This window comes from Marinifilum sp. N1E240 (genome assembly GCF_009295825.1).
GTDB classification, from domain to species: domain Bacteria; phylum Bacteroidota; class Bacteroidia; order Bacteroidales; family Marinifilaceae; genus Marinifilum_A; species Marinifilum_A sediminis.
Window position 1 is genome coordinate 270,759 of sequence record NZ_WHKF01000001.1, and the last position, 115,343, is coordinate 386,101.

A 115,343-nucleotide genomic window follows, 5' to 3' on the forward strand; every position below is an offset into this window, starting at 1 on the left:
CTTGCCCTTCGGGTGCCTTGGATCTAAAACTTCTATCCAAGGAAGAACAGGCGCCTGATATTAACAATTCAAAAATGGGATTGGCAGTGATTCACAAAGAATCCTGTCTGGCTTATTGGGGAATTCGTTGCGAAGCTTGTTATCGTGCTTGTCCTTTGATCGACAAAGCAATTACCCTGGATTATGAGGTAAACAAAAGAACGGGTATGCATGCCAAGTTACTGCCTATAGTTCACTCTGATGTTTGCACCGGTTGTGGTGTTTGTGAACAGGCATGTATAGCTGAGAAGGCTGCAATATTCGTTTTGCCTATCGACAAGTCAACTGGTGAAGTGGGAGACCATTACATAAAAGGTTGGGAAAAAGAAGATGAAAAGCGCATAAAGGAGAAGGTTGAAAAAGCAGATGACGACAAGGATGTTGATTCGGCAATTGATTACCTAAATGACGATGATTTAATCGACGACTAAATAAAATTGAATGAGAAAATATAAGTTTTTAATACTAAGGCGAATCATTCAGCTGTCCATACTTTTTCTCTTTGTTGGAGGCAACTTTTTTGGTTGGGAATTGCTTCGAGGCAATTACAGTTCTGCCATTATTGTTGATTCTTTGCATTTGAGTGATCCTTATGCCGTTTTACAAATATTGGCATCTGGCTTTGTGGCTTCAAGTTCTGTTTTAATTGGTGCATTCATCATTTTACTGATCTATGTATTGGTTGGTGGTAGAATGTTTTGCTCCTGGATCTGTCCTATGAATATCATTACCGATTTGGCATTTCGCTTGCGCAGGATATTTAAAATAAAAACCGAAGCACCAGTTTCACTGCCTAGAAATTTCCGTTACTATATTTTGGCTTTAAGCCTGATAGTTTCAGCAGTTTTTGGATTGGCAGCCTTCGAAATTATTAGTCCTATTTCTATGCTACACAGAGCCATTGTATTTGGTTCGGGAGCTGGTTGGGCTATTGTAGCAGTTGTTTTTCTTGTCGATTTGTTGATTTTAAAAGCAGCTTGGTGCGGTCACATTTGTCCTTTAGGAGGATTTTATTCTCTTGTTGGCAAGCAGGCTGTTATCAAGGTAAAACACGACAAAGACAATTGTACAAATTGCAATGCTTGTTTTGATGTTTGTATAGAAGAACCTGTTTTGTCGATAATTGGCAAAGAGAGTGATTTTATTCGCTCGGGAGCTTGTACCAATTGTGGCAGATGCATAGAAGCTTGTGATGATAATGCTTTGAAGTACGCTTTAAAATTTGATTTGAAAAAAAAGAATAATTGAAATGAGTTGACGAATTGATTGAATCTAGTAGCTCATATCTAAAATCTCAAAATCTATAAAAAATGAAATACTTAGCCCTAATTGCACTGTTTTTTCTTGTGGCTTGTAACCAGCCTAAGGAAAATAAAATTGATGAAGATCAATTGGGTTTTATCGATGCGGATTTAAATTCGGATGAAACCAACTTTAAGATGAAGGCCAATTTTAATGAAGATAAACCTGAGGTGGGAACCACTATTGAGCGATCTTTTGAAAATGCTCCTCCAATGATTCCGCATACAACAGCAGGTTTTTTCCCAATTAAAATGGATAATAACATTTGTTTGAGTTGCCATATGCCTGATAAGGTGGAAGAGTCTGGAGCTCGTGAGATTTCAAAAACTCACTTTCAATCGTGGCGTCCTCAATTGGTTTTGGTTGATGGTAAGTATGTAAATCCGGAAGATAAGGAAGTGTTCGTGGAAGACAGAAAAGAGCTGAATAATGCTTATTTTAACTGTTCGCAATGTCATGCTCCTCAGGCTGAGGTTACCATTGATATTGAAAATTTATTCACAGTTGAATTCCGTGAAACTTTTGGTATCAAAGAATCAAACCTGAAGGATAACGTTGCTGAAGGTGTAAATAATTAATGGCAGAGGCACAAGATCTTGTGCCTGATAATAATAGAAGATATCCGTAGAGACGTAATGCATTACGTCTCTACGTTATATAAATATTTAGAATATGAACATTTCAAGTATAGTGATTCGATCCTTAGCTGAGCATTCAGAAAATTTGGTTGCCCTGCTTAAAGAGAGCGATTTGTGTGAATATCATTTGCATGATGAAACAAAAATAATCGTGACAATTGAAGGGGAAGGAATTAGTGAAGAAATCGCCAAGTTGAAAAAGATTCAAAAAATGGATCATGTCATTTCTGCCGATATGATGTATTCCTATTCTGAAGATGAACTCGACAGAGAAAAAGATAAGATCGAAAAATCGGATGGAATCAATCAATGGTTGAACGACAAAAGCAAAGATGCCGGTTTGATCAATTACGCTGGAGATCTAAAAAAGAAAATTTAATGTATGGACACGCCATGGCGTGTCCATACATTTTACAAATCATACCCAATTTTGTCCGAAGAAGAAATTACAAATGTACTGTTGAAACGAGTTAGGTATTCGAATTTCGACAGTTTTTCCTGAATGAAGAATTGAAACTCATTCATGTCTTTAACCATCAATTTAAGCATGGCATCAAAATTCCCTGAGGTATAATAGAACTCCATAACTTCAGGTAAAGCCAGGGCTTGTTCCCGAAAAGAATCCACAACATCTCTGGTATGTTTGGTCAATAAAATAGAGATGAAAACAACCATGCTTCGATCTATCTTCTCAGGATCGAGAACGGCTACATAGTTTTTAATAATTCCACTTCTTTCCAGCTTTTTTACTCGCTCATAAACTGGGGTATTGCTAAGATGTAGTTTTTCTGCTAACTCTTTGATGGTGATGCGGCAATCTTGCTGAAGTAACTCTAAAATTTTTCGGTCGGTACGATCTAAATTTTCCATGGTAGAATATTTTTCTAGTGATATTACTCTATAAAGCTTTTGTAAAGATATAAATTCTTCAATATTGGCAAATTAATAGATCAGTTTTCTGTATTTAGTTCATATACTAGTAAATAATTTGGCTATGGTTTATTTTTACAAGTGAAAAGATCTGTTCTTTGTAATGGTTTTAAATAGCAAATCAATTTACTAGTAACGGATGAATGAAAAAGAGAAACAACAACAAACAAAATAGAATACGATGAAAGAAATTAGATGGCATGGTAGAGGAGGACAAGGAGGGTTTACCGCTTCTCGTCTTTTAGGAATTGCGGCCAGTGTGCATGGAGGCAAACATGCATTGGCATTTCCATCCTTCGGACCAGAGCGAAGAGGAGCTCCGGTTTTGGCATTTACAAAGATTGACGATACGAAGATTCACGATAGAAGTGAGGTTCAGAATAGCGACTTTGTAGTGGTAATGGATGAGACTTTAATTGTCCCGGGTTTTGAAAAAGGAGTTCGACCAGGAGCGTGTATTCTAATCAATACTGAAGATGTAAATCAATATGCTGAACAATTAAAAGGCTTTGATTTGAGAGGTATTGATGCTACATCATTAGCAATGGAAATATTGGGTCGCCCAATTACCAATACTGCGATGTATGGCGCTTTGGCAGCTGCATCGGGTTTGGTGAGTAAGGAAGCTGCAGTTGCAAGTATTCATACTGAAATGAAGCCTAAACTTGCTGCGCTGAATGAAAAAATTGTTGAGAAAGCATTTGAACTAATTAGTCAATAGTCAAAGGTTTTAGTTAAGTCAATAATAACAATTGACTTGTAAACCAATGATCAAATAATTGAAAAAATGAATCGTCCAAAACATACGGAATATAAAGTTCCAACACATATAAATGATTATCCAACCGGACCGCAATATGAAGCAGGTTTTCTTCCTGAATCCAATGCAGGTTGGAGAACATTTAAGCCAGTTGTAGATCATGATGCATGCGTGTATTGCTTGCGTTGCTATTTGCTTTGTCCTGATGGAACCATCATGAAAGACAATGGGCAAATCAAAATTGACATGGATTATTGCAAAGGCTGCGGTGTTTGTGCCCACGAATGCCCTAAGGATGCAATTGAAATGGTAAAAGAGTAGGGACATGCCATGGCGTGTCCGTTATTGATGAAAACACTTGAGTTTTCGACAAAAGCAAAACAAAATGAAAACAAATAAAATATTCATATCAGGTGACGAAGCAGTAGCTCAAGGTGTGAGATTATCTCGCCCTCATGTTGTTGCTGCTTACCCAATCACCCCACAAACTATCACCGTTGAGCGTTTATCAGAAATGGTAGAAGCTGGCGAGATGGATGGAGAATACATGCACGTGGAGTCGGAGCACTCTGCAATTTCAGCAACAATGGGAGCCAGTGCGGTTGGTGCTAGAACTTTTACAGCATCATCATCACAAGGATTATTATACATGGCGGAAGGTCTTCACTACTGTAGTGGTGGACGTTGGCCGGTTGTAATGATGAATGCGAACCGCTCGGTTGCACTGCCATGGAGTATCTATGGTGATCAGCGTGACTCATTATCTCTATTGGATTCAGGTTGGATTCAGGTATACGTTGAAGATGCACAGGAAGCATTGGATATGATCATTCAGGCATATAAAATTGCGGAGCACAAAGATGTATTGACTCCAATGATGGTGAATTTGGATGGTTTTATCCTAACTCACACTTATGAGTTGGTAGACATTCCAGAGCAGGAAATGGTAGATGAGTTCTTACCTTCTTTCCAAACACCTAATAAAATGTCGTTCGAGGAGCCAAAAAATTTAGGTTTCAGTTCTCGTCCTGATGATAACACAGAATTCAAATATCAGCAGAATGAAGCGATGTTCAATTCTATTGATGTGATCCACAAAACAGATGAGGATTTTGCTGATATGTTCGGTAGAAAATATCACGGTATGGTGGAAGAATACATGTGCGAGGATGCTGATGTTGTTTTGGTTGCTTTGGGTAGTGTTTGCGGTACCGTTCGTGTTGTGGTAGATAAAATGCGTGCAGAAGGTAAAAAAGTTGGATTGTTAAAAATCCGATACATGCGTCCATTCCCGGTTGAGGAAGTGAAAGACTTGGCAAAGCGAGTGAAGGCAATTGGTGTTATTGATAAAGATATCTCTTTCGGATACGAAGGAACAGTTTATACCAATGTAAACTCAGCCATTTCGCAGATTGACAAATATGTGTACAAGAGCAATTTCGTTGGCGGATTAGGTGGTCGCGATATCACCAAAGACGAAATTGAAGACATGTATAACAAGTTATTTGCAGGACTTGAAAACAAGAGTGAAGAGACAGTAGAATTTTTCAGCTTAAATGTAGAAGGCAATGACTAAAGTATTAGATATCCCAAAAGTGAATGCGAAAAACATGACAGAGAAGGAATTTTTCTATGGTCATAAAGCATGTGCCGGATGTGGTGGTAGTATCGCTGTTCGTTTGGCTTTAAAAGTATTGGGCGAGCGCACTTATACCGCTTTACCAGCAGGTTGTATGTCGGCAGTAGGATTCATTTATCCACAAATGGCATTCAATTCAAATGCAATTATTACAACTTTTCCAGGTTCGGCAAGTATGGCAGCAGGTATTGCAGCTGGAGCCAAAGCTTTGGGACAAAAAGATTTTAAAACTGTAGTGTTTGCTGGTGACGGTGGAACTGCTGATATCGGATTCCAGGCTTTATCAGGAATGATCGATCGTAACGATGATGTTTTGTATATCTGTTACGATAATGAAGCTTATATGAATACCGGTATTCAGAAGAGTGGTTTGACTCCTTACGGAACCAAGACTACGACTACGCCAGCAGGTAAAAATATCCCGGGAACGGTTACTCACAAGAAGAACTTGTTTGAGATTATTGCAGCTCATGATATCGCTTATGCTGCAACAGCTAGTATTGGTTATCCTCAGGATTTCTTGAATAAAGTAAACAAAGCGAAGCACATTAAAGGGGCAACTTTTATTCATGTGTATGCATCTTGTCCAACAGGATGGGGAACTCCAACTGAAACATCGGTAGAGATTGCGAAGGATGCTGTTGATGCAGGTTTGATTTTCCTTGCTGAATATGAGGATGGAGAGTATAGATTGAATCGTAATCCAAAGGAATTCAAATCGGTTACAGAATACCTGAAGAAACAAGGTCGTTTCAAGCACATGAGCGAAGCAGATATTGATTGCGTGATTGAAAATCGCGACAAGAAATGGTCTCGCATGCGTAAACAATGGTTATAAAAAATACCGTAGGGACACGCCACGGCGTGTCCTAAATAATATACCCAAACAACAAACAACAAACAATAAACAAAAACAATCATGATCAGCGATTTAAAAGGAACTTTTTCCCAAATCAGCAATAATAATAAACGATCAGCAATTCGTGAAATTTTGAAATTGACTCAAAACCCTGAGATCATTTCATTTGCCGGTGGACTGCCAGCTCCAGAATCATTTCCTGTAGATGCTTTGGATAGCATTGTTTCGGATATGTTGCGAGAAGAAGGTGCTGCAGTATTACAGTACGATGCAACCGAAGGGGTTACAGAGTTGAGAGAATTGCTTGTAAAAAAGTATCAGAACGAAGGTGTTCAATGTTCTTTGGATAATATGATTGTAACAACAGGATCTCAACAAGGTCTTGACCTGGTAGGTAAAGTTTTTGTGAATCAGGGTGATGTTGTGATTTGTGGTTTACCTTCGTACCTAGGCGGTATTAGTGCTTTTCAGGCTTATGGAGCTAAAATGGAAGGTGTGCCAATGGATGAGCAGGGAATGAGTGCTGAGCTATTGGAAGCGAAGTTGATTGAATTGGCTGAAGAAGGAATCAAACCAAAGTTCATTTATGTAATTCCAGATTTTCAAAATCCAACAGGTATTACCATGCCTGAATCTCGTCGATTAGAGATTATCGCATTGGCTCACAAATATGATGTGCTGATTGTTGAGGATTGTCCGTACAGAGAAGTACGTTTTGATGGTGAGCCTCAACGTATGATGTACGATTTGGATAATGATGATCATGTAATCACCTTGGGAACTTTCTCGAAGATTTTTGCTCCAGGATTCCGTATTGGATGGATTTTAGGTCCTAAAGATGTGAATGAAAAGATTGTTGTTGCCAAACAATCGGCTGATTTGTGTACGCCAACTTTTGTTCAGAAAATCGCCATTCGTTATATGAATTCAGGTGTTTTTGAATCGAACTTGCAAAAGACTATCGATTTATATCACCAGCGAAGAGATGTGATGTTGGCTGAGATGGAGAAGTGCATGCCTGATTGCGTGAAATGGACTCGTCCTGAAGGAGGAATGTTCCTATTCATCACCTTACCGGAACATATGGATGCATTGGAATTGTTCCACAAAGCAATTGAGAAGAAGGTGGCTTTCGTTACCGGAAATGTATTCTACTGCGATGGTGGTGGAACCAACACAATTCGCTTGAATTTCTCATACGTAAACAACGAAAAAGCAATCGCTGGTATTCAACGATTAGCTGAGATCATTGAAGCTGAAGTAATGGCAGAGGCTTAAAAATACATAGCTAAAGCAGGGGATAAAAGATATGTAAATCATTTAATTATTAATATGAATGTTTTTCATCCTTTGCCTCGGGTTTTAAACCGAGGATATTAAAAGAATAAAATTTATTGAGGGAGCGCGTACATGATTTTGCTTATGTATTCACTCCCTTTTGTTTTTTTTTGAGTAATTTTTCCAAAAATTTACCCAACCAATCATGAAGGAATTCTCAACAGCTTGTCCGCGTAACTGCTACAGTACTTGTAGTATTAAAGTACGATTAGAAGATGACAAAGTAATTGGAATTGATCCACATTCCGAAAATAGAGCAACACCTGAAGGTCCTTGTATTAAAGGTTTGGCTTATGTGGAGCGTGCCAATTCTAAGGATAGAATTTTGCATCCATTAAAGAGAATATCAGAAGGGAATTATGAGCGGATTTCCTGGGAGGAAGCTTTGGTTACAATTGTTGAAAAACTGAATTTCTGCAAGGAAAACTACGGTGTACATTCTGTTTTGTTCTTTGCAGCAAGCGGTATGTCGGGTTTATTGAATGGTGTTAGTTCAAACTTCTGGAAACTATTTGGTGGAGCAACCACGACTTACGGGAATCTTTGTTGGCCTGCGGGTTTGGAGGCAACACGTTTGACCTTAGGAGCAAACAAACACAATGCTCCCTGGGATTTGGAGAATGCAAAGCTGATATTGCTGTGGGGAAAGAATCCAGCTGAGACCAATATTCAGGAGATGATTCCTTTGGAAAAAGCACAGGAAAAAGGAGCAAAACTATTGGTGATTGACCCACGAAGAACACCTTCTAGTGAGCGAGCCAATTCTCTGTTTCAGATTAAATCGGGAACCGATGGAGCTCTGGCATTAGGTATTGCTCGAGAATTGATTCAAAATGATTGGATTGATAAGGAATATATAGAAAATTATGTAATCGGCTTTGAGCAATTCAAAGAGCGAGTTGAAGAGTACAGCTTAGATAAAGTATCAGATATTTGTAGAATTTCGGTTGATGCCATTAAAGATTTGGCTAAACAAATTGGAACAACCGATGGGATGACTTTGATTCCGGGATATGGTTTGCAACGATATGAAAATGGTGGACAGACCACACGTTGTATTCTTGCACTATCGGTGATTACAGGAAATATTGGGAAACCAGGTGCTTGTTTTCATTATGCAAATCTTCAAAGCTACGTGTTCGACGATTTGAAAGAGCCGGAATCTTATTTCCCGGGATGCGAACATCCAAGTTTCAGAAGAAAAATATCGGTTGCCAAACTGGGTGAAGATTTGTTGAATATTAAAGATCCGGAAGTAAAATTTATTTGGGTAGAGAGAGGAAATCCATTATCACAAAATCCAGATACCAATAAGATTAGAAAGGCGTTTCGAAAAGCAGATTTTAGAGTGGTTGTGGATCAGTTCATGACAGATACAACATTGGAAGCAGATATTATTCTACCAGCTAAGAATATGTTTGAGCAATCGGATATCATTGGTTCGTATTGGAATCCTTATGTACAGCTAAAGCAAAAAGTAATGGAACCTGCTGGTGAAGTTAAGCCTGAGACGGAGATCTATTATCTATTGGCAAAGAGAATGGGATTCACCAATGAGGAGATCAAAGATAACATACCCGAACCTACAGATGAGGCAATAGAAGAATACTTGAATGGATTTTTGAAAGATTTTCCAGAATTGAGTTTGGAGAAATTGAAACAAGGACCGAAACTGGCAAACTCATTTGAAGAAATTCCATTTTCAGATCATAAATTTCCTACATCATCAGGCAAAATAGAACTGTACAACGAACAAGCAAAAGAAATGTGGGGAGTTGATGCCTTACCGGATTATGTGCCATTGTCTGAGCAAAACGAGTTTTCTTTGCAGTTGATCTCACCCAATTCGAAGAACAGAATTCATTCACAGTTTGGGAATTTGAATGTGATTAAGCAATTTGAACCCGAAGCATATCTTTTTGTACATCCATTGGATGCTGAAGATAAAACAATGAAGAATGGTGAAAAAGTGGTGATTTACAATCATCAGGGAAGAGCTGAGGTAAAACTACAATACGATTTGGGATTGCGAAGAGGGAATGTAGTATTGACTAATGGTCATCAATCACATCTGGGAGCTGCGCCAAACTTGTTTACCAAAGGATGCGAAACAGATATGGGACACGGAACCGCCTTTCACAATACTTGGGTTGACATTAAAAAGCTGTAATCATGGAAAAGAACTCATTCATATTCAACACCAACAGATGCGTTGGCTGTAATGCTTGCGCAGCAGGTTGCAGCATTGAAAATGGTACTGATTTAATGATCAATTGGCGCGAGGTAAACACCGGAAACAAAATTAAACATCCAGGATTGCCAGTCTTTCATTTCTCATTGGCTTGTAATCATTGTGAGGATGCTCCTTGCATGAAACATTGCCCTGCTTTGGCTTACACTCGTGATGAAAAAACGGGAGCTATCATCCATCATGCCGAGGCTTGCATCGGATGCACCTATTGTACCTGGGCGTGTCCTTACGATGCACCAAAGTTTAATCCTGCAACGAATATTGTAGAGAAATGTAATTTTTGTGTCGATAGAATATCTGATGGGAAAAAGCCAGCTTGTGTTGAAGCCTGTCCGGTAGGAGCATTGGATTTTGGACAATTGATCTTGAGTGATCAGGATAGAGTTACACCCGGTTTTGTGGATATGGGAATCAAACCATCCATTCAATTGATTCCTTTACGGGAAGAAAATACTGCACCCAAAATTGAGAATACGGACCAGATAGATATTGATGAGAAAAAGATAGAGGAGTGGTCACCTAAGCCAAAAGATAAGGTAGCACTGGATAAAGAGTGGACATTAGTTTTGTTTACATTGGCAGTTGCCGGATTGGTAAGCTGGCAGGCGGCATATTTAATGGGAGCCATAGAAATGAAATTGATTCCTTTTGCCATAGTATCTGTTATATCCATTGCATTAACATCACTTCATATTGGAAAAAAGCTGCGAATGTGGCGATTCATTCTTAATCTAAAAGGCTCCTGGTTAAGTCGAGAAATATTTTCTTTTTCTGTTTTCCTAGGATGTACAGGGTTGCAGTTGATTACCGAAAATCAGCTATTTGGCTATGTAGCTTTGGCTTTTGGAATCTTTAGCTTGATCTCTGTTGATATGGTTTACAAATTATTGCAGCGAAAAGATGGTATTCCAGTGCATTCAGGAATGGTAAGTCTTACAGGAATTTTGTTTTTTGTTTGGCTGATCGAAGTCCCAATTGTTATCGAACTAATAATTATATTAAAAGGAAGTTTATACATTGCGAGGAAAGTATCATTACGACAATTAAGAGTGAACTATTTTCCTGCTCTTTCGTTGGTAAGAATCCTCTGTTTATTACTTCCATATATTTTATTGGATATGCAATGGGAATTGAGCTTGCCAATTTCCTTAGCAATTATATATGCAGGAGAATTAATCGATAGGGCAGAATTTTATTATGAATCGGATGTGATTACACCAGAGAAACAGTTACGAATTACGAATTAAAATTACGATTAATAAGGAGTACAGACGCAAGGCATTGCGTCTCTACCAAAAAATATTATCATGAAAAAAATAAACGCTAACCACACACCGCTTTACCGTGAAGCGGGATTCAACCTAAAAGATTCAATAACTGCAAAAGAAGCTTTTGCGGCAGAATTGGATCATCCGCACGAGCCAGAAAACTATATCTATTCTCGATACAGAAATCCAACCACAGTTGCAGTTGAGCAACAGATTATGGAATTGGAAGATTGCAAATGGGCTTTATTGGTAGAAACAGGTATGGCTGCTATCGATGTGGCAGTATCTGTTTTTCAGAAAGGAAAAGATACGCGACCATGGCTGTTCTTTCATGAGATATATGGTGGTACCAATTCGTTTATTGATACGGTTTTAATTAAGCGACGTAATTTGGATGTACACCGTTTTTATGCCAATGATGGTTTGTATGATTTCGAGGAGTTGGAACGCATGCTAAAGGAAATTCAACCTGAATTCCTGTATCTCGAAGCAGTTTCGAACCCAATGTTGATTGTAGCGGATGTAAAGCGCATAATGGAATTGGCAAAGAAATACGACTGTAAAATTATTGTTGACAATACATTCGGAACACCATATTTGTGGAAGCCATTGCTGGATGGTGCTGATTTGGTCATCCACTCTGCAACCAAATACATGAGCGGACATGGAAATATTACAGCAGGTGTAATTTGTGGTAACGATGAGGAATTGATGAAAGAAGCCATTGAGTATCGCAAATGGGCTGGTCATTTCTTGAGTCCTGATGATGCTTACCGTTTGGGATCACAATTAAAGAGTTTCGATTTGCGCTTTAAGCAGCATTGCGATAATGCATTGGCGCTTGCAGATTACCTTCAAGAGCATCCTAAAATTGATGAGGTATTGTATCCAGGTTTGGAATCTCATCCTACACGAAAAGAAGCTGTTGCTTTATTTGGCAACAAAGGCTTTGGCGGTATGGTCACTTTCGATATCAAAGGAGAATCGGATGAAGACAAACGTGAAAAATGCAATCGCTTTATAGCTGCCCTGGAAGAAACAATTCCACTAGTGCCAACACTTGGCGAAGTAGATACTATTCTGTTACCTGTAGAACCTGTTTGGGGAGCAAAATATCCACTACCAGGAACCATTCGTCTTTCGGTGGGAATTGAGAATATTGAAAAATTAAAAGGGTGGATTGGAAATGCTTTGGAGGAAATGTAAAATAGTAGGGTCACGACATTTCGTGACCCTACAGAATATTATTTATGAACAGACACACCATGGCATGTCCCTACATTTATTGCAATGCATCGGTATCGTTCATTCTATCGATTAAGGTTTGTGGTAACTTCTTTTTTACTTTGGCACCCAGTTCTCTAATGTTTTCAGCTCTACGTACCAAGTTTCCACTGCCATCATACAGTTTTTTCATGGCATCCTGATAGCTATTTTTCGAAGTATCCATTTGTTTGCCTAGTTTTATCATATCTTCAACAAAACCAACAAATTTGTCATATAGCAATCCTCCTTGTTTGGCAATTTCCAATACATTTCGGTTCTGATGTTCCTGCTTCCAAATAGATGCAATGGTTCGTAGAGTTGCCAACAAAGTAGAAGGACTCACAATTACAATCTTGTTGTCCCAGGCATATCCAAATAATTCCTGATCGTATTGCACCGCCATAGCAAAAGATGATTCGATAGGCATGAACATTAAAACAAAATCAGGAGAATTCAATGCATCCGAACTTTGATAATGTTTCTCTGCCAACTCTTTCACATGTGCTTTCATCGAGATGATATGTTCTTTCTGAAATTTCTCAGCATCGGCTTCTCCATTCGCATTTACAAATCGTTCGTAAGCAATCAAAGAAACCTTTGAATCAACAATTACATGCTTCTCTTCTGGTAGGCGGATGATTACATCAGGACGAATGGTTTGCCCTTCGCTGTTTTGCATTACCACTTCACGATCGTACTCTTCTCCTTTGGTTAAACCCGAACGTTCTAAAATACGTTCCAGAACAACTTCACCCCAGTTTCCTTGTTTTTTCACATCACCTTTTAAAGCTTTGGTTAGGTTATTGGCTTCGTCGCTGATTTTAGAATTTAAATCGTAAAGCTTTTTCACCTCTTCTTTTAAGCTGATTTTATCACGTAGCTCACGATCGTAAGTTTCCTCCACTTTCTTCTCGAATGACTGCAGTTTTTCCTTAATCGGTCCCATGATATCACTCATGTTTTTCTGATTTGAGGTGGTAAACTCTTTGGTATTTTCCTTTAAGATTTTTGTGGCGATATTTTCAAATTCGGTAGTGAATTTTTTCTGAAGTTCTTCTAGTTCCTGTTTTTGATTTTCTAAACGTTCTTCCAGATTTTTACGCTCGGTGGCTGATATGGAAACCGAACGAGTCAACTTTTCATTCTTTTCTCTCTCGAAAATAAGCACATCATTTAAATCAACCTTCTCTCGTTGAAGATTTATGGTTCTCTCTTCTAAAACAGATTGTTTGTGCGATAGCTCACTTTTTTCTTTGATAAAGGTGTTTTCTTGTTTCAACAACTCTTCACGTTTCAAAGTAGCTTGTTGGTTTACCTTTTTTCTCATAACCAACCATCCAATAATGAAGCCTTTAAGAATTCCTATTCCGATATATAAATATTCCATTGATTTTTCTTTAACCACAAAGGATAACGAAGTAACATAAAGTATAATGTCTTTTAAGCTTACTTGTTGTGTTTTGTGTTTGTTAATATCTAAAAATAAGATTTTATAAAACTTATTTCTTCGTGATACTTTGTGAAAACCTTTTATTATACTTAGTAGTTAATTTTAGGTTTTTCAAATTCTTTCAATTCCATTTTCTCACCATCAAATACCGCATAGGTAAAGTGAGTAACCCAATCACCAGTATTAATGTATCTGCTATTTCCATTCAAATCGATATTGCAGGGCCAATGTCGATGACCAAATACAAAATAATCGAAATGCTCTTTCGCCAATTCATCCTTTGCAAAAAGAACCAACCATTCTTTGTCTTCACCGCGGTAATCGTCAGCCTCTATTTTTCCATCTCTCAATCTGCTGTGACCAGACCATTTGTGAGCCAGCCAAATAGAAAAATTGGGATGGATACGAGCAAATGACCATTGTAGAAAAGGACTGGTGAAAATTTTCTTCAAAAGTTTGTAATTTTTGTCAAAAGGTCCCAAGCCATCGCCATGCCCAAGGAAAAATTTCTTTCCATTGATCTCTTTTTTTACGATATCTCTATGAACGATGACACCAATCTCCGTAGGAAGATAATCAAATACCCAAATGTCGTGATTTCCAGTAAAAAAATGTACCGGAATTCCTGAGTCTGTAATTTCGGCAATTTTGCCTAAAACACGAGTAAAACCTCTTGGAACAGCTCGTTTGTATTCGAACCAGAAATCAAAAATATCACCCATCAGGTAAATTTCACTTGCATCTTTTTTAACCAAATCAAGCCATTTTACAAACAACTTTTCGCGTTCACTATTGTTTTTTAATGCAGGCGCTCCTAAATGTACATCGGATGCAAAATATATTTTTTTATTGTCGTTCATTTTATTGGTACAAATGATTACTTACATAAAGATCTCATTCTTTTCTAAAAGAGAAAAATGAGATCCTTATTAAATGATGTCGTTGAATTTATTTTACGTACTCAGCAACTTTCTCTTCCAATCTACTACCTAAAAGATCTTTTCCTACTATTTCTCCTCTTTGATCGATTAAATAGTTTGCAGGAACTCTTTGTATGTTATAAAGACGGACTGCCGAAGAACTTGCTGTTTCCGGATCACAAACATTTATCCAGTTCAACTGATCTTCCTGAATTGCTTTCTTCCACAATTTCTCATCATCATCAACCGAAACCTGGTAAATTGTTAATCCTTTGTTTTTATATTTTTTATAAATTTTCTTTAAAGTTTCATTTTGTTTTCTTGATACTGCATCTTGTGAAGCCCAGTAACTTAAAATAATGAATTTTCCTTTCAATGAGCTTAGCTTTCTATTTTTACCATTTGTATCTGGGAGATTAATTTCAGGGAAATCACTGCCTTTTTCCTGAATTAATTGCTGAACTTTAATATTGTCCATGCGTTTTTGTAATTCCTTAAGATTGGCTAAAATAGCTTTGGTATACTCATGTTCAGGATAAAGTGCTTTCATCGAAGAGGCAACAATTCTTACAAACTGAATGTCTTTGTTTTCGTTTAGAGTAAAAGTGTTCTTGTCAATCTTCTGATATAAAGCCATATAACTCGATAGTGATGTGGCATTTTTCATGATAAAATCAATAGAGAACTCTCTTTGTTCTTGTAGAGCTTTTACGTAATCAGCTACTAAATTTTGCGATACAGTAGAGAAATCTGCATCATTTTTCTTCTCTTCCATTTCTTTACGAATAGAAGCTAATTTTTCCTTGGTATCGTTTAATTTATCGTTGATCTCTTTTACTAATTTAGATCCCTTCGAACCTTCAACGATATATTTTTTACCCATATCTTCACTACTACTGTGTAGTAATATGGTTTCATTTGCTTCAGCAAGAAGTGTGATCAATTTGCCATTTGAAAGGCGCAATAAATAAAATTCAGGCTTTGTATTTTCAACTTTAAATTTAAAATTCCCTTCATCATCAAGAGTTACCGAGTCAAGTACTTGAGTGCTACCAATATTTAATTTATCCAGATATAAAATTTTACCATCGGCATTATCTATTTTACCTTCAAATTTAACGGTGTCTTTCTGATTGCAGGCCCAAAACAAAAGTAGGGGAAGGGCAAATAATAGTTTTCTCATTCTATGATTAGTTTGCGTTATTAAGCTTTATTGTTCTCAGTTTTATTCTAAAATAGTCGTAATGTCTTTGTTATCAGATGTGATTTTAACGAATATTTAAAATTTGAATTATTGCAATTGAATACACATTAAGTATTCTAGAATAGCGAGGCGGAAATTTACTAATAATTTCCTGTTTTATCATTATGAACTTATTGGCATGGATAATTTTGTTTGGAAACTCAGGCATCATTTCGTAGAACTGAAAATGGCAATTATCAGAATGTTCCCGAAATTTTCATATTTTTGCCACGAAAGATAGCTGGTAGAATAACATTACCGAACTGGAAATTAATATTCTTTGTCTTGATTTGGTACAGTTGCTTTCTATTCAAATTAAATATCAGGAATGAAAATATATACGGATCTTAAAGATTTCTCTGCCCTTAACCCTGTAGTTACTATTGGTACTTTTGATGGTGTTCATTTGGGACATCGTAAGGTAATTCGTCGCCTGCAAGAATTGGCTCATAAAGTAAAAGGAGAAACCGTAATCTTCACTTTTTATCCTCACCCAAGATTGGTTTTAAGTGAGGAGAATAATGGGCTTCGTTTGATTAATACATTAGAGGAGAAGAAAGTTTTATTGGAAGCAGCAGGAATTGATCATTTGGTAATCTATCCGTTTACTAAAGAATTTTCAAAATTATCTTACGTTGAGTTTGTTGAGCAGATATTGGTAAAACAATTAGGTATGAAATATCTGGTTGTGGGCTATGATCATAGATTTGGTCACAACAGAGAGGGAAAATACGAAGATTTAAAGGTATTTGCCGATCAGTTGAATTTTAAGATTGAACGCCAGGATGTGTTGAATATGGATGCGATAAATGTAAGTTCAACCAAGGTTCGCAAAGCAATTTCTGAAGGTGATATCAAAACTGCCAATAAATATTTGGGCTATCGATTTTTTATCAAAGGTGATGTAATTGATGGTAAGAAATTAGGTCATAAAATTGGATTTCCTACAGCAAATATCGACCCCCAGGAAAGCTACAAACTAGTTCCTAAAGATGGTGTTTACGCTGTTAAGGTTGATGTGGATGATAAAAGGTATTTAGGAATGTTAAATATTGGAGTTCGTCCTACAGTTAACAATCAATTGGATAATCGTTCAATTGAAGTGCATATTTTGGATTTCGATCAGGACATTTACTACAGGAACATTACCATTCATTTTTACCAACGCATTAGAAACGAGCAATTCTTTAATTCCATTGATGAATTAAAAGCGCAATTGTCAAAAGATAAGGATGCGGTGCTTGAATTATTGGGATAAAAAATAACCCCGAAGAAGATTCTCCGGGGCTCTTTTTTATGATTCAAATTTAATTTTTATTAGCTGCAATTGGAGCGTTTTGTTGATGATTTGAACTTATTTCATCATTTTTTGCTTCTGGTTTTGAATTAGATTCGTTAATAAGTTTATGTGGAATTCTCATTCCATAGAAAGATCGATATACAAAGAATAAGCCTATAATCAAGAATAATGTTCCAATGTAAGGTGCAATATTTGTTGCCCCTGTTTTATCAGCTTTAACAATTAATTCTATGGCAATTTCTGCAGCTAACAATCCAAATAAGGTCGAGAATTTAATAATTGGATTTAACGCAACGGAAGTAGTATCCTTGTATGGGTCACCAACTGTATCTCCAATAATTGTAGCATCGTGAAGAGGCGTGTTTTTCTCTTTTAAATCTACCTCAACTACTTTTTTGGCATTATCCCAAGCACCACCGGCATTTGCCATATACATTGCCTGGAACAGACCAAAAATTGCAATTGAAATTAGGTAGGCAACAAAGAAGTTAGGGCTGAAGAATGCGAATGCCAAAGTTAAACTTAGAATTACGGCAAAAATATTCCACATTCCTGTTTGGGCATACTGTGTACAAATTTTCACTACATTTTTAGAATCCTCAATATCGGCTTCAGTTTTATCTAAATTGATATTTTTCTTGATGTATTCAACCGCACGATAAGCTCCTGTAGTAACTGCTTGCATAGATGCACCGGAGAACCAGAAAATTACTGCACCACCTGTAATTAAACCTAGAATAACAGAAGGATCGGTTAATTGAATTTGTAATAATGATTCTCCTGTAGAAAGAACAGTTCCTTTCAAAAGTAAGATAATGGCGAAAATCATGGTTGTAGCACCAATTACGGCAGTACCAATTAATACAGGCTTAGCCGTAGCTTTAAATGTGTTACCGGCAGAATCATTTTCTTCCAAATTGTGCTTACCAGTTTCAAAATTAGGCTCGAAACCAAAGTCTTTGTTAATTTCTTCTTTAATATTTGGAATTTTTTCGATTTGCGATAATTCAAAAACAGATTGTGCGTTATCGGTTACCGGACCATAACTATCAACAGCAATGGTTACAGGTCCCATACCTAAGAAACCAAAGGCAACCAAACCAAAGGCAAAAATTCCCGGATACTCACCAAAAATTGCAATATCTTGAACGGTGTAGAATGCAATAGCCATTAAAGCCATCATAACCATTCCTTTCCAGAAAGCAGAAAAGTTACCAGCTACCATACCTGAGAGTATAGTAAGAGATGCTCCACCTTCACGAGAAGCAGTTACAACTTCCTGTACATGGCGTGAACCCGAACTGGTAAAAGCTTTGGTTAATTCAGGAATAACAGCTGCTGCGAGTGTACCACAAGAAATAATAGTAGATAATTTCCACCACAATCCTTCCGGAAGATCAGAAATCAGTACATAACTTAAAGCATATGTAACTACAATTGAAATAATTGATGTAATCCATACCAAAGCAGTTAAAGGAGCTTCAAAATTGAATTTATCTAGTTTGCTGTATTTAGCTTTTGCGATAGCTTGATTAACCAGATATGCAAATACCGATGTGAATATCATTAAGACACGCATGGCAAAAATCCATACAATTAAAGTAGATGCAAAACCAACATTTGGCATTAAACCAGTTTCACCAAACATCAAAATAATGAAAGTAATTAAGGCAACACCGGTTACACCATAGGTTTCAAAACCATCAGCCGTAGGTCCAACACTATCACCAGCATTATCACCAGTACAGTCGGCAATTACACCCGGATTACGAGGATCATCTTCACCAATTTTAAAGACAATTTTCATTAAATCGGCTCCAATATCAGCAATCTTTGTAAAGATACCACCAGCAATTCTTAATGCTGATGCACCCAATGATTCTCCAATTGCAAATCCAACAAAACATGCTCCGGCACTTTCACCAGGAATGAAAAGAAGGATGGCAATCATCATGATTAATTCTACACAAATTAAAAGAAGACCAACACTCATACCTGCCTGTAAAGGAATAGACATTACATCGAAAGGTTTCTTCTTAAGTGCAGCAAATGAAGTACGACTGTTTGCGTAAGTATTAATTCTGATTCCAAACCAGGCCACACCATAGGATCCTAGTATACCAAGTACTGTCCAAAGAAGAATCAGCATGGTTTTAGGTACTGATACATGTGCCAATGCTATAAAGTAATAGGCTATGGCAACACCTATAATAACGAAAAGAATAATCAAAAATTTTCCTTGCTGTAGCAAGTAGGTTTTACAGGTTTCGTAAATAATATTTGAAACCTTGGCCATTGAGTGATGTACTGGAAGTTTTTTGATACGATTGAATTGTATCATACCAAATAACAGTCCTAATGCAATTACAATGATGCCGTAAAATAGCAAGTCCCAGCCATTTATTCCGAACAAACCTTCAAAAATACTTTGTTTAAGATCCGGAACAACTAAATCGGCTTCACTTGCAAAACTTGTGAAGGGAGCCAATAATACCCCGAACACTAGTAGTAATAATGTTTTTTTCATAGGATAAAAATTAATTTGAATAGGTGAATTTCCTTTCAAATTATACATTATTGTTTACCGTGTCAAGGTTTTTTAACTATAAAATCTTAAAAAGTAAAATTTTGTGGATTTTGATTGTATCCTGATTTTGTTATATTTAAGGTGTGAAAATTAGTTCTTTACGAAAAGGACTGATTTTTTTATGTCTTAAAATTAGTTATAAATACGAAGAGTATTGCTGGAAGACGAATAGCTAGTAGAAAATTCTTTTAGAGGATATCTTGCTACAGAACCTTCGAATGGATATCCACCATCGAGAAGATTGAATTTACTATTACATATTGGGCATTCAGCAAAAGTTCCATCCAACTCAACATGAGCTTCATCTTCTATATCGTGTGAACATGTAGCATCGAAGGCAGAAAATCCATTATTTACTTTTACTACAATTACTCCATGTCCAAGATATCCAACGCTACTTCCATTTATGGTTTCAAAGTAAATGGCATTACCCACAGAACCCAATTCGCTATAATAATCTAAATAAATAGTAGCATTTATATAGGTATTGGGAATAATTTCATCTTCTTCAGAATTGGAACTACATGAACAAAAAAGAGAGCTTAAAGTAAGTAAAAGAAAAAAATATAGTAAATTTGATTTGTTGACATTCATAGTTTAAAGTTTTGCGATTATAACGAGTATACATGAGATTTAGTATTTCGTTGCGGTAAAACTAGAAATAAAAATCACATTATTAGTATACTCATGGACGAAGGTTGGGGAAATATAATTTATCTGTTATTACTAGCACTTTTTGGTGTGTTTGGAGCACTTAAGAAGAAGAAACCTGTGGCTGTAAGTCCACCTGATGAAGAGGAATATGAACAGCCAATTCAGCCAGTAAGACCAAAACAATCTGAAGATAATAGTTTCGATTCTGTTTTTGAAGCCTTGTTGGGACAGGAAATTCCAAAACCTTATGAACAGACTTATGATGAAATAGAAGAGTTACCTATTAAAGAAGAAATTGTTGAAACAACTCCTGAAGTAAAGGAAGTGAGTATTGAGTATTCGGATCAACCTAAGAAAAGTGTTTTTGATGATTTGAGAAAGAATTATGAAGAAGAAGATGAGGCTGAGGAAGCTGAAGAAGTAGATTGGCGCCAAGCAATTATTTACAAGGAAATTTTAGATAGAAAGTATCAATAGTATAATTTTTTTGTACTTTTATAAGTCCCAGTTAAACACTATTTGAGAAAGGGCTTATTGATATAATTAATATATTTGCGCCTTGAAGAGTTCCGTATTATCGGGATTCTTTTTGTTTTTATAGATTCTTAAAGATCTGGGTATTAAAAAATCAAGAAAAAATAAATAGGAGGATATTATGTCTGGTTATTCTTATATAACAGCAGAAGGTTTAAAAAAATTAAGAGAAGAGCTTGAACAATTAGAGACGATTGAACGTCCTAAAATTTCAAAGCAAATCGGAGAAGCAATTGATAAGGGAGATTTATCAGAAAATGCTGAGTACGATGCAGCAAAAGAAGCTCAAGGATTATTGGAAGCTAAAATTGCACAGTTGAGAGGCGTGGTTGCCAATAGTCGTGTAATTGATGAAACTAAAATTGATACATCAAAAGTTCAGATGATGAACAAGGTTACCATTAAAAATCAAAAGAATGGTGCTGTGATGACATATACATTGGTTTCTGAATCAGAGGCAGATTTCAAAAAAGGAAAATTGTCTATCAACACACCAATTGCTAAAGGTTTAATTGGCAAAAAAGTTGGTGATGTTGTAGAAATTCAGGTTCCAAATGGAATTATTCCTTTCGAGATTGTTGAGATTTCTATTTAATCAACTATTGTAAAAAGATTCAAAACAAAAGATATGGCTTCAATTTTCACAAAAATAATTCAAGGAGATATTCCTTGCCATAAAATTGCAGAAACCGACAAATATTTTGCTTTTTTGGATATAAGCCCATTGGCAAAAGGACATACCTTAGTTGTTCCAAAGCAGGAGGTTGATTATATTTTCGATTTGGAAGATGATGTATTAAGCGGATTAAATTTGTTTGCCAAGAAAATTGCCAAAGCAGTCGAAAAAAGTGTAGAATGCAAGAGAATTGGTATAGCAGTTATCGGATTAGAAGTTCCTCATACACACATTCACTTGGTTCCAATTAATAATATTAGTGATTTGAATTTTGCCAATCCAAAATTGAGTTTTTCTCAGGAAGAAATGGCTGAAGTTGCTGAAGCAATACGTAAAAATTTAGAGTAAGATTATTCTTTATATAAATCAAGCCGCTAATTTTTAGCGGCTTTTTTATTTTTTAAATTTAACTCTTTACTCTTCCTGGGTTTTTCTTTACAAAATCAGACCAGGAAGATGATTTCCCTTTGGCAATAGGATTATTACTTTGGAAAAAGTGACACATGGCAATTGCGATAGCATCCGATTCATCAGGGTTTTGAGGAAATTCTTTCATTTTAAAATAGCGCTGCAGAATAACTGCCAGCTGTTCTTTCGATGCGGTTCCTGTACCAGTAATTGCCAACTTAATTTTTTTAGGAGCATATTCAAAAATGGGAATATTACGTTGCAGTGCAGCGGCAATTGCCACTCCTTGTGCGCGTCCTAGTTTTAACATCGATTGAACGTTTTTACCAAAAAATTGAGATTCAATTGCCAATTCATCCGGTTTATACTCATCGATAACCTGTAAGGTTCGTTGAAAAATTTTTTGCAGTTTAATGTATGGATCTGTGATTTTTTTTAAATCCAGAACACCTGAAACCAGAATTTCAGGCTTTTTATTTACAACTCGAATTAAACCGTATCCCATTAAATTGGTTCCCGGATCAATTCCCATAATAATTCTGTCGTTACTCAATTGAATTGTTTTTTTGTGCGAATTTTTGCAAGATAATTCCAACTATTATTAGAACCAATCCTGCAAGAGTACTAAGATAGATAGATTCTCGGAGAATTAGATTAATAAATAGAAGAGAGGCAAATGGACTTAAAAATACCAAATTGCCAATTTTATCAGTTGAACTTGTCAGTTTCATGGCGTTAAGCCAAAGAACATAAGCAATTCCACACTCAACAATGCCAATATATATTGCAGCTAACATGTGATTTCCCGATGGCAATTTAAATTCCGAAAAGAAAAGAATGGTGAAAGCAATGTATGTAAATCCAAAAATGAAATTCAGAAAAAGTTTTTCATTGGCTTCTCTTTTATCTCTGACATTGTAAATCCAGTATAAGGCCCAAAAAATGGAACTTCCAAGAGCCATAAGAACACCAATGGTATCTGGAGTTTCTATTGATGAAATAGAACCTTTATTGGCAATTACAAGCACTCCCGAAAAACTTATGAAAATGCAGAAAATACTCTTTAAGCTTATTTTTTGTTTTAGAAGTGGAATAGATAAGAGAACCAAGGTAATTGGCCAGATGTAATTTAAGCTCATGGCAAATTGAGCAGGCAAAATGTCATAAGCTTTTAATAATATCAGATAATAAAGGAAAGGATTTAGGAATCCAAGAATCGATGATCGTAAATATTCCATCTTTGTTACTGCTAAACTATTTTTCAGTTTGCCAGTAAATCCTAGTAATAATGCTAAAAATAAAATCGCCGTCCCTGATGATATCAGTAACAAATGAAGAAAATCCATGCCTGCAAGGGCAATTTTAAATGCCGAGGCAACTGTCGACCAGCAAAAAATTGCCAATAGAGCGTAGATGTATGCTTTCTTCTGTTTTTTCAATATTTAAATTTCTTTTAATACAGATGAAAAACTTACTACTTGATTTTGAAATCGAGCATTAAATACTGCCTTAGTTCTTGGTTCAAAACTGCTACGATATTTTTCCATTTGTTCCTGTGTTTTAAAGAACAATTGCAGAGAATAGGTTTGCCCACCATCTTCTTGAGCGACCATTACTTTGCAGAAATAATGATTACTGAAAGTACCGGTTTCTTCCAATAATGGAATAAATTTGGATTTCATCCAATTGATGAATGTTACTTCGAGTTCTGGTTCGAATAGATAGCTTGTGTTGTATATTATCATGGCTGTAATTTTAAAATTTGGGCAAAGGTATTAAAAAATGATGGTGTTATGGCTCGAAACTATTTCCGAAGAGAATTCAATCTTTGTCTGGCTTCTACCGAAAAAATACTATCAGGATAATCGGTAATAATACTTTTAAAACACTCAATTGCTAAGTCGGAATTGTTTTGCTCCTCGTAAAGTATTCCTTTTTTAAGCAAGGCTTTATCGGCTAAGGAATCCCAAGGATGATCAATAATTACCTTTTCCAGGTTTTCCAGAGCTTTATCACGCTCATTTCTACTATTATAAATTTCATATTTTTTATAGTAAACTTCATCTATTAGTGAGTGTGAAGGATGATTCATGATTAAATCATCAAGTTTTTGAATGGCTTCTTCTTCCTTTTTTTGATACAATAAAAACTCTGCCTCAGCATATTTTTTCATGGCAGTATAACTGGTATCCAGAGTTGTATTATCACTAATAAGTTGAGAGAGAGCAATGGCATCGTTGGCAATTAATTTCGAAGTACTTCCTTTTAAAGCATCAAGCTGAGCCTTAGCCCAATCCAATTCTCCCATGTAATAGGAAACTTGAGCTTTTCTAAATTTTGCCTCAAAACCAATAGAATTGTTTTTATTAGCTTTTTCAATTTGCGAATAGAGTAGAATAGCATCCCATTTTTCATTGGCAAATAATTTGATATTAGCCAATTCTAATTTTAGCTTTGAAATGTTCTGAGGATGCATGCTTTTCACTTTCAATGCTTTTTCTAGAATTTCAATAGCTTCAATAGGTTTATTCAAATGCATTGATAAAATAGTAGCATGACGAATAATAGCCTGAGATAACAAAGCTTGTTTTTGTCCTTGTTGAAAGAATTCTGAGTATGAATTTGAAATCTTTTTCCAATCTTCAAGATTAGCATTTTCTTTTTCCAGTAACAATAAATATTGGGTTTCCAGGATCTCAATTTGAGCCTTTAAATAATTTCCTTGCTCAGCACCTTTATCTAATACTAATTGATAGCACTTAATTGCAGTTTCGTAATCTTTATTGCTTCGGGCAGATAATGCCAAACCCATCAAGCGATAACCATCTTCTTTTTTTATCAAATCGATGGATCTGGCTTGTGCAAAAGCAGGACGAAATTGTTTTTTCTGCATAAAGTACCACTGTAGCAATTCTTTAAAAGCAATGTTCTCAGGTTCGTTTTGGATTTTTGCTAATAGCTGATTTTTTAAAATAGGATCTAAACTTGAATCAATATCCTGAAAAAGGGCAGATTGTAAGCGGTTTTGAACTGTATTTATTTTACTTGGATCAATTGAAATTGCAATGAGATATTCTTCTACCATTTTTTCGAAATTTCTTTGATACAAATAAACATTTGCCATTTCGATATGATAAAGGTGAGGTTCCTTCAGTAATTCCCTTCCTCGCATATAGGTTTTTGCTGCCAGATCGTATTCTCGTTTTGTGATAAAAGCGCCTGCAACGCTTGTAATATCCGCTTTAACTGGCTTTAATTTGTCTATTGCCTTATTGTATTGCGCGATTGATTTTTCTTCTTGTTGCCACTGTTTATACACATATCCTAAAGTAATTAGAAATACTTTATCATTCGGGTTTCTCTTGATTTGCTTTTTTGCATAGCTTTCGGCATCCTTAAATTCATCTAGCTGTATTAAGCATTCAATGTAGTAATTGAAATAAGTTTTCGATTTAGTGGCATCATACAAGTTGTAGAATAGAGAAGAGGCTGGTTTGTATTCTCTATCTCTAAAATATTTAAAAGCCAACTGACTACCCGATTGTATATTTTGTTGACTATAAGAAGGAGTCGTTCCTATTGTAAGGAATAGTAAGAATATGCCAATCAGATAATTTTTCAAAATTGCATTTGTTAAATGAGTACTACTAAGTTGTCTGCAGACAAAGAATAAAGTATAAAAATAAAAAAAAAAGCCCGGCTTGTTTATGCTCGGGCTTCCATAAATATTTTAAGAACAGATAATTTTCTATTCTAAATCTGTTTTTTATTCGCTAATGATATCAAATCCAGTGTAAGGAACTAATGCTTTTGGAATTTTAATTCCTTCAGGAGTTTGATGATTTTCAAGTAAAGCAGCAACAATTCTTGGCAATGCCAATGCACTACCATTTAGTGTATGTGCTAACTGTGGCTTTTTCATGTCTTTATCCTTGAATCTTAATTTCAAGCGATTTGCCTGGTAGGCTTCAAAGTTTGAAACAGAACTAACCTCAAGCCATTTGTCTTGAGCAGCAGAAAATACTTCAAAATCGAAAGTAAGTGCTGCAGTAAAACTAGTATCACCACCACATAGGCGAAGCAAACGATATGGCAATTCTAATTTTTGGATAATGCTCTCAACATGATTCACCATGCCTTCAAGTGCTTCGTATGATTTATCAGGATGCTGTAATTGAACAATTTCTACTTTGTCGAATTGGTGCAAGCGATTCAAACCACGAACATCTTTACCATATGATCCTGCTTCTCTTCTAAAGCATGCAGAATAAGCAGTGTTTTTCACAGGGAAATCTTCACCTTTTAAAATAACATCACGGTAAATGTTGGTTACTGGTACCTCAGCAGTTGGAATCAAATACAAATTATCTTCAGTAATGTGATACATTTGTCCTTCTTTGTCAGGAAGCTGACCTGTACCGTAACCCGAATTTTCGTTAACCACCAATGGAGGAATAACTTCTTCGTAGCCTGCTTTTCGGTTTTCATCCAAAAAGAAATTGATAAGGGCTCTTTGAAGAATAGCACCTTTTCCGCGGTACAAAGGAAAACCTGCTCCGGTAATTTTGTTACCCAATTCAAAATCGATTAGGTTGTATTTTTTCGCCAATTCCCAGTGAGGAATTGCATCAGGAGTCAATTGAGGAGCTTCTCCGATGGTTTTTTCAATTACATTTTCTTCTTCGCCTTTTCCTGCAGGAACCGATGGATGAGGAATATTTGGGATTTGAAGCAACAAATCATTCAATTCAGCCAGAATCGAATTTTGAGAAGTACTCAGCTCGGAAATTGAATTTTTCAATTCACCAGTTTTTTCTTTTGCAGCATTCGCCTCTTCAGCTTTTCCACTTTTAAAAAGCATACCTATTTCTTTCGACAAGCTGTTCATTTCTGCTTGAGCAGCATCTTGTTGCGCTTGAGTTGCTTTTCTTTTCTCATCAAGACTTACAATTTGACTGATAATTTCAGTAGCATCGAAGTTCTTAATTTTTAAAGCCTTAATGGCTTCTTCCTGATTTTCCTGTAAGTATTTAAGGCCTAGCATCTATTATCTTTTGTTGATGATTATTCCTAATTTTTTTATGAACTGTAAAAATAAAAAAATCTCCTGTCTTTACACGATGATAAAGCAGGAGATTCAAATATTTTAATACTGATTTAACTATTCAGCAATAGGTTCAATAGAAACGTATGATCTGTTGTCTTTTTTCTTTCTGAAAACAACAGTCCCGTCAACAAGAGCGAACAATGTGTGATCTTTACCACAACCTACGTTCTCACCTGGGTTATGCTTAGTTCCTCTTTGACGTACAAGAATATTTCCGGCTTGTGCAAATTGTCCACCGTAAATTTTAACTCCTAATCGTTTACTTTCCGATTCTCTACCGTTCTTCGAACTACCGACTCCTTTTTTATGTGCCATTTTGTAATATTTTTAAGGATTAAGCAACAATTTCTTCAATTTGAATTTGTGATAGGTACTGACGGTGTCCGTTCAGTTTTTTGTATCCTTTTCTTCTTTTCTTCTTGAATACTTTTACCTTATCACCTTTCATGTGTGATAACACTTTAGCAGTAACTTTAGCTCCTTCGATTGCTGGAGCACCAACTACAACTTCACCAGCATTGTCAACTAAAAGAACTTTAGCGAACTCAACTTGTCCACCTTCTTCGGCTTCCAATCTGTGAACGAAAATCTTCTGGTCTTTCTCAACTTTGAACTGCTGACCCGCGATTTCTACAATTGCGTACATTTTTTCCAATTTTACGGTTTGTTCCAGGGGGTGGGCGCCTTGTTTATCAAGATATTCCTCTTGGTGAACCCCCGAAGAAATTTAATTTTCGGACTGCAAAAATAAAAAAGAATAATTGATAAACAAAGTTTTAAGGATAGAAAAGACTATTTCACAGTACTTTTTCTTCTTTAGTATGAAGGATTATCAATTTTCATTCATTTTAAGACAAATATATAAAGTTTAGGGAAATTGGTTTGGATTGTTTTGCCTTTAATATGTATCTTCATATAAGTATCTAAAAAGAGGTGATTAAGTGTGAAATTTATTGGTTAAGCAGCTAGTGTTTTTTAACAAATAGAATTTTTACTGGAAGGATTTACTTCATCGAATAGGTAAATTTAATTTAGATTTGCTTGTTTAGGTTTATTGTTAAAAGCTTGCAAACAATTCTTATATTTGCTTCTGTAATTCGAAAAATGAAATAATATTTATGGGTAAGATAAAGCTAAACGTTCTAGGACTGTCTTATAGTCAGACACAAACAGGTGCTTATGCATTGGTTTTATCGGAGGAAGAAGGTGATCGACGAATTCCTATAATAATAGGAGGTGTCGAAGCTCAATCAATTGCCATTCAATTAGAAGAATTAGATCCTCCACGACCATTAACACATGATTTATTTAAAAGTTTTGCTGAAGCTTTTACTGTGAACGTGGTTGAGGTGAATATATACAGATTAGAAGAAGGTATTTTTTATTCTGAGTTGATTTGCGAAAATGAATCAGGAGCAAATCGTATAAGAATCGATTCCAGAACTTCAGATGCAGTTGCCATTGCTCTTCGATTTAAATGTCCGATATTTACAACCGACGAAATTATTGAAAAGGCTGGTATTGTTTTAAGTATTGAAGGAGATGCTCAGGAACCAACAATTTCGGCTCCAATAGTTGATCCTGTTGAAACACCAACAAGTAATGAGTTTACCGATTATTCGTTGGCGCAATTACAAGGAATGCTTGAGGATGCAATTAAGGATGAAGATTACGAAAAGGCATCTTTAATAAGAGATGAATTGGATAAAAGAGAAAAGTAGAGTTTTCTAAAAATAGATATAAAAAAAGCAGGCTTAAGCCTGCTTTTTTTATATGTGCTAGTGAGCTATATTTTCAACTTGCTTTGGATCGTGCTTGTGTTTAAACAGGATTGCAAAGAAAATGGCAATAATTAATGAATAAATAGCGAAGGTATTCCAGATGTCCTTCCAAATAAAATTCTCATTGTTATCAGTAAAGAATAATTCGATAATAAGTCCACTAACCCAAGAGCCCATAATTGCACCAAAACCATTGGTCATCATCATGAATAATCCCTGAGCACTTGCACGAATACTTGAATCGCACTGAGTTTCTACAAAAAGTGAACCTGAAATGTTAAAGAAATCGAATGCCATACCATATATTATACACGATAGGATAATCATCCACAATCCTCCTGCAGGATCTCCATAAGCGAATAAGGCAAAACGAAGCACCCAAGCAACCATACTAATCAACATCACTTTCTTAATACCAAATCTCTTTAGGAAGAAAGGAATCGCAAGAATGAAAAGTGTTTCAGAAATCTGAGAAATAGACATGATAATTGTCGAATATTTTACGACAAAAGAATCGGCATATTGGTCAACATGTTTAAAGCTGTCTAAGAAAACATCACCATACATGTTGGTTAATTGTAAGGCTGCTCCCAAAAACATAGAGAAGATGAAAAACAAAGCCATCTTGTAGTTCTTAAATAACTTAAAGGCATTCAATCCTAGAGTTTCAATTAGAGGAGCATCTTTTTGTCCTTTGTTTTGTGGTTTACATTGAGGCATTGTAAATGAATATGCTGCCAGTATAAATGATGCTGCTGCTGCAATGTAGAACTGATTAACAGTTGCTTTTGAACCTGTTAGATTGGTTACCCACATAGCAGCAATGAAACCAATAGTTCCCCAAACACGAATTGGTGGGAACACTTTAATTACATCGTAATTGTTATTTTTTAATACAGTATAAGATATCGTATTCATTAAGGCGATCGTTGGCATGTAACAGATCATGGCAAGCAGTATCACAGAAATGAACATTGTTGAAGTCTCAATTTGTGGTAAGTACAATAATGCAAAACCTCCCAATAAATGAAGAACACCATATAATCTTTCAGCATTCATCCATCTGTCGGCAATAATACCGGTTAGCGTTGGCATAAATAAGGATGCAATCCCCATTGTTGAGAAAACGGCACCAAATTCTGTTGGCGACCAGGTTTTTGTGTCAAACCAATAATTTGCAATGGTAATTAACCAGGCTCCCCAGATGAAAAACTGAAGGAAATTTAATAGTGTCAATCGACCTTTAAGTCCCATAATTTCTTGTTTAAAAAATTAGATTAGTAATTGCTTTGCTTAATAAATGGTTTGGTTGTTCTAGTAGTGGTGTTTAAAATTCCATTTTACATTTAACTGTAATGATATGAATTTCAAAAGTCTCAAATCTAACAAAAAAAGACCAAAGGATAAAGGGGAATTTTAAAAGCTCTGCAATCTAACATATCAATGCAAATATTTAAAATGTGTTAAGATTATAGTTTAATGAAATTTTCCTTTCAAAAATTGGTAGTTTTGCTGCCTCAATAACAAGGTAGTATGAGTGTACGACAAACAATAAAAGTAGAATCATCGATAAAGAATAAAATACGTGAATCCATTAAATTGGCTTTACCAAAGGCTTTCGAAACTATAAAATGGTTGTTAAGTATCATGATTCCGGTTTCATTTGTTGTGATGATATTAAATTACACTGGTATTTTGGCTTTGGTTTCTTCCTATGTATCACCTGCTTTTAAATTGATTGGTTTACCAGGAGAATCTGCTTTTATACTGCTAACAAGTATATTTACGAATATCTATACAGCTATTGCGGTGATTACGAGTTTAGAATTGGAAGGCAGAGTTGTTACTATTCTTGCCGTAATGTGTTTGGTTGCTCATGGTTTTATTATTGAGACGGCGGTGCTAAAAAAAACTGGATCATCGGTAATTCGAATGATTTTACTTCGCTTGCTTGGAAGTTTCGCGATTGGAGCCATTTTGAATCAAGTCTTACCAGCAGATACAACTCAGATTGTAAACTCTATAGTTTTGCAGCAAGAATCATTTTTTGTAATGTTAACAGTTTGGCTTCAATCCACTTTACTATTAGTTATTAAAGTGGTTATTCTTATCAGTTTGTTAATGATATTTCAGAAATTACTGGAATTATTTGGTGTGATTAAATGGATATCTAGATTTTTAAAACCATTACAAGCGCTAATGGGATTACCAGAATCTACTTCTTTTTCCTGGATTGTTGCCAATACCTTAGGTTTGGCTTATGGTGCCGCAATAATTATGGAGCAGGTAGAAGAGGGAAAAATGAAAAAGGAGGATGCAGATTTATTGAACCATCATATTGCTGTTTCTCATTCTCAGTTGGAGGATCCCTTGCTATTTGCAGCAATTGGAGTTCCATTGGGATGGATGATTATACCACGAATAATTTTAGGAATTGTTGTGGTTTGGTTAAGAAGATTAGAATTACTTGTGAGAAGTAAGTTTAAGAGCAAAATTTAGATACTATTTGGTAAATGATGTATCTTTAAAAATTAAAATTTTCGAAGTACAAGATTATGCAACAATATCTTCAATTATTGGAAAGAGTTCTCGAAGAAGGGAATAAGAAAGAAGACAGAACCGGGACCGGAACGATAAGTGTATTTGGACACCAAATGCGGTTTGATTTATCAAAGGGATTTCCGGCTATCACCACAAAAAAGCTTCATTTAAAATCAATTATTCACGAATTGTTATGGTTTTTAAATGGAGATACCAATGTAAAATATTTGCAAGATAATGGTGTTCGTATTTGGAATGAATGGGCTGATGAAAATGGTGAATTGGGACATGTTTATGGATATCAATGGCGATCCTGGCCAAAATCAAATGGAGAATCATTAGACCAAATTACACAAGTGGTAAATGATATCAAAAACAACCCGGATTCCCGTCGCTTGATAGTGAGTGCATGGAATGCTGGTGATATTGAAAATATGGCTTTGCCTCCGTGTCATGCTTTATTTCAGTTTTATGTAGCGAAAGGGAAATTGTCATGTCAGTTGTATCAGCGTAGTGCAGATATCTTTTTGGGTGTTCCTTTTAATATTGCATCTTATGCCTTACTTACAATGATGATGGCTCAGGTTTGTGGTTTAGAAGCTGGAGAATTTGTTCATACTTTGGGCGATTCTCACATATATAGCAATCATTTAGATCAGGTTAAACTGCAATTAACCAGGGAGCCAAGAGACTTGCCGGTTTTAAAAATTAATCCTGATGTGAAAAGTATTTTTGATTTTAAATTCGAGGATTTTTCCTTGGAAAACTATGATCCGCATCCACATATAAAAGGTGCGATATCTGTTTAAATTCGTAAATCATGAAATTATCAATAATAGTAGCAGCTTCTCGTAACAATGTTATTGGGAGAGATAACCAACTAATTTGGAGATTATCTGCAGATTTAAAAAGATTTAAAGCCTTAACAACAGGTCATACCATTATTATGGGACGAAAAACTTTCGACTCCATAGGTAAGCCATTGCCAAATCGTACGTCTATTATCATTACTAAACAAGAAGATTACAAAATGGAAGGCTGTATTGTTGTACATTCCTTAGAAGAAGCTTTGCAAGCTGTAACCAATGATGAAAAAGTATTTATTATTGGAGGTGGAACAATATATAAAGAGGCAATTGATAAAGCTGATGAATTGTTTTTAACACTTGTTCATGCTGAGTTTGAAGGAGACACTTACTTTCCTGAAATAAAAAATGAGACATGGGAATCTGTAGACAGAAAAGACTGTTTGCCAGATGAAAAAAATGAATATCCATATTCCTTTATAGATTACAAAAGAAGATAGAATGAATTTAAAATTTTTAACAGCAATATTATTTGTTTTGCTTGGATTGGGATTGTTTAATTCTTGTTCAACAGGTTCCGATCCGGAAGATGTTATAGATAGTGTTTTTTCGGATCCATTGGAATTTACTTTGCAGATTCAAAACATCACTAGTGATATTACTATGGATGTAAATGCCGTAGTTTTTAATAATCTTGATACTAATAAAGATACTATTACAGATGAAATTCCGGATTGTGTTGAAGCTTTGATTTACAGAAATGCAGATGAAACAGAGATTGACTCTATTGTAATAGATTATGGAAAAACTAGCTGTACTTCTAATGGTGGAAGTTTTAGAGGAAAAATGATTGTAGATCCTTCGGATGCAAGTCTTACTAATTTTGAAGTTCGATTTTCAGAATTTTATTCTAAAGGTTTTGATATAAGTGGAGTAATGAATCTACAAATTGTTGATGTGGCAGGTGAAGATTTTACAATGTCATTCGATGATGCCTCATTTGTTTATACAGATTCAAATGATGAGAAATCCACGTTTGAAATTTCGGAAATGAGCAGTGCTTATACCTATATTAAAAGTGAAGAGCTGGATGTTGATTATGTAGATGATATTTTTGAATTTACAACAAGCTTATCTGGAATACACCCAAATGGAACTACATTTTCCTTAGTTAGCGATAGCAAATTAACCTATGCATATTCATGTAAGAATATTATTGGTGGAGATGCTACTTTTGTGCTTACCGATGTAGGAGAAGGTGATGTTGATTTTGGAGGAGGAGATACCTTTGATGATTGCAATGGAAATGTATCTGTAAATTCCCAGGATGTAACTTTACATTTTACCTTATAAAAAAAAGACCGGATTTAAATCCGGTCTTTTTTTATGCGACTTTTAAGCGTTTCAGATTTACTTTTTCAAGTTTCTCGCTTGCATATTTTTTATTGATAGAGATTTGTTTTTGTTCTCCCGAAGGAAGTTCAAACATAGCATCCATCATTATAGCTTCACAAATGGAGCGCAAACCTCGAGCTCCTAATTTAAATTCTACTGCTTTATCTACAATATACTCTAAAGCACTTTCTTCAAAAGTAAGATCAATATCATCAATCTTGAATAACTTGGTGTATTGCTTTACAATTGAATTCTTAGGTTCGGTTAAGATATTTCTTAACGCATTTCTATTCAATGGCTCTAAGTAAGTTAATACCGGCAAACGACCAATAATTTCTGGTATTAGTCCAAAAGATTTTAAATCCTGAGGAGCAATGTATTGTAAGAAATTTTCCTGGTCAACCTGTTCTTTTTCTTTGCTTGCATTAAATCCTACTACCTGAGTATTCATTCGTTGAGCAATCTTTCTTTGAATACCATCAAAAGCACCACCACATACGAATAGAATGTTCTTCGTGTTTACTGGAATCATTTTCTGATCAGGATGCTTTCTTCCTCCCTGAGGTGGAACATTTACAATTGATCCTTCCAAAAGTTTTAATAATCCTTGTTGAACACCTTCTCCTGATACATCTCGTGTAATTGAGGGATTGTCGCTCTTACGAGCGATTTTGTCAATCTCATCAATAAATACGATTCCTTTTTCAGCTGCTTCAACATCGTAATCCGAAGCTTGAAGAAGTCTTGTTAAAATCGATTCAATATCTTCACCTACATAACCAGCTTCAGTCAATACTGTTGCATCAACAATGGTAAAAGGAACATGCAACATCTTAGCAATGGTTCTTGCCAAAAGAGTTTTACCTGTACCTGTTTCCCCAACAAGAATAATATTTGATTTTTCAATCTCAATATCCTCGTCATCTTTTTCCTGGAGTAATCTTTTATAGTGATTGTAAACTGCAACGGAAAGATATTTTTTTGCCTCGTCCTGACCAATTACATATTGATCAAGAAAAGTTTTAATTTCTATCGGTTTTAAAAGTTGAATCTCTTTTAGGTCAAGATCGGTTCGATTTTTTAATTCTTCCTGAACGATTGAGTAAGCCTGGTCAATACAGCTATCGCAGATATGACCACTGATTCCTGCAATCAGAAGATTAGTATCTTTCTTTTCTCTTCCGCAAAACGAGCATTTATCCATGAGTATAATTTATTGTACTAAAAATGCAAAGTTAATGATTTTACGATTAACTCTGCATTAGGTTCGGTTTGATTTTTAATAGATTAACTATTTTACTCTTGTAAGAACTTCGTCAATCATACCATATTCTTTAGCTTCCATAGCTGTCATCCAGTAATCACGGTCAGAATTTTTCTCTACTTTTTCGTAAGAATTTCCTGAGTGATCTGCAATAATGGTATACAATTCTTTCTTTAATTTTAAGATTTCACGAGCCGTAATTTCAATGTCAGAAGCTTGTCCTTGTGCTCCACCCATTGGTTGGTGAATCATAACTCTAGAGTGCTTTAACGCAGAGCGTTTTCCTTTGGTTCCTGCTGTAAGTAATACTGCTCCCATCGAAGCTGCCATACCAGTACAAATTGTTGCAACATCACATTTAATGTATTGCATGGTATCGTAAATACCTAAACCTGCATGAACTGAACCTCCTGGAGAGTTGAAGTAAATTTGAATATCTTTCGATGGATCAGTTGATTCAAGGAATAGTAATTGTGCCATAATAATATTGGCAACGTAATCATCAATTGGAACACCAAGAAAGATAATTCTATCCATCATCAGACGAGAGAAAACATCCATTGATGCAACATTTAATTGTCTTTCCTCTATAATAGTAGGAGAGATATAGCTGTTACTGATTGATGTATATTTATCTAAAGTAAGGCTATTGATGCCCATGTGCTGTGTGGCAAATTTTTGGAATTCGTCTTTTGGTACCATAGGTGAATGATTTTATATTTCGTAGACCTAAATTAGTTAAAATTTCTCCATTTGAAAAGAATGGCTTAACAAAATCCTACGAAAGGAGGAAAAAGAAAACCACGCCTTTGTGAAGCGTGGTTTTTAGATTATTTTTAGAGCTTCTACCTCTTATTCAAACATTTTGTTGAATTCTTCAGTAGATACTTCTTTTTCTTCTATCTTGATAGTTGCTTTCAAGTACTCAGCTACTTTATCGTCAAGCTTACGCTCGTAGATTTTTCTTTGCTCGTCCTGATTTTGCATCATTTGTTGAGCGTAGTTGTTCAAGTATTCTTCAGGTACGTCATTCATTCCGTATTGCTGGAACTGCATTAAAGCTTGTTGCTTTGCATATTCTGTAACTTCTTCTTCAGAAACTTTCAACTCATTCTCTTCAGTTAATCTGTTTTTAATTAACTGCCATTTGAAATCGCTTACATAGTTTGAGAAATCTGTTTCAACTTGCTCTTCAGTCATTTCTTTGTTCGTTGCAACAATCCAACGCTTCAAGAATGCTTCAGGTAAAGTCATTTTCGATTTTTTAACTAATTTTTCTTTTGCATCGATTAAGAATTTATAGTCGCTATCGTTAACCAATTGCTTCTCGATATCTTCTTTAATCTTATTCTGGAATTCTTCCATTGAAGAAACAGTTCCTTCACCAAATACTTTATCAAATAACTCCTGGTTCAATTCTGCATTAACAAATTTGTTAATTTCAGTAATTGTGAATTGGAAGTCAGCATCTAAAGTTTCAGCTTCTTCTTTAGAGATATTTAGCATTGAAGCTAAATCAGTTTTGTTTGCAAATGCTTTAGCAGGGTTGAAAACAATTACTTGCTCTTTTTTAGCTCCGATGAATTTCTTTTTAGAATCTTCATCAGCCATATATTCTAGAGAAATAGCAACATCGTCGCTAGTAATTCCACCTTCTACAAGGTTTCCTTCAGCGTCAACTTGTGCATAATTACCTTTCAAAAGCTCTTTTTCTTCAACAGCTTCAACTGGTTCGTTTGATCCGAAACGACGAGCGTGCATTTCAACACCGTTCTCAATCATTTTCTCGTCAACCTTAATTTTGAAGAAGTTGATTTTGTCTCTTTTGCTTAGGTTTAGAGTGTATTCTGGAGTCAAAGCAATATCAAAAGCGAATTCGAATTCAGTATCTTTTTCCCAGTTGATTTCTTTTTGCTCAGTTTCGTTTGGAAGAGGCTCGCCCATGATTTTCAAATCATTTTCGCGAATGTACTTCATCAACTCCTGACTAAGAATTTTGTTAATTTCGTCAGCTAAAACAGGAGTACCATACATTTTCTTGATCACACCCATAGGTACTTTACCTTGGCGGAAACCATTGATATTTGCTTTTTTACGATAGTCTTTTAAAACATCGTTTACACGACTTTCATAGTCTTCTTTAACAATCTGTAATTTAATTACAGCGTTTAAATCATCAATGTTGGTTTTTGTGATGTTCATTTTTTAGCTATTAAAAGATAAAACCTTATTATATCATTTAAATATTACTGTGAGCTAATAGCAATACAGTAAGATGTTAAATTGAAATGCCGATACAGAATTCGTTAGTTATTGTAAGCAAATTGCACTAATGACTATACTAATTAATAATCGGTACTAATTAAAAAAAAACCGCTCAACCATCGACACATTTTGTATCGCTAAGTATGGGCGGTTTAAGGTTATTTTTTTTGTAGTGCGGATGAAGGGACTCGAACCCCCACGCCTTACGGCACTAGATCCTAAGTCTAGCGCGGCTACCAATTACGCCACATCCGCGGGTTAATTGCGGTGCAAATATAGAGCTGTTTTTTAATATTTGCAATAGCAATCAGAAAAAAAATAATATTTTTTCAAACTAATATTATTAGAGAGAATTGTCAACTCATTTTGATATTTTATAAGTTGGTGAAAACAACTTATTTGACAGGTTTTCTTAACTCAAAGTTCTTACCTAAATATACTCTTCTAACATCTTCATCGGCAGCTAATTCTTCGGCAGTACCCGATTTTAAGATATTTCCTTCGAATAAAAGATATGCTCTTTCGGTAATTGAAAGTGTTTCCTGAACGTTATGGTCTGTAATTAGAATTCCAATGTTTTTATCTTTCAGATGGCGAACAATATCCTGGATATCTTCTACAGCAATAGGATCTACTCCGGCAAAAGGCTCATCTAAAAGTATAAATTTTGGCTTAATGGAAAGCGCTCTGGCAATTTCGGTACGTCGACGTTCTCCTCCTGATAACTGAATACCTAAACTTTTGCGGATTTTCTGTAGGCTGAATTCATTCAACATCTCTTCTAATCGCTGTTCTTGATATTCTTTTGAAAAATCAGACATTTGTAATACCGCTCGAATGTTGTCTTCAACACTAAGTTTTCGAAAAACAGATGCTTCTTGAGCCAAATATCCTACCCCTAACTGAGCACGTTTGTAAACAGGTTCGTTTGTAATTTCTCTTTCGTCAAGATAAATTCTTCCTCCATTTGGTTGAATTAGACCAACAATCATGTAAAATGAAGTTGTTTTACCAGCTCCATTAGGACCAAGTAAACCAACAATTTCTCCTTGTTTTACATTTACCGAAACACCTTTTACAACCGTACGGCTTTTGTATCGTTTAATTAAATTTTCAGCTCTTAATATCATCGTAATCCAATTGGTTTTAACTGATGGAATTGTGCAAATATAAAAAAGATATCCTTAGAATGTGATTTGTAGCATGGCTCGGATACCAAAATCTTCAAAATCCTGATAAGGGTTGTCATCAAGATGGGTTAATCTCCACATGGCATCAATTCGAATAAATTTGAAAATATTTTCGATACCAACACTTGCTTCAAAATAAGGTTCACTCACATCGGAAAGTCCCTGAGGAAATAACATTTTAGCGTCTGAATTGGCTAGTGAACCATTGTTTTTATCACTCAAGCTCCCAATTAATCCTTTACCTGAAACTACGGTTCTCCATTTTAATTTCCTGAATAATGGAATTTTATTTAGAATTAGACCATTGAAATGATGCTCCACAAATAAACTTGCGTACTGATCACTTGCAAATTCGTAGTAATTCATCATATTGAATGCATAGGGATCGAAAGCATAAGTCTCATTTCCTTCGTGTAGAGAAAGTAGAGGATATGGAACTTTACCGAAAAGTTTTCCTGCAGATGCCAAAAAATATAAATTCCCAAGTGGAGGAAGTTCAAAAGTATGTTCTATGCTTAAATCAATTTTTTGATAATCGTAATCTGAACCCAATACATTTTTCATTCCCATTGTTAGATATAAGTTGATAATCGGAACAGGTCCGCCTAAATGAACTCTTTCGAATTCGCCCATTACTACTTTCTCATTCTTAGTCCATCGAGTTCTTAACTCTAATTCTGATGTTTTAATTCTTGAAACCGGATTACCAATCGGATCTAAAAATGGAACAAATTCTGTTGGTTTTATATCACGATATCTAAATTTTAATGTGTTTGAAAAACCTTGAAACCATTCCTTTTCGTAATGAGTTTCCAATTGGTTCAACATTGTGAGTTTATTGTTTGGATTTCTCTTAAGTAAAGAAGCCAAAATGTTACCTTCTGTAAAAGCATTAGGACTTTTACCAAGTTGGTGAATATCGTGCTTGTATTGTGCCCCAAAAGTTTCTCGAGGTAATTTGTTAATCATGTAAAGGAAACCAAGTCCATATTTCAGTTTCTCATCTTTTGTTCCGTAGGCTAGATGACCATTCAACATTATTTTAGTACTGAAATCGTTCGATGTTCTACCACCAAACATGAATCTGTTTCCTTCTATTTCGTTGAAACTGTAAAGTTTGTAATACGGACCATATTCGAATTTACCTTTTACGTAGTATCCAGTAATGAACGTTGTAACGATATCAACAATGTTTTTATAAAGAGGAACATTTTGTATGGAATCTACCATGGAATATATGCCCGATTCTCTTTCCGATAATTTAAAAGGTCTTGCATCATCCCAATATTCTTTGGGTTGTACGAGAGCATCGTCATTAACAATTACATTGTTATCAAGTTTAATGATTTCATCCTGAATAGGAACATTTACTTTTACATCCTTGTAGGATATGGTTTTTCTTCCAAAGAATCCCATTTGTTTAGTGGAATCTTTCTCGGATAACATGAAGTCTACAAATAGGTTTTGTTTTTTTAGAAACCAAGTTGTATCATTAAGTTTTTGGTATTCGTTATTGCTTACTAAATCTTTTACCCAGTTTAAATTAACACCTTTGGCAATACGCATTTGCATATTCTGAATTGCAAAAGTTGTGTCGGCAACCCAAAAATCGCCAACAAAGGTTGGTTCTTGTTTTCTTTTAGGCTTAAATGACATGTGATAACACCAATTACCATCTCTGTAGGCACTATCTGTTAAATAGTATTTGTAATATCTTAAACCTCCATCGGCAATTGGACTAACGAATCCCATATTAAATAGATCGATGAAGTTGTCGTAAATGTTGATATTTTGATGTAATTGACCGGTGAATTGAGCAAGACTCGCATTGTCTTGAATTCCAGACATTTGAGATGCCTTTATGATTTCTCGCTCAACTCTTGGTTTATCTTGATAGTAATAGTCTGATAAGGATTCAGTTATGAATACTGGTAAATAAGCTTTCCCTGTAATAACGGAGGTATCCATGTAATCAAACACAAATTGGAATTGACGCATAATTTTCTTGTCCTTGAAATCATCTTTGATGTTGTTCAAGTCCATTTCCATTTTTGTGTAGGTCTCAGCCTGATAAGAGTTAAATCTAGAAGGATCATTTTTATCCTTTTTTGCAATTATCTTTCGTAGTAAAACGTGAGCTGGATTTTCTCCTGGAACAACAATAACCTCTTGTAAATCGAAAGTTTCAGATTCTAATTTTACATTCAAGGTTTGAAATTTACCTTTTTGTATTTTAAAAGCTTGTTCTTTGTAGCCAACAAAGGAAACATGCAATGTATCTGATGGAGTTCTGGTTTCCAGAAAATAATTTCCATCAAAATCTGAGGTTGTACCTATGGTTGTTCCTTTAAAGGCAATATTTACAAAAGGTAATGGCTGATTTGTTTTTGAATCGACAATAACACCTCTAATTTTCGTAGATTGTCCAATAGCAGCAAATTGTATTGACAATAAGAGAATTGTTAAAAAGAAAAAAACTTTTTTTACCTGCATCATGATTATAGTATAATAGTCCAATAGGCAAGCTACCGGACAATTTTATCAAATGTTATACAATTTTTCTGTGTAAAAGTTTATTCCAGAGCGGCTTCTTGATTTTTTTGAACACGCTTTGAAATTCTAATTCCAATCTCGTATAGCAACATTAGTGGCATGCAAACCAGCACCTGGCTGAATATATCAGGAGGTGTAATAATAGCTGACAAAATTAAAATCATTACAACAGAATGTTTTCTGTATTTTCTTAAAAATTCAGGAGATACCAAGCCTATTTTACTTAAAAAGAAAATTAGTACAGGTAGCTCGAAAATAACTCCACTTGCCAAGACAATTGAAGTTACGGATGAGATGTAGGATTTTAGGTTTATCTGATTCATAACCTGGTCACTTACGCTGTAAGATCCTAGGAAGTGAACGGATAGTGGGGTAATTACATAATAGCCAAAGAGAACACCCAGTGCGAATAAAAAACTGGTGTAAAATATAGATCCGCGAGCGTGTTTCTTTTCGTTTGAGTAAAGTGCGGGTTTAATGAAGCACCAAAACTCGTAGAATATATATGGAAAACTTGCAATTATACCCGCAACAAGAGAAACACTAATGTGCGTGGCAAATTGTCCTGCCATATTAATATTGATAACCTGAAAAGGTTTTGTGTTAATTTTTAAGGCTTCTACACCAGTGATATCTGCTAGTTTTGCAAACATGGTATTGGTGAAGAAGTCTGGATTTTTTGGTGCTAAAATCAAATAATTGAAAATGAAATCGTAAAACACAAAAGCCGCAATTGCAAATACCATTACTGCAATAACAGAACGCATTAAATGCCAACGCAATTCTTCAAGATGTTCAAGAAAACTCATTTGGTTTTCTTCTTTTGACTTTTCATTTTCTGACATAGTTGATTTTTTTGTAAAGCAAATATATTAAACAATTCCTTCTTTTAAAATATCATGTAGATGAACCATACCAATATATTTACCTTCATCAACAACTGCCAATTGTGTGATGTTGTATTTTTCCATTAGTTGGAATGCATTTATTGCTAAAACATCAGAACTGGTAGTCTTTGGATTTGATGTCATAATATCTTTAGCCGTAAGGTGACTCACATCTTCGTTTTTCTCCAGCATTCTTCTTAAATCACCATCAGTAATAATACCTAATAAATCATTATCAGAATTAACTACAGCAGTTGAACCCATTCTTTTCGATGAAATTTCAAGAATAATTGGTCTGATATTTTCATCAATAGAAACCTTTGGAGGATTATCCTTCGATACTAAATCACTTACACGTAGATATAATTTTTTGCCGAGAGCGCCACCAGGATGGTATTTTGCAAAATCTTGTCCTGTAAATTGTCTGCACTCTAGAAGAGATACAGCAAGAGCGTCTCCAATTACCAGTTGTGCTGTTGTGGAGTTGGTAGGAGCAAGGTTATTTGGGCATGCTTCTTTTTCCACTACTGCTTTTAATACAAAATCGGCTTGTTTCGCCAAAAATGAATCCAATCCTGAGACCATTGCAATAAGTTTATTTCCCATGTTTTTGATGAGTGGTACCAAAACTTTGATTTCTGGAGTATTTCCACTTTTTGAGATGCAAATCACCATATCATCAGGTCGAATCATACCTAAATCCCCGTGAATTGCGTCGGCAGCATGCATAAATAGAGCAGGTGTTCCTGTTGAATTTAATGTTGCTACAATTTTATTCGCAATGTTTGCACTTTTGCCAATTCCTGTTAAAACAACTCTTCCATTGCTGTTTAAGATTAACTCAACAGTTTTAACAAAATCTCCGTCAATGTATTCTTTTAATTGATGAATGGATTTTGCTTCCTCTTCGATTGTTTGTATTGCAATCTGTTTTATATCGTTCGTAGACTTCAAAATGTGTTAATTTTATTGTTGTTACAAAATTAATCAAACTCAGAAACTTCGGATAGCAAGACTTGGTTAAAATCTGTTAAAAGCTTCGAATGTTTTGATTTGTACAAGTGTTTATCTAAATTTAAAATACAAAAGTATCTAATTTTTGTAATTCGGGGATTGATGGTGAGGTAAAATTCATCATTTAAAGTTTTAGGTCACTAATATTGTATTAATTTAGCGGACCGCATATCAATTTTAGGAAAGTATATCAATAAAAGTATGGGAAAGGACTTTGAATTATCAGCTAATTTAAAGAAGTATTTTGGATTCGAGAATTTTAAGGGGAGTCAGGAATCTGTAATTCAAAATATATTAGATGGGAATGATACATTTGTTTTGATGCCAACAGGTGGAGGGAAATCTCTTTGCTATCAGTTGCCATCGTTAATTTTGGAAGGTACCGCAATCGTTATCTCACCTCTTATCGCATTGATGAAGAATCAGGTTGATGCTATGAGAAATTTTGGTGAAGATGATGGGATTGCACACTTTCTGAATTCATCTTTATCAAAATCAGCTACTTTAAAAGTAAAAGAAGATGTTATTGAAGGGCGTACAAAACTTTTGTATGTGGCACCCGAGTCTTTAACCAAAGAGAGCAATATTGAATTCTTAAAGCAGGTCAAGATTTCATTTTATGCTGTTGATGAAGCTCACTGTATTTCGGAATGGGGGCATGATTTTAGACCTGAGTATAGAAAAATTCGACCAATTGTTAATGAGATTGGTGCAGCTCCTATTATTGCGTTAACGGCAACAGCTACACCTAAAGTTCAGCATGATATTCAAAAGAATTTGGGTATGTTGGAAGCAACGGTTTATAAATCATCTTTTAATCGTCCAAACCTTTATTATGAAGTACTTCCTAAAGTAAATGCAACTAAGGAGATTATTAAATTCATTAAGGGAAATCAAGGGAAATCTGGAATAATCTATTGTTTGAGCAGAAAGAAAGTAGAAGAACTTGCCGAAACCTTACAGGTTAATGGTATAAAGGCAGTCCCTTACCATGCGGGAATGGATTCGTCTACCAGATCTGGAAATCAGGATAAATTTTTGATGGAAGATGTGGATGTAGTAGTTGCTACTATTGCTTTTGGGATGGGTATTGATAAACCCGATGTGCGCTTTGTAATTCACTACGATATTCCGAAGAGTCTTGAAGGATATTATCAGGAAACCGGACGTGCCGGAAGAGATGGTGGAGAGGGAAGATGTTTGACATTCTATAGTTATAAAGATATTCAGAAGCTGGAAAAGTTTATGCAGGGAAAGCCCGTTGCAGAACAAGAAATTGGTAAGCAATTGTTGATGGAAACGGTTTCTTTTGCCGAGACGGCAGTTTGCCGAAGAACTGTTTTATTGCATTATTTTGGTGAAAAACATACGCAGGAAAATTGTGGAAATTGCGACAATTGTTTGCATCCTAAGAAAGAATTTCAGGGAGAAGAGTTTGTTGTAAAAGCTCTGCAATTGGTTAAGGCGGTTAAAGAGCGCTTTAAGGTTGATCATCTTGTGAATATATTAATCGGCTCACAAAATTCGGCCATTAAATCATACAAACACGATTTATTAGAGTTGTATGGAGCTGGCGAAGAGAGGGATCAACATTTTTGGAATATGGTATTTCGAAGAGCTTTAATTAATTCTTTTATAGAGAAGGATATTGAGCAATATGGGGTAATAAAAATTCGTCCTGAAGGACATGCATTTTTAGAAAAACCATATCCTTTTATGCTTACCGATGATCATGATTTTGAAGGTGTAGATGCTGAAGCTCCAAAAGGAGGTGGAACAGCTGCAGTGGATAATGCTTTGCTTTCGATGTTGAAAGATTTAAGAAAAAGAGTAGCTAAACTTAAAAATGTTCCTCCATATGTTGTTTTTCAGGACCCATCATTAGAAGAGATGGCAATTCACTATCCTACTTCTATAGAGGAATTAGGACATATACAAGGTGTGGGAGCAGGTAAGGCCAAGCGATTTGGTAAAGATTTCGTTGGGCTAATCACTAAGCATGTTGAAGAGAATGAAATTGAAAGACCACAGGATATGGTTGTCCGTTCTGTAGCTGATAAATCAAAATTTAAAGTTTATATCATCCAGAGTATTGATAGAAAGATGGATTTGGAAGATATTGCAGAGGCTAAAGGAATGGAATACGAAGATTTGCTGAAAGAAATGGAAGCAATTGTTTATTCCGGAACTAAACTTAGTTTGGATTACTATGTTGAGGAGGTGATTGATGAAGATAAGCAGGATGAAATATTGGATTATTTTCATGAAGCTGAAACTGATTGTATCGAAGAGGCACTTGATGAGCTTGGAGAGGAAGATTACTCAGAAGAAGATATTCGATTAATGAGAATTCTTTTTCATTCGGAGAATGGATTGTAAATTTGAATAGATATATCAATTTTAAAAAAGGTTGCCTGCAAGCAACCTTTTTTTTATTTTATGATCTCAGATCTTTTAAATTTTTTGTTTTTATCGAAAAGTATTCGATAGGTGTGGTGTGTTTTGTAAATTTCTGCACCAATGTGTTTCATCAGGTGGCTCATTCTAGGATTAAAATCTCCAATCCAATTCATTTCTAGAGTTTTAAAAGGGAAATTTGAATTGTAGCCAGATTGTGAAAACTCATAAATCATTGCGGCCTCAATACCTCTTTTTTGGTATTCTGGTACTACTCCAAAAATAAGTCCGATAGCATTTTTATTCTTTTGAAAATATTTATAGTATAAAAACCTTAGTTTGCCGTATAGATTTATTCTGCCATTTAGGTGTTTTAAATATTCGTTTAAATCTTGAATCATGATAAAAAAACCAATAGGCTCACCTTTGTGATAGGCAAACCACAAGAGTCTGTCATGCATGATAGGTTTTAATGATTCAAACAATGTTTGGGTTTGAGATTCGGTGATGCCGTCAATTCCAGGTATTTCTTTAACCCAGGCCTCATTGTAAATATGAACAAAATCCTTAATGAATTTATTAGAATTTTTTGAATTAAAATGAGAAACAGAATAGTCAGGATTGGCTTTTAATCGCTCCGCTTTCCATTTGATGATGTCACTTAAGCTATCGGGCGAAAAATAAGTTTTATAAGTGAATTGCTTGAAATAGATTTCAAAACCATAATCTTCAAAAAAATCCCTATAATATGCTTTATGATAGGGCATATTGTAAACTGGCTTATGATCTCCTTCAACATGAAGTCCCCACCATTGGTGTCTTTCGCCAAAATTAATGGGACCATCCATAGCTTCAATGTTTCTCTCTTCTAACCATTTTTTACAATGATCAAATATTGCAAAAGCAGCTTTTTTGTCGTTGATGCATTCGAAAAAACCCATTCCACCAGTAGGTTGGTCGTTCGCATCTTTCGATTTGTGATTGATAAAAGCAGCTACACGACCAATTGTTTTGTTACTGCCATTGGTAATGATCCATCGAGAACACTCTCCGTGTTGAAACATTTTATTTTCTTTCGGATCAAAAATATTCTCTATTTCAAAATCTAGAGGACGAACCCAATTCGTATCACTTTTATAGAGTTTTACCGGAAGTTCAAGAAACTCTTTTCGAGTTTTATCATCAGCAACCTCGATTATTTGAAATTGTGTTTCCATTTCAGGCTTGAGCTTTGTTTTTTACGATATGGTTTCTATTGGCAATAGGAAGTGCAATTACAGATAAAGCACCAACAATAATTATCATTGCAGTTTGTGCTCCATGAACAACAAGAGCAAAACTCTTTGATAGATTCTCAATGTTGGTAACTCCTGGTAAATAGACCAAAAGTGTTCCAATAACCATAAAATGCCATGCACCAAATCCTCCCTGTACCGGAGCAACCATTCCAAAGGCACTCATCACAAATACAGTTAATCCTGCCAATGCTGGTAAGTTTGATGTAAATCCAAAACTAAAGAAACAAATGTATGTCATTAAGTAGTACATAATCCATATGAATACGGTATGTAGAACAAATGGCCACTTATTTTCAATTTTTTTGATAGTACGAAAACCATCCATGAAGCTCTTTAGAGTTTTATCTATCTTTTGGAAAAAGCTAGTGTGCTTAAATTTCTTTCTCAATAACCAAATTAAAAAGCTAATTCCAATAATGATATATAAAGTGTATGCTGAAGCAAATACATTAGAAAGTTTTTCGCTTACTTTCGGATTTTGGCTAAAAAAATCAGAGATAACTGAAAATTGAGTAGATAAGGCAATTAATAAGAATACAAATAGCATAATGATATCAAGAACACGCTCTAGTACCACAGTTCCAACCAATTTTGAAAAAGAAATATCTTCATATTTGCTAATGATGCCACATCGTGAAATTTCTCCCATACGAGGCAAAGCTAAATTGGCAAAATAGCCAACCATAACAGCCAAAAATGTATTTACAGTTCTTGGTTTTTTTCCTAATGGTTCAATTAATAAATTCCAGCGAATTGTTCTGCTAATATGACTGAGTAAACCAAAAAATAAAGACAGTAGTATCCAATAGAAATTTGCACTTTTGATTGAAACTAAAATATCGTCAATATTTTGATCGCGATAAACCAACCAAAATAGAACGGAGCTAATTGAAAAGAAGATTAAAAATTTTATAGTATTAGCGAGCTTTTTCTTCAATTTTAATATTTTTAATGTTAGAATTTTAATAGAAAAAACTAACGGTGGTTAATTTTTCGGCATGAATACCTGCTTATTCGGTATTAAGTCCTAATTTTGCCGAGCAATAAATATAAGCTACAAAAATAAGTAAATGTTTGTAATCTCCTTTGAAAAGCTTCTGTTTTTAACTTTTGTTAATCGAAGAGAGAGGTGAAAAAATTAATAAATTAAGATATGGGATACGTTAGAGCTAAAAAGAATCTGGGACAACACTTTTTGAGAGACCTAAATATTGCAAAAAAAATTGTTGCAGGGATGGAAGCTACTAATGTTTCAAAAGTTCTTGAAATTGGTCCAGGTATGGGCGTATTAACACAATACCTTCTGCAGAATGATAATTTTGAGACCCATGTTGTTGAAATTGATACTGAATCAGTAGCTTACTTGAAAGAAAATTTTCCTCAGTTGTCGGATCGAATTATTGGAGAAGATTTTTTAAAGTATGATTTAAAATCATTATTTAAAGAGCCATTTGCCGTAATTGGTAATTTTCCATATAATATTTCATCGCAAATCTTTTTTAAGGTTTTAGAGCATCGCGATCAAATTCCTGAAGTAGTCGGGATGATCCAAAAAGAAGTTGCTGAGAGAATGAGTGCAGTACCAGGCAATAAAACATTTGGTATATTAAGTGTATTGATGCAGGCATTTTACGATATTGAATATTTGTTTACCGTCAGTGAAAATGTTTTTGATCCACCACCCAAGGTTAAATCTGCAGTAATTCGTATGAAACGAAATACAACCTCAAATCTAGAATGTGATGAAAAATTGTTTTTTCGAGTCGTGAAAGCCGGTTTTAATCAGCGCCGGAAAACTTTAAGAAATTCCTTGAAAGCCGTTTTAGGAGATCAAAAACTTGATGATGAGTTGATGTCTAAAAGACCAGAACAATTAAGTGTTCAAGAGTTTGTATATCTAACTTTGAAAGTGCAGGAATTACTGAATACACAACTAAGAGAATAAAAATTATACTTAAAATTTATTGTTATGCAATTTGAATTGACTCGCGAATATATCGATAATTTAAAAGAAGTTATCGAAGAAAAGAATGAAGCAGAGGCAATTGGTTTAATGGAAGAATTGCATCCTGCAGATATAGCTGAAATTTATGATGAGTTAAGCATAAATGAGGCAAAATTCCTATACCTTTTACTAGATGGTGATACTGCTGCTGATGTTTTAGCAGAATTGGAAGATGATGATCGAGAACGATTCTTAAAATCTTTACCTGTTGAAGTTATTGCCAAGAAGTTTATCGATAAAATGGATTCTGATGATGCTGCCGATGTAATTGGAGGATTGTCAGAAGAACAACAAGAGGAGATATTATCTCATATTGAAAATATTGAACAAGCTGGTGATATTGTTGATTTGTTGCATTATGACGAAGATACTGCTGGTGGTTTAATGGCGAAAGAACTTGTGATTGTAAACGAGAACTGGACAGTTTTAACATGTTTACGAGAATTAAGTCGTCAGGCTGAAGATATTGACGAAATATATTACGTATATGTAGTTGATGATGATAATGTTTTGAAGGGAACCTTATCATTGAAAAAAATGATATTGAGTTCTACATCTGCTAAAATCAGTAATATTTATCAACCCGATGCAATGGCTGTTCATACCGATGAAAAGGATGAAGAGGTTGCTTTAATTATGGAGAAGTATGACTTGGTAGCTATACCAGTTGTAGATAGTATTGGACGTTTAATGGGACGAATTACCATTGATGATGTTGTTGATGTAATTCGTGAAGAGGCAGAGAAAGATTATCAAATGGCTTCGGGTCTTGCCGAGGATATCGAAGCAAGCGACTCCATTTGGTTACAGACCAGAGCCCGTCTTCCTTGGTTATTAATTGGATTAGTAGGTGGTATTTTTGCAGCTATGGTTATTTCCATTCGAGAAAAAGAGCTAGATGCTACACCAGCATTGGCATTTTTCATTCCTCTAATTACTGCAATGGCTGGTAATGTAGGAGTACAATCATCTGCAATTATAGTACAGGGTATTGCGAATAATTCATTGGGTTTCGAGAGTACTTTTAGTAGATTGTTAAGGGAATTAGGAGGAGCACTTATTAATGGGTTAACCTGTTCATCATTGTTGTTTTTATGGAATTATTTTGTTGGGGATTCTATGGCTTTAACAATGACAGTTTCTATTGCTCTTTTTGCCGTAATCATATTCGCTGCAATTGCAGGAACTATTATTCCACTAATGCTAAATAGGGCAAAAGTTGATCCGGCTTTGGCAACAGGTCCATTTATTACAACATTAAATGATATCGTTGGTTTGTTAATCTATCTGACAATTGGCGCCTATTTTTATGGTGTTTTATAGAATTAATTAGTTTGTTGAAGTGCATTGGTTCGTAGATCTAAATTGATGTTTTGATTAAGGAGTTTCATTATTTTTTGTGCCTAATAAAAAGTTGAACAAAAAGTAATATCACAGGTCGGATTTTTTTAGGTTTTTCTTAACTTTGCAGGAGGTTTTCAGATGTCTCGTAAATTATTATAAATGAATGATTTGCAAAACCGATGAGCCGAGATAGTTTTTCGCAAGAAAAATTAAATTATACCATTTTATAAAATACCTCCAAAAAAAAGAATCATGAAGAGAGCGCTTATCAGTGTGTTTGATAAAACAAACGTAGTTGAATTTGCTAGAGAATTAACAAGTTTAGGGTGGGAAATTATTTCTACTGGTGGAACTTCTGCTAAATTTAAAGCTGAAGGAATACCGGTTATGGATATTTCTGACTTAACTCAATTTCCAGAATGTTTTGATGGTCGTTTAAAAACAATACATCCTCATGTTGAAGGTGGGATTCTGGCTATTCGCGATAATGAAATGCATCAAAAGCAAATGGCTGAGTTGGGAATCGATCCTATCGATATTGTGGTTTGTAACCTTTATCCGTTTAAGGAAACTGTTTTAAACCCTAAATCAAGTCACGAAGATATTGTTGAGAATATTGATATAGGTGGTCCAACTATGTTGAGAGCTGCTGCTAAGAATTACAATTTTGTATCTGTAATTACAGATCCTGAAGATTACACGAAAGTAATTGAAGAGTTAAAAGAATCAGGTGATACAAGTTTTGAAACGAAAGAGTATTTAGCAGCAAAGGTATTCGAACATACAGCACATTACGATGCGTTAATTTCAGGATACTTCAACAAAAAGTTGAATGTAAAATCACCAAAGACTTTAACGCTCACATACGAAAAGAAACAAGATCTTCGTTATGGAGAGAACCCGCATCAGAATGCAACCTTCTATACTCAAATTCAAGAGACAGAAGGAACATTAACTGCTGCAAATAAAATTCACGGTAAGGAATTATCGTATAACAATATTGGCGACACCGATGGAGCATTAGAAGCTTTAAAAGAGTTTGATGAGCCTACAATTGTAGCAACAAAGCATGCCAATCCTTGTGGTATTGGTAGTGGAGATACTATTTCTGTAGCTTTTCAAAGAGCTTACGATGCTGATCCGGTATCAATTTTTGGCGGAATCGTTGCTGCCAATCGCGAAATAGATAAGGCTACAGCCGAAATAATGAGTGGTATTTTCTTAGAAGTTATTGTTGCTCCTTCGTTTAGTAAGGAAGCGCTGGAAATATTAACTAAGAAAAAGAATTTAAGATTATTGGAGTTGCCAGAAATCTTGAAATCAGATTATTCATTTTTTAAAGGAAAAACCGTTTTAGGTGGATTCTTGATTCAGGAGATGGATAAGGAATTAATTGGAGGAGATCTTGAGGTTGTTACGGATAGAAAACCTACTGAAAGAGAAATGGAAGATTTAATGTTTGCGTGGAAAACAGTTAAGCATGCAAAATCAAATGGAATTGCCTTAGCAAAAGACAAAACATCAACGGGTGTTGGTCCAGGACAAGTAAGTCGTATTTGGGCGTTGGAAAATGCAATCCGACAAGGTGGAGATAGAATTAAAGGAAGTGTTTTAGCTTCTGATGCATTCTTCCCATTTTCAGATTGTGTTGAAGCAGCACATGCAGCAGGAGTTACTGCTATTATTCAGCCAGGAGGTTCGATAAGAGATAAAGATTCTATTGAAGCGGCTAATAAGTTTGGAATTGCTATGGTATTTACAGGAATGAGACATTTTAAACACTAAAATATTTGCCTTGTTCGGATATGAGAAGTACTTTTCATATCCGAATTGGCATTTTTAAATAAGATAACAGAGATACAGCTACCATATGGGATTTTTTTCATTTTTAACACAGGAGATTGCCATCGATTTAGGTACAGCTAACACAATTATTATCAGCAATGATAAAATTGTAGTAGATGAACCATCGATAGTAGCTCTAGACCGCCGCACCGAGAAAATGGTTGCGATAGGCGAGAAAGCTCGTCAAATGCAAGGTAAAACTCACGAAGATTTGAAAACCATTCGTCCTTTAAGGGATGGGGTGATTGCCGACTTTAATGCGGCTGAGCAAATGATTCGCGGGATGATCAAAATGATCAATAAGAAACCTCGCTTATTTCCTCCTTCGTTAAGAATTGTTGTGTGTATTCCATCGGGTAGTACCGAGGTTGAAATGCGTGCAGTTCGTGATTCATCGGAACATGCTGGTGGTCGTGATGTGTATATGATTTATGAGCCAATGGCTGCAGCTATCGGTATTGGTATTGATGTTGAAGCACCAGAAGGTAACATGGTGGTTGATATAGGTGGTGGTACTACTGAAATTGCAGTGATTTCGCTTGGAGGTATTGTTACCAACAAATCGATTCGTATTGCGGGTGATGATTTAACTATTGATATTCAAGAGTACATGCGTCATCAACACAATATTAAAATTGGAGAAAGAACAGCTGAGGAAATTAAGATTCATGTTGGTTCTGCTTTGTCAGAGCTTGAAGAACCTCCAACAGATTTTCGTGTTCAGGGACCGAATCAAATGACAGCTCTTCCAATTGAAGTGCCTGTTTCATACCAGGAAATTGCACACTGCCTTGAAAAATCGATTTCTAAAATTGAGATTGCAATTTTAAGTGCATTGGAGCAAACGCCTCCTGAATTGTATGCTGATATTGTGAACAGAGGTATTTATCTTGCTGGTGGTGGAGCTTTACTTCGTGGTTTAGATAAACGATTGACCGATAAAATTAATATACCATTCCATATTGCTGAAGATCCGTTAAGAGCGGTTGCACGTGGTACTGGTATTGCTCTAAAAAATGTAGATAAGTTTTCATTCCTGAGAAGATAATCAGGAGTGAAACTTTTATAAGTTTAAAGGAATTGATTTTCGAATGAAGAATCTGTTACATTTTATCGTACGATTTCATTTTACGATTTTATTTATTGTGTTCGAATTATTTTGTTTGTTATTGTTGGTTAACTACAATAACTATCAAAAATCTCAATTCCTGAATTCAAGTAATTCTATTAGTGGTGGTATTTACGAAAAAGTATCATCTGTTATTGATTATTTGTCACTGGCAAAAACAAACGAGGAATTAAGCAGAGAGAATGCGAAATTGAATAATTTGTTAGGATCTTCATTTAAATCATCTGTTGATTCTTCTTTTATGTATTCGGATACATTGTATCGTCAGCAATATATTTATCGTACTGCTAAAATCATTAATAACTCTGTAAATAAACAATTGAATTATATTACACTTAATAAAGGTCGGATTCATGGAATTGAATCTGATATGGGAGTTGTTACTGCTAATGGAGTTGTTGGAGTTGTAAAAAGTGTATCTGAAAATTATTCTTCGGTTATTTCTTTATTAAATAGCAGGATAAAAATATCGGCTAAAATTAAGAAGAACGACTATTTTGGCTCATTGAGCTGGGATGGAAAAGACTACCGAAAAGCACTTTTATTGGATATTCCTTTTCATGTACAGGTGCGAAAAGGAGATACCATAGTAACCAGTGGATTTTCTTCGACGTTTCCTGAAGGTTTGACATTGGGAATAATTGATGAAGTACTGACTTCTTCGGGAAGTAATTTCCAGGAAGTTAAAGTTCTTCTGTCGAATGATTTTAAGAGTCTTTCCTATGTAAAGGTAATTGGTGATTTATTGAAAGAGGAAAGAATAGAACTTGAGGAAGGAGTTGTAGAATGAACATTATTCTGAAAAATACGATCAGGTTTATTGTACTTGTTCTAATTCAGGTGGCAATACTTAATAACATACAAGTAAGTGGATTTTTAAATCCATATATGTATGTATTATTTATTTTATTGCTTCCTTTTGAAACCCCAAATTGGCTTTTGCTATCCTTATCATTTTTATTAGGATTCAGTGTTGATATTTTTTCGGGAACATTGGGAATGCATGCTTCAGCCTGTGTATTTATGGGATATGTTCGACCTTATGTGTTGAATTATTTATCCTTACGCGATGGATATGAAATTGGGACCTATCCTGGAATTTCATATTATGGATTTGCATGGTTTTTTAAATATGCATTGGTTTTAGTTGTTGCACATCACTCATTTTTATTTATTATTGAAGCGTTTTCGTTCGCTAATTTTAGTGAAACGATGGTGAGAATTATTTTTAGTAGTTTTTTCTCTTTAACCTTACTTGTTACCTCTCAGTTTTTAATGTTTAAAAAATAGATCAACCTATAGCAAATGAATAATTTCTCGAACCGAATATATGTAATTGGTGGCATCTTTATTCTCGTTGTTCTAATATTTGTTATTAAACTTTTTAACCTACAGATTGTTGATGATTCCTATAAATTATCAGCGGAAAATAACTCTCAACGTCAAATCACTCAGTTTCCAGCACGAGGACTAATCTATGATAGAAATGGTAAATTACTTGTATACAATCAAGCAGTATACGATGTAATGATAATTCCTCGTCAGGTAAAAACTTTTGACACCTTGGATTTTTGCAATCTGCTGGAAATTGAAAAAACTGATGTTGATAAAAAAATAAAAAAAGCAAAAATATATTCTTACCGTAAGGCTTCTATTTTCTTGAAGCAGTTATCATCGGAAAAATATGCCGTTTTACAGGAGAGGTTATATAAATTCCCAGGTTTCTTTGTTCAGCCCAGAACATTAAGAAAATATCCTCGACAGAGTGCAGCTCATGCTTTAGGATACCTTAACGAGGTAAACAACAAAGAAATGAGTTCCGATGATTACTATAGGCAAGGAGATTATATTGGAAAAAGTGGTATTGAGCTGACCTATGAGAAAGATTTGCGAGGTGAAAAAGGGAAAAAGATTTTTTGGGTTGATGTATACAATCGAATAAAAGGTTCGTATCGTGATGGAAAATTTGATAAAAAACCTGTTTCTGGTAAAGATGTATACTCTTCAATTGATATCGATTTGCAGGAGTATGGTGAATTGTTGATGCAAAATAAAAAAGGTGGTATTGTAGCAATTGAACCAGGATCTGGCGAAATATTAGCAAAATTATCCAGTCCGGGTTATGATCCGGAAATGTTGGTTGGACGAGTAATGAGTAAAAACTATAGGGCGCTTGTTCAGAACGATTCATTAAAGCCTTTGTTCGATAGATCTATGATGGCTCAGTATCCTCCGGGATCAATCTTTAAAATGATTAATGCTTTAATAGGATTACAAGAAAAAGTAATTAGTCCTTTTACTCGTTTTGAATGCAATATGGGATACTATTATGGAAGCCGAAAAATGGGTTGTCACCATCATGTTTCTCCGCTTGATATGAGACATTCAATCATGCATTCATGTAATGCTTATTACGCGAATACATTTCGATATATTTTAGAATCACCGAAGTTCGGATCAGTAAATAAAGGATTTGAAACCTGGAGAAATCATGTAACTTCATTTGGTTTGGGAAATAGACTCCATAGTGATTTACCACATGAGTTATCTGGTTCTATTCCAACTTTAAAATATTATCAGAGAGTATATAAAAGAACAAATCTAAAAGCCTTAAATATGATTTCTCTTTCTATTGGTCAGGGAGAACTATTAATCACACCATTGCAAATGGCGAATATGACGGCTGCAATTGCCAATAAAGGCTTTTATTATACGCCACACATAGTAAAAGCAATAGGTGAGGATAAATCGGTTGACAAAAGGTTTCGCGTAAAAAATAAAACTAGCATCGATTCTAACTATTTCGAGCCTATAATTGATGGAATGGAAATGGTTATAACAGGTGGTGAAGGTAGAACAGGAGATTTGGCAGCTATTCCAGGGATAAGAGTTTGTGGAAAAACAGGTACAGTGCAAAATCCACATGGCGATGATCATTCGGTATTTGTAGCCTTTGCTCCACGAGAAAATCCTAAAATTGCTATGGTGGTTTATGTTGAAAGTGGAGTGTGGGGATCACGATATGGAGCACCTATTGCAGGTTTGATGATTGAGAAATACCTGAAAGGAGAAATCTCAATGAGTAAAAAATGGATTGAAAAAAGAATGCTGGAAGCTGATTTGATTGGTGAACAGAAGAAAAAAGAAGTTTTAGCCAAAAAGAACTAAAATAATGACCAGAAGAGTAAGCTTGATAAAGAATTTAGATTGGTGGACAATTGCCTTGTATGCATTGCTGGTTTTTCTGGGATGGATTAATATTTATGCTGCGGTTTACAACGAAGAACATCAAAGTATTTTTGATATTTCTCAAAGATATGGTAAGCAGTTAATGTGGATTGGAGCAGCCTCAATTCTTGCAATAATAATATTAATTATAGAGAGTAAGTTTTATTCGGCTTTTGCTTACCCCACTTATTTGTTCATGATATTTCTCTTGATTGCAGTCCTCGTATTAGGACGAGATGTAAAAGGAGCAAGATCTTGGTTTGAGTTGGGACCGATTCGCTTTCAACCTGCCGAATTTGCAAAGTTTGCTACTTGTTTGGCAATCTCAAGATATGTAACACAGTACAATTTTAAGATCCATAAAATAAAATCTCTTTTCATTTCGGGTGTGATATTATTTACCCCTACTGTACTAATTATACTTCAAGGTGATGCAGGATCTGCATTGGTTTATACAGTATTTGTGTTGGTGTTGTATCGTGAAGGATTATCTGGAATTGTTTTGTTTCTTGGATTATTGGCGGCTTTGTTGTTTATTTTTACTTTACTATGGTCTAAGTTTACTGTTTTACTGATAATTGTAATCGGAAGTATCATTATTGCTAAGTTTTCAGGAGTAAATTGGAAATCCATTGGAAAAGCCATTCTAATGTTAGGATCTGGTTTTGGTATTGTATGGTTAGCTTTTAAAGGATTGAAAATTGAAATATCACTTTATGTGATATTGATAATATCGCTTTGCTTAAACGTAATACCATTCTTAGTTCATACTTATAAAAACAAGTTGAAGAGTGCCGGGTGGATTATTTTAATTGTTTTTGGAAGTATTTTCTACACCTTTTCGGTAGGATATATTTTCGATAATATTTTGGAAGCGCATCAGCAAACCAGGATCAATGAATTGTTAGGAATTGAGTCCGATCCGTATGGAGCAGGTTATAATGTTGCTCAATCGAAAATTGCAATAGGTTCCGGAGGTTTTAGCGGAAAAGGTTTCTTAAACGGAACCCAAACTAAATTTAAGTTTGTTCCAGAGCAAAGTACCGACTTTATTTTTTGTACAGTTGGTGAAGAGTGGGGATTTATTGGATCTACAGTTGTATTATTACTATTGCTTACTTTAATTCTTAGGCTACTTTTTATTGCAGAAAGGCAGAGATCTTCCTTTAGCCGGGTTTATGGATACGGTGTAGCATGTATATTATTCTTTCACTTAGCAGTGAATGTGGGAATGACAATAGGTTTGGCTCCGGTTATTGGGATTCCATTGCCATTTTTCAGTTATGGAGGATCTTCTCTTTGGTCATTTACTATTTTGTTGTTTATTTTTCTTCGTTTAGATGCCAACCGTTTGGAGTTGCTACGTTAATTTGATGATCTATGGTAACGAATGAGAGAATGTCTTTCATAAAGGCAGTGAATTCTTCATTAAACTCATTATAGTTGTTTATTAGGCATTTTATAGCATATTCTGATTGATCAGGAAGGCTTGTTCTTCTAGCCATAATGTCTAAAGCTGTTTTTAAACCATCTATGTCTGCATAAGTTTCTAATCGGCGACTTTGAATTAGAAAAGGAAGGAACATTTTAACTTTAGCTGGAAGAACCAGGAAATTTTTAATAAGTGTTTCGTGGGTTTTTGTAACGAACTCTTCAATCGGTTTTGTGTGATAGGTATTCCAGCCTTTAGCTAAAAAATGATCGTAAATTAAATCAATCACAACACCTGAATATCTTCCATATCCTTCTTTCAATTTTTTTGAACTTTCTAGAACTATAGAGTGCTTATCGGTAAAATAATCAATATTTCGATGTAGAATAATTCCTTTTTGTATTTCAGGTTGGTAGTCCTGATACTTTTTCCCTTTCACATAATCACCAATAAAGTTGCCAACTTTAATTTTTTCTGAATTACCTGATAAATATAAATGTGCTAAAAAATTCATGCGGTTTATCTTTATTTCCGAAAGGTAGAAATTATTGGGAAAGTTAGTCTGTACAATTAAAAATGTATGCTTATTTAAGGTGTTTTTTAAAGCAAACTTAATAAGTTACTGTGTATTTTAACCAATGTCAAGTTTTTTAACGCTGTTAAGCAACATTTTAAAAATCTTAAACTTAGCTCTGTTTAAATTAGCATAATAGCTATAAAACTATAATTTTATAGAATCATTAACCGAATGTTGAATATTAAATTAAAGAAAGAGAGACTATGGCTAAAAAAAATGTCATTATTGTTGGTGCAGCGGGTCGTGACTTTCACAACTTCAACACCTATTTCAGAGACAATTCAGAGTACAATGTTGTAGCATTTACTGCTGCACAAATTCCAGACATCGATGGAAGAAAATATCCTGCGCAATTGGCAGGTTCTTTATATCCTGATGGAATTCCTATTTATGCAGAGGATGACCTTACAAAATTGATTAAGGAGCACTGTATTGATGATTGTGTCTTTTCTTACTCGGATGTGTCCTATAAGAAAGTAATGAATGTAAGCGCAATTGTAAATGCTGCTGGTTCCAACTTTAAGTTGTTAGGACCTGGAGATACGATGATTAAAAGTCATAAGCCTACCATTGCTGTTGTTGCAACAAGAACAGGATGTGGTAAATCTCAGACTTCGCGTAAGGTTATTGAGGAATTAATGGATAAGGGATTAAAGGTGATCGCTATTCGTCATCCTATGCCTTATGGGGATTTGGTAGCTCAAAGAGTTCAGCGCTTTGCAACTGTTGAAGATTTGAAGAAACACAACTGTACAGTTGAGGAAATGGAAGAATACGAGCCTCATGTATCACGTGGAAATGTTATTTATGCAGGTGTAGACTATGAAGCAATTGTACGTGCTGCTGAAGAAGATCCTGATGGTTGTGATGTTATTTTATGGGATGGTGGAAACAATGATTTCTCGTTCTATAAACCAGATTTGACAATTACAGTTGCTGACCCTCATCGTCCTGGAGCTGAATTAAATTATTACCCAGGTGAAGTTAACTTGCGTATGGCTGATGTTGTTGTAATTAATAAAATGGATTCGGCAGATCCTGAAGGGATTCAGATAGTACGTGAAAGTATTGCAATGGCAAATCCAAATGCTAAGGTTATAGATGGTGCTTCTCCAATTAGTGTTGACGATCCTGAAATGATTCGTGGCAAGCGAGTTCTTATTGTGGAAGATGGTCCAACTCTTACTCATGGTGAGATGAAGATTGGTGCTGGAACAATTGCAGCTCGAAAGTTTGGTGCTGCTGAAGAGATTGATGCACGTCCATATTTGGTAGGTAAGCTAAAAGAGACTTATGAAATTTATCCAAATATTGGTAACATACTTCCCGCAATGGGATATTCAGATCAGCAATTAAAAGATTTGGAAACTACTATCAATTCAAGCGATTGTGATACGGTTATTATTGGTACCCCTATTGATTTGAATAGAATTATTAATATTAAAAAGCCAAATACCCGAGTTTATTATGATTTGGAGGAAATTGGATATCCGAAAATGTCGCACATTATTAATCAATTTGTGAAAGATCATCAATTAGAAGAGCAAACTGTTTAGTAATTAAATATTTGTATAGGTGAAATAAAGGAGTAGATAGTTAATCTACTCCTTTTCTTGTTTTTAGAACCTTTTAATTTTAAATTAAATTCAGAAATACATGTTGTAAAAAAGATTTTTAGACGCATAACCTTTTTCAATATTTAGAGTATAAAATATTTTGCACGGCTGCTGTAATTGCAATATACAAAAGGACTAATTACTAAAAACCCCTGACTACGTTTTACTTATGGATGACTCTATTTTGCTTGGTTTAATCCGGAATACCGCGATTCTCTTATGTTTTAGCATTTTATATGAATATTTTTGGCTTGGGAAACTCAATATTAAAAGTTATCGAAGACAATTTTTTTGCGGAGTAATAATAGGAGTTATTGGAATAGTGCTAATGATGTCAGGATGGAAGGCTTCCTCAGGAATGACATTTGATACTCGCTCTGTAATCCTTTCAATTTCAGGTTTATTTTTTGGGGCTATACCCACTGTTATAGCAATGATAATTACAGGATTTTATCGCTTTTCCTTAGGAGGAGATGGTGTATATATGGGGATTGCGGTTATAATCAGTTCTGGAGCCATAGGTATATTTTGGAAATCAATTCTCCCAAAAATTGATACTCAATTAAAGTGGTTAGAATTGTTATTGATGGGATTCACTGTTCATGCAGCCATGTTGTTATGTACTTTATTCTTACCTGAAGAGAAAATCTTTGATACAATTTCCTACTTAATTCTTCCAATTTTAACTATTTATCCAATTTCGAATATGTTGCTTGGTCTTTTTATGAATAGGCAAATGGAAAACTCGAATTTTCGAATAGCACTTACGAATAGTGAGGAGAAATACAGTAGGTTATATGAAACTATGACTGATGCTTTTTTGGTAATGGATTTAGATCATAATTTACTTGAGTGCAATACTGCCCTGCAGCAATTGTTAGGGTATGAGGAAGAAGAATTATTAAGTGTAAATTGTAAAAAACTAACTCCCGAAAAATGGCTTGATGAAGATGATAGGATCATAAGGGAAGAGGTATTGCTTAATGGAAGTTCTGGAGTTTATGAAAAGGAATGTTTGGCAAAAGATGGAAGAATTATTCCGGTAGAATTGCGAATTGATTTGTTAAAGGATGAATTTGGTGAGCCGAAAGCATTGTGGGCAATAGTAAGAGATATAAGTGTTAGAAAAGAGAACATAAGATTAATCGAAAGAGAGAAAAGTAGATTGAAAACTTTACTGGAAACAGTTCCAGAAATGATATGGCTAAAAGATAGGCAAGGGGTTTATTTGGAATGCAATAATAATTTTGCTGATTTTAATGGGGTTAAGAAATCAAACTTGATTGGTAAGACTGACTTTTTCATGTATGATGATGATATCGCGAGGTTTTATATTAAAAAAGATGAAGAAGTACTTGCCTTAAATGATACGGTTCGTTTTGTTAGTTTGGCAAAATCCGCGAAAACAGAGAAGGAAATTTTAACAGAAACCATTAAAACCCCAATGTACGATTCCGAAGGAAATACAATTGGGGTTCTAGGTGTTTCCCGGGATATTTCAGAGATAAAGAAAGCTGAGTCAGACTTGATGAAGGCGAAGGAAAAAGCTGAGGAGAGTGATAAATTAAAATCAATCTTTTTAGCGAATATGAGTCATGAGATTCGAACACCCATGAATGCCATTATGGGCTTTTCGGAATTATTAGTAGATTCGGATATCGATGATGTAGAAAGATCACAATACGTAAATATTATTCAACATTCAGGCAGTAGATTACTTCAGATTATTGATGACATTGTTGATTTGTCTAAACTTGAAATGAATCAGGTTGCAATTAAGAAACAGGATTTAAACCTGTTTGAATTGATGAGTAGTAGTGTGGAAGTATTACAGCGAAATGAGTTGTTACAAGCCAAACCTGGCTTAGATTTGGTTCTGAATTATCCTAAGGAATATGTAAATCTTGTTTTAAATACCGATGAAAATCGTTTCAGTCAAATTCTCGATAACTTGATTAATAATTCGATTAAATTTTCTGAATCGGGAAAAATTGAAGTTGGATTTAAATTGGTTGAAGTAGAGCAAAAATCTTTTGTTGAAATTTATGTGAAAGATGAAGGAATGGGAATAGCCAAAGATAAACATGGTGTTATTTTTGAACGATTCAGACAAGGAGATGAGGAGCAGTTTAATGACGGAACAGGTTTAGGTTTAAGTATTTGCAGGGGATTGATTGAGTTGCTTGAAGGTGATATACGTTTCGAATCTGAACTTGGTGAGGGCAGTACTTTCTATTTCACAATTCCTGCAAAATGTAATTGGAAAACTAAAACATTTAGTAGTGAAAAAAGCGCTTGTTGTGAAGATTTAGGGCGAAAGAAAATATTAATTGCTGAGAGTGATTACAATTCATACTTGTATGTGAAGAAATTATTCGAAGAGGAGAATGTTGAAATATCATATGCCGATAATGGTACGCAAATGTTACAGGTTGCCAAGGAAATCGCACCAGATATCATTCTCGTTGATATCAATATGCCAGGGGAAGATTGCATACAATGTCTTGATAAATTAAAGCAAACTGATGTAACTTCAAAAATTATTGCTCAAACTGCGAATGTAGTGAAAGGGGAAGAGGAAAAATGTATTGAGGCTGGTTGCCACGGATACATTACCAAGCCATTTAGCAAGGAAGAGCTTTTTTATGAAGTTAGAAAAGTTTTGGTTTAATGAGTATTTCTCATTGTTTTTATATCATTAAATGTAATGATAAGAATGCCTAGAATTGTTAAGGTTCCACCTATCAGCTGATTCGAATTTGGTAAAATATTCATGAATAGGTAAGCTCCACCAATTATAAATACACTGCGCAAGGTACCAATTAATGTAGTTATCGACGCATCGACATATTTTAGCGAAGCAAAGGTGAGGACAATCCCCATAAAAGGACCAAAAAATGATCCAAGTCCTACATACATTATTGATTTAGTAGTATAGTACGGCATTTCCATTAAAAATATCGCATAAAGAATAAAGCCAATAAACAGAAAAAGATTACGGCTTACCGTGATCATTGCTGCAGGAATATTACGAATTTCCGATCTTGCCAAAACTAGGCTAACACCATAAAATATTGCAAAAATTATTGCTGATATGCTAGCCTTACTGGTAAGCGATTGCCAATCGAATCCTCCATTGTTAAAATTGATAAGCCCAACACCAAGAAAAGTAATTAGCATTCCTATCAGAGCTAAAGGGCGATATCTGCTTCCTAAAAAGAAGAAACTAATAAGGATAACAAAAATAGGTGATGTATTTGCCAGAAACGAGACTATAGCAGGATTTTCGGTCAATTGAATGGAAAGGAAAAATGCAAAAATCGAAATGACTTCGGAGCATCCAATAAGTAATAAAACACTTTTTGATTTTTTAGGTAGCGAAGAGAGTTTTTTACGTTCGGTAAAAAAGACGTAGTACAAGTAATTGTACAATAGAGCTAAGCCAAACCATAATATTCCGAAAGATACCAGGCTGATATCCTCCATTGCAAGCTTGCTAAAAATATACACATTCGAGAAACTGATAGTGGCTAAAAGTGCCAAAATGCTTCCTTTTAATTTACCGGTTTTTCTCATTTCTACTACTTGTGATTCGTTGGAACAAAAGTGGATTTAATATTCGAGACTAACAATACCAGTTGTGAATGTGTAAGATCAAAGAAATTTTAAGGGAATTGATTTAGGGAATGCGAATCTTGCTCCAGATTTTCAATTACTTGGTAAAGGGAACAGATTTCATAAAAAAGGGAATAGAATATTAGATGTTTACACTAATAAAGTTGTAAATTGTAGAGAAGAAGTAATTCATTGTTGTAGAATAATATTAAAAAATTATAAAGTAATAATGAATTATTTAGAAGAATTGTTAGATCTGTAGTAAGAAGTCTTACTTTGTTGATATAAAGTAAGTGATCGGTGGACTGAAATTCTCAAAAGGAATGCTGTAATCCGAAAAAGGAACAAAAATACAAGCAGAAAGAATTAAGCAATATAAAAAGGGAGAAAAGATAGCGAAGGAAGGTGTTGTGTAAAAAATAAAGTGAAATCGCAATTGCTTTAAAGGTAAAGATAAATTGACTTATTAACTTGAAAAACAACTCTTATGAAGAAGAAATCATATAGTAGATTTCGTTTAGAGGAGCTACCGGTAGTGGCAGACCTGCTTTTGTGTTATTTAGATGATGATAGGAGTGAATTTCTTGCGTTTTCTGATAAATTTAATGCAGCATATTCTCGTCAAGTTAGTGAGCAAATTCTAAAAGTTCGCAATTTGATACCTGCAAAAATAATTACTTCTGAAAGAGTAAAAGTAACCGAGGAGTTATACTATAAAATGGATATTATATACATGAAATTAAATTTTGTACAGGCTTATGCCGAAATGGCAAATGGTACAATGAATGTCCATTCAACAGATTTTGGTATTAGGAAAAGCAAACAACAATTGAAAGCTCGAAATGTAGAAGGAGCTTTAAGTAATTTAAAAGTGGTAGAACAGAATATCAATGGCAATTTGGAGGCATTGCAAACAAAAGGATTTAAAAATGACCTCTTCAAAGAGATTTTTGAATTACGAGATAATATAGCACGCTTGAATTTATTCCAAATTGGAAAATCAATGGAAAGAAGTGAATTGGTTGCAAAAAATCATCGGGAATATGAAAGGCTTTGGAATTACATAACAGAGATTTCGAGAATAGGAAAACTGGTTTTAGTTCACAATAAATCAAAAATGAACGATTATAAATTTTGCAAATTGCTTACCCATGTTCGTAAAACCTAAGAAGTGAGTTGATCGAATTACAAAGCAGCATTATTTCTTGTTGCGATAAACCTTTTTATCAAACCACAATTCACACTTCGGAATATTATTAATACATTCGTTCATTATGGAACTAAATTTACTGTTCGCAGCATTGGCAACTTTAGTGCTTAATTTACCCTTTGGATACATTAGGCAAGGGTACAAGAAATTTTCGGTAATGTGGTTCGTGTCTATTCACGCTCCCATTCCGTTTGTGGTATTGTTCAGGCATTTGTTCGAGGTGGGATTTGCACTCTACACTTATCCTGTAATGGTGAGTGCGTTTTTTCTTGGGCAGTTGATTGGAAAAAAATACCGGATGCGAAAAATGGCGCAGAAAGAATTAAAAGAAGAAGTGATTCTAGAAGAAATAAAAAAAGACCAACAGTAATGTTGGTCTTTCATGTATCTAATAAAGATTGAGATTACAATCTCTCTTTAATTTTCTTAGTTTCTGCTTCGAAACCTGGCTTTTCAAGCAAAGCAAACATATTACTCTTGTATGCTTCAACTCCTGGCTGATCAAAAGGATTCACATCTAAGATGTAACCACTAACTCCACAAGCAATTTCGAAGAAATATAGTAATTCACCCAAGTAGAATTCGTTTAATTTAGGCATTTCGATGTGCAAGTTTGGAACACCACCATCAACGTGAGCCAATTGAGTTCCCAATTCAGCCATTTTATTTACTTCGTCAACACGTTTTCCTGCTAAGTAGTTCAATCCGTCAAGATTATTCTTGTCTTCCGGAATATAAACTGTGTGATTAGGTTTGGCAATAGAAATTACGGTTTCGAAAATGTTACGCTGTCCTTCCTGAATGTACTGTCCCATTGAGTGAAGATCAGAAGTGAAATCGACACTAGCAGGGAAAATACCTTTGTTTTCTTTTCCTTCACTCTCGCCATACAATTGTTTCCACCATTCTGCAACATTGTGCAATTTAGGATTGTAGTTGGCTAAGATTTCAATGCCTTTTCCTTTTTCGTATAAAGCATTTCTTGTTGCAGCATATAATAGTGCTGGGTTTTCTTCAAAAGCGGTTTCAACAGTATAGTCCTGCATTGCTTTTGCACCCTTTACCAACTCCTTAATATCGTGACCTGCAACTGCAATTGGAAGTAATCCAACCGGAGTTAATACAGAGTAACGACCACCCACATTATCGGCAATAACAAAAGTCTTGTAACCTTCTTGAGTAGCTAAAGTTCTAAGCGCACCTTTCGATTCGTCGGTAATAGCAACAATTCTTTCGCGAGCTTCTTCTTTACCAACTTGCTCTTCTAACATTTCCTTTAATAAACGGAATGCAATAGCAGGCTCGGTAGTAGTTCCCGATTTTGAGATTACGCAAATACCAAACTCGATACTCTTAAGAATATCGGTTAATTCGTAAAGATAATCTTCACTGATATTTTGCCCTGCGTAAAGAACAAGTGGATTTTCATCGCCAGAGTTTAGCTGATCGAAACTGTGTGCTAAAGCGTCGTTAACTGCTTTTGCTCCCAGGTAAGAGCCACCAATTCCAACAACAACCAGAACTTCAACTTTTTCTTTTAACTTCTTAGCTGTAGCTTCGATGTCATTCAATTCTGCGTCTGTAATCTGAGAAGGCAATTGAACCCAACCTACATAGTCATTTCCTTTCCCGGTTCCTTCGTGAAGGGAGGTTAAATGTTTTTTACTGTTTTCTTCATGCTTGAAAACCTCTTCTTTGCTTACAAAATCAAGAGATTTTTCGATGTTCAACTTAATGTGTTCCATTTTGTACTAGTTAAGATTTACAAATCATTACTGTCAGAACCGATACCCCTCCAATTATCAGACAATACTAAAATGTAATAGTTGTATTTAAAAAGTTATATTTTATTGGCAGTATACCAATATGTAATTGGTATTTAAAGTGTTGTTTTTGGTGAAATGTCAATGCAACACTCATAAAAGTACAGCGAAAAAATTACTCTAACGTAAATCTTCCGTTAATAATTTGATTTCGATAGCTGGCGAAATCTTTTCATATAAAATATTGTAAACAGCCATTGTAATTGGCATGTGAACATTGTATTCATCGTTAATTTCTTTGATACATTTTACAGCATAGTATCCCTCGGCAATCATGTGCATCTCCAACTGAGCAGATTTTACGGTATATCCTTTTCCAATCATGGTTCCGAATGTACGGTTTCTACTAAACTGAGAATAGCAGGTAACAAGCAAGTCTCCTAAATAAGCCGAACTTTTAATGTCGCGAGTTATAGGATGAACGGTATCAACAAATCGTTTGATTTCCTGAATAGCATTCGAGATCAGCACCGACTGAAAATTATCGCCGTAGCGTAAACCATGACAAATCCCAGCTGCAATAGCAACAACATTCTTAAGAACGGCTGCATATTCGGTTCCATAAATGTCTTCGGTAACCGTAGTTTTAATGTATGGGCATTCTAAGTTAAGCGCTAAAGAACGAGCTTTCTTAGTATCCTGACATGAAATAGTAAGATAGGACAAGCGCTCCATTGCAACCTCTTCGGCATGGCAAGGTCCAGAAATAACACCTACATTATCAATAGGTACATTGTATTTTTCGTTGAAGAATTCACCGATAATCTTGTTTTCATCAGGAACAATACCTTTAATAGCGGATACTATAAATTTATCCTCTAAGCTAACGGTAAGTTTCTGAAGTGCATTTTTTAAGAATGCAGAAGGAATTGCAAAAATCAGAATATCTGAATTTTCAACCAACTCATCAAGATTGTTGTAGAAATTTATGTTGTCGATTTCGAATTCAACACCAGTTAAATATCTAGGGTTGTGACTTAATTGCTTGAATTGTTTAATGGTATCTGGGTTACGCATGTACCAGTTAATTTCCTGTACATTCTCCATTAGGATTTTTGCGATTGCTGTTGCCCAACTACCTCCTCCAATAATTGCAATTCTCGACGATTCGTTCATAAATGTATTAATAAGTTCGGTGTGTAAAGATTCTGTTTTAGTAAGGTACAGATCTCTAATTTACTAAATATCGGAGGAAGGGAAAAATTCCCAACCTCCGATAGTGATATTATAATATTAGAATGGGCTTACGCTAACCATTCTTTTACTTCGTCTTGGCTAGGATTCTTTAATCCCATCTTCAATTTTTTATTCCAACCGCAAATGTCTTGGTGCAGTTTTGTATGTTTCTCTTCCTTAAGAGCCTCAACAGTTTGGAAACCTGCTTTACGAATAATTGGCATCCATTCCTGAGCAATACCCAATTCAATAAATTTTTCGTCGCTATCAACAGCAGCTTTCTTCTCTGGTCTCATTTGAGGGAAGAACAAAACATCTTGAATAGAGTGAGAGTTGGTCATCAACATTGTTAAACGGTCGATACCAATACCCATACCTGATGTAGGAGGCATACCATATTCTAATGCACGAACAAAGTCCATATCAATAAACATTGCTTCGTCGTCACCTTTTTCGCTCAATTTCATTTGTTCCTGGAATCTTTCCAACTGATCAATAGGGTCATTCAGCTCAGAGTAAGCATTACAAACTTCCTTACCGTTAACCATCAACTCAAAACGCTCAGTTAACTCAGGATTTTCTCTGTGCTTTTTACAAAGAGGCGACATTTCAACAGGATAATCGGTAATGAAAGTAGGTTGGATATAGTTTCCTTCGCACTTCTCACCAAAAATCTCATCAATCAATTTACCTTTTCCGAAAGTTTCATCAACTTCAATGTTTAACTGCTTACAAACATCACGAAGTTGAGCTTCATCCATTCCGTTAATATCAATTCCAGTGTGTTCTTTAATTGAATCAATCATAGAAATACGCTTGAAGGGACGCTTGAAATCGATTTCTTTATCACCAACCATCAGTTTGGTTTCTCCGTGAAGATCTAAGGCAACTTTTTCAATCATTTCCTCAGTAAAGTCCATCATCCAGTTGTAGTCTTTATAAGCTACATAGATTTCCATTACTGTAAACTCAGGGTTGTGAGTTCTGTCCATTCCTTCGTTACGGAAGTCTTTTGCAAACTCATAAACACCATCAAAACCACCAACGATCAATCTTTTAAGGTACAATTCGTTCGCAATACGCATATACAATGGAATATCCAATGCATTGTGATGTGTTTCGAATGGACGAGCAGACGCTCCACCTGGGATTGCCTGTAAGATTGGAGTTTCAACCTCAAGATATCCCTTGCTGTTGAATAACTCGCGCATTGAGTTAATAATTTTAGTTCTCTTCAAGAAAACATCTTTTACATCCGGATTTACAACCAAATCAACGTAACGCTGACGGTAACGCAATTCAGGATCACTAAAAGAATCATATACCTTTCCATCTTTTTCTTTCACGATAGGAAGAGGACGAACTGATTTAGAAAGAACAGTCAATTCAGTAGTGTGAACAGAAGTTTCCCCTACTTTAGTAACAAACACGTATCCCTTAATTCCAATAAAATCACCAATATCCAAAAGTTTTTTGAATACAGTGTTGTAAAGAGTTTTATCCTCATCAGGGCAAATAGAATCTCTGGCAATATATACCTGAATTCTTCCTTTTGAATCCTGAAGTTCAATAAAAGAAGCTTTACCCATGATTCTTCTGCTCATGATTCTACCTGCAATACAAACCTCTTGAAGGTTCTTCTTTTCAGGATCGAAGTCTTTCAGAATATCTGCAGAATAATTATTTACATGATATTGTGCTGCAGGAAAAGGGTTGATGCCCAAATTCTGCATTTCCTTTAGGGAATTTCTTCTAATGATCTCTTGTTCACTAAGTTCTAACGCATTCATCTTAATCTCAATAAAGTTTATTCGGGTGCAAAGATATAATAATCTGAGCAATATGTGAATTCAAGTGGAGATTTGAGTTTAAAATAGATTTTAAAATTTAATTATTCCTTTTGATTATCAGGATTTGCGGGGTTTAAAAACAAGAATTCATTAAAAATGATATAAGAGTTCGAAATCTCATTGTTGTAAGATTTTAATTTCTTAATATTGCATGAAATTCAGAGAGTATTTAGATTGAATAAAAATAATGAGCGCTTTATCTACTGAATCAAAAACATGTAGAATCTCAGTAATTTTTTAATCCTTTCGAATACCTTTGCATGAATTAGATTTTTTATTACAAACTTGTTTTGTTGAGACAATTTAAAGCTTGATAATCAATAATTGAAAATGATTATTGGCTGTAATAGGGAGAGCTGAAATGAAAATTAAAAGAAAGCCAGATTGGCTAAAGATACAGTTGCCAAAAGGTGACGATTATGCATACGTAAATGGTATTGTACAGGAACATGGCTTACATACCATTTGTTCTAGTGGAAAATGCCCGAATGTAGGAGAGTGTTGGGGAAATGGAACAGCAACTTTTATGATTTTGGGTAATATTTGTACAAGAGCTTGTAAGTTCTGTAATGTGCCAACAGGTAAACCACTTCCTGCTGATACAAAGGAACCCATTCGTTTGGCTCGTTCCATCAAACTGATGAAATTAAAGCATGCGGTTATTACTTCCGTAGATCGTGATGATTTGGAAGATGGTGGATCAGGAATTTGGGCTGATACCATTAAAGAAATCAAAAAAACGTCTCCGGAAACAACTTTGGAGGTTTTAATTCCTGATTTTAATGGAAAAGAAGAGGATATTCAGCGAGTAATTAACGAGAATCCAGAGGTGATTTCTCACAATTTGGAAACCGTTCGTCGTTTGACACGTGAAGTTCGTAGCAAGGCTAAATACGATCTTAGTTTGAAGGTTTTAAAACAAATTTCAGATGCGGATATTGTTGCTAAGTCTGGTATAATGCTTGGTTTAGGTGAAACTGAAGAAGAGATATACCAAGTAATGGATGATTTGTTGACAGTGGGAGTTAAGGTAATGACTATTGGTCAGTATTTGCAGCCAACACGAAATCATCTTCAGGTACAAGAGTATGTTACACCTGAAACATTTAAAAAATATGAGCAAGTTGGACTTGAAAAAGGATTTACTTTTGTAGAGAGTACACCGCTTGTTCGTTCATCATATCACGCAGAACGTCATGTGAATGCGTTAAACTTAAAGCAGGTTTTAAAAAATGATTAAGACAATTTTTAGAGACTTGAACTCGATAGACTATAAGGAAGCCTGGGATTATCAGGAGAACTTATTTCAGGAAGTATTGCAATCTCGTCAGGCAAATGCTGATCTTCCTCAAGACCAAAAAAATCTTTCCAACAACTATTTGCTTTTTTGTGAGCATCCGCATGTTTACACTTTAGGTAAGAGTGGTAAAGAGCAGAATATGCTTTTGAATATGTTGCAGTTGCAAGCGAAAGAAGCAAGTTTTCATAAAATCAATCGTGGTGGCGATATTACTTATCATGGTCCCGGACAAATTGTGGGTTATCCAATCTTAAATTTAGAAACCTACGATATGGGAATTAAGTTGTATATCGAAAATCTTGAGCAAGCAGTAATTAATTGTATTGCTGATTACGGTATCACAGGAACCCGATTGGATGGTGCAACTGGGGTTTGGCTAGACGTTGGAACTCCACGTGTACGGAAGATTTGTGCCATTGGAGTTAGAGTTAGTCGTTGGGTTAGTATGCATGGTTTTGCTTTTAATGTAAATACCGATCTTAAATATTTTGATTACATAAATCCATGTGGTTTTGTCGATAAAGGAGTTACATCTTTGAAAAAAGAATTAGGCAAAGAGCTTGATATTGAAGAGGTAAAACATAATCTTAAAAATCATATCGCAAAACTGTTTGATATGAAGCTGGAAATTGACTAATTTGGCTAGCTAAATTCTTGTTTATGGAAAAAAGATGGGTAATTAACGAACCAGGCGATGACGAAACGGTCGAGGCACTAATGAAATCATTGGGCGTTGATCGAGTGATAGCCAATCTGTTAGTTCAGAGAGGAGTCACAAGTTTTGAAAGTGCCAAGGCGTTTTTTCGTCCCAGCTTAGATGATCTGCATGATCCTTTCCTAATGAAAGATATGACTGAGGCAATTGATCGATTGACCACAGCCATGGAGAAACAAGAACGAGTATTGGTTTATGGTGATTATGATGTGGATGGAACCACGTCGGTTGCATTAGTTTATACTTATCTGAAATCACATTTCGATTTTATCGATTATTATATTCCTGATAGATATTCCGAAGGATATGGAGTATCTATAAAGGGAATTGATTATGCAGCTGAGAATAATTTCAGTTTGGTAATTGCTCTTGATTGTGGAATCAAGGCAATCGAGAAAATTGCTTATGCAAAAGAAAAGGGTGTTGATTTTATTATTTGCGATCACCATACTCCGGATGATGAATTGCCACTAGCAGCTGCTGTTCTTGATCCTAAAAGAAAGGATTGTGATTACCCTTGTGATGTATTATCAGGTTGCGGAGTTGGCTTTAAGTTGATGCAAGGATTAGCCCAAAGAAAGAATTGGGATTTTGAAACACTAACTCCTCTATTGGATTTATTAGCTGTTAGTATTGCTTCGGATATAGTTCCAATTACAGGAGAAAATAGAGTATTGACATTTTTCGGTTTAAAGCAACTGAATGAAAGTCCGAGATTAGGTTTAAAAACCATATTGAATTTGGCTGGGGTTACAAAGCATCTAAGCGTTAATGATATTGTTTTTAAAATTGGTCCAAGAATTAATGCAGCAGGAAGAATTCAATCAGGAAACAGAGCTGTACAGCTTCTAATTGCTGAAAAGGAAGAAGCTGCTACACTTATAGGTGATACGATTAATGGTCTAAATGAAGATCGTAAAGAATTGGATCACACTATAACTGATGATGCCTTAGATCGAGTAGCAAAAAGTAAGGCATTACTTGCTAAAAAAAGTACGGTATTATTCGATAGAAATTGGCACAAAGGCGTAATTGGTATTGTGGCTTCAAGAATGATTGAATCTTATTACAAACCAACTGTTATTCTTACAGAATCGAATGGCTTTGCTACAGGAAGCGCTCGATCGGTAGATGGATTTGATTTGTACAATGCCATATCTGCATGTAGCGATTTACTGGAAAATTTTGGTGGGCATAAGTATGCCGCAGGATTAACCATGAAAATTGAAAATGTATCTGCATTCCAACAACGTTTCGAAGAATATGTTTGTGATAACATCACAGATGATATGTTGGTTCCACAAGTTAAGGTAGATGCAAATATTAGTTTATCGGATATTACGCCTAAATTTTACAGGGTATTAAAGCAGTTCGAGCCTTTCGGACCAAAAAATATGACGCCTGTTTTCATTAGTGAGAAGGTTGTTGATTACGGATATAGTCGACCAGTTGGTCGTAATAAAGAACATCTAAAACTTTCTGTTGTCGATGACATTCGAGAAGGAGATGTTAAAGGAGGAATTGCTTTTTCCATGGGTAAACTATATCCGAAAATTGCTAGTGGAGCACAATTTGATGTATGTTACTCAGTTCAGGAAAATGAATACATGGGTAAGATAGAAACTCAACTAATGGTTAGAGATATTAAATTTTAGAACTAAAATAGCTCTCATTCTGCACTATTTTGAATTGATCCTTTTCTTTATAAGCTAAATATTTATTTGTAGCTGTTTACTTCTATTAAAGATATACTTAATAGAATAGTTGATTATGCACTCCTTTGCGTTGATTTATTGAGATTTTCAGATTTGCCAGTTCCAACTTCCTTATTATCTTTGCGCCAATTTGTGAATTTTTAAATCCATTTTATGATCCTATTTCAAAATCCTAAAGAGCAGGGTATTCAAAATCCCGCCAAAAGAATTATTCTGGGAGTACAGTTTTTATTTGTCGCATTTGGCGCAACTGTCTTAGTCCCCCTATTAGTTGGCATTGACCCAGCGGTCGCATTATTTACAGCAGGAATCGGAACCTTGATTTTTCATTTAATCACAAAAGGTATGGTTCCTGTTTTTTTAGGCAGTAGTTTTGCTTTTATAGCTCCGATAGTTGCGGCAACACAATTGTATGGTTTACCTGGAACTCTCTCTGGTTTGATTGCAGTTGGTTTGGTTTACGGAATTTTTTCCGGAGTAATTAAACTTTGGGGATTGAGAGTAATAGAGAAAATTTTCCCATCAATTGTTGTTGGTCCGGTTATCATGTTAATTGGTTTGTCATTAGCGCCAGTAGCGGTTAATATGGCAAAAACCAATTGGATAATTTCATCAGTTGCATTATTGACTGCAGTATTAATTGTAGTATACACTAAAGGTATTTTGAAACTAATCCCAATTTTTTCTGCTATTGTTATTGGTTATACAGTTTCGATATTTTTAGGTCAGGTTGATTTTACACCAATTAAAGAGGCTGCCTGGTTTGCTTTACCAGAATTTGTTCGTCCAGAATTAAATTGGAGTGCAGTTCTTTATATGATTCCTGTTGCTTTTGCTCCAATTATTGAGCATGTGGGAGATATGTATGCTATTGGAGGTGTCGCAAACAAAGAGTTTGTTAAAAAACCAGGCTTGAACAGAACTTTATTGGGAGATGGTGTGGCTACTGCTTTTGCAGGTTTTTTTGGTGGACCTCCAAATACAACTTATTCAGAAGTTACAGGTGCAATTGCTTTAACTAAGGTTGTTGATCCCCGAGTATTAAGAATTGCTGCAATTACAGCACTTGTATTTTCGATGATTGGAAAAGTTAGTGCATTCTTAAAAACAATTCCTCAAGCAGTTTTAGGTGGAATCATGTTACTACTTTTTGGTATGATTGCAGGAATTGGAATTAAAACATTAATCGATGCAAAAACGGATTTTTCAAAAACAAGAAATCAAGTAATTGTTTCTATTGTTTTAACTGTAGGTATAGGTGGTGCTCAAATAACATACGGAAACTTCTCTCTTGCAGGTATTGGTCTAGCATCAGTTGTAGGAGTTATTTTAAATCTTATTTTACCGGATAAGTCAACACCTATTAAAGGAAGTAAAGTAGAATAATTAATTTAAATTAATTATTTTGTTCAAAAATGATTAAATTTGATTCTGTTAATCTAGATTTCGATTTAGGTTTAACATCCCTTTTATATATAAAGCCCCTTTTAGGGGCTTTTTTAATTTTTATTGGTGCTAAAGTAGAGATTATTTACTTATCGTATCTAAATTCATAACGTCCAAATTCAAAATTAGACTGCTCACCATTTCTAGTAAAAAAACCTTTATTGTCACATTTTCCTTCACCAAAATTGTAAATACTTTTTTCCTTTTCTACCACAAAAGAAATTTCTCCCTCACTTATAAATTCACAAGAATGAGTAACAACTAGAGGGCTGGTAATTTCAGCAGTGTAATTTCTTTCTTCAGAATTGATTCCAGATAAAAAGCCGTTTACAAGAAATATATCATCCCAAAGGTATTCCTGAGTTTCGAATCCTCGAATCCATTCTTTTGTTTTGTTTCCGTTTACAGTGTATGTTTTACCTGATTTAGATACAAATTTGATATTGTCATAGGTAATATCAAAACAAAGACAGTTGTTACTATTAAAACCAATTGTTTGAATTTCTATCTGTCCGGTAATATTAAGATCATTAATATAGAATTCATCGAAATAGATTAATTGTATGCTTTGTGCTGTTGTAATATCACCAGATATTTCACTGTAAATTTTACCTCTTTTCAAATGCCCCAGATAATCAATTTGGTTACTTGTACCATAGTCGATCAGCATATTTTTGCTATCATCTTGTGAGCCGTTTTGGCTTACTTTTATTGTAGGTATTGAATCTTTTTCTAAATTCTCATTTGAAACAGGGTTTAGCAGACTAAATTCCACTTCATTTGTGATGCTCTCCAAAATGCAGTTAATCATTGCATTTTCTTCAATATTAACTGAGTTGGTAATTTTTACATCAAGTTCATGCTCTGATGAATCACATGATGAATAAAGTAATATAACTGCTACTATGTAGCATAATCCCTTTCCTGCTCTCATATCTCTCTAATTATCGGATACAACTTGTTCACTTCTACGAAAGTATATGAAGAAAAGTTTGGATGAATAAACTTATAATCAGCATGAATAAGGATTAATTGATGATAAGAATTTCACAATTGTTTTTGATTTAAAATCATTCAAAAATAAAAAAACCTTTCCACATTTGTGGAAAGGGGCGTTGAATATGGAAAATTCTATTCGAAAATCATCACTTAAACGAAATAGAATTTAATAATAAACAAAGTTGTAATAATTACTCACCAATATTATAAACGTACTTTATTACAAATAAAATAGCGATACAAATCATTGCAATGTTAAGGTCTTTGTATTTACCAGTAAGTACTTTTAGGACTACATATGAAAGCATACCAAAAGCAATACCTTCCGCAATACTATACGTAAATGGCATCATAATCATGGTAAGGAAAGCAGGAATGAATTCCGAATAATCATCAAAATTAATTTTTGTGATTGGGCTCATCATGAAAATACCTATGATTACTAATACTGAAGAACTAGCTGCAGCTGGAATCATTGTAAATAATGGTGTAAAGAACAATGCTAAAAAGAACATGATAGCAACAGTAAGGGATGTCATACCTGTTTTACCACCTTCGGCAACACCAGCAGCACTTTCAACGTAAGTTGTAACAGTTGATGTTCCCAACATAGCACCTGCAGTTGTTCCTACAGCATCAGCTAATAAAGCTTGTTTTGCACGAGGAACTTTACCTTCTTCTGTTAGAATGTTAGCTTTTGAAGCAACACCTACAAGAGTTCCGACAGTATCAAACATATCAACAAAAAGGAATACAAATAGGATGGTTACAAATTTCCAAGATAAGATCTCGTCCCAACCTACAAACTTAAAGAAGATAGGCTCTAATGATGGAGGAAGACTTACAATACTTCCATCTTTAGGAAGACTAGTAACGCCTAAACCAGGAATTAATCCAAGAACTGTAACAAGTAATAATCCGATAAGGATAGCACCTTTTACCTTACGAATATGAAGTACACCAATAATGATGATACCCGCAATACAAAGTAGTGCACCTGGAGCATGAAGGTTACCCATGTGAACAGGGATTCCCTGACCTTGTACAATAATAGCAACATCTTGGTGAGCTAATCCAATAAAGGCAATAAATAGACCGATACCTACCGAAATGGCGTGCTTAATGTTTTTAGGAATGGAGTTGATAATTGCTTCACGAACATTAAAGAATGTTAATAAAAGGAAGATAATACCTTCTGCAAGTACGGCAGTTAAAGCCAACTGCCAACTACATCCCATTACACCGCAAACGGTGAAAGCAAAAAATGCATTTAATCCCATTCCTGGAGCCAATGCAAATGGTAATTTTGCTACCAGAGCCATAACCAAAGTAGCAATTACTGCCGATAGCGCAGTTGCTGTCATTACTGCTCCATAATCCATACCAGCAACGGAAAGAAAATATGGATTAACGGCTAAAATATAAGCCATTGTTGCAAAGGTTGTCAAACCAGCGACAATTTCTGTCTTCATGGTTGAGCCTAGCCCGGTAATATTAAAAAATTTATCTAACATGGTTGTTTGTGTTGGTGTTGCTTGGCAATTGTTATATGCCAAGCAACTATATTTTTATTGTATGAAATCAAATATTAGAAATTCCACTTTACAGCTAAAGTTGGACGAACTTCGAAATCGTCACCTGCAAAGTTGTTCGAGATTTCAATCTCACTACCAATTGAAAGATTTTTAGTAGCATTATACCATAACTGAGGCTCAGTAAGGAATACTAACTCGTCAGAAACACCTACTGCATCTTCATCACAATTTTCTGACCAAAGGTCAGCAAAACCTGAGAATGTCATTTTGCCATCAAAGAAGTTAACATACCATGTTCCAGTAATTTGGAAGTTAGCTTTTCCAGCATCTTTAATTGCTTTGTAACCTGCATAAGTAGAGAAACCACTTTTTGCACCACCTTTAGCGTAGTTTAAACCGAAAATCCATGCATCGTTAATGGTATAACCAAAATCACCAATTGCAGTTTCAGCGTTTCCAACACCACCATTGTACTCAATGTGTAAACCAATAGGCATTTTTTCTGTTTTCAATACACGAGCAATCTCGAAATATCCTTGGTTAATTCCGTTTTCTGAATCGTAATCAAAATCGATAAAAGTAAATGTGTTACCCCATTTGTCCATTTTGAACATTTCAAAAGTTGTCGTAAAATGACCTCTATCAAAATCACGGTGTAACTGAAGATTTTGTGCGCTAGCAGCAAATGAAACAAGAACAGCGAAGATTACAATAAGTTTTTTCATAATTTAAAAATGATTGTTTAGTAGAAAATAAAAGTGAAATATAAATAAATGGTTGTTTAGTTCTGTATTATATCGTTTAAATGGTTGACCACCTTTGGACAACCAGTTTGCATTAATTTATCGATTGATTGATGACCCGCGGCAACTAAAATACATTGGCACCCCAGCTTTTTTGCAACTTCGTAATCGTGAGTTGTATCCCCTAAAAGGCAAACTTCATCTGCTTGTAGCTGGTGATTTTCTATCAGCTTTAATCCGTTTTCAATTTTAGAGCTTGCATATATGTTATCAATACCAGAAATTTCGTCGAAATATTTTCTAATATTTTCAGTTTGGGTTGATTGATTTAGCATGTTTTGCTCCATTGCCGATAGAATGAATTGCTTTTTGCCATTTGTCGAAAAATGAGAAAGTAATTGCATTGCTTCAGGAAAAATACTTGATTCAGGCAATAGTGATGTATAATGATCTATAAATTCATTGGCAGCTTTATCCCAATCTTCAGTGTTAAAGTCAAAACCAACCAGTTCGTAATATTTCTTTACAGGAAAAGTAAATACATCACGATAACTCTCGGTTGTTAGTAATGGCAAGCCTCTTTTGGTAAGCATTCTGTTTATGCACTCTACACCTATCGATAAATCGTTTAGAAGAGTTCCGTTGTAATCCCAAATTATAGCTTTACAATCTAACATGTTGTTTCTGATTTTGGATTTGAGATTAGACTAACAACTGCATTGGTTACTGATTTTAGATCTTTAGGATTTATTTTGATTTGCTTACCTCTTAGTCCGGCGCTAATTAAAATATACTCCATACTGTAGGCAGATTCATCCATAAACAATGGGAAATCTTTTTTCATTCCTAATGGAGAGCAACCTCCCCGGATATAACCAGTAATTTCTTGAATATTTTTCATGGGAACCATAGCACATTTTTTGTTCTTACTAATTTGTGCAATGGATTTAAGGTCGAGTTCGGATGAACCAGGTATGCAGGCAACAATAACTCCCGTTTTATCTCCGGAAAGTACAAGAGTTTTGTATATGTGTTGAATATGTTGTCCAGTTTTTTCGGCCACCCGTTCAGCACCCAATTCTATTGGATCCACGTCGTAGTCGATTATCTCATATTCTATTTTTGCCCGATCTAAAATGCGAGCTGCATTTGTTTTCTTCATCCTTTCGTTTTTTGGCCCGATAATGAAAACTTTTGTTTTCGTATCGGGAATTACCAGTTTCCCAGATGATCTTTTTTAATGAGCGGCAAAATTAGTAAAAATTTTAAACTACAAAATATTTTCTGCTCAATGCGAAGAAAAATATTTTTTAAATTCCCAATTTAAAAGGTTTGCGTATGCTTTTGTAAGGTGTAGTTTTAATTTTTAATGAATTAAAATTAAGCTTTAAAATGTTGGTATTCCTGCAAATATCAATTTATTATTATCTGTTTGAAATTTACAGGAAACCAATTCTGATAATTTTTTTAATGATTTTGTCTTATCTTATATTTGCAAATCATTTTTTAAGTTAAAATCGTGAAATTAATCGAAGCTCATATAGTTCCAGAAGGAGTAGAAAACGTCAGATTACAAGATTATGCTCCAAATATATTCGCAAGTATTTCTTCATTTCAGGGAGTAAAAAAAGCCATAAAGCGCGGAATGATTCATGTTAATGGTTTGGAGGCTTCAACTGGTTTGTGGATAAAAAGTGGCTTTCGAATAGAATTGTACGATTTGGAATTGCCACCAAGTAAAATTTACGAATTACCTCTGGAGGTAGTTTACGAAGATGATTATATAGCTGTGGTAAATAAGCCAGGTGGAATTTCGGTAAGTGGAAATCAGTTTAAAACGATTAAAAATGCTTTGCCATTTAATTTAAGACCTTCGATGAGGAAAAATGCATTGCCTGTTTTTCGTCCGGTTCATCGAATTGATAGTCCAACATGTGGACTTCTGCTTATAGCTAAAACTGCTGAAGCATCAGCTCATTTGGGAAAACAGTTTGAGAATAGAAAAGTGAAAAAAAGATATTGTGCAGTTGTGATTGGTGCGCTCCCTAATAAGGGTAAAATAGATATGCAGGTGGATGATAAAGATGCGATAAGTACTTTTGAATTGGTGAAAAAAACACCTTCGATTCGAAACAAATTTTTAAGTATGGTACACCTTTATCCAGAAACAGGAAGAACACATCAACTTAGAATTCATATGGCTGGATTGGGAAATCCTATTCTGGGTGACAAATTGTATGGAACTGAAGGTGAAATTTTACGAGGAAAAGGATTGTTTCTTTGCGCGGCAGGATTACAATTTACACATCCAGAATCTGAAGAAGAGATGAATATTTCCATCGATCCTCCTTATAAATTTGGTCGATTTATGGATATGGAGGAGAAGCGATGGGAAAAGTACAAATCGGAAACTGAAGCGCTTTAAATTTTACTCATAAAAAGCTTCTATTCCCGGATATTCGAATTTTTTAATTGCCAATGCTTGTGGAAAAATCATGTATTGAACTTCAGCTTCGGAGCAAACTTTTCCATCGGAACCAATAATTTCTGCATGAATATTGGCAAATTTTCTCTCCTGAGAAATTAATTTTGCTCGTACGGTTAACTTTCCTTTATCGGTAAAGGCAGAGTTTTTAAATTTTGCATTTAATGCAGTGGTAACTCCTGCAGTCTGGCACTTTACGAACACTACCCAACAGGCAATTTCGTCTAGTATTGTGGTTTGTATTCCACCGTGTAAAATATTTTTGAATCCTGATAAATGCGATTTTGGATCCCATTCGGATATGATGTATTCATCCTGTTCAAAAAACTGCATTTGTAAACCTTGCTCGTTATCTGGCGAACAGCCGAAACATTTTCCGTTTTCGGTCGACTTATATGGATTGATAATTTTTTTCATGATATAATTTTTTCAGCATTCGAATGTACAAAAGGAATGTTGAAATGAAAACAGAGGTGAATTAAAATTTAATTCTTAAAAGAATTTTAAGTTCAGACTTGGTGTTACCAGTAATTTCGGAAGTGCCGGAACCAATACTTTCCACATTCTGATATTTGGTTTGTGAATAGCGAGTATACAAACTGAATTTTTCATCAATTTTATAATTCAGATTAATGTAAAACCTACTCCCTTTTAAATAATATGCAGGTACAGAATATGCATATAAAACGTCGTTTTCGTAAGCATATATTCTGGTGTCGTAGGAATCGGTGTCGAATAATGCATATCTCATGCTAAGGCGCAATGGTACTTGTGGAAAGCGGTAAATGATGTCCTGATAAATTAAAAAGCCATTTTCGTTTAAATTATTCTTTTTGAATTGAGAAAATTCCACTCTGTTTCTGATTTCCCAGTTTGATGCGGGTTTCGCACTAAGATGCAATCGATATTGATTCTTTTGGATTTCTAAAGGATACTTTACTGTTTCGTCGGTATAGTTTTCTGCTTTATTTTCTTGTTTAAACCTGAAATAAATCGATACTTTCTCGTTCGGAGTAAATTCAATTTGTGAAAAGTATTCATGACCGTCACTTGGAGAATCGACAGAGTATCTTAACCAGGGAAACCAAAATTGATCGTAATAAGCTTTAATTGTCCATTTGGGAAGAGGATGAAAATCTAAACCTAAATAGATACCTTCTTCGTTTTGCGAACGAGTTTGTTCCGAGAAGGAATTGGAGTAATGTGCGTGATAGTTTTCATCGTATTTTCGGTAAATAGCTTCAAGATTTAGTTGTGGGTGAACCTGTATATTGGCTCCTTGTAATATTCCCGTTCCACCAGATTTGCTTTTGGCTGCTTCTCCATAAAGATGAATAGAATTAACTTGAGTCTGATATGTGAAACTTAAAATGGAATTGTTTTTTCCACTGAAATTGTGAACTGCATAAGGATCCTCGTTTATGCTTACTTCTGGTGAATAGCTATACTGTAAATAGGATATTCCCGTTTCAATATTTTTTAGATTTAAAATGAGATAGGAACCAAATATTTTTTCTTTTACTTGATCTTCTTTGTCAATTTCATTTAAATTTCTGTGAAATCCTGTATTAACAATGCTTGAAGCGAAAGTACTTGTTGTGTCAATATCGGTACTTGCATCAATTTTTTTTGATGAAGCAAAAAGAGCAAGTTTTACTTTTTTTGTTGGATTTAAAATAAGAGAGAGACCTCTTAGGAATTTGTTTTCATCCGTAGATTTGTATCCGCGTATTCCTTGATATTTTCGTGCATTTTGTGTGGTGAAAGATGATTTTCCACCTCCTAACCCCGACCATAAACTTAATCCTTGTCCAAATTTCACTTGGTAATCACCAATGTTTATTTGTTTAAAAAATCCGGATTTTTTTATTTGTAAATGTGCAGAATAAAAGTCAAATCCTTTATCATTGCTTTTTTCGAAAAAAGCTTCTCCTTTATCTTTCTCTGCAGTAATGCCATACTCTAAGCTTTTATTAGGAATTTTCGATTGTAATCTGGTATAGTACTTCCAAGCATTCCCTTGATATTTAGAATTGGCATTGTCTGTATTGTAGCCTTTTTCCTTTTCAAATGTGTATTCACTTTTTAAAAATGCGATATGCTGTGCTTTTTTTCTGATTTGAATTTGCTTGGAATCCAATTTTAAACAAATGAGAGGCTCAATGTTTTTAATTAGTTCGAATGAAAAACCAGGAATGAGTTGCAATTCGTAGAGACTATAGATTTCACCGCTATTTCTTTTGTATTTCATCAAATTATCAATTTGATTTTGGTTGAGAAAGTACAATCGTAAAAGATCATCTCGTTCTGCAGTATTTAAATTTATAGGATCGTTAATAAGTAGAGTTATTTCTTCCAAAAGATTAGTGTAATCAAGATTTTCTTCATTTTCTTCGGCTATGTTTTCAATAATATTTTCGATTAAATCGATTTGCTTTGCAGTTTGTGATGATGATTGCAGACTTATGAAAACAAATAAAGTAATTATTGATATTCTAAAAAATAAGCTCATGGGTTTTTGCTAAAATTTGAAACTTAAATCTGCAGATGGAGTGTTACCTAGAACAGGATGGCGAGAGAATGATATATTTGCTTTAATGGGTGAGAAGTTAAAGCCTAAGCCCATGCTTACTGAGTTTGGATGGTTGTAAGCACCTACTCGAATAAAGAATTTTTCACTTACTGGATATTCGATTCCACCTTTAAGTTGAAAATCGTGATTTAAATCTTTTAAAATTTCAGAACTTATTACGGCACCGTTTGATAACTTCCAGGAGAAACCTAATCTAGTTATTGTTGGAATTTCGTCGTTGTAATCCCATGTGGTAAATTTTTCTTGCGTAGGATTGAAAAGATGGAAGCCTAAATGAAAGTCGGGGAAAATTTCTGCAAGTAGTCCCAATTCGAAAGTGTACTTGGTTTGAGAGCCATATTCTGAATTTAAATCTTTGCGTATTTGATCGAATTGGATTCCTGCCCAAAAATGTTTTCCAAGTGCACGCGCATAAGCAATTCCAATTTTCGATTCTTTGTACAGGTTGAAGCCAAATTGTGTGTAGTTCAACGAAAATGTTCCTAATTTCGAAGGAAGGTTAAAGCAAAACGCTTTTGTGCTTAATTCTTCGCTTTCAAATCGATTTTCGTAGTATGCTCCAAACGATTTTTTTTTGAGAAGAGCTAAACCTGCCTGATTGTGGAAGCCTGACCATGTACCGAAAAGTGCAACAGAAGCTTTTCCCATAGCATCTGATCGTGCACCTGCCGGACGATTATCATTAGAAGCTAAAAGATGAATAGGTGTCAAAAGCGCACATAAAAGAAATAAAGTTTTCATAGTATCACAGATGAAAAATATTACTTTACAATTAGTGCTCTGAGAAGAATTTATGTCACATAGTAGCGAAAAATACTACTACCTGGTTGCTGTTAATTTGTTTTAGAATTTGTTCTTTTTATTTATTGAAAATAAACTCATTATAAAAATAACAAACTCGAAGTATTAAATTAAAACAAAAAATCTGCAAATCATAATGATCTGCAGATTTTTTTTAAAGTATTTTATATTGTTTCTTAGTTTGTCTTGAAATCATATTTCACGGTAGACAATTCATGGTTGGCTTTAACGATTTTTTCCTTTAAACCTTCTTTAAAATCAATAACCGCTTTTTGTAATTCTTCATCACCAACAGCTAACATTTGAGCTGCAAGAATACCTGCATTCATTGCTCCGTTAATTCCAACTGTTGCAACAGGAATTCCAGGAGGCATTTGTGCAATACTCAATAATGCATCCATTCCATCAAGTGATGCATTAATAGGCACTCCAATTACAGGAATTGAAGTCATGGCTGCAATTACGCCTGGTAGGTGTGCTGCCATACCCGCTCCGGCAATAATAGCTTGGATTCCGTTATCTTTTGCGTTTTTCGCAAATTTTTCAACTTCCGCAGGAGTTCTGTGTGCAGATAATGCATTGATTTCAAATGGAATTTTAAAATCATTAAGCACTTTGGCTGCTTTCTCCATCACTGGCAGATCGGATGTACTGCCCATAATAATACTAACTTTCGCTTTCATGTGGTTTTATTCGTGGATTTAATAAATAAAATGACAAAAAATTGTACTTTTGCAGCAAAATCAGGAATTGTTTTAACTCCAAATTGTGAACTTGCATTAGTCGCTTCTTTTGAAGCGTAAAATTGAAAAAAAAATATGTATGTTGCACATTGGAATTGAAACATTTTTTTATTTCCTGATGAATATGGAATAAAATTACGAACACGATAGTTTAGGGCATTGCCTTAATCGCCCGATAATTCAGGGATTTTCTGAAAGGGGAGATCGGACAACTAAGACAAATTTACAACCAATGAAAACAGTAAAACTTCTGGATCGAGAGTTTAGAGTATCAATTCCTGCAGAGAAAATTGATAAGGTGATTACCCAAATGGCGGAGAAAATGAATGAAGATTTGAAAGGGAAAGATCCTTTGTTTATCTGCATCCTTAACGGGTCGTTCATGTTTGCTTCAGATTTAATGAAGCAAATTACAGTTGAGAATTCGCAAATTACCTTTATGCGATTATCTTCTTATGAAGGTGGAATGCAGACAACAGGTAAGGTGAAGAAATTAATGGGATTTACCGAGGATTTAAATGATCGTACAGTAGTCTTGTTGGAAGATATTGTTGATACTGGAATTACAATTTCGAATACTCTTGAGCAAATTCAAGATTACAATGCAAAAGAAGTTTTAGTAGCAACAATGTTATTTAAACCTGATGCTTTAATTCGTGACGTAAAGATAGATTACGTAGGTATGGATATTCCTAACGATTTTATTGTTGGTAGAGGTTTGGATTATGATGGAATTGGAAGAAACCTTCCAGATATTTATACTGTAATTGAATAAAGAATGTTGAATATTGTTTTGTTTGGACCTCCGGGCTCAGGTAAAGGAACCCAATCTAAATTAATTCAGGAAAAATTTGATTTAATTCATTTATCAACTGGTGATGTTTGTCGAGAGGAAATTAAACAAGCTACTCCTGAAGGATTAGAGGCAAAGAGGTTGATCGATGGGGGGAATTTTTTTCCGGATAAATTGGCGTATCGTATTGTTGAGAAATTTCTTGATAGTAATAGTCAGGCAAGAGGTTTTGTTTATGATGGTATGCCAAGACATGAAGGTCAAATTCCAGTGTTTTCGGATATGCTAGCCAAACGAAATGGTATTGTTGATATAGTGGTTGAACTGAAGGTTGAAGAGGAAGAATTGATTCAGCGTCTTCTGAAAAGAGGAGAAACTTCGGGAAGACCAGATGATAGTGGACGTGAAGTAATTGAAAAGCGTTTGCGAATATATGATGATGTTACTGCACCAATTGCGGTAGAATATAAAAAAATGGGAGTTTATCATTCTGTTGATGCCATGGGAACAACAGAGGAAGTTTTGGAACGTATTTCAATTTTGGTAGAATCTCAATTATCAGTAAAATCTGCATACGCAGAAATACAATAGAATAGAAAAATTATGTCGGGGTCTAACTTTGTTGATTACGTAAAAATATTTTGTCGCTCCGGAGCCGGAGGAAATGGTTCTACTCACCTTCATCGTGATAAGTTAACGATGAAAGGAGGACCTGATGGTGGAGATGGTGGACGTGGAGGACACATTATTATTCGTGCGAACTCTCAATTGTGGACCTTAATTCATTTGAAGTTTAGTCGTCACATTTTTGGTGGAGATGGTGGTTCTGGTAGTCAGAGTCGCAGTACTGGTCGAGATGGAGAGGATGAGGTAATTGAGGTTCCATTAGGAACGGTTGCTCGTGATGCTGAGACCGGAGAAGTTATTTTTGATGTAACGGAAGATGGTGAGGAAAAGATTCTTGTAAAAGGTGGTCGTGGAGGTCTAGGAAACTGGAATTTCCGTTCATCTACCAATCAAACTCCGCGCTATGCACAATCGGGTGGCGAAAGAGTTGAAAGATCGGTTATTTTGGAATTAAAGGTGTTGGCTGATGTTGGTTTGGTTGGATTCCCAAGTGTGGGAAAATCAACATTACTTTCAGTAGTTTCGGCTGCAAAACCAAAAATCGCAGAATATCATTTTACAACTTTGGTTCCAAACCTTGGAATTGTAGCATATCGTGACGATCGTTCTTTTGTAATGGCAGATATACCTGGTATTATCGAAGGAGCTCACGAAGGTCGTGGATTAGGTTTGCGATTCTTACGTCATATTGAACGAAATTCAGTTTTACTATTTATGGTGGCTGCAGATAGTGATGATATTCATAAGGAGTACAAAGTTCTTCTGAATGAGTTAAAGCAGTTTAATCCGGAATTGCTGGATAAGCAAAGATTACTTGCTATTACAAAATCAGATATGTTGGATGAGGAGCTAATGGATGAAATAAAAGAAGATTTACCTGAAATTCCATTCGTGTTTATATCATCTGTAGCACAAAAAGGGATGATGGAATTGAAAGATATGGTTTGGAAAGCAATCAATCAATAAAAAAATAATAGTCAATGGAAACCCTAATTCAACTGGATAAAGAACTTTTAATTTGGCTGAACAGCCACAATACGCCATTTTGGGATGTTGTAATGATGTTTTTTACCCGCAAAGAGTTTTGGATTCCATTGTATCTTTTATTGCTTTATCAGATATATAAATTTAAGGGTAAAGAAGCTGTGTGGTGGATTCTAGGAGCTTTTCTATTAGTATTCCTATGCGATCAGATATCTACTCAGCTTTTCAAAAATGTATTCGAAAGATTTCGACCAAGTCGTGATCCATCCTTAAAGGGTATGATAAACCTGGTTAGCGGCTACACAGGAGGGAGGTTTGGCTTTGTATCATCTCATGCAACCAATTCCTTCGGTTTTGCTTTATTTACCTCTTTACTCTTCAAAAATAGATTATACACATTCTTTGTGTTTTCATGGTCCTTGTTGGTGGTGTACACGAGGATTTATTTAGGGGTGCATTTTCCTGGTGATATTATTGGTGGAATGCTTCTAGGTTTACTACTGGGATTTGGTGTTTATAGATTAACCCAATGGTGGACAATTAAAAGAGGATTTGCTCAGGTAAAGCTTGGACGAAGAGTAAAAGGAATTGATTATTCTACAGTTTGGCTTATAATTGGAGTAGCTTCCATCGAAATAATAACCATATGTCTTTTGGTTAAAAAACTACTTAAATATGGATTGTTCTAATTCTTATTATCTCACAATATTTCTCGTAAAATCTGTCAATTTAGTATATTAATGTTAAGTATATTGCTGTGATTTTCTAAAAATATATATACTTTCTTATTTGGAATCATTTTGGATCACTAGAGTTAATTCGATTGATTTTTAATGAAATAAGAATTATTGAGCTGTCCTCTTAGTGCTTATTCTTAGTGCGTTTTAACAGCCTGTTGATAAACAACTTTCTAAGGAATCGTTCTTTTAGCTATATTTGTAAAAACGCGATTTTTCATGACTGCAAAATATTCTGAAGACTCAATACGTACATTAGATTGGAAAGAACACATTCGTAAACGTCCCGGTATGTATATCGGTAAGCTTGGCGATGGATCTTCTCATGATGATGGTATTTATATTCTAATAAAAGAGGTAATTGATAACTCTATTGATGAGTTTGCCATGGGAATTGGTAAATCAATAGAGGTAAGTATTGCCGATAGAAAAGTAACGGTGCGCGACTATGGTCGTGGTATTCCCTTGGGTAAAGTAATTGATGTTACTTCCAAAATGAATACCGGAGCAAAATACGATTCAAAAGCCTTTAAAAAATCAGTTGGTTTAAATGGAGTTGGTATAAAAGCGGTAAATGCTTTATCTGATGAATTTATTATAGAATCATTTCGCGATGGAGAGGTGAAGAAAGCACAGTTTTGCAGAGGGGCTTTAATTCATGAGGAGGATATTCAGGCAAGTGAAGAAAAAAATGGTGTAAAGATTACTTTTCATCCCGATGAAGAGCTGTTTTCGAATTACAGGTTTATTTCAGAGTACATTGAAACGATGCTGAAAAACTATGTGTATTTGAATGCAGGTCTTTCAATCTATTTCAATGGTCAGCGATTTTTATCCAAAAATGGATTGCTTGATTTATTGAATGAGAATATGAACTCTGAACCTTTGTACAATATTGTACACATGAAAGGGGAAGACATTGAGGTTGCTCTAACACACGGACGCCAGTATGGAGAGGAATACTACTCGTTTGTAAATGGACAGCATACTACGCAGGGTGGAACTCATTTAGCTGCCTTCAGAGAAGCTTTAGTAAAAGCCATTCGCGATTTCTACAAAAAAGATTTCGATACTTCTGATATAAGAACGTCAATTATTGCTGCAATTAGCGTAAAAGTGGAAGAGCCAGTTTTCGAATCGCAAACCAAAACCAAATTGGGTTCTAAGGATATTGGACCTAAAGGTCCTTCGGTTCGTAACTTTATTATGGATTTTGTTACTTCAAATTTGGATAACTATCTACATAAAAATCCAGATGTTGCAGAAATCCTTCACAAGAAAATATTAGAATCAGAAAAAGAGCGTAAAGCCATTTCCGGGATTAAGAAAATAGCAAAAGAGAGAGCGAAAAAAGCAAGTTTACACAATCGTAAGCTTCGCGATTGTCGTGTTCACTTTAACTCCAAACATGAGCAGAAATCGGAAACATCGATATTTATTACCGAGGGAGATTCTGCGAGTGGTTCAATCACAAAATCAAGAAATGTAAACACACAAGCTGTATTTAGTTTGAAAGGTAAACCGTTAAATACTTATGGCTTAACCAAGAAAATTGTTTACGAAAACGAAGAGTTTAATTTGCTTCAGGCAGCTTTGAATATAGAGGATGGCATGGAAGGTTTGCGTTACAATAATGTGATTATCGCAACGGATGCCGATGTGGATGGTATGCACATTCGCTTATTATTAATTACCTTCTTCCTTCAATTCTTTCCTGATATTGTGAGAAGTGGACATTTGTATATTTTGCAAACTCCTTTATTTAGAGTAAGAAATAAACGCAAAACAATATATTGCTACTCCGAAGAGGAGAGAGAAAAAGCAATGAAAAGATTGGGAGCCAAACCTGAAATTACTCGCTTTAAAGGTTTGGGAGAGATATCGCCAGATGAGTTTAAGAACTTTATCGGAAAAGATATTCGATTGGATCCTGTTGTGATGAAAAAAGATGATTCTGTTTCAGGAATGTTGGAATTTTACATGGGTAAAAATACACCAAACAGACAAGAATTTATCATCAAGAATTTGCATGTTGAAAAGGATGAGGTGTAAACGCATTTAAAGAATGTAAATTTAGAAGTAAAGCGAATTCCCATTGGCTTAGACCAAGAACTCTAACAATTAAACCCTAATTTCTCTATGAGCGAAGAGACAGAAGATATGGAAACACCAGAGGAAATGGAAAATGAGGTAAATGGTGCGCAATCCGAAGCGATGCGCAATGTTACCTATCTTTCTGGTATGTATCAGGATTGGTTTCTTGATTATGCATCTTATGTAATTTTGGAACGTGCGGTTCCCTATGTGAATGATGGATTAAAACCTGTTCAGCGTAGAATATTGCACGCCATGAAACAGCTTGATGATGGCAGATACAATAAAGTTGCTAATATTATTGGTAATACAATGCAGTATCACCCTCATGGAGATGCCTCTATTGGCGATGCACTTGTACAATTAGGACAAAAAGATTTGTTAATTGATACTCAAGGAAACTGGGGAAATATACTAACGGGTGACTCTTCGGCTGCACCTCGTTACATTGAAGCGAGATTGTCGAAGTTTGCTTTAGAGGTTCTTTTTAATCCAAAAACTACAAATTGGAAACAATCTTATGATGGTAGAAACCGTGAACCAATTACACTTCCGGTAAAGTTTCCTTTGCTTTTAGCTCAGGGAGTAGAAGGAATTGCAGTAGGTTTAGCATCTAAAATTTTGCCTCATAACTTTATTGAATTGATTCAAGCTTGTATTTCCTATTTAAAAGGAGATGAGTTCGAATTGTATCCTGACTTTCCAACTGCAGGAATGATTGAAGTAAGCCGTTATAATGATGGATTAAGAGGAGGAGCAGTTAAGGTTCGAGCAAAAATTGAAAAGGTTGACAATAAAACCTTAAAAATTACTCAGATTCCTTATGGGAAGACTACCACTTCGGTTATTGATTCGATTATTAAGGCAAACGATAAGAGTAAAATCAAGATTAAAAAAATTGATGACAATACTGCTGCTGATGTAGAAATTTTAATTCATTTGGCAACCGGAATTTCATCCGATAAAACAATTGATGCCTTATATGCATTTACAGATTGTGAAATTTCAATTTCTCCAAATGCATGTATAATTGAAAATGATACGCCAAAGTTTATTGGAATTGCTGAAATTTTAAGGCGTTCTGCGGATAATACAGTTGCTTTGCTTAAGCTTGAACTTGAGATTCGAAAGAGTGAGTTGGAAGATGCCTGGCATTATGCATCGCTAGAACGAATTTTTATCGAAAATAGAATTTATCGTGACATTGAGGAGTGTGAGACTTGGGAATCGGTATTGAAAACTATTGATGATGGTTTAAAGCCGCATACCAAACATTTAATGCGCGCCGTTACACAGGATGATATTGTTCGTTTAACGGAGATCAAAATCAAGAGAATTTCTAAATTTGATATTGATAAGGCAAAAGATTTCATTCAGTCTATCGAAGATGAAATTGAGGAAATCAATGTTCATATTGCCAATATTATTCCATTTACCATTCGATATTTCCAGGCAATTAAGAAAAAGTATGGTAAGGGAAGAGAGCGTAAAACGGAAATTAGAAGTTTCGAAAATATTGTAGCAACAAAAGTTGTTGTCGCAAATCAAAAATTATATATCAATCGCGAAGATGGTTTCATGGGAACTGGTCTTAAAAAGGACGAGTATGTTTGCGATTGTTCGGATATTGATGACATTATTTTAATCCGAAAAGATGGAACTTACTTTGTAACTAAAGTTTCAGAGAAGTCATTTATTGGAAAAAATATCTTGCATATAGCAGTATTTCGTAAGAACGATAAACGAACCATTTACAATGTTGCTTATCGCGATGGAAAAGGAGGAATTTGTTATATCAAAAGATTCTCTGTGACAAGTATTACTCGTGATAAGGAATACAATTTAACCAAAGGAACTACAGGTTCTAGAATCTTATATTTTAGTGCCAATCCAAATGGAGAAGCAGAAATAATTAGAGTAGTTCTTAAGCCTAAGCCGCGTTTAAAGAAGTTAAATTTTGAATTCGATTTTGCTGAATTGGCGGTAAAAGGAAGAGCTTCCATGGGAAATATTCTTTCGAGAAATGATGTGCATAAAATCACTTTAAAGCATGAAGGAGTTTCTACTCTTGGAGGTCGAAAAATTTGGTTTGACCCAGATGTTTTAAGATTGAATACCGATCAAAGAGGAGATTTCCTTGGCGAATTCATGGGTGATGATAGAATTTTGGTGATTCGTAGAGCAGCAACTTTCCATTTTACTGGATTCGATTTAAGTAATCATTACTCTGATACAATAAGTATCATTGAGAAATATGATGCTGAGAAAGTTTGGACAGCTGTGTTCTACGATGCCGATCAGGAATATTATTACTTGAAGCGTTTTACAATGGAGGGCAACGGTAAACCTGTTGGATTTATTGGAGAGAATGCAGAAAATAAATTAATGATCTTAACCGACGAACAGTATCCACGTTTTGAAATTTCGTTTGGTGGTAAAAACGATGATAGACCTGATGAGGTGATCGAAGGTGCTGAATTTATAGGTGTGAAATCGTTTAAGGCTAGAGGTAAAAGATTAAGTATTTACGAAATTGATAGGATTAAAGAAATTGATCCCCTTCCACGAGAAAATGAGATTACTAAACAGGAGGATTCAGAAACTCAATTAGAAGTTGTTGAGGCAAAGGGAGATGATAATCAGAAGAATTAAAATATAATCGGGACAGGTGCTTATTGTACCTGTTTTTATTTGATAACTATTATGCGAATATTTTTGGTAGGATATATGGGCTGCGGGAAGTCACGCTGGGGTAAAATGATCGCGGATTACTATGCTTATAATTTTGTTGATTTGGATAGTTTGATTGAAGAAAGAGAAAACTTATCTATTCCAGAGATATTTGCCAAATTTAATGAAAGTGGTTTTCGTAAACGTGAAAATGAAGCTTTATATTCCATTTCTGATTTAGAAAACACAATAATTTCCACTGGTGGAGGTGCGCCCTGTTTTAATAATAATATGGAGATAATGAACTCTTTGGGTGCCACATTATATATCGAAGCCTCACCAGAGTTGTTGAGAGAGAGAATTACTGAATCGAAAACGGAACGACCATTGGTTAAGAATTTGTCTCAAGATGATTTGTTAGAGTATATCAAGAGACATCTTCAGAACAGATTGCCTTTTTATCATCAGGCAAAACACAAAATTGTTTCGGGCAATTTGGAATTATCCGATTTTATCAAATTGCTTGAGCCGATTATAAATACTGCAAATCGGTAATAGAAAATTCTTCCAGGCTGTTAAGTGTTTTATCAGCAATAATAAATTTATCCAGATTTGTTGCTTCTTGTTCTGGAATAGCAATACATTTCATATTAGCTGCTAAAGCGGATATAACACCATTTAAAGAATCTTCAAAAACAAGGCAATCATTGGGTTTTACATTTAGCATTTTTGCTGCTGAGATAAAGGTTTGAGGATGGGGCTTGCCATATTCTTCAAATTCTGCAGAGTGAACAACTTCAAAATAAGATTTGATAGCAAGTTTATCTAATACAGCCTCAATTATTCTAAGCTTTGATGAAGATGCAAGTCCTATTTTATAGGATGATTTTTGGAATGAATTTAAAGTATCAAGTACCCCCGGAATGGCTTCTCCTTTTTCTCTAACCAATTCAATTACATTATCAACAATTTCAATAACGACTTGTTCTTTCGATTTTCCATTCCATTGCTGCATTTCCCACATCACATCAACAACTTCATCAATTCTTTTCCCCATGAATTTTTCGAACATTGCCTTATTGGTCTTAATACCAAGAGAATTGAATACTTTGGTTTCACTTTCTTGCCAAAAAGGTTCTGAGTTAATCAACAATCCATCCATATCGAAAATAACAGCTTTTATCATCCTTGTATATTTTAATAAGCCCCAAATTTACTTCTTTTCGCTATTGTTGTATTTTTATCAACTCTTATCAAATTGTTAATAATTGTTAAATCTAGAATAGCCGAAGTATAAAGGTCTCGAATTTTTTAAATTTGTTAAGAACCAAAGATATTATTTGTTTATGGATATTGTTGTTGAGCATTTGACTAAAAGATATGGTCCACAAAAGGCTGTAGATAATGTGTCTTTTCGCGTTAAGGCAGGTGAAGTTTTAGGCTTTTTGGGTCCTAATGGCGCAGGAAAAACAACTACAATGAAAGCTATTGCTTGTTATATTATACCTGAGGAAGGTGATATAAAGGTTGGTGGTTATTCAATTCATGAGCATCCGGGTACAATTAAGAAAAACATTGGTTATTTACCTGAAAACAATCCTTTGTATGATGATATGAATATCATTGATTTTTTGGAGTTTATAGCTAAGATTCACGATGTTCCGAAATATTTGATACCTGAAAGAATATTGGATATGATTCGAACTTGTGGATTGGAAGGAGAGAAGCATAAGTTAATCAGTGAATTATCAAAAGGTTATCAGCAAAGAGTTGGTTTGGCTCAGGCATTAATTCATGACCCTGAAATTTTAATTTTAGATGAGCCTACAACAGGATTAGATCCCAATCAGATTGTAGAAATTCGTGAGTTGATAAAAAGAATTGGAAAAGAGAAAACGGTAATATTGAGTTCTCATATACTTGCTGAAGTTGAAGCAACTTGCGATAGAATTTTAATCATTAATAATGGAAGAATTGTTGTTGATGGAACAGCGGAGGAACTGAGAAAACAAGCTGCAGGTAATGAGATCTTAAAGTTAGGTGTTCAAGGTGGTGATGTGAATGAAATTTTTGAATGTCTTGTCAATATCGAAACGATTGAAACAGTCGATTTTATTGATGCTGATAAGCAAATATTCGAAATACAATCAATTGCTGACACTTCTTCGGTAAAGGCAATATTCGACGCTTGTGTACAAAACAATTACTATATTTCAGAATTAACACCAAACGAAACTAAATTGGAAGATATTTTCCGAGAATTAACTCTTCATTAAATAAGTATGAAGCAAATCTTACATATCGCTACTCGCGAACTGAATACATTTTTTGATTCACTCACGGCTTATGTTTTAATAGTAATCTTTTTAGGATTCAGTGGTTTTTTTACCTGGGTTTATGGTGCCGATGTATTTTTTGTTGGGCAGGCTAATTTGAATACTTTTTTCACAGTTGCATATTGGAGTCTTTTTATCTTTATTCCAGCTTTAACCATGAAATCAATCGCCGGAGAGTTAACAGAAGGCACTCTGGAGTTATTGTTAACCAAGCCAGTTAGCGATTGGCAATTGATATTGGGAAAATTTCTTTCTACCTTACTTTTAATAGTAATCGCCTTAGCTCCAACTGTTGTTTATTACTTTACACTTTGGTCTATTGGTCCTGTCGATCATTCTGCTATTCTGCTAGGTTATGTTGGTTTACTTCTAATGAGTATGGTTTATATTAGCATTGGATTGCTAACAAGTTGTTTGTTTTCGAATCCTATTGTTGCATCATTGTCAGGTTTATCTATAGGGATATTTTTTCATATAATATTTGATGTTTTAGCTGCTAATTTTGTTGGTTTTACTGGCAATTTATTCAGCTATATCAGCCTTTCAACACATTTCGAATCCATTACACGTGGTGTGGTGGATACCAAGGATATTATCTATTTTTTATCAATTGTATTTTTCTGTTTGTACACTTCTAAACAGATATTGTCTAATCGAAATCTGCATGTTTAATTCGTAAGTGTTATGGTGAAAAGGAAAAATATAATATATAGTATTCTAACTCTTGCAGGATTTATCATTATTCTGAATTCATTATCTTCAATGTTCTTTTTGCGTGCAGATTTTACTGAAGATAAGAGATATACACTGGATCGTTCAACGAAACGAATTCTGCAAGAAGTTGATGAATCTATCATTATCACGTTATACATTTCGGATGATCTTCCTCCTGATGTAAATAGATCTGTTCAGGATCTTAAGAATTTACTAACGGAATACAATCATTATAGTAAACGAAAAATAGATTTTGAATACATTAATCCAAACAATAATGAAGAACTGGAACAAGAAGCCATCGATGCTGGTATTCATCCGGTTCCCTTAGAAATTCGTGAAAAAGATCAACTGAAAGTACAGAGAGTTTTTCTAGGTATGGTAATTCAGGTTGGTGATCAGTTTGAGGCAATACCATTGATTAAACCAGGTATTGCTATGGAATATACCTTGTCTACACTTATAAAACGATTAACAATAGTTGATAAACCTCAGATTGGCTACATTATGGGACATGGAGAGCCCGCATTAGCTGCTGTGGAACAGGTTATAAATGAGCTTACTATCCTATACGACATTAAGCCAATCCACCTTTTATCTGAACCGGATTTAAATCAATATAAATCTTTAATATTATTGGGACCAACCGGTACAATTTCAAGTACTCAATTAGGTCGACTCGACTCTTATTTAGCACAAGGTGGTAGTTTGATGATTGCTATGGAACGAGTAAATGGAATGCTTAACGATGGTATTGGAGTTAGTGTAAATACTGGTTTAGAAAGATGGTTGGAAAAAAGAGGATTGTACGTTGAAGACTCATTTATTGTAGATAAACAGTGTGGTACGGTTACCGTTCAACAGCAAGGATTTTTCTCTTTTCCTAAGCAGGTAAATTTCCCTTTTCTTCCTGTGGTATCTCATTTCGAGAACCATAGTATTACAGATGGAATTGAAACTATGATTATGCAATTTGCGAGTCCGATTACTTATATTGGAGATACTATATTAGAATACCAGCCATTAGCATATACTTCTAAAATTTCAGGTAAATTAAAAGCTCCAATTAGTTTTAATATTGGACGATCGTGGAGAACTCAAGATTTTCTTTATCCAGATTTAACATTGGCAGCAACTCTAAAAGGTTCAATGGGAGGAGAAAAGGAAGCCAAAATCTGTTTGGTGGGCGATGGTAATTTTATTGTAAATGGTGTTGGACAAAATAAAATTCCCATTCAAAAAGACAATATCAATTTTTTTGCAAATGCAGTTGATTGGTTATCTGATGATTCCGGTTTAATGAGTTTAAGAACTAAAGGTGTGAATTCCAGACCAATTAATAAGTTATCTGATGGGAAGGTATTCTTAATTAAATATTTTAATTTCTTAATCCCGGTAATATTATTAATTGTTTATGGTTTAATACGATTTAGACAACGAAGTATTAAGAGAGCAAAAAGAATGCGACCAGGCTTTATAAAGTAAACAAATATAGGAAGTTGTTCCCGACTTCCGGTTTCCCGGGGAGGGGTATACCGGAAGCTTATTAGCATATCAATGAATCGGGGAACAAATAAAAACAACAAAAGTTGATTTTTATTTATCGAAAGCAATTTAATTATATTCAAACGACATATCAAAAAAAAATATGGATATACACTATTGTAAATAGTATTATGTCGGTAAGTTGTAGATAATTAACAGATAAGAGATTTATATTCGGTTTAATTTAAAAAGCTTATAAATAAAAAGGAATTGGAATGTGAATAAAACGAACATTCTTGTTAATAATTCACACAAAAAAAGCGAAGATTACTCTTCGCTTTTTTTTATTGTATTTTTTTGATTTTAGCTTTTGGGTTTAATCTTTAGCTTTTGTCCAACCTTTAAATTTTTAGCATTTGTAATGTTGTTCATTTTCATGATATCGTAATTTGAAATACCTGGAAATTTTTTAGCTATTGTCCAAAAATTATCTCCCCTTCGTACGGTATAATATACGTACGACCCATCATATTTAACTGCACTTGGTTTGCTTACCGATTTTTTTGGAGTACTTGTTGTTTTACCTAAGGTTGCCTGCTTTTGAGTATAGCTCATGCTATTAAAATCTTTATAAAAAGCTGCTTTATTTTTAGGAACGTAAACAACCAATTTTTGACCTACTTTTATTAAGTTTCGTCTAACGTTATTCCAATATCTAAGGTCTGATGTTCGCACATGAAACCACGATGCAATTAGTCCAACAGCATCGCCCGGCTTTACTTTATAATATACCTTAGCTTTATTTTTAGGTGTAACATGTACAAATTTCTGATATCTGTCTCGTGGATTTACAACCTTATCTTTCTGACTGAAGTAGAAATCCTTCTTATATGCAAAAATAGAATCTTGTAGGTCGATGAATTTTGATGTGTATTCCAATGGTATTTTTAAAGCATACGCTTTTTTACCTCCAGGAATAATATCTGCTCGGTACTGAGGATTTAAATCTCTTAATTGTCCTTTAGGTATGTTGATTACATTTGAAACTTGATCAAAATGCAGAGTTTCATCAATCATTAATGTATCGCAAGCAATTGGTAAGCTCGAAGGTTTTGGAAATAATTGATGCTCTTTGTGATAATTAAAAGTATAAATAGCGGCTATAAAAGCAGGAACATATCCTCTTGTTTCACGGGGTAATCGATAATAAATATCCCAATAATTTCTTTTTCCACCACTACGACGTATGGCTTTGTTTACATTACCCGGACCACAATTGTAGGCAGCAATAACCAAATGCCAATTGCCATATACTTTATACATATCTTTAAGATACTTAACTGCGGCATAACTAGCTTTTACAGGATCTCTTCTTTCATCAACAAATGAATTGATATCCAATTTATACATCCTGCCAGTACCGTACATAAATTGCCACAAACCACTCGCTCCAGCTCTTGAAAGCGCTTTTGGATTTAAAGCAGATTCAATTATTGGTAAATATTTTAATTCTTGAGGTAAACCTTCTTTATCTAGAATTTCTTCGAAAATAGGGAAGTAGTATTCCGACATTCCCATCATCATTTCAACTTGAGATCTTCTTTTTTCAGAATACAACTGGATGTAATTTTTAACAATCTTGTTGTAAGATAAATCAATTAGCGATGGAATTTGTCCTAACCTTTCAATATAAATCGAATCGGATAATTTTTCAGGAGTGTATGAACTACTTTTTGTGTATTCGTTGGTTTTAATGGAGTTTTTCACATACCATAAATGAACCAAGCTATCCAAATTGTTCGAAAAACTAGTATTGATAACATCATCTAAATCTGTTCGAACATCAACTATATTTAATTTAAGAAAAGCTAGCGTATCGATATCTTTTGTAGGAAGAATAGTTTCAACTTCGGTAACAAGAGTATCAATTTCAGATAAAGTATTATCGGCAATTATTTCTGGTTCTGTGCTATTTTGTTCTTGCGATACAGGTTTAATTGTACTGCACGCAAATGCTGTTCCCAATAAAATGCAGGGGATTAAAAATCTCTTTCTTCTCATTTCTCTCTCTCGTCTTAAAATGTAATTTGACATCTAAAACCAAGCGAATTGCCTGATAATGCTGAATAGCTAACAGCAGGCTCAACTCTAATGGTTAAGTTATCGTTTACGTTAAAATTGGTAAAATGTGCATCAATTGCTGCATCAATGATATTTAATACGTAAACTCCTGCTAAAATGATATAGCTAAGATCCCGATCTTGTTTGTATGAATCTTTTTTATTTTTCAATTGTGTTTTAAACCAACTGTCGAAACTTGAGCTTGAATTTTCAAAATCAAATCCATCGGTATAAAGATCCTCATATCTTTTTGTAGAAGGTTCATCAATTGGAGTTTCCAAGTCAGGATCTTGATATTTAAAATCGTAATAATTGGAAAAATCTTTGAACCCATTTTTGTATCTCTTGAAATTTTTCGTGTTCCAATTAATTGCGTAAATGGTAGCACCAATTCCAGCGTAAAGAATTGGAATTTTCCAGTATTTTTTATTGTAAGCCTGACCTAATCCGGGCAAAATAACCGAATACATGGTAGCCTTATGAGGTGAATGAATTTTAACATTCGACTCAACAACTTGCACTGTGTCAGCGGTAAATTGCTGTGCTTCTACCTTCAAAATGCTAGTGAAAAGCATAGCAAGAAATACGACTCCTGTTATCAGGAGTGGGCGTAAATTATTCAATTTGAAACTTTTTAATTGTTCAACTATCTTACGAATTCATTTGATCCATAACCGCTAAAATGCGTTCAAGATCATCATCTGATTTAAAAGGAATAATAATTTTTCCTTTACCATTATTGGTACGCTTAAGATCAACTTTCGTTTTAAAATGTTGCGATAAGTGATCTTTTAATGATTCATATTCTTTCGGAAGATTGATTTTAGAGGCTGGTTTTTTCTCCTCTTTGGCACCATTATTAAGGGAGCGAACCAATTCTTCTACTTTTCGAACAGAGAAATCATTTTCAACAGTCAATTGGAAAATGTCCAATTGCGATTTTGGGTCATCAACATTTACCAATGCTCTTGCGTGCCCCATTAGTAGTCTTTTCTCACGAATTCCTTTTTGGATTTCGGCAGGTAGTCTTAGTAGTCGTAAATAGTTGGATATGGTTGAGCGTTTTTTACCAACGCGATCAGATAAACTTTCTTGTGTTAATTTACATTCATCAATTAACCTTTGATACGAAATGGCAACTTCAATAGAATCAAGATCTTCACGCTGAATATTTTCTACCAATGCTAATTCAAGCATTTTATCATCTTCAGCCATGCGAATATATACAGGAACTTTGGTAAGTCCAGCAATTTTTGCAGCTCTGTATCTTCTTTCCCCGGCAATAAGCTGGTAAGAGTTGTTGTTAATTTTACGAACAGTAATTGGTTGAACGATACCCAGTTCCTTAATAGATTGAGCAAGTTCATTTAAAGCCTCTTCATCAAACTTTGTTCTAGGTTGATATGGGTTAGCTTCAATTTTAGAAATTTCAATTTCGTTACTTAAGCTTCTCTCAGGGTTTTTTGCCTGAACTTCTTCAACATCATCAATTAGTGCTCCTAAACCTCTTCCTAATGCGCTTTTTTTTGCCATGGTACTCCTTCAGAATTATTTATTATTCGCTAATAATTTTTTCTTTATTGCTCGATTTGGTCATATCGTTATTTTGCAATAATTCACGTGCCAAATTTAGGTAATTAATTGCTCCAACTGAGTCTGCATCGTAAAGAATTGCAGGTTTCCCATAACTAGGAGCTTCACCAAGTTTAGTATTTCTTTGAATTATTGTTTCAAAAACCATATCCTGGAAATGCTTACGAACTTCACTTACTACCTGATTCGATAATCTTAAACGACTATCATACATGGTTAAAAGGAAACCTTCAATTTCCAATTCTGTATTTAAACGGTTCTGTATGATTTTAATTGTATTTAAAAGTTTTCCTAACCCTTCCAATGCAAAATATTCACATTGAACTGGAATAATTACAGAATCAGCAGCTGTAAGTGCATTAACAGTTATTAAACCGAGAGATGGAGAACAATCAATTAAAATGAAATCGTAATCAGATCTAACTTTTTCCAATACATTTAGAAGAATCTTTTCACGATTGGCAAGGTTTAACATTTCAATCTCGGCACCGACCAAGTCGATATGAGATGGAATAATATCAAATCCTTCAATTTCACTATTTAGAACAGCTTCTTTAGGATCAATACCATCAACAATACATTCGTAAATACTTTTGTCGATAGTGCGAACATCAAAACCAATTCCTGATGTCGAATTTGCTTGTGGATCTGCATCAATGATCAATACCTTATACTCCAACACAGCAAGACTCGAAGCCAGATTGATAGCAGAGGTAGTTTTTCCAACCCCTCCTTTTTGGTTCGCTAGAGCAATAATTTTAGCCATAAACAATTCGTATTACAAGGATTAAATTAAATTAATTGATGTTTTCAAAGATACACTTTTAAGCGACATTTAAAATTTTGAGACATTCTAAAATAGTAACAAGTATCAGAGAATTATCAACATATATTTAGTAAAATTCAAACATTCCTTTAAAAACAAATAGACTTGAGGTCAATCTTGTTCATAATGAAGATGTGAATTTGTTTAATTTTAGTTTGATGAGAATATTTTTATACTCTCACTTAACAATTGATCCTTATCAATTGGCACAACTACAGGTATTTCGCATACAATGCCACCTGCTAAATTCGAAATTGCAGCAACTTCTTTTGCTTGCATTCCAGCAGCAAGACAAAGTGTAGCCACACTAATTACTGTATCACCAGCACCCGAAACATCTGCAATTTCTCTAACTACAGCAGGAATGTGTTCATAAGTATTCTCATTGCTGATAAAAACACCTAGCTCAGATAGAGTTATTAACAATTTATTAATACCCATTTCGTTTTGAAACTTTTTAGCTTCAGCGAATAAACCTTCAATATTTCCTTTTTCCAGATCTAGATTTGATCCTTCAACAAATTCTTTAAAGTTTGGCTTAAACAGACTAACATTTTTATAGTCTTTGTAATGGCGTTTTTTCGGGTCTACTAGTATTGGTATCTCTTTTTGATTTGCCAAGTTAGTTATATCCTCTATTAATTTTTTGGTGATAACACCTTTATCGTAATCTTCAAAAACAACAGCATGAATGGTATGTTTATCCATCAAACTTTTGATGTGTTCTATGAATTCCAATTCAATTTCATCAGCTAGTTCATGAGTGTCTTCTTCATCTACTCGAATCAGATGTTGATTATCGCTAATGAATCTTGTTTTTACAGTGGTTCTGCGATGATCACTCGTCACAATACCAGATTGCTCGTGCTGAATTTCAGTTAAAAGATTCAGAAAATCTTTTCCTTTTTCATCATTTCCAATAACGGAACAAAGAATTGGGTTAGCACCCATTGATTTGATATTAAGGGCAACATTTGCAGCACCGCCCAGCCTGTTTTCTCTGTTAACACATGAAACAATTGGCACTGGAGCCTCTGGTGAAATTCGTTCAACCTTGCCCCAAACGTAGGCATCGACCATAACGTCGCCAATAATTAGCACGTTAAAATTGGAAAAACTTTCGAAGGTTTTTTCTAATTCAATTTTGTTCACTATCAATTGATTTTTGAATTGCTGTCAGCAAAGATAAACAAATCTGCCTTTTCATGAATTTTTAGTGTTTTCCTTATGCATTTTTAACATTTATATGGAATCAACTTACATAGGATCAACATCAAAATTAATTTGAATGGCCTTAAATCTGTCAATTTCTTTTATAAAATTAGCTTGTTGATTCAATATCCATTTTGCTTTTGCAGGAGAACTCTTCTTTTCAATTTTAAGTAAAATGTTCACAATGTAATTGTTTTGAATACGATTTATAACTGGTGCCTGAGGACCAAAAACACGCACTCCAAATATTTTTTTTAATGATTTGGCTAAATATTCAGCAGCTTCATTTACCAAATGCTGCTGTTTGTGTTTCATACCTATATTAATTAATCGATAATAGGGCGGATATATATATTCTTGTCTTTCCAGTAGTTGAGAAGAGTACATTTCTTGATAATTGTTCTTAACCACACTTTGAATGATAGGATGATCGGGTGCGTAGGTTTGAATTAAGACTTTTCCACGTTTCTTTTTTCGACCGGCTCGACCTGATACCTGTGCCATCATTTGGAAGCTTCGTTCATAAGCTCTAAAGTCAGGATAATTCATCATTGAATCCGCATTTAGAATACCTACCAAACTAACATTGTCGAAATCCAAGCCTTTTGAAACCATTTGTGTTCCTACCAAAATATCCAATTCATGATTTTCAAACTGGTAAATCAGTTTTTCGTAGGCACGTTTTTTTCTTGTGGTATCCAAATCCATTCGGGCAATTCTTGCATCCGGAAAAAAAGCAGATAATTCCTCTTCAATTTTTTCGGTACCAAAACCTCTATCTTCAATATCGGTTGATCCACAATGATTGCAATTTACCGGAGGATGTGTACCATGTCCACAATAGTGACAAGTAAGTTGATTGTTGTGCCGATGGTAAGTGAGACTAACAGAACAATTGGGACAATTTGGTACCCAACCACAAGATTTACATTCCAAATAAGGTGCATATCCACGTCGATTCTGAAATAAAATTACCTGTTCTTTATTTTCCATACAGGTTTCCATCATTTTAATCAAATCAGGAGAAAAGATGGATTTCATCTGTTTTTTTCTACGTGCTTCCTTTATATCCGAAACGATAATTTCCGGCATTTCAAGATCTTGATGACGTTGAAATAATTCCACCAATCCATATTTTCCTTTCTGTGCGTTAAAATAGGTTTCAACGGCGGGAGTTGCTGTTCCTAAAAGAGTTTTTGCTTGGTGTAGATGTGCCAGATATAATGCGGCATCACGAGCATGATAACGTGGTGATGGATCGAATTGTTTGTAAGTATTTTCGTGCTCTTCATCTACAATGATAAGTCCTAAATTATTAAATGGTAGAAAAATAGAAGAACGAACTCCGAGAATTATCTGGTAGGATCTTTCAGAATTATTCTCAAGAATGTTGTTATATATTTCTACTCGTTCAGCATCGTTAAATTTAGAATGATAAACACCTACTTTGTTTCCGAAAACCGATTTCAATCGATTAATAATTTGAGTAGTAAGCGCAATTTCGGGTAAAAGATAAAGAACTTGTTTGCCTTTTTTTATTTGCTCTTCAATTAGATGAATGTAAATTTCTGTTTTTCCGCTTGAAGTTACTCCGTGCAATAAAACACAATTTTGATTTTCGAAATGAGTTCGTATTTCACCAATTGCTTTTTCTTGATATTGGTTTAATATTTTTAATTCAGAAGATGATATTTCGGAATGATCAAGTCGATCAACTTTTTCAAAATAGATTTTTAGAATGTTCTTTTCTATCAAACTTTTTAAAATGGTACGTGAACAATCTATCGATTTTAACAATTCTAGAACGCTAACTTTTTGTGGGGTTTCTTCAAAAAAGTGCTTTGATAGATTTAAATAAGAGTATAATAATTCCTGTTGTTTCTTGGCTCGTTTTAATTTGTTAAGGATTTCACCCATTTCATCTTCCTGGAAATCCGAATTTAAACAGACAAACTCCTGTTTTTTTTCCTTGTATCCAGCTGAGATTTGTTCATCAATCGAAACAGCACCTTTTTCGAGAAGTGATTTAACTTGTGGTAAAGTATTTTTTAATCCAACAGCTTGATTTAAGCTGGAGATACTTACATCTTTCGAATGAGTTAAAACATTTAAAATTTGCTCTTCGGTCTTATTTAAGATTGAATCTGTATTGAAATCAGAGTTAATCGAAATTTTAGTTTGGCTCTCAAGTTTTAAGCCAGAAGGAACAGCAGCTTTGTAAACATCACCTAAAACTGCCTGATAATATTGCGATATCCAATCCCAAAATTTCAATTGATAGCCATTGATAACATGAGAACTGTCGAGACAGGATAGGATATCTTTTACTTTGTAATCGGAAGGTTCGTTGTTGTGAAGTTTTCTGACAATTGCTGTATACAGCTTTTTATTGCCCAAAGGAACAACTACCCTTTTTCCAATGGCCACATCTGTTTTTAACTCTTCCGGAATGGAATAAGTGAAAAGTCCGGCCAAAGGAAGTGGCAGTATAACATCTGCAAAATTTGAATTGTTGTTCATTAGAGAGGCATTTTCCTCAAAGTTATCAGTTCTGACTGAAATCCCAAGAAGGAATCTCAATCAGAAGAAAATATCATGAACAAGAATGTTGCAGAATGTAAAATTAGATAGAAAGGATCTCGTTGATGTACAGATAAGTATCCTTTACTTTCTTTTTATTTTTAATGGTTTTGTTAAAAGGAACATGTGATACTTCACCGTGAACCATACCTACCATTATACTTTTTTGATCATCAAGCAATGCTTCAACAGCAGCAACACCTAATGTAGATGCTGTTACACGATCGAAAGCAGACGGAGAACCACCACGTTGCATGTGCCCTAGTATCGATACTCGAATATCATATTCAGGATGTTCTTTCTCGATTTCTTTTGCAATTGTATATGCTCCACCAGATTTATCACCTTCGGCAACAATTACAATACCACTCGATTTGTGTTCTTTGTATCCTTTTTCAAGATAAGCTTGCAATTCGGCTGCATGAGTTTCTTTTTCAGGAATCATAATAGCCTCAGCACCGGTAGCAATACCACTACGAAGAGCAATAAATCCAGCATCACGTCCCATCACTTCAATAAAGAATAAACGGTTGTGAGCGCTTGCAGTATCGCGAATCTTATCAACTGCATCAATAACAGTATTGATAGCTGTATCGTACCCAATTGTGTAATCAGTACCATACAAATCGTTGTCAATAGTTCCAGGGATTCCAACAACAGGAATATCGTGCTCCTGAGTAAAGATACGTGCACCAGAAAAAGTACCATCTCCACCAATCACAACCAAAGCATCCATTTTATTTGCGACCATTTGATCGTAAGCTTTTTGTCTCCCTTCTACGGTTCTAAACTCGTCGCTTCTTGCTGAACAAAGAATAGTTCCTCCTTTACCAATGATATTACTTACATCGTGAGATTTCATTTTTTTGAAATCACCACTGATTAAACCTTCGTAACCTTGTTTGATACCGAATACCTCCAACTTATTGAAGATAGCAGTACGAACAACCGCACGAATTGCTGCATTCATTCCAGGAGCATCGCCCCCTGATGTAAGCACACCTATTTTTTTAATTCTTGACATGCTAATAATTATTTTATTTTCAAGTTTGATTTTTTCAACAACGTCATTCATTAACCATCCTGGAGTCGAAGTTGCACCACTAACACCAACAGATTTACCTCTATCGAACCACTCCGACTTAATTTCGTCAGGACCGGTAATGAAATAACTATTCGGGTTTGCATTTTTACAAACATCGAACAAAAGTTTACCATTTGAACTCTTCTGACCACTTACAAACACCATAACATCGTGTTTGGTTGCAAAATCTTTAATCAAAGGCACACGATTGGCAACCTTTCGGCAAATTGTATCATGCGATTTAAATGAAGCTTTTACCGTTTTTTTTAATTGTTCGGTAACCAATTTAAATCCTTCAATGGTTTTTGTGGTTTGTGAAAATAAGATTACTGGTAAATCAAGATTAACTGATTTTAAATCTTTTAACGTTTCAACCACTATGGCATTTCCATCGGTTTGTCCAACCAGACCATTTACTTCGGCATGTCCTTTTTTGCCGTATATTACAATTTGTCCGTTCGATTTTTTTATCTCGCGGTAAGCTTTTTTTATTCTTTTTTGAAGATTTAATACAACCGGACAAGTAGCATCGATAATTTCAATTTTATTGTCCTTTGCTGTTTTGTACGATGAAGGTGGTTCGCCATGTGCGCGAAACAAAACCTTTTTTGCTTTTACAGCATTAAATTCTTCATGATCGATTGATTGTAAACCCAAACTTTGCAGGCGATCAACCTCGGTACTGTTGTGAACAATGTCACCAATACAATAGAGTTGCTCTTCTTTTGTAAGTGATTCTTCTGCTTTGTTTATTGCATTAACAACACCAAAACAAAAACCGGCATTTGGATCAATTTCAATCTTCATTATTTAATCTCATTCATTCTTTCTACAATCCAATCCAACTGCTCTGCTGGAGTAAGATTGCTATTGTTAAGAACTATTGCATCATCGGCTTTGCGTAATGGACTTTCATCACGATTTTCGTCGATGTAATCTCTTTTCTGAACATTTTCACGAATTGCATCTAAGGAAACATCTTCTCCTTTTTCTTTCAATTCTTTGAAACGTCGAATGGCTCTTACTTCTACATCAGCAGTCATGAAAATTTTCAATTCAGCATTAGGGAAAACTACAGTTCCAATATCTCTACCGTCCATGATTACTCCACCAGCTTTGCTCAATTCACGTTGAAAAGCAACCATTTTCTCACGTACAAATTTGATTGTAGCAATCAAACTTACATTGTTCGAAACGTCAAGACTTCTGATTTCATCTTCAACCAATTCTCCGTTAAGATAGGTTTCGTGACGTTGTTTTTCATTGTTGTATTTAAACGAAATGCTTACCTGATCGATATGATGAGCCAATTTGTTTTCATCTACAACATCGGAAGAAATCAAATTGTTGCGCATTGCAAATAAAGTTACAACGCGGTACATTGCACCACTATCAATATAGGTGTAATTTATTTTTTTTGCCAAATCTTTGGCGACTGTGCTTTTTCCGCATGACGAATGACCGTCAATTGCTATAATTAGTTTCTTTTCAGATATATCCATTCTATTTATTGCTCGAAATTTTTGTGCAATTGCGTACAAAAGTAAAAAGAAAATCGATCAAAAAGTTAGAAAAAGCTTTAAAAATGATGGGGTTTTGAGTGAGTACTTCTTAGTAAACGATTGCGCTGCGGTTTTTTTGACGAAAAATTATCGAAAATTAAAATTGCTTAGTCTAGTACTAATAGAAAAATGATTGCTTGCACCTGCCAAATGATATTTTGCAGAAGCATAACTGATATGAAATCGTGAAACCTTAAATCCAAATCCCCATGAAAATCCAACTGTTGATTTTTTATCATCTATGCTGAGTTCTTTTCTGCGTTGAAAATTATATCCAAGTCGAACGGAGACATTTTTTGTAGGTAAAAATTCTACACCCAAAATTAAATGTTTCGAAGCTTTATCAGCAAAATCATCGGATGAAGAAGAATTGGAAATTGTATTGTCAGTATTATCCAAATCTGAATCGTAACTCATGTCAAATTCTTCGAGATGACGATAAGTGACAGCAAAGCGAAAGGGTGCGTGTTGTAACTTGGTACTGAAGCCAAGAAGAACTTCATTTGGTAAATCTTCTCGATGCGATCCGTAATATGGTTTTATCTGATATCCAAAATTTCTGGCAAGTAGTGCTGCTCTGAATAATTTATCGGAACTATCGTAAATGATGGAAAGATCGGTAGCCAAGCCAAAGGAATTGTACTTTTCGAGAGAAGAATAAATGGGTTTAAGAGTTATACCTACTCTAATTTTATCGCTAATTTGTCTTGCGTAACTTATAAAAAGGGCATAATCCGAAGCTTTAAAATCACCTGTGATTTCGCCCAATTGATCTGCTTCGGTAAATTTTCCATAGTTTACGTAGTGCATTCCTATAGCAAAAGTCCCAATATTCTTAAAATACTTGTTGTACGAAGCATATCCATAATTGATATCAGCAATATAACTCACGTAATTTAAAGCCACCTGTTGATCTAAATCGGAACTTAGTGCTGCAGGATTGTAGAAGGCGTAATCTGCCTCAACATTTCCCAATGCAATTTGATAGCCACCCAATGCTGCAACTCTTGCCGAACTTCCCAAATTCAGAAACTCATAAATATTCTCACCTCCCGATTGAGCACGGGAAATAAGAGAGCTAAATAGAATCAGGCAAAGTAAAACTGAGAGTTTATTCATTAGATTGGTTCAAATTATGAATCATAAAGATAAAAATCCGATTTGAAAACGAGTTTACAATTGATCTTTTTTCTTTTTTAATCTGTCTGTTACTTCGTATACCGCAGGGCAGTAATGTATGTTCTTTTGTGTAAGATTTAAAATCTGATAAAAACGCTTACGGTCGGTGTGTGGATATTCACGACAAGCACGAGGGCGACTTTCGTACACCATACAGTAATTATCTGGCATTAAGAATGGGCAAGGCGCTTCACGAAAAACGTAATCGTTCTCGTTATCCATTTCCAAATACTGATCGATTACATCTTTTGGCTTCATTCGAAGATGTTTTGCCAAGCGATCGATATCTTTATCTATAATAATAGGGCTGATGCTTTTGCAGCAATTGGCACATTCCAAACAATCCAATTCAGCAAAAACTTCATCGTGAAGAGCGTGAACAATAGTATCCAATTGCTTTGGCTTCCTCTTTTTTAGTTTAGCAAAAAATTCCTTGGTATCTGCCTCAGTATTTTTAGCCTTCACCTTCAACAGCTCTAAATCAATCTTAATTTTGCTCATTTTTTAACACCTATTTTAAACATCTTTAATTTGGCTTGAGATAAAAACAAACCTGAAATCACAATTGAAATGCCTACCATTTTTTGAAAGCTAAGCGTTTCGTTTAACACAAAGTATGCAAAAATAGCAGTAAAAACGGGAATGGCATTAATGAAGATGTTGGATTTGTTTATCCCTAAATATTTTAAAGCATAAGTGAAACACATAAATGCCAAAGATGATGCGAATATTGCAAGCTCTATTATGGCAATCCAAACTTCTGTTGTTGGTTCTGCATTTATAAAATGATTCCAATCGAACACAAAAAAAAGAGGCATGAAAAATGCAATTCCAATTAAGTTTTGATAGGTTATTAAGGTAAGAGGATTGTATTTTGATGCCAGATTCTTCAGAACAATTGAATAACCAACAGCCGCCCCAACGGCCACAAACATAAGAGCAATACCAACAGGAGAGGCAATTAAATTGAACTCTTTGTTGAAGATGATTACACCAACACCAATTATCGATATTAAAATTCCCAGTATTATTTTGGCGCTAATTTTTTCTTTGTGGAAAAAGTAAGCTGCAATGGGAGCGAAGAGTGGTATGGTGGATATGATTACCGCTCCAAGTGTTGAGGAAACCAATTTTAAGCCAAAACTTTCACCCATGAAATAAAGGAAAGGTTCGAAAAAAGCCAGTAAAACCAAGTGCATTCTATCTTTTTTGCTGATAGGTTGGATTCGCCCAATAATTTTTCCGATAAGGAAAAGTAATGCCGATGAAATAATCAATCGTACAAATACAGTTGTTATGGGATTGTATACCAGATAAACAATTTTAACCCACACAAAGGAAAAGCTCCAGAATAACATTGCCAATATAATACTGGCATACACTAAAATAGTTTGTTTGTTCATAGCCGAATAGCTTCAAAAATTCGTGGCGAAATTAAGGATAATATTTGAGTGTTGAACTCCAAGGACAAATAGATTGTTAATAACCTATTTCTTATCTTTTCCGAACCATTTTTTTGTGTAGGGAACAGTGTCATCTAGAATGAGTGCTTCCTGAATGATATCAACAATATTATTGTTGATATCGCATGGCTTGGAAAGAGAAACACTCGCTACCATTTTTCGATCTTTAAAGTCTAATATTTTGAAATCATCTGCTAGCTCTCTAGCTCTTGTAAAGGATAACTCAACAGTTCCATTTTTATTTGCAAGTAAATAACAAACCCAGGATTTGCGGTAATAAAATGGAACTTTGTATTTGAACTTGGCTACTACATGAGGGAAAGATAAAAGCAAATTGTGAAGCTGTAACAAAATTTCTTGTTGTTCACCTTCACAATTGTATATGTATTCTTCAACTTTATCCATATTTAATGACAGCAAGAAGGTTTTTGCTCTTCATCAGCTTGTTCAACTGGTATGGTCATTGCTTTTTCCGGAGGACTTAGGTAAGGAATACCAAGACTTAACCCTCGCAGTATAAAGAGTACACCAATAAACACAATTGCATAAGGAATTAATTTGGTGATTTTTTTACGAAGTTCAAGTGTAATCATGTTTCCAATTAAGGAAATGGCAAGCAACATTGGAAGTGTTCCCAAACCAAAAATAAACATGAACAAACTACCACTAGCTGATGAACCTGTTGCGATAGCACCGGCAATTGCAAAATAAACCAATCCACATGGAAGTAATCCGTTAAGCAGACCAATCATTAATAAAGCTCCATAGCTTCTTTTGGCGAATAACTTTCCGAGCGACATTTTTACCTTTCCAACAAAAGAGAAAACCCCTTTATCGGCATTGAATCTGTTTTTATAGATAGAGGGAGTGATTACCGAAAGAATCATGATCGCTCCCATAATTACGGAAATCCATTGCTGAAAGCCACTCATCACCAATCCACGACCCAATAATCCGAAAACGGCACCCATTACAGCATAGGTAATGGCTCTGCCTAAATTGTACAAAACGCCTCCAAAAATTCTTGCTAACCACGAATCTGTTTTCAATGGAATAGCCAAGGCGATAGGACCACACATTCCTACGCAGTGAAAACTACCTAATAGTCCTAATGTTAATGCTGATATATAAACCATGTTTATTTCAATGTTTAACCACAAAGTGCACTAAGTTATTTCACAAAGAACACAAAGTATTATAATATTACTCTTTTGATACCATATTTAAGAGATTTAACGTTGAAGTTTACCAATAAGCCAAGCTTACATTTAGAGAGTTTCATGTATGTTAATATTTGAGCTAAATGAGTCTCTTTTAATGTTTCAATTGCTTTAATTTCTACAATAACAGAATCTTCTACTAATAGATCAAGTCTGTAACCGGTTTCTAATCGAACCTCCTTATATATGAGAGGAAGGGCTTTTTGTTTCTCCACCTTTAAACCTTCCTGACATAATTCATAGCATAGACATTCTTCGTATGCACTTTCTAACAAACCAGGACCTAAAGCTGTATGCACCCTAAAAGCACAATCTAAAACCTTTTTGTAAGTAGTTTCAATTCTACTCATTTTCTTGGTGATACTTTGTTCCATACTTCGTGTTCTTTGTGGTTAGACTACTTACTTAAATAAATCGCCTCTTCCTTATAATATGCTACACCTTTATGCTTCCAATCGATTTGTACAGTATATCTTCCTTTTAGAAGCTCATTTGTGCTTAAAGTATGAACACCACTATTGTTTAATGCAATTTGATATTTCATATCCGATTCGTAGTCTGCCGGACGATATAAAATGATATCTCCTTTAACTCCGGTAAGCATTTCAGTAGGAAATTTTACCTCGATATTATTTCCCACTTGTTCTATTTGAATAGCAATTGGCATTTCCTGAGCATTCTTGATTTTATTAATCTGCTCCTGATATTTTACTTCTTTTGGATAGTAATCTTTCGATACCAAATTGATTTTTTGTGTGGTGCTAAATCCAACAAATATCAATACGCCGATAACATATATCGATGCTCCAATTCCTAGTTTTGTCCCCCAACTCAACTTTTTCATATGCTTATTTCTTAATTTGGACCTACAAAGGTAAGTTCCACTTCTTCAATTAAATTCTTATCAGCAAACACACCAATAGTTATTGGAATATTATCACTAGTAATTTCTTTTTGTGGTAAAATTGCAAAAAACACTCCTTCTTTTATAGAACTTGCTTCCGCTTTAAACTCTTCACCAATCACCTTAATTTCTCCATCATGATTCATGATTTTAAAATAGATTGGTGTGTCGAAGTTGGTTTTATTTACAATTTTAAAGCTATACATATTACTAATACCATTCTCTTGTTGCTGATACATTAAACCAGGAGTTCTTAATATGATAGCTTCTAAGTCGGTTCTTAAAGTAAATAATGTTGCTACAACTCCTAATAAAACACATAGAACAGCGGTATATGCAATTTTTCGAGCAGGCCATTTTTGCTTTCTGCCTTCGGCAATGTTTTTTTCAGAATCGAATCGAATTAAACCCTTTGGTTTTCCTATCCAATCCATTACCGAGTTACACTCGTCAATACAGGCAGTGCAGTTGATACATTCCAATTGAGTACCATCACGAACATCAATTCCTGTCGGACAAACATCAACACATTGATAGCAATCAATACAATCTCCTTTGCCATCTTCTTCTCTATCTTCACCAGCTTCAAGTGGAGCTCTTTCTTCTCCACGTTTGTAGTCGTAAGCTACAACAATGGAATTGGAATCCAGAAGAACACCTTGCAATCTACCATAAGGACAAATCATGGTACAAACTTGTTCTCGTAGTTTCGTAAAAACAAAGAACATTACTCCTGAAAATAATACAGCCATAGTAAAACCAACTCTATGATCGGAGATAGGAGCTTTTATTATTTCAATTAACTGATCAACACCTATAATGTAGGAGAGAAAAGCATTTGTAATGGAAAAGCAAATGGCGTAAAAAAGTCCAAGCTTCAATGTCTTTTTCCAGAACTTACTGAAATTCATCGACTGGGCATCCAATTTCCTTTGTTGACTAGGATTTCCTTCAATTAGGTATTCGATTTTTCGAAATATAAATTCCAGAAAAACAGTTTGTGGACAAGTCCATCCACACCAAATACGTCCATAACTTACAGTAAAAAGTACCACGAACACAAAAAGAGTAATCATGGAATAGAGAAAGAGATGAAAATCTTGTGGCCAGAATTGAACGCCAAATAGAATGAATTTTCTCTCTAAAATATTAAATAACAAAAAGGGCTCTCCATTCAACTTTACAAATGGAATGGTAAAAAGTAAAAACAACAAGGTATAACTTACTATATTTCGGTAGTTATATAGTTTTCCTTTGGGTTTTTGAGCGTATACCCAATTTCTTTTTCCACTTTCATTTAGTGTTGCTAGTTGATCGCGATATCCAGTATATGGATTTTTAGGAGCCATTGTTTGTTTTGTCTTTGTTTGTGCAAATAAAAAAGAGTCACACAGAATTTTGTCTGATGACTCTCTAAAAATATTATTCTTCTAATTCTCCTTGAGCTTCTCTTGCATTAGGAGGGTTAGTCCCTACAAGACTCATAGTGTAACTAGAAACTTGTAACATCTGTTCAGGTGACAATTGATTTTGCCATGCCAACATGCCTTTTAAAGGTTTACCTACTTTTATAATTTGGTAAACATCTTCAAGACTACCACCGTTTAGCCAATATTTATCTGTTAGGTTTGGTCCAATTGCATTTCCTTCTCCTAATGCTCCATGGCAAGCAATACAGTTTTTATCGTAAATGGTTTTCCCTTTTTCCAGATTGTCGGCATCAGTCATTAAAACCAAAGCATTTTCATCAAATTTAGGTTTTGGTTTATTTGCTTCAGCTAATGCCATTTCTTTGTTGTATTCATCGATTTGAAGATCATCGCCAAAAACATGGTAGCGAAACATGTATACAGCAGAGAATACTATAGTAGCATAAAAAAGGTAACGCCACCAGGTTGGCATTGGATTATTTAATTCTTTGATGCCATCATAATCATGGTCGCTGATTAGGTGTTCGTGTTCTTCAAGGAATTTATCTTTTTTCTCCATTTTATCGTGATTTAGGGCATTTTTATTCTATTGCTTCCGAAGATGAATTTGTTCCATCATCGTCAAGAGCATAACTTTCCATTTCAGTAAAGAATGTTTTGTTGCTTTTTTTGAAAACCCACCATAACATTCCGGCAAAAAATAAAAAGAAGATGAGCAAAGAGATGCTTGGAAAAAATCCAACATCTGATATGCTTTGTAAATAATGACTAACTAATTTCATATTTTCTAGATTTTAGATAAGATATGAGAATTGAAATAAGCTTTTGAATCAATTCTCACATCTACTATCATGTCTATTCTTGTACTGAAATGTCTCTACCTAAACGTTGTAAGTAGGCAATCAGAGCTAAAATTTCTTTATCGCTTGCTACCTCAACACCCGATTTTTTCAAATCAGCAGCAATTTCTTCTGCTTGTTTCTTCAAGTCATCGTTAGCAATTTGATCGTATCCTTCCGGATATGGAACTCCTAAGGTCATCATTGCTCTTATTTTAGCTGCAGTTTCAGATGTGTCCAATTCATCTTTTATAAGCCATGGATAAGCTGGCATAATAGATTGAGCATTCATTTTTTGTGGATCGAGCATATGGTTAAAATGCCAAACATTTGTTTTGTACATTTTACCTCCAGGAACACCCGATCGAGCCAAATCTGGTCCGGTACGTTTCGATCCCCATAAGT

106 protein-coding genes and 1 tRNA gene (2 of these 107 cut by a window edge) are annotated in these 115,343 nt (G+C 34.8%); 49 read left to right on the forward strand and 58 right to left on the reverse strand.

The window, feature by feature from the left end; translation table 11 throughout:
* The 4 genes from napG to GCQ56_RS01105 form a co-directional block, all read left to right on the forward strand.
* Nucleotides 1-470, forward strand: the 3' portion of a protein-coding gene (napG, locus tag GCQ56_RS01090; RefSeq protein ID WP_152732546.1) for a ferredoxin-type protein NapG. The gene continues 322 nt to the left of window position 1, outside the view; 470 of the gene's 792 nt are visible here — the last part of the coding sequence; the start codon falls outside the window, past its left edge; it ends in the stop codon at nt 468-470.
* Between the two features lie 10 nt (nt 471-480).
* The gene (gene napH / locus GCQ56_RS01095; protein ID WP_152732547.1) at nt 481-1,287 is read left to right on the forward strand and encodes a quinol dehydrogenase ferredoxin subunit NapH; all 807 of its coding nucleotides are present in this window, start codon (nt 481-483) and stop codon (nt 1,285-1,287) included.
* A 62-nt stretch (nt 1,288-1,349) separates the two neighbouring features.
* Nucleotides 1,350-1,919, forward strand: a complete 570-nt coding sequence (locus tag GCQ56_RS01100; RefSeq protein ID WP_152732548.1) for a nitrate reductase cytochrome c-type subunit — start codon at nt 1,350-1,352, stop codon at nt 1,917-1,919.
* 94 nt (nt 1,920-2,013) lie between these two features.
* Complete coding sequence (locus GCQ56_RS01105; RefSeq protein WP_152732549.1) at nt 2,014-2,358, forward strand: chaperone NapD; 345 nt, start codon at nt 2,014-2,016, stop codon at nt 2,356-2,358.
* Nucleotides 2,359-2,390: 32 nt separating this feature from the next.
* On the opposite strand, the gene GCQ56_RS01110 is transcribed toward GCQ56_RS01105, so the two are convergent.
* A complete protein-coding gene (locus GCQ56_RS01110; protein ID WP_152732550.1) occupies nt 2,391-2,849 on the reverse strand; it encodes an Lrp/AsnC family transcriptional regulator in 459 nt (152 codons plus the stop codon).
* A 241-nt stretch (nt 2,850-3,090) separates the two neighbouring features.
* Between GCQ56_RS01110 and GCQ56_RS01115 the strand changes: the two genes are divergently transcribed.
* The 8 genes from GCQ56_RS01115 (at nt 3,091) to GCQ56_RS01150 (ending at nt 12,230) form a co-directional block, all read left to right on the forward strand.
* The gene (locus tag GCQ56_RS01115) at nt 3,091-3,630 is read left to right on the forward strand and encodes a 2-oxoacid:acceptor oxidoreductase family protein (protein WP_152732551.1); all 540 of its coding nucleotides are present in this window, start codon (nt 3,091-3,093) and stop codon (nt 3,628-3,630) included.
* 66 nt (nt 3,631-3,696) lie between these two features.
* A complete protein-coding gene (locus tag GCQ56_RS01120) occupies nt 3,697-3,990 on the forward strand; it encodes a 4Fe-4S binding protein (RefSeq protein ID WP_152732552.1) in 294 nt (97 codons plus the stop codon).
* Nucleotides 3,991-4,054: 64 nt separating this feature from the next.
* Nucleotides 4,055-5,245 carry a transketolase C-terminal domain-containing protein gene (locus GCQ56_RS01125; protein ID WP_152732553.1) on the forward strand — a complete coding sequence of 397 codons (1,191 nt, stop codon included), beginning with the start codon at nt 4,055-4,057 and terminating at the stop codon, nt 5,243-5,245.
* A complete protein-coding gene (locus GCQ56_RS01130) occupies nt 5,238-6,146 on the forward strand; it encodes a thiamine pyrophosphate-dependent enzyme (protein ID WP_152732554.1) in 909 nt (302 codons plus the stop codon). Before GCQ56_RS01125 ends, GCQ56_RS01130 begins: the two co-directional genes overlap by 8 nt.
* Nucleotides 6,147-6,227: 81 nt before the next feature.
* A complete protein-coding gene (locus GCQ56_RS01135; protein WP_152732555.1) occupies nt 6,228-7,445 on the forward strand; it encodes a PLP-dependent aminotransferase family protein in 1,218 nt (405 codons plus the stop codon).
* A gap of 205 nt (nt 7,446-7,650) precedes the next feature.
* On the forward strand, nt 7,651-9,675 hold the full coding sequence (locus GCQ56_RS01140; RefSeq protein ID WP_152732556.1) for a molybdopterin-dependent oxidoreductase: 2,025 nt from the start codon (nt 7,651-7,653) through the stop codon (nt 9,673-9,675).
* Nucleotides 9,676-9,677: 2 nt separating this feature from the next.
* Complete coding sequence (locus GCQ56_RS01145; RefSeq protein WP_152732557.1) at nt 9,678-11,003, forward strand: 4Fe-4S dicluster domain-containing protein; 1,326 nt, start codon at nt 9,678-9,680, stop codon at nt 11,001-11,003.
* Nucleotides 11,004-11,063: 60 nt separating this feature from the next.
* Complete coding sequence (locus GCQ56_RS01150; RefSeq protein ID WP_152732558.1) at nt 11,064-12,230, forward strand: PLP-dependent aspartate aminotransferase family protein; 1,167 nt, start codon at nt 11,064-11,066, stop codon at nt 12,228-12,230.
* A 76-nt stretch (nt 12,231-12,306) separates the two neighbouring features.
* Here GCQ56_RS01150 and rmuC read toward each other — a convergent pair whose 3' ends face one another.
* The 3 genes from rmuC to GCQ56_RS01165 form a co-directional block, all read right to left on the reverse strand.
* Complete coding sequence (gene rmuC, locus GCQ56_RS01155) at nt 12,307-13,677, reverse strand: DNA recombination protein RmuC (protein ID WP_152732559.1); 1,371 nt, start codon at nt 13,675-13,677, stop codon at nt 12,307-12,309.
* A gap of 152 nt (nt 13,678-13,829) precedes the next feature.
* The gene (locus GCQ56_RS01160; protein WP_152732560.1) at nt 13,830-14,600 is read right to left on the reverse strand and encodes a UDP-2,3-diacylglucosamine diphosphatase; all 771 of its coding nucleotides are present in this window, start codon (nt 14,598-14,600) and stop codon (nt 13,830-13,832) included.
* An 88-nt stretch (nt 14,601-14,688) separates the two neighbouring features.
* Nucleotides 14,689-15,843, reverse strand: a complete 1,155-nt coding sequence (locus GCQ56_RS01165) for a TlpA disulfide reductase family protein (protein WP_152732561.1) — start codon at nt 15,841-15,843, stop codon at nt 14,689-14,691.
* Between the two features lie 388 nt (nt 15,844-16,231).
* Between GCQ56_RS01165 and GCQ56_RS01170 the strand changes: the two genes are divergently transcribed.
* Nucleotides 16,232-17,161, forward strand: a complete 930-nt coding sequence (locus GCQ56_RS01170) for a bifunctional riboflavin kinase/FAD synthetase (RefSeq protein WP_152732562.1) — start codon at nt 16,232-16,234, stop codon at nt 17,159-17,161.
* A gap of 49 nt (nt 17,162-17,210) precedes the next feature.
* On the opposite strand, the gene GCQ56_RS01175 is transcribed toward GCQ56_RS01170, so the two are convergent.
* Together GCQ56_RS01175 and GCQ56_RS01180 are read right to left on the reverse strand one after the other, a co-directional pair.
* Entirely contained in the window at nt 17,211-19,730 is a 2,520-nt protein-coding gene (locus GCQ56_RS01175; protein ID WP_152732563.1) for a sodium-translocating pyrophosphatase, read from the reverse strand.
* 192 nt (nt 19,731-19,922) lie between these two features.
* The gene (locus GCQ56_RS01180) at nt 19,923-20,384 is read right to left on the reverse strand and encodes a hypothetical protein (protein ID WP_152732564.1); all 462 of its coding nucleotides are present in this window, start codon (nt 20,382-20,384) and stop codon (nt 19,923-19,925) included.
* A 93-nt stretch (nt 20,385-20,477) separates the two neighbouring features.
* Between GCQ56_RS01180 and GCQ56_RS01185 the strand changes: the two genes are divergently transcribed.
* The 3 genes from GCQ56_RS01185 (at nt 20,478) to GCQ56_RS01195 (ending at nt 22,002) form a co-directional block, all read left to right on the forward strand.
* Entirely contained in the window at nt 20,478-20,921 is a 444-nt protein-coding gene (locus GCQ56_RS01185; protein ID WP_152732565.1) for a hypothetical protein, read from the forward strand.
* Nucleotides 20,922-21,099: 178 nt separating this feature from the next.
* Entirely contained in the window at nt 21,100-21,573 is a 474-nt protein-coding gene (gene greA / locus GCQ56_RS01190) for a transcription elongation factor GreA (protein ID WP_152732566.1), read from the forward strand.
* A 33-nt stretch (nt 21,574-21,606) separates the two neighbouring features.
* Nucleotides 21,607-22,002 (forward strand): HIT family protein, encoded by a 396-nt coding sequence (locus GCQ56_RS01195; protein WP_152732567.1) that lies wholly within the window; start codon nt 21,607-21,609, stop codon nt 22,000-22,002.
* Between the two features lie 58 nt (nt 22,003-22,060).
* Here the strand turns inward: GCQ56_RS01195 and ruvC are convergent, their stop codons facing one another.
* The 7 genes from ruvC to rplU form a co-directional block, all read right to left on the reverse strand.
* Nucleotides 22,061-22,615 carry a crossover junction endodeoxyribonuclease RuvC gene (gene ruvC, locus GCQ56_RS01200; protein WP_193323688.1) on the reverse strand — a complete coding sequence of 185 codons (555 nt, stop codon included), beginning with the start codon at nt 22,613-22,615 and terminating at the stop codon, nt 22,061-22,063.
* On the reverse strand, nt 22,608-23,501 hold the full coding sequence (locus GCQ56_RS01205; RefSeq protein ID WP_152732568.1) for a DMT family transporter: 894 nt from the start codon (nt 23,499-23,501) through the stop codon (nt 22,608-22,610). Before GCQ56_RS01205 ends, ruvC begins: the two co-directional genes overlap by 8 nt.
* Before the next feature lie 3 nt (nt 23,502-23,504).
* Nucleotides 23,505-23,807: a DUF4286 family protein gene (locus GCQ56_RS01210; protein WP_152732569.1), complete on the reverse strand. Its 303-nt coding sequence runs from the start codon at nt 23,805-23,807 to the stop codon at nt 23,505-23,507.
* A gap of 59 nt (nt 23,808-23,866) precedes the next feature.
* A complete protein-coding gene (locus tag GCQ56_RS01215) occupies nt 23,867-25,684 on the reverse strand; it encodes a tetratricopeptide repeat protein (RefSeq protein WP_152732570.1) in 1,818 nt (605 codons plus the stop codon).
* Between the two features lie 144 nt (nt 25,685-25,828).
* On the reverse strand, nt 25,829-27,106 hold the full coding sequence (serS, locus tag GCQ56_RS01220) for a serine--tRNA ligase (protein WP_152732571.1): 1,278 nt from the start codon (nt 27,104-27,106) through the stop codon (nt 25,829-25,831).
* 117 nt (nt 27,107-27,223) lie between these two features.
* A complete protein-coding gene (rpmA, locus tag GCQ56_RS01225; RefSeq protein ID WP_152732572.1) occupies nt 27,224-27,484 on the reverse strand; it encodes a 50S ribosomal protein L27 in 261 nt (86 codons plus the stop codon).
* 19 nt (nt 27,485-27,503) lie between these two features.
* Nucleotides 27,504-27,815, reverse strand: a complete 312-nt coding sequence (gene rplU / locus GCQ56_RS01230; protein ID WP_152732573.1) for a 50S ribosomal protein L21 — start codon at nt 27,813-27,815, stop codon at nt 27,504-27,506.
* A 472-nt stretch (nt 27,816-28,287) separates the two neighbouring features.
* On the opposite strand from rplU, the gene GCQ56_RS01235 reads away from it, so the two are divergent.
* A complete protein-coding gene (locus GCQ56_RS01235; RefSeq protein ID WP_152732574.1) occupies nt 28,288-28,890 on the forward strand; it encodes a bifunctional nuclease family protein in 603 nt (200 codons plus the stop codon).
* A gap of 57 nt (nt 28,891-28,947) precedes the next feature.
* Here GCQ56_RS01235 and GCQ56_RS01240 read toward each other — a convergent pair whose 3' ends face one another.
* On the reverse strand, nt 28,948-30,204 hold the full coding sequence (locus GCQ56_RS01240; protein WP_152732575.1) for a nucleoside permease: 1,257 nt from the start codon (nt 30,202-30,204) through the stop codon (nt 28,948-28,950).
* Between the two features lie 279 nt (nt 30,205-30,483).
* Between GCQ56_RS01240 and GCQ56_RS01245 the strand changes: the two genes are divergently transcribed.
* Genes GCQ56_RS01245 through GCQ56_RS01260 form a run of 4 tightly spaced genes read left to right on the forward strand, consistent with a single transcriptional unit; the run spans nt 30,484 to nt 33,650 of the window.
* A complete protein-coding gene (locus GCQ56_RS01245) occupies nt 30,484-31,449 on the forward strand; it encodes a nucleoside recognition domain-containing protein (protein ID WP_152732576.1) in 966 nt (321 codons plus the stop codon).
* 56 nt (nt 31,450-31,505) lie between these two features.
* Nucleotides 31,506-32,300, forward strand: coding sequence for a thymidylate synthase (locus tag GCQ56_RS01250; protein WP_152732577.1), 795 nt, complete (start codon nt 31,506-31,508; stop codon nt 32,298-32,300).
* Nucleotides 32,301-32,311: 11 nt separating this feature from the next.
* Nucleotides 32,312-32,797, forward strand: a complete 486-nt coding sequence (locus GCQ56_RS01255) for a dihydrofolate reductase (protein ID WP_152732578.1) — start codon at nt 32,312-32,314, stop codon at nt 32,795-32,797.
* Between the two features lies 1 nt (nt 32,798).
* Nucleotides 32,799-33,650, forward strand: coding sequence for a hypothetical protein (locus GCQ56_RS01260; protein WP_152732579.1), 852 nt, complete (start codon nt 32,799-32,801; stop codon nt 33,648-33,650).
* A 31-nt stretch (nt 33,651-33,681) separates the two neighbouring features.
* Here the strand turns inward: GCQ56_RS01260 and clpX are convergent, their stop codons facing one another.
* The 8 genes from clpX to GCQ56_RS01300 all read right to left on the reverse strand — a co-directional run bounded on the left by clpX (nt 33,682) and on the right by GCQ56_RS01300 (nt 42,805).
* Complete coding sequence (clpX, locus tag GCQ56_RS01265; protein ID WP_152732580.1) at nt 33,682-34,896, reverse strand: ATP-dependent Clp protease ATP-binding subunit ClpX; 1,215 nt, start codon at nt 34,894-34,896, stop codon at nt 33,682-33,684.
* Between the two features lie 87 nt (nt 34,897-34,983).
* Entirely contained in the window at nt 34,984-35,658 is a 675-nt protein-coding gene (clpP, locus tag GCQ56_RS01270) for an ATP-dependent Clp endopeptidase proteolytic subunit ClpP (RefSeq protein WP_152732581.1), read from the reverse strand.
* Between the two features lie 150 nt (nt 35,659-35,808).
* Nucleotides 35,809-37,158, reverse strand: a complete 1,350-nt coding sequence (gene tig / locus GCQ56_RS01275; RefSeq protein ID WP_152732582.1) for a trigger factor — start codon at nt 37,156-37,158, stop codon at nt 35,809-35,811.
* Between the two features lie 236 nt (nt 37,159-37,394).
* A tRNA-Leu gene (locus tag GCQ56_RS01280) sits at nt 37,395-37,476 on the reverse strand.
* Nucleotides 37,477-37,616: 140 nt separating this feature from the next.
* Nucleotides 37,617-38,351 carry an LPS export ABC transporter ATP-binding protein gene (gene lptB, locus GCQ56_RS01285; protein WP_152732583.1) on the reverse strand — a complete coding sequence of 245 codons (735 nt, stop codon included), beginning with the start codon at nt 38,349-38,351 and terminating at the stop codon, nt 37,617-37,619.
* 54 nt (nt 38,352-38,405) lie between these two features.
* On the reverse strand, nt 38,406-40,862 hold the full coding sequence (locus GCQ56_RS01290) for a DUF5686 and carboxypeptidase-like regulatory domain-containing protein (RefSeq protein WP_227005962.1): 2,457 nt from the start codon (nt 40,860-40,862) through the stop codon (nt 38,406-38,408).
* A 122-nt stretch (nt 40,863-40,984) separates the two neighbouring features.
* Nucleotides 40,985-41,809, reverse strand: a complete 825-nt coding sequence (gene tatC / locus GCQ56_RS01295) for a twin-arginine translocase subunit TatC (protein WP_152732584.1) — start codon at nt 41,807-41,809, stop codon at nt 40,985-40,987.
* Nucleotides 41,810-41,836: 27 nt separating this feature from the next.
* A complete protein-coding gene (locus GCQ56_RS01300; RefSeq protein WP_152732585.1) occupies nt 41,837-42,805 on the reverse strand; it encodes an SIS domain-containing protein in 969 nt (322 codons plus the stop codon).
* Nucleotides 42,806-43,066: 261 nt separating this feature from the next.
* Here GCQ56_RS01300 and recQ point away from each other — a divergent pair, with 261 nt between their 5' ends.
* Nucleotides 43,067-45,244 carry a DNA helicase RecQ gene (recQ, locus tag GCQ56_RS01305; protein WP_152732586.1) on the forward strand — a complete coding sequence of 726 codons (2,178 nt, stop codon included), beginning with the start codon at nt 43,067-43,069 and terminating at the stop codon, nt 45,242-45,244.
* 53 nt (nt 45,245-45,297) lie between these two features.
* Here recQ and GCQ56_RS01310 read toward each other — a convergent pair whose 3' ends face one another.
* Together GCQ56_RS01310 and GCQ56_RS01315 are read right to left on the reverse strand one after the other, a co-directional pair.
* Nucleotides 45,298-46,479, reverse strand: a complete 1,182-nt coding sequence (locus tag GCQ56_RS01310) for a hypothetical protein (RefSeq protein WP_152732587.1) — start codon at nt 46,477-46,479, stop codon at nt 45,298-45,300.
* Nucleotide 46,480: 1 nt separating this feature from the next.
* Complete coding sequence (locus tag GCQ56_RS01315; protein WP_152732588.1) at nt 46,481-47,497, reverse strand: lysylphosphatidylglycerol synthase transmembrane domain-containing protein; 1,017 nt, start codon at nt 47,495-47,497, stop codon at nt 46,481-46,483.
* 216 nt (nt 47,498-47,713) lie between these two features.
* Here GCQ56_RS01315 and rsmA point away from each other — a divergent pair, with 216 nt between their 5' ends.
* From rsmA to rodA, 8 genes are all read left to right on the forward strand, one after another.
* The gene (rsmA, locus tag GCQ56_RS01320) at nt 47,714-48,505 is read left to right on the forward strand and encodes a 16S rRNA (adenine(1518)-N(6)/adenine(1519)-N(6))-dimethyltransferase RsmA (RefSeq protein ID WP_152732589.1); all 792 of its coding nucleotides are present in this window, start codon (nt 47,714-47,716) and stop codon (nt 48,503-48,505) included.
* A 24-nt stretch (nt 48,506-48,529) separates the two neighbouring features.
* Nucleotides 48,530-49,888 (forward strand): magnesium transporter, encoded by a 1,359-nt coding sequence (mgtE, locus tag GCQ56_RS01325; RefSeq protein WP_152732590.1) that lies wholly within the window; start codon nt 48,530-48,532, stop codon nt 49,886-49,888.
* A 273-nt stretch (nt 49,889-50,161) separates the two neighbouring features.
* Complete coding sequence (purH, locus tag GCQ56_RS01330) at nt 50,162-51,694, forward strand: bifunctional phosphoribosylaminoimidazolecarboxamide formyltransferase/IMP cyclohydrolase (protein ID WP_152732591.1); 1,533 nt, start codon at nt 50,162-50,164, stop codon at nt 51,692-51,694.
* A gap of 85 nt (nt 51,695-51,779) precedes the next feature.
* Nucleotides 51,780-52,802, forward strand: a complete 1,023-nt coding sequence (locus GCQ56_RS01335) for a rod shape-determining protein (RefSeq protein WP_152732592.1) — start codon at nt 51,780-51,782, stop codon at nt 52,800-52,802.
* Nucleotides 52,803-52,845: 43 nt separating this feature from the next.
* Nucleotides 52,846-53,673, forward strand: coding sequence for a rod shape-determining protein MreC (gene mreC, locus GCQ56_RS01340; protein ID WP_152732593.1), 828 nt, complete (start codon nt 52,846-52,848; stop codon nt 53,671-53,673).
* Complete coding sequence (locus GCQ56_RS01345) at nt 53,670-54,173, forward strand: rod shape-determining protein MreD (RefSeq protein WP_152732594.1); 504 nt, start codon at nt 53,670-53,672, stop codon at nt 54,171-54,173. The genes mreC and GCQ56_RS01345 overlap by 4 nt, the downstream gene beginning before the upstream one ends.
* Before the next feature lie 15 nt (nt 54,174-54,188).
* On the forward strand, nt 54,189-56,051 hold the full coding sequence (gene mrdA, locus GCQ56_RS01350) for a penicillin-binding protein 2 (protein ID WP_152732595.1): 1,863 nt from the start codon (nt 54,189-54,191) through the stop codon (nt 56,049-56,051).
* Nucleotides 56,052-56,055: 4 nt separating this feature from the next.
* Nucleotides 56,056-57,480 (forward strand): rod shape-determining protein RodA, encoded by a 1,425-nt coding sequence (rodA, locus tag GCQ56_RS01355; RefSeq protein ID WP_152732596.1) that lies wholly within the window; start codon nt 56,056-56,058, stop codon nt 57,478-57,480.
* Here rodA and GCQ56_RS01360 read toward each other — a convergent pair.
* Nucleotides 57,434-58,057 carry an ACP phosphodiesterase gene (locus tag GCQ56_RS01360; RefSeq protein WP_152732597.1) on the reverse strand — a complete coding sequence of 208 codons (624 nt, stop codon included), beginning with the start codon at nt 58,055-58,057 and terminating at the stop codon, nt 57,434-57,436. The two genes, rodA and GCQ56_RS01360, sit on opposite strands and share 47 nt — an antisense overlap.
* Nucleotides 58,058-58,323: 266 nt before the next feature.
* Here GCQ56_RS01360 and GCQ56_RS01365 point away from each other — a divergent pair, with 266 nt between their 5' ends.
* Nucleotides 58,324-59,676, forward strand: a complete 1,353-nt coding sequence (locus tag GCQ56_RS01365; RefSeq protein ID WP_152732598.1) for a cyclic 2,3-diphosphoglycerate synthase — start codon at nt 58,324-58,326, stop codon at nt 59,674-59,676.
* 229 nt (nt 59,677-59,905) lie between these two features.
* The gene (locus GCQ56_RS01370; protein WP_152732599.1) at nt 59,906-62,407 is read left to right on the forward strand and encodes a PAS domain S-box protein; all 2,502 of its coding nucleotides are present in this window, start codon (nt 59,906-59,908) and stop codon (nt 62,405-62,407) included.
* On the opposite strand, the gene GCQ56_RS01375 is transcribed toward GCQ56_RS01370, so the two are convergent.
* A complete protein-coding gene (locus GCQ56_RS01375) occupies nt 62,404-63,312 on the reverse strand; it encodes a DMT family transporter (RefSeq protein WP_152732600.1) in 909 nt (302 codons plus the stop codon). The genes GCQ56_RS01370 and GCQ56_RS01375 overlap by 4 nt on opposite strands.
* Nucleotides 63,313-63,838: 526 nt before the next feature.
* Between GCQ56_RS01375 and GCQ56_RS01380 the strand changes: the two genes are divergently transcribed.
* Nucleotides 63,839-64,519 (forward strand): hypothetical protein, encoded by a 681-nt coding sequence (locus GCQ56_RS01380; protein ID WP_152732601.1) that lies wholly within the window; start codon nt 63,839-63,841, stop codon nt 64,517-64,519.
* 106 nt (nt 64,520-64,625) lie between these two features.
* The gene (locus tag GCQ56_RS01385) at nt 64,626-64,931 is read left to right on the forward strand and encodes a hypothetical protein (RefSeq protein WP_152732602.1); all 306 of its coding nucleotides are present in this window, start codon (nt 64,626-64,628) and stop codon (nt 64,929-64,931) included.
* Between the two features lie 34 nt (nt 64,932-64,965).
* Here GCQ56_RS01385 and GCQ56_RS01390 read toward each other — a convergent pair whose 3' ends face one another.
* The 3 genes from GCQ56_RS01390 to lysS all read right to left on the reverse strand — a co-directional run bounded on the left by GCQ56_RS01390 (nt 64,966) and on the right by lysS (nt 69,350).
* Nucleotides 64,966-66,306, reverse strand: a complete 1,341-nt coding sequence (locus GCQ56_RS01390) for a glucose-6-phosphate isomerase (protein ID WP_152732603.1) — start codon at nt 66,304-66,306, stop codon at nt 64,966-64,968.
* A gap of 198 nt (nt 66,307-66,504) precedes the next feature.
* Entirely contained in the window at nt 66,505-67,500 is a 996-nt protein-coding gene (locus GCQ56_RS01395) for an NAD(P)H-dependent glycerol-3-phosphate dehydrogenase (protein WP_152732604.1), read from the reverse strand.
* 128 nt (nt 67,501-67,628) lie between these two features.
* The gene (gene lysS, locus GCQ56_RS01400; protein WP_152732605.1) at nt 67,629-69,350 is read right to left on the reverse strand and encodes a lysine--tRNA ligase; all 1,722 of its coding nucleotides are present in this window, start codon (nt 69,348-69,350) and stop codon (nt 67,629-67,631) included.
* A gap of 421 nt (nt 69,351-69,771) precedes the next feature.
* Here lysS and lipA point away from each other — a divergent pair, with 421 nt between their 5' ends.
* The 4 genes from lipA to GCQ56_RS01420 all read left to right on the forward strand — a co-directional run bounded on the left by lipA (nt 69,772) and on the right by GCQ56_RS01420 (nt 74,526).
* Nucleotides 69,772-70,650, forward strand: coding sequence for a lipoyl synthase (gene lipA / locus GCQ56_RS01405; protein ID WP_152732606.1), 879 nt, complete (start codon nt 69,772-69,774; stop codon nt 70,648-70,650).
* Nucleotides 70,643-71,347, forward strand: coding sequence for a lipoyl(octanoyl) transferase LipB (gene lipB, locus GCQ56_RS01410; protein WP_152732607.1), 705 nt, complete (start codon nt 70,643-70,645; stop codon nt 71,345-71,347). Before lipA ends, lipB begins: the two co-directional genes overlap by 8 nt.
* A gap of 23 nt (nt 71,348-71,370) precedes the next feature.
* Entirely contained in the window at nt 71,371-73,080 is a 1,710-nt protein-coding gene (gene recJ / locus GCQ56_RS01415; protein WP_152732608.1) for a single-stranded-DNA-specific exonuclease RecJ, read from the forward strand.
* A 213-nt stretch (nt 73,081-73,293) separates the two neighbouring features.
* Nucleotides 73,294-74,526, forward strand: coding sequence for a uracil-xanthine permease family protein (locus GCQ56_RS01420; protein ID WP_152732609.1), 1,233 nt, complete (start codon nt 73,294-73,296; stop codon nt 74,524-74,526).
* A 145-nt stretch (nt 74,527-74,671) separates the two neighbouring features.
* Here GCQ56_RS01420 and GCQ56_RS01425 read toward each other — a convergent pair whose 3' ends face one another.
* The 5 genes from GCQ56_RS01425 to ybaK form a co-directional block, all read right to left on the reverse strand.
* Entirely contained in the window at nt 74,672-75,520 is an 849-nt protein-coding gene (locus GCQ56_RS01425) for a hypothetical protein (RefSeq protein ID WP_152732610.1), read from the reverse strand.
* Between the two features lie 256 nt (nt 75,521-75,776).
* Nucleotides 75,777-77,099 (reverse strand): NCS2 family permease, encoded by a 1,323-nt coding sequence (locus GCQ56_RS01430; protein ID WP_152732611.1) that lies wholly within the window; start codon nt 77,097-77,099, stop codon nt 75,777-75,779.
* A 74-nt stretch (nt 77,100-77,173) separates the two neighbouring features.
* On the reverse strand, nt 77,174-77,845 hold the full coding sequence (locus tag GCQ56_RS01435) for a DUF5020 family protein (protein WP_152732612.1): 672 nt from the start codon (nt 77,843-77,845) through the stop codon (nt 77,174-77,176).
* A 56-nt stretch (nt 77,846-77,901) separates the two neighbouring features.
* The gene (locus GCQ56_RS01440) at nt 77,902-78,540 is read right to left on the reverse strand and encodes an HAD family hydrolase (protein WP_152732613.1); all 639 of its coding nucleotides are present in this window, start codon (nt 78,538-78,540) and stop codon (nt 77,902-77,904) included.
* Nucleotides 78,534-79,025 (reverse strand): Cys-tRNA(Pro) deacylase, encoded by a 492-nt coding sequence (gene ybaK / locus GCQ56_RS01445; protein WP_152732614.1) that lies wholly within the window; start codon nt 79,023-79,025, stop codon nt 78,534-78,536. Before ybaK ends, GCQ56_RS01440 begins: the two co-directional genes overlap by 7 nt.
* A 357-nt stretch (nt 79,026-79,382) precedes the next feature.
* On the opposite strand from ybaK, the gene GCQ56_RS01450 reads away from it, so the two are divergent.
* Nucleotides 79,383-80,288, forward strand: a complete 906-nt coding sequence (locus GCQ56_RS01450; protein ID WP_152732615.1) for an RluA family pseudouridine synthase — start codon at nt 79,383-79,385, stop codon at nt 80,286-80,288.
* Nucleotides 80,289-80,291: 3 nt separating this feature from the next.
* On the opposite strand, the gene GCQ56_RS01455 is transcribed toward GCQ56_RS01450, so the two are convergent.
* The 4 genes from GCQ56_RS01455 to purE all read right to left on the reverse strand — a co-directional run bounded on the left by GCQ56_RS01455 (nt 80,292) and on the right by purE (nt 84,425).
* Nucleotides 80,292-80,765 (reverse strand): PaaI family thioesterase, encoded by a 474-nt coding sequence (locus GCQ56_RS01455; RefSeq protein WP_152732616.1) that lies wholly within the window; start codon nt 80,763-80,765, stop codon nt 80,292-80,294.
* Between the two features lie 61 nt (nt 80,766-80,826).
* On the reverse strand, nt 80,827-82,860 hold the full coding sequence (locus tag GCQ56_RS01460) for a helix-hairpin-helix domain-containing protein (RefSeq protein ID WP_152732617.1): 2,034 nt from the start codon (nt 82,858-82,860) through the stop codon (nt 80,827-80,829).
* Between the two features lie 9 nt (nt 82,861-82,869).
* Nucleotides 82,870-83,682 (reverse strand): hypothetical protein, encoded by an 813-nt coding sequence (locus GCQ56_RS01465; RefSeq protein ID WP_152732618.1) that lies wholly within the window; start codon nt 83,680-83,682, stop codon nt 82,870-82,872.
* 236 nt (nt 83,683-83,918) lie between these two features.
* On the reverse strand, nt 83,919-84,425 hold the full coding sequence (gene purE, locus GCQ56_RS01470; protein WP_152732619.1) for a 5-(carboxyamino)imidazole ribonucleotide mutase: 507 nt from the start codon (nt 84,423-84,425) through the stop codon (nt 83,919-83,921).
* 292 nt (nt 84,426-84,717) lie between these two features.
* Here purE and hpt point away from each other — a divergent pair, with 292 nt between their 5' ends.
* From hpt to GCQ56_RS01505, 7 genes are all read left to right on the forward strand, one after another.
* Complete coding sequence (hpt, locus tag GCQ56_RS01475) at nt 84,718-85,260, forward strand: hypoxanthine phosphoribosyltransferase (protein ID WP_152732620.1); 543 nt, start codon at nt 84,718-84,720, stop codon at nt 85,258-85,260.
* A 3-nt stretch (nt 85,261-85,263) separates the two neighbouring features.
* Entirely contained in the window at nt 85,264-85,869 is a 606-nt protein-coding gene (locus tag GCQ56_RS01480; RefSeq protein ID WP_152732621.1) for an adenylate kinase, read from the forward strand.
* Nucleotides 85,870-85,881: 12 nt separating this feature from the next.
* Entirely contained in the window at nt 85,882-86,871 is a 990-nt protein-coding gene (obgE, locus tag GCQ56_RS01485; protein WP_152732622.1) for a GTPase ObgE, read from the forward strand.
* 14 nt (nt 86,872-86,885) lie between these two features.
* Nucleotides 86,886-87,578: a phosphatase PAP2 family protein gene (locus GCQ56_RS01490; protein ID WP_152732623.1), complete on the forward strand. Its 693-nt coding sequence runs from the start codon at nt 86,886-86,888 to the stop codon at nt 87,576-87,578.
* 267 nt (nt 87,579-87,845) lie between these two features.
* Nucleotides 87,846-89,678: a DNA topoisomerase IV subunit B gene (locus GCQ56_RS01495; RefSeq protein WP_152732624.1), complete on the forward strand. Its 1,833-nt coding sequence runs from the start codon at nt 87,846-87,848 to the stop codon at nt 89,676-89,678.
* 87 nt (nt 89,679-89,765) lie between these two features.
* Nucleotides 89,766-92,372: a DNA gyrase/topoisomerase IV subunit A gene (locus GCQ56_RS01500; RefSeq protein WP_152732625.1), complete on the forward strand. Its 2,607-nt coding sequence runs from the start codon at nt 89,766-89,768 to the stop codon at nt 92,370-92,372.
* Nucleotides 92,373-92,423: 51 nt separating this feature from the next.
* A complete protein-coding gene (locus tag GCQ56_RS01505; protein ID WP_152732626.1) occupies nt 92,424-92,945 on the forward strand; it encodes a shikimate kinase in 522 nt (173 codons plus the stop codon).
* Here the strand turns inward: GCQ56_RS01505 and hxpB are convergent.
* Nucleotides 92,923-93,576, reverse strand: a complete 654-nt coding sequence (hxpB, locus tag GCQ56_RS01510) for a hexitol phosphatase HxpB (protein WP_152732627.1) — start codon at nt 93,574-93,576, stop codon at nt 92,923-92,925. The genes GCQ56_RS01505 and hxpB overlap by 23 nt on opposite strands.
* 160 nt (nt 93,577-93,736) lie before the next feature.
* On the opposite strand from hxpB, the gene GCQ56_RS01515 reads away from it, so the two are divergent.
* From GCQ56_RS01515 to GCQ56_RS01525, 3 genes are read left to right on the forward strand one after another with little or no spacing between them, the layout of a single operon-like run.
* Nucleotides 93,737-94,666, forward strand: coding sequence for an ATP-binding cassette domain-containing protein (locus GCQ56_RS01515; RefSeq protein WP_152732628.1), 930 nt, complete (start codon nt 93,737-93,739; stop codon nt 94,664-94,666).
* Between the two features lie 6 nt (nt 94,667-94,672).
* Complete coding sequence (locus GCQ56_RS01520) at nt 94,673-95,398, forward strand: ABC transporter permease subunit (protein WP_152732629.1); 726 nt, start codon at nt 94,673-94,675, stop codon at nt 95,396-95,398.
* Nucleotides 95,399-95,410: 12 nt separating this feature from the next.
* Entirely contained in the window at nt 95,411-96,925 is a 1,515-nt protein-coding gene (locus GCQ56_RS01525) for a Gldg family protein (protein WP_152732630.1), read from the forward strand.
* 363 nt (nt 96,926-97,288) lie between these two features.
* On the opposite strand, the gene GCQ56_RS01530 is transcribed toward GCQ56_RS01525, so the two are convergent.
* From GCQ56_RS01530 to ccoN, 19 genes are all read right to left on the reverse strand, one after another.
* Nucleotides 97,289-98,986, reverse strand: coding sequence for a lytic transglycosylase domain-containing protein (locus GCQ56_RS01530; protein ID WP_152732631.1), 1,698 nt, complete (start codon nt 98,984-98,986; stop codon nt 97,289-97,291).
* 14 nt (nt 98,987-99,000) lie between these two features.
* Nucleotides 99,001-99,669, reverse strand: coding sequence for a DUF5683 domain-containing protein (locus GCQ56_RS01535; protein WP_152732632.1), 669 nt, complete (start codon nt 99,667-99,669; stop codon nt 99,001-99,003).
* Between the two features lie 28 nt (nt 99,670-99,697).
* Complete coding sequence (locus GCQ56_RS01540) at nt 99,698-100,579, reverse strand: ParB/RepB/Spo0J family partition protein (protein ID WP_152732633.1); 882 nt, start codon at nt 100,577-100,579, stop codon at nt 99,698-99,700.
* 22 nt (nt 100,580-100,601) lie between these two features.
* Nucleotides 100,602-101,405 carry a ParA family protein gene (locus GCQ56_RS01545; protein WP_152732634.1) on the reverse strand — a complete coding sequence of 268 codons (804 nt, stop codon included), beginning with the start codon at nt 101,403-101,405 and terminating at the stop codon, nt 100,602-100,604.
* Between the two features lie 210 nt (nt 101,406-101,615).
* A complete protein-coding gene (locus GCQ56_RS01550; protein ID WP_299993029.1) occupies nt 101,616-102,617 on the reverse strand; it encodes a bifunctional heptose 7-phosphate kinase/heptose 1-phosphate adenyltransferase in 1,002 nt (333 codons plus the stop codon).
* A 105-nt stretch (nt 102,618-102,722) separates the two neighbouring features.
* Nucleotides 102,723-105,197 (reverse strand): primosomal protein N', encoded by a 2,475-nt coding sequence (priA, locus tag GCQ56_RS01555; protein ID WP_152732635.1) that lies wholly within the window; start codon nt 105,195-105,197, stop codon nt 102,723-102,725.
* 103 nt (nt 105,198-105,300) lie between these two features.
* A complete protein-coding gene (gene pfkA / locus GCQ56_RS20605) occupies nt 105,301-107,148 on the reverse strand; it encodes a 6-phosphofructokinase (RefSeq protein WP_152732636.1) in 1,848 nt (615 codons plus the stop codon).
* Nucleotides 107,148-107,843 (reverse strand): (d)CMP kinase, encoded by a 696-nt coding sequence (gene cmk, locus GCQ56_RS01565; protein ID WP_152732637.1) that lies wholly within the window; start codon nt 107,841-107,843, stop codon nt 107,148-107,150. The genes pfkA and cmk overlap by 1 nt, the downstream gene beginning before the upstream one ends.
* Before the next feature lie 147 nt (nt 107,844-107,990).
* The gene (gene porQ / locus GCQ56_RS01570) at nt 107,991-109,022 is read right to left on the reverse strand and encodes a type IX secretion system protein PorQ (RefSeq protein WP_152732638.1); all 1,032 of its coding nucleotides are present in this window, start codon (nt 109,020-109,022) and stop codon (nt 107,991-107,993) included.
* 54 nt (nt 109,023-109,076) lie between these two features.
* Nucleotides 109,077-109,583 (reverse strand): YkgJ family cysteine cluster protein, encoded by a 507-nt coding sequence (locus GCQ56_RS01575; RefSeq protein WP_152732639.1) that lies wholly within the window; start codon nt 109,581-109,583, stop codon nt 109,077-109,079.
* The gene (locus GCQ56_RS01580; protein WP_152732640.1) at nt 109,580-110,485 is read right to left on the reverse strand and encodes a DMT family transporter; all 906 of its coding nucleotides are present in this window, start codon (nt 110,483-110,485) and stop codon (nt 109,580-109,582) included. Before GCQ56_RS01580 ends, GCQ56_RS01575 begins: the two co-directional genes overlap by 4 nt.
* Nucleotides 110,486-110,569: 84 nt before the next feature.
* Nucleotides 110,570-110,950 carry a DUF1801 domain-containing protein gene (locus GCQ56_RS01585; RefSeq protein WP_152732641.1) on the reverse strand — a complete coding sequence of 127 codons (381 nt, stop codon included), beginning with the start codon at nt 110,948-110,950 and terminating at the stop codon, nt 110,570-110,572.
* Between the two features lie 2 nt (nt 110,951-110,952).
* Nucleotides 110,953-111,681 carry a sulfite exporter TauE/SafE family protein gene (locus tag GCQ56_RS01590; RefSeq protein ID WP_152732642.1) on the reverse strand — a complete coding sequence of 243 codons (729 nt, stop codon included), beginning with the start codon at nt 111,679-111,681 and terminating at the stop codon, nt 110,953-110,955.
* Nucleotides 111,682-111,740: 59 nt separating this feature from the next.
* On the reverse strand, nt 111,741-112,139 hold the full coding sequence (locus GCQ56_RS01595; protein ID WP_227005964.1) for a GxxExxY protein: 399 nt from the start codon (nt 112,137-112,139) through the stop codon (nt 111,741-111,743).
* 23 nt (nt 112,140-112,162) lie between these two features.
* Nucleotides 112,163-112,609: a FixH family protein gene (locus GCQ56_RS01600; protein ID WP_152732643.1), complete on the reverse strand. Its 447-nt coding sequence runs from the start codon at nt 112,607-112,609 to the stop codon at nt 112,163-112,165.
* Between the two features lie 11 nt (nt 112,610-112,620).
* Complete coding sequence (gene ccoG, locus GCQ56_RS01605; RefSeq protein WP_152732644.1) at nt 112,621-114,018, reverse strand: cytochrome c oxidase accessory protein CcoG; 1,398 nt, start codon at nt 114,016-114,018, stop codon at nt 112,621-112,623.
* 73 nt (nt 114,019-114,091) lie between these two features.
* The gene (locus GCQ56_RS01610; protein WP_152732645.1) at nt 114,092-114,658 is read right to left on the reverse strand and encodes a cbb3-type cytochrome c oxidase N-terminal domain-containing protein; all 567 of its coding nucleotides are present in this window, start codon (nt 114,656-114,658) and stop codon (nt 114,092-114,094) included.
* Between the two features lie 22 nt (nt 114,659-114,680).
* Complete coding sequence (locus GCQ56_RS01615) at nt 114,681-114,881, reverse strand: CcoQ/FixQ family Cbb3-type cytochrome c oxidase assembly chaperone (protein ID WP_152732646.1); 201 nt, start codon at nt 114,879-114,881, stop codon at nt 114,681-114,683.
* Between the two features lie 73 nt (nt 114,882-114,954).
* A protein-coding gene (gene ccoN / locus GCQ56_RS01620; protein ID WP_152732647.1) for a cytochrome-c oxidase, cbb3-type subunit I crosses the window boundary here: on the reverse strand, nt 114,955-115,343 show its 3' portion. It continues 1,741 nt past the right edge of the window; only the last 389 of its 2,130 coding nucleotides appear in the window; its start codon lies beyond the right edge, outside the window — the gene reads right to left on this strand; its stop codon occupies nt 114,955-114,957.

What these genes read in the sequence shown, in the direction of transcription:
- rplU (WP_152732573.1), bottom strand. Translation starts at nt 27,815, where the DNA reads ATGTACGCAATTGTAGAAATCGCGGGTCAGCAGTTCAAAGTTGAGAAA.
- GCQ56_RS01165 (WP_152732561.1), bottom strand. Translation starts at nt 15,843, where the DNA reads ATGAGAAAACTATTATTTGCCCTTCCCCTACTTTTGTTTTGGGCCTGC.
- purH (WP_152732591.1), top strand. Translation starts at nt 50,162, where the DNA reads ATGAAGAGAGCGCTTATCAGTGTGTTTGATAAAACAAACGTAGTTGAA.
- purE (WP_152732619.1), bottom strand. Translation starts at nt 84,425, where the DNA reads ATGAAAGCGAAAGTTAGTATTATTATGGGCAGTACATCCGATCTGCCA.
- GCQ56_RS01240 (WP_152732575.1), bottom strand. Translation starts at nt 30,204, where the DNA reads ATGGGACTTAAAGGTCGATTGACACTATTAAATTTCCTTCAGTTTTTC.
- lipB (WP_152732607.1), top strand. Translation starts at nt 70,643, where the DNA reads ATGATTAAGACAATTTTTAGAGACTTGAACTCGATAGACTATAAGGAA.
- GCQ56_RS01580 (WP_152732640.1), bottom strand. Translation starts at nt 110,485, where the DNA reads ATGAACAAACAAACTATTTTAGTGTATGCCAGTATTATATTGGCAATG.
- GCQ56_RS01595 (WP_227005964.1), bottom strand. Translation starts at nt 112,139, where the DNA reads ATGGAACAAAGTATCACCAAGAAAATGAGTAGAATTGAAACTACTTAC.
- GCQ56_RS01130 (WP_152732554.1), top strand. Translation starts at nt 5,238, where the DNA reads ATGACTAAAGTATTAGATATCCCAAAAGTGAATGCGAAAAACATGACA.
- GCQ56_RS01345 (WP_152732594.1), top strand. Translation starts at nt 53,670, where the DNA reads ATGAACATTATTCTGAAAAATACGATCAGGTTTATTGTACTTGTTCTA.
- lptB (WP_152732583.1), bottom strand. Translation starts at nt 38,351, where the DNA reads ATGATATTAAGAGCTGAAAATTTAATTAAACGATACAAAAGCCGTACG.
- hpt (WP_152732620.1), top strand. Translation starts at nt 84,718, where the DNA reads ATGAAAACAGTAAAACTTCTGGATCGAGAGTTTAGAGTATCAATTCCT.
- GCQ56_RS01500 (WP_152732625.1), top strand. Translation starts at nt 89,766, where the DNA reads ATGAGCGAAGAGACAGAAGATATGGAAACACCAGAGGAAATGGAAAAT.
- GCQ56_RS01255 (WP_152732578.1), top strand. Translation starts at nt 32,312, where the DNA reads ATGAAATTATCAATAATAGTAGCAGCTTCTCGTAACAATGTTATTGGG.
- GCQ56_RS01170 (WP_152732562.1), top strand. Translation starts at nt 16,232, where the DNA reads ATGAAAATATATACGGATCTTAAAGATTTCTCTGCCCTTAACCCTGTA.
- GCQ56_RS01115 (WP_152732551.1), top strand. Translation starts at nt 3,091, where the DNA reads ATGAAAGAAATTAGATGGCATGGTAGAGGAGGACAAGGAGGGTTTACC.
- GCQ56_RS01370 (WP_152732599.1), top strand. Translation starts at nt 59,906, where the DNA reads ATGGATGACTCTATTTTGCTTGGTTTAATCCGGAATACCGCGATTCTC.
- GCQ56_RS01175 (WP_152732563.1), bottom strand. Translation starts at nt 19,730, where the DNA reads ATGAAAAAAACATTATTACTACTAGTGTTCGGGGTATTATTGGCTCCC.
- GCQ56_RS01615 (WP_152732646.1), bottom strand. Translation starts at nt 114,881, where the DNA reads ATGAAATTAGTTAGTCATTATTTACAAAGCATATCAGATGTTGGATTT.
- GCQ56_RS01490 (WP_152732623.1), top strand. Translation starts at nt 86,886, where the DNA reads ATGGAAACCCTAATTCAACTGGATAAAGAACTTTTAATTTGGCTGAAC.
- GCQ56_RS01440 (WP_152732613.1), bottom strand. Translation starts at nt 78,540, where the DNA reads ATGTTAGATTGTAAAGCTATAATTTGGGATTACAACGGAACTCTTCTA.
- GCQ56_RS01245 (WP_152732576.1), top strand. Translation starts at nt 30,484, where the DNA reads ATGAGTGTACGACAAACAATAAAAGTAGAATCATCGATAAAGAATAAA.
- GCQ56_RS01180 (WP_152732564.1), bottom strand. Translation starts at nt 20,384, where the DNA reads ATGAATGTCAACAAATCAAATTTACTATATTTTTTTCTTTTACTTACT.
- lipA (WP_152732606.1), top strand. Translation starts at nt 69,772, where the DNA reads ATGAAAATTAAAAGAAAGCCAGATTGGCTAAAGATACAGTTGCCAAAA.
- GCQ56_RS01160 (WP_152732560.1), bottom strand. Translation starts at nt 14,600, where the DNA reads ATGAACGACAATAAAAAAATATATTTTGCATCCGATGTACATTTAGGA.
- GCQ56_RS01140 (WP_152732556.1), top strand. Translation starts at nt 7,651, where the DNA reads ATGAAGGAATTCTCAACAGCTTGTCCGCGTAACTGCTACAGTACTTGT.
- GCQ56_RS01390 (WP_152732603.1), bottom strand. Translation starts at nt 66,306, where the DNA reads ATGGAACACATTAAGTTGAACATCGAAAAATCTCTTGATTTTGTAAGC.
- GCQ56_RS01335 (WP_152732592.1), top strand. Translation starts at nt 51,780, where the DNA reads ATGGGATTTTTTTCATTTTTAACACAGGAGATTGCCATCGATTTAGGT.
- tig (WP_152732582.1), bottom strand. Translation starts at nt 37,158, where the DNA reads ATGAACATCACAAAAACCAACATTGATGATTTAAACGCTGTAATTAAA.
- GCQ56_RS01380 (WP_152732601.1), top strand. Translation starts at nt 63,839, where the DNA reads ATGAAGAAGAAATCATATAGTAGATTTCGTTTAGAGGAGCTACCGGTA.
- lysS (WP_152732605.1), bottom strand. Translation starts at nt 69,350, where the DNA reads ATGAATGCGTTAGAACTTAGTGAACAAGAGATCATTAGAAGAAATTCC.
- GCQ56_RS01430 (WP_152732611.1), bottom strand. Translation starts at nt 77,099, where the DNA reads ATGTTAGATAAATTTTTTAATATTACCGGGCTAGGCTCAACCATGAAG.
- GCQ56_RS01525 (WP_152732630.1), top strand. Translation starts at nt 95,411, where the DNA reads ATGGTGAAAAGGAAAAATATAATATATAGTATTCTAACTCTTGCAGGA.
- GCQ56_RS01100 (WP_152732548.1), top strand. Translation starts at nt 1,350, where the DNA reads ATGAAATACTTAGCCCTAATTGCACTGTTTTTTCTTGTGGCTTGTAAC.
- GCQ56_RS01125 (WP_152732553.1), top strand. Translation starts at nt 4,055, where the DNA reads ATGAAAACAAATAAAATATTCATATCAGGTGACGAAGCAGTAGCTCAA.
- cmk (WP_152732637.1), bottom strand. Translation starts at nt 107,843, where the DNA reads ATGGATATATCTGAAAAGAAACTAATTATAGCAATTGACGGTCATTCG.
- GCQ56_RS01110 (WP_152732550.1), bottom strand. Translation starts at nt 2,849, where the DNA reads ATGGAAAATTTAGATCGTACCGACCGAAAAATTTTAGAGTTACTTCAG.
- GCQ56_RS01465 (WP_152732618.1), bottom strand. Translation starts at nt 83,682, where the DNA reads ATGAAAACTTTATTTCTTTTATGTGCGCTTTTGACACCTATTCATCTT.
- rsmA (WP_152732589.1), top strand. Translation starts at nt 47,714, where the DNA reads ATGGGATACGTTAGAGCTAAAAAGAATCTGGGACAACACTTTTTGAGA.
- mreC (WP_152732593.1), top strand. Translation starts at nt 52,846, where the DNA reads ATGAAGAATCTGTTACATTTTATCGTACGATTTCATTTTACGATTTTA.
- pfkA (WP_152732636.1), bottom strand. Translation starts at nt 107,148, where the DNA reads ATGAAGATTGAAATTGATCCAAATGCCGGTTTTTGTTTTGGTGTTGTT.
- GCQ56_RS01460 (WP_152732617.1), bottom strand. Translation starts at nt 82,860, where the DNA reads ATGAGCTTATTTTTTAGAATATCAATAATTACTTTATTTGTTTTCATA.
- GCQ56_RS01195 (WP_152732567.1), top strand. Translation starts at nt 21,607, where the DNA reads ATGGCTTCAATTTTCACAAAAATAATTCAAGGAGATATTCCTTGCCAT.
- GCQ56_RS01610 (WP_152732645.1), bottom strand. Translation starts at nt 114,658, where the DNA reads ATGGAGAAAAAAGATAAATTCCTTGAAGAACACGAACACCTAATCAGC.
- GCQ56_RS01515 (WP_152732628.1), top strand. Translation starts at nt 93,737, where the DNA reads ATGGATATTGTTGTTGAGCATTTGACTAAAAGATATGGTCCACAAAAG.
- obgE (WP_152732622.1), top strand. Translation starts at nt 85,882, where the DNA reads ATGTCGGGGTCTAACTTTGTTGATTACGTAAAAATATTTTGTCGCTCC.
- GCQ56_RS01585 (WP_152732641.1), bottom strand. Translation starts at nt 110,950, where the DNA reads ATGGATAAAGTTGAAGAATACATATACAATTGTGAAGGTGAACAACAA.
- GCQ56_RS01310 (WP_152732587.1), bottom strand. Translation starts at nt 46,479, where the DNA reads ATGGAAACACAATTTCAAATAATCGAGGTTGCTGATGATAAAACTCGA.
- GCQ56_RS01530 (WP_152732631.1), bottom strand. Translation starts at nt 98,986, where the DNA reads ATGAGAAGAAAGAGATTTTTAATCCCCTGCATTTTATTGGGAACAGCA.
- recJ (WP_152732608.1), top strand. Translation starts at nt 71,371, where the DNA reads ATGGAAAAAAGATGGGTAATTAACGAACCAGGCGATGACGAAACGGTC.
- GCQ56_RS01150 (WP_152732558.1), top strand. Translation starts at nt 11,064, where the DNA reads ATGAAAAAAATAAACGCTAACCACACACCGCTTTACCGTGAAGCGGGA.
- GCQ56_RS01365 (WP_152732598.1), top strand. Translation starts at nt 58,324, where the DNA reads ATGGCTAAAAAAAATGTCATTATTGTTGGTGCAGCGGGTCGTGACTTT.
- ybaK (WP_152732614.1), bottom strand. Translation starts at nt 79,025, where the DNA reads ATGAAGAAAACAAATGCAGCTCGCATTTTAGATCGGGCAAAAATAGAA.
- GCQ56_RS01575 (WP_152732639.1), bottom strand. Translation starts at nt 109,583, where the DNA reads ATGAGCAAAATTAAGATTGATTTAGAGCTGTTGAAGGTGAAGGCTAAA.
- GCQ56_RS01105 (WP_152732549.1), top strand. Translation starts at nt 2,014, where the DNA reads ATGAACATTTCAAGTATAGTGATTCGATCCTTAGCTGAGCATTCAGAA.
- GCQ56_RS01425 (WP_152732610.1), bottom strand. Translation starts at nt 75,520, where the DNA reads ATGAGAGCAGGAAAGGGATTATGCTACATAGTAGCAGTTATATTACTT.
- GCQ56_RS01505 (WP_152732626.1), top strand. Translation starts at nt 92,424, where the DNA reads ATGCGAATATTTTTGGTAGGATATATGGGCTGCGGGAAGTCACGCTGG.
- serS (WP_152732571.1), bottom strand. Translation starts at nt 27,106, where the DNA reads ATGCTAGGCCTTAAATACTTACAGGAAAATCAGGAAGAAGCCATTAAG.
- GCQ56_RS01545 (WP_152732634.1), bottom strand. Translation starts at nt 101,405, where the DNA reads ATGGCTAAAATTATTGCTCTAGCGAACCAAAAAGGAGGGGTTGGAAAA.
- clpX (WP_152732580.1), bottom strand. Translation starts at nt 34,896, where the DNA reads ATGGATAAATGCTCGTTTTGCGGAAGAGAAAAGAAAGATACTAATCTT.
- GCQ56_RS01375 (WP_152732600.1), bottom strand. Translation starts at nt 63,312, where the DNA reads ATGAGAAAAACCGGTAAATTAAAAGGAAGCATTTTGGCACTTTTAGCC.
- GCQ56_RS01495 (WP_152732624.1), top strand. Translation starts at nt 87,846, where the DNA reads ATGACTGCAAAATATTCTGAAGACTCAATACGTACATTAGATTGGAAA.
- GCQ56_RS01250 (WP_152732577.1), top strand. Translation starts at nt 31,506, where the DNA reads ATGCAACAATATCTTCAATTATTGGAAAGAGTTCTCGAAGAAGGGAAT.
- greA (WP_152732566.1), top strand. Translation starts at nt 21,100, where the DNA reads ATGTCTGGTTATTCTTATATAACAGCAGAAGGTTTAAAAAAATTAAGA.
- rmuC (WP_152732559.1), bottom strand. Translation starts at nt 13,677, where the DNA reads ATGGAATATTTATATATCGGAATAGGAATTCTTAAAGGCTTCATTATT.
- GCQ56_RS01260 (WP_152732579.1), top strand. Translation starts at nt 32,799, where the DNA reads ATGAATTTAAAATTTTTAACAGCAATATTATTTGTTTTGCTTGGATTG.
- rodA (WP_152732596.1), top strand. Translation starts at nt 56,056, where the DNA reads ATGACCAGAAGAGTAAGCTTGATAAAGAATTTAGATTGGTGGACAATT.
- GCQ56_RS01120 (WP_152732552.1), top strand. Translation starts at nt 3,697, where the DNA reads ATGAATCGTCCAAAACATACGGAATATAAAGTTCCAACACATATAAAT.
- tatC (WP_152732584.1), bottom strand. Translation starts at nt 41,809, where the DNA reads ATGTCAGAAAATGAAAAGTCAAAAGAAGAAAACCAAATGAGTTTTCTT.
- clpP (WP_152732581.1), bottom strand. Translation starts at nt 35,658, where the DNA reads ATGGTACCAAAAGACGAATTCCAAAAATTTGCCACACAGCACATGGGC.
- mrdA (WP_152732595.1), top strand. Translation starts at nt 54,189, where the DNA reads ATGAATAATTTCTCGAACCGAATATATGTAATTGGTGGCATCTTTATT.
- GCQ56_RS01185 (WP_152732565.1), top strand. Translation starts at nt 20,478, where the DNA reads ATGGACGAAGGTTGGGGAAATATAATTTATCTGTTATTACTAGCACTT.
- GCQ56_RS01420 (WP_152732609.1), top strand. Translation starts at nt 73,294, where the DNA reads ATGATCCTATTTCAAAATCCTAAAGAGCAGGGTATTCAAAATCCCGCC.
- GCQ56_RS01360 (WP_152732597.1), bottom strand. Translation starts at nt 58,057, where the DNA reads ATGAATTTTTTAGCACATTTATATTTATCAGGTAATTCAGAAAAAATT.
- porQ (WP_152732638.1), bottom strand. Translation starts at nt 109,022, where the DNA reads ATGAATAAACTCTCAGTTTTACTTTGCCTGATTCTATTTAGCTCTCTT.
- GCQ56_RS01395 (WP_152732604.1), bottom strand. Translation starts at nt 67,500, where the DNA reads ATGAACGAATCGTCGAGAATTGCAATTATTGGAGGAGGTAGTTGGGCA.
- GCQ56_RS01235 (WP_152732574.1), top strand. Translation starts at nt 28,288, where the DNA reads ATGGGTAAGATAAAGCTAAACGTTCTAGGACTGTCTTATAGTCAGACA.
- hxpB (WP_152732627.1), bottom strand. Translation starts at nt 93,576, where the DNA reads ATGATAAAAGCTGTTATTTTCGATATGGATGGATTGTTGATTAACTCA.
- GCQ56_RS01435 (WP_152732612.1), bottom strand. Translation starts at nt 77,845, where the DNA reads ATGAAAAAACTTATTGTAATCTTCGCTGTTCTTGTTTCATTTGCTGCT.
- mgtE (WP_152732590.1), top strand. Translation starts at nt 48,530, where the DNA reads ATGCAATTTGAATTGACTCGCGAATATATCGATAATTTAAAAGAAGTT.
- GCQ56_RS01480 (WP_152732621.1), top strand. Translation starts at nt 85,264, where the DNA reads ATGTTGAATATTGTTTTGTTTGGACCTCCGGGCTCAGGTAAAGGAACC.
- napH (WP_152732547.1), top strand. Translation starts at nt 481, where the DNA reads ATGAGAAAATATAAGTTTTTAATACTAAGGCGAATCATTCAGCTGTCC.
- priA (WP_152732635.1), bottom strand. Translation starts at nt 105,197, where the DNA reads ATGAACAACAATTCAAATTTTGCAGATGTTATACTGCCACTTCCTTTG.
- recQ (WP_152732586.1), top strand. Translation starts at nt 43,067, where the DNA reads ATGGGAAAGGACTTTGAATTATCAGCTAATTTAAAGAAGTATTTTGGA.
- ccoG (WP_152732644.1), bottom strand. Translation starts at nt 114,018, where the DNA reads ATGGCTCCTAAAAATCCATATACTGGATATCGCGATCAACTAGCAACA.
- GCQ56_RS01590 (WP_152732642.1), bottom strand. Translation starts at nt 111,681, where the DNA reads ATGGTTTATATATCAGCATTAACATTAGGACTATTAGGTAGTTTTCAC.
- GCQ56_RS01600 (WP_152732643.1), bottom strand. Translation starts at nt 112,609, where the DNA reads ATGAAAAAGTTGAGTTGGGGGACAAAACTAGGAATTGGAGCATCGATA.
- GCQ56_RS01210 (WP_152732569.1), bottom strand. Translation starts at nt 23,807, where the DNA reads ATGATAATATACAACACAAGCTATCTATTCGAACCAGAACTCGAAGTA.
- GCQ56_RS01145 (WP_152732557.1), top strand. Translation starts at nt 9,678, where the DNA reads ATGGAAAAGAACTCATTCATATTCAACACCAACAGATGCGTTGGCTGT.
- GCQ56_RS01385 (WP_152732602.1), top strand. Translation starts at nt 64,626, where the DNA reads ATGGAACTAAATTTACTGTTCGCAGCATTGGCAACTTTAGTGCTTAAT.
- GCQ56_RS01520 (WP_152732629.1), top strand. Translation starts at nt 94,673, where the DNA reads ATGAAGCAAATCTTACATATCGCTACTCGCGAACTGAATACATTTTTT.
- GCQ56_RS01455 (WP_152732616.1), bottom strand. Translation starts at nt 80,765, where the DNA reads ATGAAAAAAATTATCAATCCATATAAGTCGACCGAAAACGGAAAATGT.
- rpmA (WP_152732572.1), bottom strand. Translation starts at nt 27,484, where the DNA reads ATGGCACATAAAAAAGGAGTCGGTAGTTCGAAGAACGGTAGAGAATCG.
- GCQ56_RS01135 (WP_152732555.1), top strand. Translation starts at nt 6,228, where the DNA reads ATGATCAGCGATTTAAAAGGAACTTTTTCCCAAATCAGCAATAATAAT.
- GCQ56_RS01540 (WP_152732633.1), bottom strand. Translation starts at nt 100,579, where the DNA reads ATGGCAAAAAAAAGCGCATTAGGAAGAGGTTTAGGAGCACTAATTGAT.